The following is a 115,343-nucleotide window of genomic DNA, read 5'->3' as shown; positions in this document are numbered from 1 at the left end:
AATCGGCAGGTAATTGAGGCCGCCGGTTGCCGCTACGCCAATGCTTCCGTAATACGTCCAGGCCGTGCAGTAAACCGCAAGCGAAAGGGCATAGATGTAGGGATTATTGATCCACAGCTTGCTCTTCTTCCTTTCCGCCAGATAAGCGACCAAGAACAAAAGGGCCAGGTAAAACAAGACCACGGTGAACAGGGCGAAGCTACTCATCATATTTTTTTACGATTATAAAAGAAATAATGATGGAAACCATCCAGACCACGAAAATATAAACCAGAATCATCGGATACCCGAAAACCTCCCGCGAACTATTGAACAGCAGCGATACGGGGATGCTGAAGGTGATCATAAGACCAATGCTCAGGATAATCAGTTTCTGTTCGTGTCTCTTTTTCATGATTGATAATTGATAAATAATGATTGATTATCCAATAAAATGGAATCCATCATTTATTTTTATAATTTTTTTATGGCAAATAATGAATGATAATTGATTCTAAACAGAACTTTATCCGTCGCAGATCAATTATCATTCATCATTTATCTTTTAGCTTTTCTCATCAGCATATTCCCCTGTCAGTGCATAATATCCGAAAATAGCCATTCCGCCTGAGATAATCGGCATCAGCACAAACAAGATGATAATCCCGAAAACCAGATCTTCCTGTTTTCCAGAACTTATTTTGGGGATTCCCAATACCGTAATCCCGAAATATCCCACCACCAGCGCGATGGCGATCCAGAATATACCTAATATTTTTTTTAGTCCGTTCATTTTAGTAGATTTAAAATTAATAAAAATTTGAATGATTCAGGGCTTTAATCGTGAATATTGTTGTTCTTGTTTTTCAGATAAAACAATCCGATCAGCAGGCAGACGGAAGCCACTCCGATCGGGTACCAGAGCCCTTCGAGGTACCAGGTTGCATGTCCCGCTTCTTTTCCTGTCGTTACCAGATAAGTCGCTACTGCCGGAAGAAGTCCTCCGAAAACCCCGTTTCCGATGTGGTAAGGCAGCGACATCGATGTATAACGGATTCGTACCGGGAACATTTCTACCAAAAAGGCTGCAATTGGGCCATATACCATTGTTACGAAAATCACCTGAACGAATACTAGCAGAATTAGCAGTATATTGGTGTCGGTGTTGATCTTAACAGTTTGGGTAACTGTCGGTTTTTCCGGTTTTCCGTCTTTCATGACAGGTCCGGCTGGAGACCAGTGAATAATGCTGTCCTTTTTCATAAACGTACCGTCGGTGTAAGTCAGTTCTTTGTGGAAGGTAATCAGGCTGTCTGTTACAATCTTATCATGAACTTTTGCTGTTCTTTTTTCAACCAGGCCGCTTTCTGCCACGGTTTTGGATTTTAGATCGATGCTGTTGAACATTTTCTCATAAATCGGGCGGTAGGCCAGAATCGCAACCAGCATTCCCGTCATCATAACCGCTTTTCTTCCTACCTTATCGGAAAGCCATCCGAAGAAAACGAAAAATGGGGTTCCCATCAGAAGCGCAATGGCCATCAGTTTATCAACCTGCGCCGATTCGATGTTCATTACTTTCTGAAGGAAGCTCATGGCATAAAACTGACCTGTATACCAGATTACCCCTTGCCCCATAGCTGCTCCGAATAAGGCCAGTAATACGAATTTAAAATTGAATTTATTTCCGAAGCTTTCTTTTAATGGATTTTTGGAAGTTTTTCCTTCGCTCTTAGCCTTGGCAAAAAGCGGCGATTCTTTCATGTTTTTTCTGATGATATAAGAAACACCTACCATCAGGATCGATATCCAGAAAGGAACCCTCCATCCCCAGTTGTCAAACTCCTCGGAAGATAATGTACTTTTGGTAATTAAGATGATAATTAAAGAAATAAACAGCCCGGCTGTTGCCGTAGTCTGTATCCAGGAAGTCCAGTAACCTCTCCGGTTGGGTTGGGCATATTCTGCTACATAAGTGGCTGCGCCTCCGTATTCTCCGCCCAGTGCCAGCCCCTGTAATAATCTCAGGATCAGAACCAGTACAGGTGCCATAAAGCCGATGGTTTCATAACTCGGAATACATCCGATCAGGAAGGTGGAAAATCCCATAATCAGAAGAGTAACCAGGAAAGTGTATTTTCTTCCGATCAGGTCTCCCAGTCTTCCGAAGAATAATGCTCCGAAAGGCCTCACCACGAATCCTGCAGCAAAAGTGGCCAGCGTAGATAGAAATGCGGCGGTAGGGTTATCTGCCGGGAAAAATTTTGTTGCTAAAACAACGGCAAGGCTTCCGAAAATATAAAAGTCGTACCATTCGATCAGGGTGCCGAGTGAGGAGGCGGTGATAACGCTCCAGATCGTGCGGTTTTTCTGCTTCTCAGTCATGTTTTGATAAGCATCGTGATGATTTTCGCTCATATGGCTTGATTTAATGTTAGTTTAAATTGATAGTAAGTTTTTTGAATGTATTTTGATGGTCGGAGCCTGTTGTTCTACAGATAAATCTGGAACTGGACGATGAATTCCCCTTTTGAAGAAGGACTTTCCGTCGGACTCGTATATACCGGCCTTGTGGAATACTGAGTCGTAATTTTAGCGTGGTGGCCGTCCAGGAACCAGTTGGCCCCGACATCGAATTGAGATGACGATTTGTCTAACGCTTCAAAGCTTTTGTGCGTATAGGCGGCAAATGGCTGGATTCTGATTTTAGGTTTCTCCGCCTGGCTGGGTAATAACAGTCCGGCCTGGGCATAGATCATATTTCCGGTACCGATCACAGGCTGAAGATTTCCGGGGCCTGCAATGGCTTTCTGACCGATAAAATTCGGATCTGAAGCGGCTATGTTCATTGTTCCCAGGTTTCTCAGGTAATTCGGTCCGAACTGGTAATTGTAATAGCCGGCATACGCAGAAACGGCCATTTTATTTTTTGCATTTCCCAAAGGAATATCGGCAAAAGCATCCACGGCAAAAAGGCTGATGTCGTGCTTTTCGATATTTGAATTTACGGAAGTTCTTGTTCCGTCTTTTTGATGGTAAAATCCGGCTCCGACATTGAAAACCTTTTTAGTACCGAGATAAGATCCCACTTTGAAGGGAAGCATATTCGACTCTTCATCTAAAAACTGATATTCCACGTAGCCGGCTTTTGAAAAATTCGGGTTTCCATTGTTGTCTACGGCTACTGCTTTTGTCGGATCGGTAACGTTGGCAGGGGTGAGATCGGTAGCAAAAGGTTTGTTCAGGCTGAAGCGGTATTCCAGCTTTCCGTATTTTCCTTTGGCGAACATTCCCAGCTGGCGGGCAAACTGGTCCGAATTGTCGATCAGCGGCCAGGTAAAGACAGGAGAATCCAAAGTAAGGAAATTCAGGGTGGAAGCCATGGTCATCCTGGAAAGCCCCATATAATAATGCAATCCGGCTCCTAATGATAAGCTGAATTTTCCGGCTTCTCCGGGCATCACTACGGCATATTCATTCCAGGCATCATGAAAAAAAAGCTGCGTCTTTTTTCCATTGCCATTTCCGCCGGTACCGGTGGTTCCCGGTGCACCGCCATTGATGAACGTCTGATTGTTAATCCCGAAATGGAGCAGGATCATATATCTTTTGGAGATCTGGGCATACGCCAGAGTACGAAGTCTGCGGTTTCCCAGGCTCCAGGAATTGTCAGTGGGTTCTCCGCCCACCATGCTTCCCGGATTCATCTGGGTATTTCTCAACCAAAACTGGTCCCACAGGATGAATCTTACATATTTGTCGCCCTGCTGATTGAGATTAAGTTTCAATCCGCTTCCATAATCAGGTGACCCCTGAGAATATAACGAATTGCTGATTAAAGCTAATCCGATAAAAGTGAATATTTTCTTCATAAATTATCAATTTTTGGCGTTGTTTTTTGTGAAAGCCAAATTGTAATTAATAATTTAGTTACGAAAATTTAATATATATTAATGCTAAGGATATAGTCATAGTTTGTCAATTATGAATTATCAATGATGAGTTATAATATAAGTATCTAATTTTCAGAATTTATAATTCATCATTAATAACTTATAACTCATCTCTTAAATCGCTCCCATTTGATCAGCATGTATTTATCGGCGAATTGAGTAATAATGAGTCCTGAATTTTTAATGTTTTCTTCTTTAGACATATATTCGATCAGCTCATTCTGCTTCAGGATTTTATAGACCGGATGAAACTCCGAGTGAGGCGGACGGGTAATATTGTATTTCTTGATCCAGGAACTGATGGTGACATGGGAGACCCCGATAATTCGCTCGATTTCACGGAAACTTAATCCTTCAAGATAAAGCTGCAAGGCCTTGGTTACATAATAATCGTCAATCTGCTTCCCCAATTTTTTTACGGTAAAATAGTACCTGCAGTCTTTGCAGAGAAAACGTTGCTTGTCGTTAACGATCCCGCTTTTTACGATCTTACCGCTACTGCATTTCGGACATCTGTTTTCCATAACTATATCTTTTTAGCAAATATATAATAATTTAGCAAAGTATTAATTTTACGTAAAGATAAATTAACTTTTTAATAATATTTTAAGCTAAAAAATATCTTTAAAATTTGTTTTTTAAAGTGATTATGTTTTAAATTTGTCGAAAAATTCAGATAAATACATGAATATAGAAGTTTCCTCATCCATTCATTTAATGTATGTGAATGAAATTCAACAGGAAATGTACGATTCTGCACAGCGCAGAGGAACAGGGATTGCCAAACGTTCCATAGAATACCTCAGTAAAAAAATTACTGAAGGCAATGCGGTAGTGGCTACGGATAACGGGAAATGGGTAGGTTTCTGCTACATTGAAACATGGTCTCACGGACAGTTTGTGGCCAATTCCGGACTGATTGTTTCTCCGGATTTCAGGCACCTGGGAGTGGCAACGTTAATAAAGGATAAGGTGTTCGCTTTATCACGGAAAAAGTATCCCGAAGCGAAAATTTTCGGATTAACCACCGGATTGGCCGTGATGAAGATCAACAGTGATCTTGGTTATAAACCGGTCATTTATTCTGAGCTTACTCAGGATGAAGAATTCTGGAATGGCTGCAAAAGCTGTGTGAATTACGATATCCTGATGAAAAAAGAGCGGAAAAACTGCCTGTGTACAGCCATGCTTTTCGTTCCCGATCATGAAAAAAAAAGTAGTGCCGGATATATTCAGCCGGATAATCGATATAATAATGAGCAAGAAAGTAGTTTTAGCGTTTAGCGGAGGTCTCGATACCTCGTACTGTGCTAAATACCTCAGTGAAACACTGGGGTATGAGGTGTATGCCGTAACGGTGAACACCGGAGGTTTTACGGAAGAAGAAGAAAAAGAACTGGAGAAAAGGGCATTGAATCTTGGTGTAAAAAAATACAGGTGCATTAACGCTCAGGAAGATTATTATAACTCTTGTGTAAAATACCTGATTTTTGGCAATGTGCTGAAAAATAACACGTATCCTTTATCAGTAAGTGCGGAAAGAACGATTCAGGCACAGGAGATTGCAAAATATGCGATCGAAACAGGTGCGGATGCCATTGCCCACGGAAGTACGGGGGCCGGAAACGATCAGGTGCGTTTTGACCTGATTTTCCAGGTGATGTGTCCAGATGTGGAAATCATCACGCCGATCCGCGATATGGCTTTATCCCGTGAAGAGGAAATCGAATTTCTGAAAAGCCATGGATACGAAAGTGAATTTCAGAAAGCCCAGTACTCGGTGAACAAAGGACTTTGGGGAACGTCGGTCGGAGGGAAAGAAACCCTGACTTCAAGAAATTCCCTTCCGGAAGAAGCTTTTCCGTCGCAGGTTAAAGAAATCCAGTCTTCGGAACTGGAAATTGAATTTAATAAAGGTGAGGTCGTGGCTGTAAACGGAGAATACTTTGAACATCCGGTATATGCTATTCAGAAAATCGAACATTTGGCTTCGGTGTACGGCATTGGAAGGGATATCCACGTAGGAGATACGATTGTGGGAATCAAAGGAAGGGTAGGCTTTGAAGCGGCGGCGGCCTCTGTAATTATCAAAGCACACCATTTGCTGGAAAAGCATGTGCTTTCCAAATATCAGCAAATGATGAAATCCCAACTGTCCGACTGGTACGGAAACTGGCTTCACGAAGCGCTTTTCCTGGATCCGGTAATGAGAAACATCGAGTCTTTTCTAATGGATTCCCAGAAAACGGTAAGCGGGAAAGTCTTTATCACCCTTCATCCGTACCGGTTTGTTTTAAATGGAATTGAATCCGCACACGATCTGATGTCCGATCAATTCGGAAGCTACGGAGAAGCCAACAGAGCCTGGACCGGGGATGATGTGAAAGGTTATACCAAAATCCTGAGCAATTCATTAAACATATACCATCATATCAACAAGGCTGATCGTTAGTGGCTATTGGCTTCAGGCTTCATGATGTATAATTCATCAAATATACCGACAGAATTAATTCTGTTAAAAATAGTATTTAAATAAATGAAAACAGTAGGAATTATAGGAGCCAACGGCTATACAGGAAGTGAACTTGTCCGTCTGCTGGCTTTTCACCCGAACGTTTCACTGTGTTTTTTGTACAGCCGTTCAAATTCGGGAACGAAAATATCAGAAGTATATCCGGATCTGGAAGGAGTTTGTGAAATAGCGCTTACAGACCGGCCGGAAGAGGTGGATGTTTTGTTTTTATGCCTTCCTCATAAAGAGAGCCAAAATTGGCTGTCACAAAATACAGTGAATGATGAAACGCTGGTGATTGATTTGGGAAATGATTTCAGATTGGACGGGAAGTTCGGAAACAGGAATTTTATCTACGGTCTGCCGGAAATCAATAAAAAACAGCTTTCAGGTGCTAAAAGTATTGCCAATCCGGGATGTTTTGCCACGGCGATCCAGCTGGCGTTACTTCCTTTGGCTGAAAAAGGTTTGCTAAATGAAATATTTACAACAGGAATTACAGGTTCTACAGGTGCGGGACAATCTCCACAGCCTACCACGCATTTTACCTGGAGAAATGACAATATATCGGCTTATAAGACCCTGACGCATCAGCATGTAGATGAAATTTTGCAACAGCTGGATGCACGCAGTTCAGATAAAATTAATTTGAATTTTGTTCCGTGGAGAGGCGATTTTGCAAGAGGAATCTTTACAAGTTCCACGGTTAAAACGGATACAGAACTTCCGGAAATACAGCAGTTGTTTAAGGATTTTTATGCAGATGCGCCTTTTGTAAAAGTAAGTGAAAAAGCCATTGATTTAAAACAGGTTGTCAATACCAATCGCTGTGTGATTCAGATTGAAAAATGTGGGAATGTGACAGTTGTTCACTCAGCGATTGACAATCTTTTGAAAGGTGCTTCGGGACAGGCGGTGCAGAACATGAACATTGCGCTGGGATGGGACGAAAACCTCGGGCTGAACCTGAAACCGATAGCTTTTTAAAGGTGAATTGGCAATAAGTCAATGGTGATTTTTATAACCCATTAAAACCGACTTGGGAAATGCAGACGCTAAGAAATTTAAAAGAATTTCCGTTAAAAAATTTCCTCTGTTTGAGTGACGGATATAAAGACTCTTTAAAAAACGAATTTTACTTTCTGTCCGAGTTAAGAAATTTTAGCCGGAGTTTCCAAGTCTTGAATTTTTGTTTCTTTTGCTTCAGGGTAAAAGGAAATGTACAAGTGGCTGTCATTCAATGAACATCAATTATCAACTATAAATAAAACATGAATTTATTCAACGTATATCCATTATTTAACATCAATCCTGTGAAGGCTCAGGGATCATTCCTCTGGGACGACAAGGGAGAACAATACCTTGATTTTTACGGAGGCCACGCTGTTATTTCTATCGGCCATAATCATCCGCATTATCAGAATAAATTAAAAGAACAACTGGATAAAATTTCCTTTTATTCAAACTCGGTTCAGAATGAGTTACAGACCGAACTGGCTGAAAAGCTGGGTGAACTTTCGGGATTGGAAGATTACAGTCTGTTTCTGTGCAATTCGGGGGCGGAAGCCAATGAAAATGCACTGAAGCTTGCTTCCTTTCATAACGGGAAAAACAAAGTGCTGTATTTTTCGGGTTCCTTCCACGGACGGACTTCCGCAGCTGTTTCCGTGACGGATAATCCTAAGATCGTAGCTCCTGTCAACTATGACGAAAGGTTCATCAGATCCGGTTGGAACGACATTGGTCAACTGGAAGAAGTTTTTAAAAAGCACGGTCATGAAATTTCATCCGTAATCATCGAAGGCATCCAGGGGGTCGGCGGAATTATGATCCCGAAGGCGGAATTTTTAAAGAAAATTAAAGATCTGTGCGAACAGTATAATGCGGTTTTAATTCTGGATGAAGTACAGTCGGGCTATGGAAGAAGCGGGTATTTCTTTGCGCATCAGGAGTTTGGAGTAGAGGCAGATATTATTACAACAGCTAAAGGTATGGGGAATGGTTTCCCGATCGGCGGGGTGCTGATCCATCCGAAGTTTCAGGCGACCAGCGGTATGCTGGGAACCACTTTCGGCGGTAATCATCTGGCCTGTACGGCCGCCATTGCCGTTTTGGATGTAATGAAAGAAGAAGATCTTATAGAAAATGCCCGTATAATGGGGGATTATATTGAAGCGGAGATTAAAGGCTTACCGCATATCAGCGAGATCAGGCGCAAAGGATTGATGATCGGGATTGACCTTGACCGGGATTGTGCAGAGGTAAGGAACAGTCTGTTGTACGATCATCATATTTTCACAGGCAACTCCAATGATAAAACAGTCCTGAGGATTCTTCCGGCACTGAATATTAAAAAAGAGGAAACCGACTTGTTTATTACAGCCCTGAAAACGGTTTTGAAAAGCTTAAGTGCAAAAGAACAGGAAATTTTAACCCATAAGGTACATTAGATTTAGATTACAGAAGAAGAAAAAATCGAAAATTTTCAAGGGGTTAGCCTGTAACTTCGGCAGGATTTAAACCATAAAAGTCACAAAAGGTTTAATAAAATGAAAGAGATAAAATTCCCGCTATGAAACAATAAGATCACAAAAGTTTTAAGAAAATTTTTGATTTTCATCTCATTTGTTCTAATAATATTCTCAAAGCAATTTAAAATTCTCTCATGTGACTTATATATTAAAATAAAGCGCAGCCATCTGTGAAATCTATGGGAAAAAAACAATAACCGAAAGCTATTTAAAATCCATTACAATGAAAAAATTTACCGCTGTAAGTGACGTTGAGAACTTACAGGAAATGATAAAAAAAGCCTTACAGATAAAAAAGGACCCGCTCTCGGAAACAGAGAAAGGAAAAGGAAAAACCATCGGACTGGTATTTTTGAATTCCAGCTTACGGACCCGTCTCAGCAGCCAGATTGCCGCTCAGAATTTAGGATTGAATGTTTTAACGTTAAACGCCGCCCAGGAAGCCTGGAATCTTGAATTCGCAGATGGAGCTGTTATGAACGGCGATACAGTGGAGCATATTAAAGATGCCATCGAAGTCCTGAACCAATATTGCGATATCATTGCCGTGCGTTGTTTTGCCGGGATGAAAAACAAGGAAGATGATGTGAATGAAAGCATTTTAAGCCAGTTTGAGCAGCACGCCAAAGTTCCGGTTATTTCGCTGGAATCGGCAACGCGCCATCCGCTGCAGAGTTTTGCAGACTGCATCACGATTACCGAAAACTGGACGGAAGAACGAAAGCCGAAAGTGGTTCTGACCTGGGCACCGCACATTAAGCCGATCGCACAGGCCGTCGGGAACTCATTTGCCGAATGGATGCAGGAAATGGAGGTTGACTTCGTGATTACCAATCCTGAAGGTTATGACCTGGATAAAAATTTTACCAAGGATGCAAAGGTGATTCATGATCAGGACGAAGCCTTAAAGGATGCAGATTTTGTATATGTGAAGAACTGGTCTTCTTTTGATGAATATGCGGCAATGCCGGAAGTGAAAGAGAGCTGGATGCTAACCAACGAAAAGCTGGAAGCTACCAATAAAGCGAAGGTAATGCACTGCCTTCCGGTCCGCAGAAATGTAGAGCTGAGCGATGAGGTGATGGACGGAGAAAACTCCATCATTTACCAGCAGGCTAAAAACCGGATCTTCTCGGCGCAGGCCGTATTTTCTGCAATTCTGGATGAACTTAGTATTGAATAACTGACTAAACCTCACAGGTTTTTAAAACCTATAAGGTTTGAATGAGGATTGAAAAGGTTTGAATGAGATCTTTAAAAAGGATAAAGATGAAAGAAAAACTATACATCATAAAAATAGGCGGCGCACTGATCGATGACGAAGATTTGCTGGATGAATTCCTGGGACAGTTTGCCGCAATTGAGGAAAAGAAAATCATGGTTCACGGGGGCGGAAAGCTTGCCACGACACTGGCCGATAAACTGGGGATCGAGCAGAAGATGATCGACGGGCGCAGGATTACGGATAAGGATACCCTGGATCTGGTAGCCATGGTCTATGCTGGCGGAATCAATAAAAATATCGTAGCAAAGCTACAGCAGAAAAAATGCAAAGCCATCGGTTTTTCAGGAGCGGATGCCAATTTAATCAAGGCTAAAAAGCGGGAAGATGCGGAAATCGATTTTGGGTTTGTAGGTGATATTACGGAAAAGGGAGTGAATAAAAAGCTGATTGTTAAGTTGCTGAAGCTTGGTCTGGTTCCTGTTTTTTCTGCCATCACGCACGATAAAAAAGGGCATCTTTTCAATACCAATGCAGATACGATTGCTTCGGTAATGGCACAGGCACTGTCCGCAAAATATGATGTGGAACTGCTGTACTGTTTCGATAAGGCGGGTGTCCTGGAAGATGTAAATAATCCTGAATCGGTCCTTAAAAATATTTCCGAAGAAGAATTTTCCATACTGAAAAACGAAGGCAAGCTGCATAAAGGTATATTGCCGAAACTTGAAAATGCACTCGGAGCCATACGAAATAACGTAAATAAAGTTTTTTTAATAAAAGAAACCGAACTGAAAAACCATATAGAAAACCATCATGCAGGAACTGAAATCTGTTTATAGCAAAGAAGAATTGCTGAATAACGCGGTAGAATTGTTGAAAAAGCTGATTGAAATTCCTTCATTCAGCAAAGATGAATACAATACATCCTTAGAAATTGAAAATTTTTTCAAAAAGCATCATATTCCTACAAAGCGTTTTAAAAACAACATCTGGGCGGTAAACAGGCATTTTGATGTTTTCAAACCATCGATTCTGCTGAATACCCATCATGATACCGTAAAACCCAATAAAGCCTACACGCTCGATCCTTTTTTACCGTTAGAAAAAGACGGAAAGTTATTCGGATTGGGAAGCAATGATGCCGGAGCTTCTCTGGTTTCGATGGCTCAGGTTTTTTTACATTTTTATGAGCAGGAAGATTTAAAGTATAACCTTTTAATTGCACTGACGGCAGAAGAAGAGATTTCAGGATTTGACGGGATTGAAGCTTTATTCCCGCAGCTTCCCAACGTGGAACTTGCGATCGTTGGCGAGCCGACACAGATGAACCTGGCAATTGCGGAAAAAGGGCTTTTGGTGATCGATGGAGAAATGAAAGGAACGCCTTCCCATGCCGCCCATCCGAATGATGATAATTCCATTGTGAAATGCATGCAGGACCTGCAGCACATCCTGGACTTCAGATTTCCGAAAGTTTCGGATTATCTGGGTGAGGTTAAAGTGACGCTTTCAGGTATTCATGCGGGTGTTCAGCATAATGTTGTTCCGGAATCGTGTACTTTCACGCTGGACGTCAGGGTAACAGATGAATATTCAAACAAAGAAGTTTTTGAGATCATCCAGTCGCAGATGAAATCAGCTTTAACGGCAAGATCATTCAGGCTGAATTCTTCAAAAATTGACAGGGATCATCCGTTTGTAAAAGCGGGACTGGAAATCGGCAGGACCACTTATGGTTCCCCGACCTCATCGGATCAGGCGATCATTCCCTGCACCTCGGTAAAACTTGGACCCGGTGACAGTACCCGCTCCCATACCGCAGATGAATTTATTTTTATTGATGAAATCGCGGAGGGAATTGAGGTTTATATCAAGATTCTGGAGAGCGTTTTGTAGGCTGGAAGCGGGATGATGGATGCCGGAAGTAAATGTTACCTGCAAACAGGCCTTTTTCCTGGATATATGACAAATTTTTACAATTAAATGAAGATAGAGCAGTTAGTAGTAAACTTCCGGCCTCCTGCTTTCATCTTCCAACAAAAAAAGAAACTTATGAAAAAAATATGGCAGAAGGACGATCTCGCCACGAATATATTGGTTAACAATTTTACGGTAGGAAAAGATCTTGATTTTGATGAACGTCTGGCAAAATATGACGTTAAAGGCTCTATGGCCCACTGTAAAATGCTGTCTGAAGTCGGGATTATTTCCGTTGAAGAATCGGAGCAGATGCTTTCTTTGCTGACGGAAATTTTAGAAACCATTGAGCACGGAAATTTTGAGATCGATAAAAATGCGGAAGATATTCATTCTCAGATTGAATCTCTTTTGATCGGAAAACTCGGCGATACCGGAAAAAAAATCCATACGGCGAGATCAAGAAATGACCAGGTTTTACTGGATATCAAACTGTATTTGCTGGATGAAATCAGAGAAATTACAGCTTTGACGGATGGGTTCTTCCAATTGCTGATCCAGCTGGCAGAACAGCATAAAAATGTCTTGCTTCCGGGTTATACGCATTTGCAGATTGCCATGCCTTCCTCATTTGGATTGTGGTTCGGGGCGTATGCCGAAGCTTTGCTGGACGATATAGAACTGCTGTTTTCAGTGAAGAATATCATCAATAAAAATCCGTTGGGTTCGGCGGCCGGTTATGGCTCGTCTTTCCCGATCGACCGTGAAAGCACTACGTATAATCTTGGATTCCGGTCAATGAATTACAATTCGGTGTATGCGCAGATGACGCGCGGAAAGTCAGAAAAAATGTTGTCGATGGCTATGGCAGCTTTGGCGGGAACTTTAAGCAAATTTTCTTATGATGTCTGTCTGTATTTAAGTCAGAATTTCGATTTTATTAGTTTCCCTAAAGAATTTACCACGGGAAGCAGCATTATGCCGCATAAAAAGAATCCGGATATTTTCGAGCTGGTCCGCGCGCGATGCAACAGAATCCAGTCGCTCCCGAATGAATTTATACTGCTGACCAATAATCTTCCATCAGGCTATCACCGCGATATGCAGCTGACGAAAGAGATTCTTTTCCCTGCGATCGATTCATTGAAAGAATGCCTGGAGATTTTAAACTATACGTTGCCTAATATTCAGGTGAAAGACGGGATTTTAGAGGATGAAAAATACAAATACCTGTTCAGCGTGGAGAAAATCAATGAGGAAGTGAAAAACGGCAGCTCTTTCCGGGATGCTTATGTTAAAGTAGGGCAGGAGATCGAGAATAACGCGTTTGATTTTAAAATTGAAAACTTAGAGCATACCCATCAGGGAAGTATTGGGAATCTTTGCCTGGATAAAATTGAATATCAGTTTAATAAGGTGAAAAATAAATTGCTGGGCTAATTATTAGAAGACCTAAAATTAACGTGTGTTTTCGTTAACGCAAAGATTTATTTTGCGGATAAGCAGATGAAATGAGCAAAGAAAGACTGAATCAGCAAGCTGATTGATGAAGCGAATTTTTATTCATGAGCTTCGTCAGCAGCTACACTGCTTTGGTCTCTTCTGATTTCGCGCTGTCTTAATAATAACTTTGCCTTTAAATTAATCCAGATCAATTTTAAACTTCGTAGATTTCTTTACCTCATGAAGTACGATGGAGCTGTGATACTGCCCGATATTCGGAATATTTGAAATCACATTTACGGTAAAGTTATTGTAAGAATTGATGTCTTTGGCAATAATTTTCAGCATGTAGTCGTATTCCCCGGAAAGGCTGATGATTTCCTGTACTTCATCATACTGCATGATGTTTTTCTCAAACGTTTCCAGAACCTTTTTCGACTGTTCCTTGAGGCGGACGTTGCAGTACACAACAATATTCAACCCCAGTTTTTCACGGTTTAAAAGCCCGACATATTTCTCGATGATCCCGTTTTTTTCCAGCTGTTTGATCCGTTCGTAGGTTGGTGTAAAGGTAAGGCCGATCTTTTCTGAAATTTCTTTCACCGATAACGTAGAATCTTCCTGAATTATACTGAGAATCATCCTGTCTTTTAAATCCATATAGTCGCGTTTGAGCTGTAAATATACGATTTTATAAAAAATTACACGAAGAATTTGCGAAGGAAACTTCTAAATCCATGTTAACAAATGTTCAACAGATAAACGGCTGAGCCTTTGCCAATGGCAGCATAATTGCAGTAAAATGTCTACCAAAATCCCGTTCTTATGGATCAGAATATATCTATGGAAACCATTTCCTGTACAGACTGCGACAGTCATCAAAAATTTGAAAATGAAATTGTCGCTAGTCTGAAAGCCCATCCCAAGCACCTTCTTTCCAAATATTTTTATGATCAGAAAGGAGATGTACTTTTTCAGCAGATCATGAACATGCCGGAGTACTACCTAACAGACTGTGAAATGGAAATTTTTACGAAGAAGACAGAGGAAATTGCCCATGCGGTAAAAGCATTTGACGCTCCGTTTGATCTGGTGGAACTTGGTGCAGGCGATGCAACAAAATCTTCACATTTACTTAAATACCTCGTCACTAAAAATGTAGACTTTACTTATATGCCAATCGATATTTCGGGAAATATCATCTCTGTTCTTAAGGAAAGGTTTTCCCGTGAGATTCCCGATCTTGATCTGGTAGGACTGAATGGCGAATATTTCGAGATGCTTGATAAAGCGAACAGCATTTCATCCCGAAGAAAAGTTATCCTGTTTTTAGGAGGAAATATCGGGAATATGGAAGTGGAAGAAGCGCATCAGTTTTGTCACGAACTACGTAAGAAGCTTAATCCGGGTGATATCCTGCTGATTGGTTTCGATCTTAAAAAAGATCCGGACATTATCCTTTCCGCTTATAATGATAAGGCTGGAATCACGGCTTCGTTCAATCTTAACCTTCTGGAAAGGATAAATAATGAGCTTGATGCCAATTTCGACATCGGTAAATTCAAACACTATCAGACTTATGATCCGCTTGCAGGAGCTTGCAGAAGCTATCTGATCAGTCTGGAAAAGCAGAATGTAATGATCGGAAACCAAGTCATTCACTTCAGCGAAAACGAAGCAGTTTACATGGAAATTTCCCAGAAATATGCTCCTGAAGAAACTGAAGCAATGGCTGTGGAAAACGGTTTTAAACCGGTAAAGCACATTTCGGACACAAAAGGCTGGTTTATCGATGCCATTTGGAAAGTCATTTAATTTAAAAACTGAAATCATGCCTGAACAAAATACTTTATTCGCAGAAAAGGAACTGCTTCAACGATACGATTCTATCAGAAACCGTTCTGTTGAAATATGCCGGCCGCTTGAGATTGAGGATTATGTCGTACAGCCAATTGTGGACGTTAGTCCTCCGAAATGGCATCTGGGACACACTACCTGGTTTTTTGAGATCTTTATATTAATGCCTCATCATAAAGGATATGAAGTTTTCGATTCGCAGTATAACTTTGTGTTCAACAGTTATTATGAAACCATTGGTGCGCGGGTAATCCGTACGGACAGGGGAAATCTGAGCCGGCCATCCGTATCGGACATTTATAAGTACCGGGAATACGTTGATGAGAAAATGGCCGCTTTTCTGTCACAGAATACGATTACGGAAAATCTCAGGGAACTTTTTGAATTGGGCTTAAACCACGAACAGCAACACCAGGAATTGTTGTTAACCGATATAAAATTTATTTTGGGCCACAATCCTTTGTTTCCGCCTTATGATGTGAATTGTGATCTCGAAAAAACAGGAATCCAACAATCCGGAATGATTTCTTTTCCGGAAGGAGTCTATGAAATAGGATTTGAAGGCGAAGGATTTTGTTTTGATAATGAGCTGAACCGCCATAAAGTATACCTGAATGATTTTGAAATTTCTTCAGGCTTAGTTACCAATGAGGAATATCTTGAATTCATAAACGATGGAGGCTACGCAGATTTCCGGCACTGGCATGCGGAAGGCTGGGACTGGGTAAAAGAAAACCAGGCTCAAGCTCCTCTGTATTGGCATTTGGTTGATGGAGAATGGATGCAGTACACATTACGGGGATTACAGGAAATCAATCCCAATGAAGCCGTTACCCATATTAATTTCTACGAAGCCTCAGCATTTGCCTCATGGAAAGGCATGCGTTTACCCACAGAAGCCGAATGGGAAATCGCTTCAGATCATCTGGGTTGGGGAAAACGCTGGGAATGGACCGGCAGTGCCTATCTGCCGTATCCCGGTTTTAAAAAAGTTGCCGGTGCCGTAGGAGAATATAACGGTAAATTTATGGTTAACCAAATGGTATTGCGCGGTGCTTCCATAGCCACGCCTCCGGGGCACAGTAGAAATACTTACCGTAATTTTTTCCATCCGCGGCTGCAGTGGCAGTTCACCGGAATCAGGCTGGCCCGTTGAATAATTGAGAAGAATATTTTTATAAATTTAAATTCTGTTTTGTCATTTTGAAGAATTGTTGTATCTTTGCACCTAATGAATAACACAGTATTTATATCATTAGAATTACCGGGCGTAGACGCCCTTTACGATATTTATTTATTTTAAGCGAAGATGTTTTCTTCGCTTTTTTTTTGTAAAAAATTTTAAGACATATGTTTACGATTACAGAACTGAGCACCGAGAGAATCAACCGTATAGTACAGGAAGCGCTAGCTTTTGCAGAAGGGAAGACTGCTAAAATTGAAGGAGAGGTTTTCTGTTCCAATCTTTTCTTTGAAGACAGCACCAGAACCAAAACCAGTTTTGATATTGCCGAAAGAAAGCTGGGCCTGCAGGTCGTTCCTTTTGATGCCTCCAACAGTTCTGTAAACAAAGGCGAAAGCCTATACGATACCGTAAAAACCATTGAAAGCCTTGGGGTAAACCTGGTGGTGATCAGGGACAAAAAAGACCGGTACTTCGATGAACTGAAAAATGTTAAGATCCCCGTGATCAACGGTGGTGACGGTACCGGAAACCATCCTTCTCAATGCATGCTTGATTTAATGACGATCTATCAGGAATTCGGGAAATTTGAAGGCCTGAAAGTCGGCATCGTAGGTGATGTAAAACACAGCAGGGTCGCCAATTCCAATGCGGAAGCGTTGAGAAGATTAGGTGCAAAAGTGTATTTCTCCGGCCCGGAGCAATGGTTCGACGAAGGCGCCCTGATCAACGGAACGTATCTGAGTGTCGATGAGCTGATTCATGAAGTGGATGTTTTGATGTTGCTGAGGATCCAGCATGAAAGGCATGATTCCAAAATGAGCTTTTCCGCTTCCGAATACCATAAAAAATACGGTTTAACCAAAGAAAGGGAAAGAGCCATGAAGAAAGAAGCCATTATCATGCACCCGGCTCCGATCAACCGCGGCGTAGAAATAGACACCGACCTGGTGGAATGCGAACGCTCAAGGGTTTTCAGGCAAATGCAGAATGGTGTTTTCGCAAGAATGGCGATTATCAAAGAAGCTTTGGAGAAAGAAGGATACACTTTTAAGTAAGAGCCAGGCTAAAGAAAAAAGTAAAAAGTTTGATGTGTCCTGAATCAACAATTCAGCAAAATCAAATCTCTACCTCAAAATTCCCCTCCTCCGAAGGGGTGGCAAAATTCAAGGAATTTTGACGGGGTGGTTTAAAAAATTAAGTAAGAATAAAATAATAAGAGATAAAAGTTTAAAATGAAGAAAAAATTAATACTGGAGTCCGGTGAAGTGTTTCATGGAGAAGGTTTCGGAGCAGCATTGGAGACGGCAGGAGAAGTGGTTTTCAATACCGGAATGACGGGGTATCAGGAACTTATTTCCGACCCTTCCTACTGCGGACAAATCGTCTGCATGACGTATCCGCTTATCGGTAATTATGGTATTAACCGTGACGATTATGAAAGCATCGAGCCGGCCATCAAAGGGCTGATTGTAAAAGAACTTTGCGATTTCCCTTCCAATTTCCGTACTCAGATCACGCTGGACGAACTGTTTAAAAAGAAAAACCTTTCCGGGATTTCAGGAATAGACACCCGAAGGCTGACCAGAGTACTTCGTAACCATGGAGTAGTGAAAGGAAAGATCGTGAATGCCGATGCTGATGAAGACACAACCGTTGCCGAACTAAAATCAACCACCTTTCCAACCAACCAGGTGGAAATGGTCTCTACAAAAACACCTTATGCCAACCCGGGAAGAGGTTTAAAAGTAGTGTTGGTGGATTTCGGTTCTAAACTGGGAATCATCCGCGAACTCTCTCAGAGAAACTGTGACATCACTGTGGTTTCTCAGGATGTAACCGCAGAGGAAATCTTATTGATGAATCCGGATGGAGTGATGTTGTCCAACGGTCCCGGCGACCCTGAAGACAACCAGCAGGCCCTGGAAATGATCCGCGGAATCTTAGGGAAAGTGCCGATCTTCGGAATCTGCTTAGGACACCAGTTAATCGGGTTAGCCTGTGGTGCCAAAACATTCAAGTTAAAATTCGGACACCGCGGAGGAAACCATCCGGTTCTGGATCTGGAAAAAAACAAAGTGGCCATCACTTCCCAGAACCATGGCTATGCCGTAGATCAGGAAAGCTTAAAAGATACGGACCTTATCGAAACACATATCGCACTGAACGACAGAACCAATGAAGGCCTGAAACATAAGATCTATCCTTGTTTCTCCGTACAGTACCACCCGGAAGCAAGCCCGGGCCCGGAGGATGCGAATTATCTGTTTGATGATTTCATTGAAATGATGGAAAATTTTAAGAATAAATAATTCTTAAAGTATACAAGTAAAAATGTCAACCTTTCGTCAGATATATTATCAGATCGTATTCAGTACAAAATACAGAAAGCCTGTATTGAGTATTGAGCATGAAGATAAATTATATAAATATATCTGGGGAGTGGTGAAAAATAAAAACTGCAAGCTTTACCGGATCAATGGCATGCCTGATCATATTCATCTTTTAATTGATCTGCATCCTTCGGTTTCTCTCAGCAGTTTTGTAAAAGACATAAAAATCTCCAGCAATATCTGGATCAAGCAGAGCGGATTGTTTCCAGACTTTGAAAAATGGCAAAGCGGTTATGGAGCATTTACCTATTCAGAAAAAGAGAAAAATGTGATTTTTAATTATGTTAAAAATCAGAAAGAACATCACAAACATGAATCTTTTGAGGATGAATATAAAAATCTGCTGAGGTCCAATGGAATTGACTTTGATGAAAAATATTTGTGGTGATGGTTCAACCCATTTCATGGGTTGGGCGGACGGAATATCATTCTGTCCATAGGTTTCACCTATGGCTAGTAAGGTTCAGCCACTTTGTGGCTGTCTGAAAACAGCAACTGAAACTGTAAATTATAATCAAGATGGTGAATTGAAAACAAGATGAACCATGAAATGGTTCAACAACCATAGCCACGGATGAAATCCGTGGGCAACGATGAAACCAATCACAGACGAACCCTGAAAGGGTTCAACAACAATAACCACGGCTAAAACCGTGAAAAACAACAATGAATACGGATAACCTCCGTAACGGAAAAATTAAAAAAATTAAAATGGCAAAACGTACAGATATAAAAACAATTTTGGTAATCGGATCAGGACCTATCATCATCGGTCAGGCTGCTGAATTCGATTATGCAGGAACACAGGCTTGCTTATCTTTAAGAGAGGAAGGCTATAAGGTTATCCTGATCAACTCGAACCCTGCAACGATCATGACGGATGTGGAAATCGCAGACAAGGTGTATATCGAACCGATTTCCCTTCAGTTTGTAAGCCACATTATCCGAAAAGAACGTCCGGATGCATTATTACCGACATTGGGAGGCCAGACCGGACTGAATATGGCGGTAGAGCTGGAAAAATCGGGGATTCTTGAAGAGTGCAAGGTGGAAGTATTGGGAACCAAGCTTTCAGCCATCAACAGGGCGGAAGACCGAGATCTTTTCCGTGAGCTGATGCGGGAACTGAACGAGCCGGTACCTGAATCTGATATCGTGAACACGGTAGAAGGCGCATTGAATTTTGCCGATAGAATCGGTTATCCGGTAATCGTCCGTCCTGCCTTCACCATGGGAGGAACAGGAGGCGGAATTGCATCCAGTGAAGCGGAACTGAAAGAAATTGCAGAACTGGGATTAAAGCACAGCCCGGTTACCCAATGTCTGATCGAAAAATCCATCGCCGGATTCAAAGAAATCGAATATGAAGTGATGCGTGATGCCAACGATAACGCCATTGTGGTGTGTAACATGGAGAACATCGACCCGGTGGGCGTTCATACCGGAGACTCTATTGTAGTAGCACCTTCCCAGACGCTTTCGGACAGAGAATACCAATTGCTGAGAAATGCTTCCCTGAAGATCATCAGGGCATTGGGAATCGAAGGAGGATGTAACGTGCAGCTGGCTTTAGACCCGCATTCATTCAATTATTATATCATCGAGGTGAATCCAAGGGTTTCCCGTTCATCAGCCTTAGCCTCCAAAGCAACAGGATATCCGATTGCGAAAATCGCTGCGAAAATCGCGGTAGGATTGACCTTAGACGAAATCATGAACCCGGTAACGGGGAAAACATATGCCTGCTTCGAGCCGGCGCTGGATTATGTGGTAACAAAATTCCCAAGATTCCCGTTCGATAAATTTGAAACGGCAGACCGAAGATTATCTACTCAGATGAAAGCCACAGGTGAGGTAATGGCGATAGGGAGAAACTTCGAGGAATCCTTACAGAAAGCCATCCGTTCTTTAGAAACCGGGATCAGACATTTGGGTTTAAAAACCAAGCAGGCTGCGGCTCTTACCGCTGAAGAAATCGAAAGAAGAATCAGGGTATGTGATGACGAAAGACTATTCATCATCGGGGATGCTTTAAGAAGAGGATACGACTGGGAACAGATCGTGGAATGGAGCAAGATCGATAAATTCTTCATCTGGAAACTGAAAAAACTGGTTGATTTTGAAAAGACAATCGCCGAAAATAAATTCGACAAAGAGATATTAATTGAAGCTAAAAAGCTAGGTTTTGCCGACGTAAATATCTCGGTTCTCTGGAATGTGACCGAGCGTGAAGTGTTCAATTTCAGAAAAGAAAACGGAATTATGCCGGTATACAAAATGGTGGATACCTGCGCCGCGGAATTCGAATCTGAAACGCCTTATTTCTACGGAACTTACGAAGAGGAAAACGAAAGTGTGGTTTCCGATAAAGAAAAGATCATCGTATTAGGCTCAGGACCGATCAGGATCGGGCAGGGCGTTGAGTTTGATTACGCAACCGTCCACTCGGTTTGGGCAATTAAGGAAATGGGTTATGAAGCCATTATCATCAACAATAACCCGGAGACGGTTTCTACAGATTTCTCAATTTCAGATAAATTATACTTCGAGCCATTGACCGAAGAAGATGTGATGAATATCATCGAGCTTGAAAAACCAAAAGGGGTCGTGGTACAGTTTGGTGGACAGACTGCCATCAACTTAGCTGATAAACTGGCTTCCCATGGGGTTCAGATTCTGGGAACCACCCTGGAAGATCTTGACCGGGCAGAAAACAGGGATAAGTTTGAAAAAGCCCTTCAGGAAATGGGAATTCCACAGCCTTTAGGAAAAACATCTGTTTCTAAAGAAGAAGCGATAAAAATTGCCAACGAAATCGGATATCCGGTACTGGTTCGCCCGAGCTATGTGTTGGGAGGCCGTGCCATGGAGATTGTTTATTCCGAAAACGAACTGGCGCACTATATGGAATTCGCGGTGGATGCAAGCCCGGAACACCCGGTATTGGTTGACCGCTACATGGTCGGAAAAGAAATTGAAGTGGATGCTATCTGTGATGGCGAAACGGTTGTGATTCCGGGAATTATGGAGCATATCGAAAGGGCAGGGGTTCACTCCGGAGACTCCATTGCCGTGTATCCTCCGCAGAACATTTCGCAGAGTGAGATCGACACTTTGGTAGACTATACCCAGCGATTGGCGAAAGGCCTGAAAGTAGTCGGACTGATGAATATCCAGTATGTTCTTTTCGAAGGGAATGTGTATGTGATCGAGGTGAATCCGCGTTCGTCAAGAACAGTGCCTTTCCTTTCCAAGATCACGGAAGTGCCGATGGCGAATCTGGCGACCAAAGCGATTTTAGGTCAGAAGTTAACCGATCTGGGCTATAAAAACGGACTGGTTCCGAACAAAGAAGGGGTTTTCGTAAAAGTTCCGGTGTTCTCTTTCTCTAAACTAACGAAGGTAGACATCTCTTTAGGCCCTGAAATGAAGTCAACCGGAGAAGTAATGGGAAAAGATACGACCCTTGAAAAAGCCCTTTACAAAGGATTGGTTGCCGCAGGAAGAAAAGTTCCGATGCACGGTTCCATTCTCTTCACCGTAGCTGATAAGCACAAGCAGGAAGCTGCTGACCTGGCTGCAAGATTCCACGAAGTAGGTTTCAGGATCTGGGCAACCGAAGGCACGGCGAAATTCTTCGAGGAAAAGGGAATTCCTTGTAAAATAGGATACAAAATCGGAGAAGATGACGTTAACCTGATCGACCTGATCCAGAAAGGGAAAGTGCAGTATGTAGTCAACACCATGACGAAAGGAAAACAGTCCGAGAGAGACGGATTCCAGATCAGGAGGATGTCTGTAGAAAACGGCGTTCCTTGTCTAACCTCCATGGATACGGTGGAAGCCATCCTGAAAGTGATTGAAAGCATGAGCTTTAAGATGGAGACGATGTAGTTTTCAGATCCTTTTAAATAAATAAAAGCGGGAGATTTTTCTTCCGCTTTTTGTATGGATATTTTCGGGGTTTTGGGAAGTGTGGAATACTCTGTAAATCCTAAGGAGTCGATTTTCCTCTTCAATTTTGTAAATGAAAAATTAGAGGAAATATCTTCACCGGAAGTTAGGAACACACAGTTCTTAACTCAAACCTAACGGGTTTTAAAAACCTGTTAGGTTTTATCAGCATAACACGAATTTATCTTAGCAGACCATTGAAATTCAAAGAATACATGTAATTTTATAAAAATTCAATAATTAATAACCGGATATGTCAAAATTTATTTTAATTCCCAATTTTGTTACTTGTAGTTTCCTGTTCGGGGGAACTGGAAAAAATAAAATTGGTCAATGCTGTCAGTAAAAATAAAAAATATGGATTGGAAATTATTACAAGAGAATTCAATCAAAATGATTCTTTGAATTTTGAGAAAAAAAGACAACTGATTTTTGATTCAAAGAACAGACTGATTTGTAAAAACGGGTTATCCTTTTTCTTTTATAATCATAATGGGAAACTATCTCAGGTGAAATCTGTTTACCGCCGCGGAGGAAGAACAAATATTTTGACTGACCAATACATTTATGACCGAAAACAAAATTTAAGATTTATAACTTATCAGTTCGGTGATATAGATACTCTTAAAATATATGCTTATAGTAAATCGAATCAGTTGATACGGGAAGAATATCCGTTCAGAAAATTATTTATTTATTATAAATACCGGAATAACAGAATTTCTGAAGCGATAAATATTGAAAATGGTTCGGTATCAAAATATTCTGAATTTAAGTATGATCAGAATGGAAATAAATTAGTTGAGAACTGGGTTTCTGGTAATCAAAAGGTAAGAACTTATTTTATAATACAATTCAAAAAATAAACTGATCTATAAAAGGGATAGCTGTATAACAACAGGCAGAAATCCGAATGAATATGTCGAGTATCTTGATCGGTATTATTATAATAAACAGGATTCTTTAATTGAGAAAAGACAATACGGCCGTATACTGAGTGAAGATGATTTTAAATATCGTGGAAAAACCACTTATGAATATAAAAGAATACGATGAACTATGAAAAATACAGTCTTTTACCCTTTAAAGAATACCGTAATAATAATTCTTATTTCTTTAGGAATCGCTTGTAATGAAAGTCAAAAAAAATATTCTCAATACCAGAATGTTACAAGACTAAAAGTTATTTCCGATCCAACAAATACATTGATTGGCAAAACTCAAAAACTTGATATTGAGTATACCGCTTTTGGCTGTGCCTGTCCGGGCTGGATCCGTGTAAAAGATCTGAACTCTGTTAAAAATCAAGGAATTAAAAATTTATATTTCTACATAGAACCTGCGGATGAAAATTTGGAATTACCTGTTTATTTTGATGTATTAAGGCATTTTCTGAGAATAAAAGGGCAGTTTTATACAAAAAAAGATGTTCCGAGGGGAACAATTCAGAATGAAGAGCCTATGCCCAGAGGAAAAGTATTTCGATACACCGAACTTGAAGTCCTCGATAAACCTGATTTTAAATCCGATTCTAAAATAGAAACCCTTATTCTGGATTACAATGCTATTGCATGCACTTGTGCTCAGTGGAGTGAGTCCCATAAAAAACAAAACGAAGATCAAAAAATATATTACTGGCTGGAACCAGCCAATGGAAAACTGATGGATGCAGATAAGCTTTTTACAGGGAATACCCTGCCTGTTAAAATTAAAGTCACAGGACAGGTTGTAAGCGAAAAGGGATTCCCTAAAAATAAAAATCTGGTAAAGATGAGTGAAAAAGAAGCAGGGAAAGTGTTTCGGTATACCAACATCAAAGTGCTTCGAAAATAGAACAAAGTGTGCAATTCAGTTTAGAGAATAATTTTAGCGATCTCTTTTTTAACAAAATTTACAAAACCCGAAAATCAATTTTTCTATCCAATTTCGTAATTTTAAACAAAATTTAAAAAAGTGAAAAAGTTATTATTTGCAGTTTGCCTTTCGACTTCGGTTCTCAGTTTTGCCCAGGATTATTCGGTACCGGCAGCCAGTCCGCGCCAGACGGTGGAACAGCAGTTTTCCATGTCTAAAATTACCGTCGATTATGGAAGGCCAGGCGTAAAAGGGAGAAAAATCTTTGGAGAACTGGTACCGTACGGACAGGTTTGGAGAGCAGGAGCTAACTCCTCTACGAAAATTACTTTCGGACAGTCGGTGAATTTTGGCGGAAAGATCGTTCAGGCCGGAACCTACGGTTTATTCATTGTTCCTACAGAGAAAGAATGGAAAGTCATTTTAAATAAAGATTTCCAGCAGTGGGGTGCCTTTACGTACGATCCGCGACAGGATGTGGTAGACATTACGGTTCCCGTAAACAAGCTTGCCGACAAGCAGGAATGGTTTGAGATTACTTTGAACCCGACCGACGAAAATTCGGCCAACCTGGTACTGAAATGGGATTATGCACAGGCAGAAGTGCCTTTGAAGCCATCAAAGCCTGAAGCGGTAACGAAGATTGCAGAAAAGCTGAAAGAGATCAAAAAAATCGAATCCGACGCGGCAAAAACAAAAAGTTAATCATGAACTTTTCTATTCAGACCATTTTAGAAAACGAAACATATCAACTGATCCCCTTACAGCAAGGGGATTTTGAGTCTTTATACGAAGTGGCTTCCGATCTTAAAGTCTGGGAACAGCATCCCAACAAAGACCGGTACAGAAGAGAAGTCTTCGAAAACTTTTTTCAGGGAGCTATTGAAAGCGGAGGTGCCTTTAAAGTTGTCGAAAAGGCAACTGGAGATATTCTGGGCAGCACCCGTTTTTATGATTTTGACGATGAAAACAACAGTATTTTTATCGGCTATACTTTTTACGGAACAAAATCCTGGGGCAGGAAGATCAATCAGCAGATCAAGAAGCTGATGCTGGATTACATCTTTCAGTTTATAGATACCGTTTATTTCCATGTCGGAAAAGACAACATCCGATCACGGACGGCTATGGAAAGGCTGGGTGCAGAAAATCAGGGTGAACAAGAAGTGGCTTACTTCGGGGAACCTTCAAGAACCAATATTTTATATCAAATCCAAAAACAAAACTGGTTATGAAAAAATTTAAAATCCAACAGACCCCGTTTGTCGTTCCGACTACTGACGGTAAACTGATTGAGGAACATTGGGGAAATTCCACCGGGAATTCCAATATATCCATTGCACACATGGTGGCACCACCGGATTGGAGCGAGCCGCATCAGACCCCGGAATTTGATGAATTTACCTTCATTATTTCAGGGAAAAAGCAGTTTGAAATCGATGGTGAAACCGTTGTGCTGGAAAAAGGACAGAGTATCATGATCGAAAAAGGAGCAAGAATCCGCTACAGCAATCCGTTTCCGGAAGAATGCGAATATGTGTCCATCTGCCTGCCGGCTTTTTCGGTAGAATCGGTGAACCGGGAAGAAGAAGGTGTGGACTGATCGTATAATGTGACAATTTAATAAATGTAACAGTGTAACAATTTACCTCTCCTGTAATTGCTGCACTGTTTTTTTATTCCAGTAGGAACATGTAACCATTTAAACAATAGAACAGTTTAACAATGCAATCCCTCATCATGGGTACATTGCTACACTGTTTTCATTGTTACCTTATTGCATTGCTAGATTGTTATACTGATATATTGTTCCATTGCCCCATTGTTACATTGTTTCAAATTTCGTATGTTCGCAGAAATTTTTAAGATCAGAAAAACTTAAACTATGAAAAACAAATTATCAGGAGCCCTTTTATTGGGCATTACCCTGTCTATGACTTCATGTGCAACAATTATTACCGGAACAAAAGACAAAATCACTTTTAATTCAACTCCGGAAGGTGCAAAAGTAATGCATAAAGGAATTGAAAAATGCACCACGCCATGTACGGCAGAAATTCCACGATCTTTAAGCAAGCAGATGGTGACTTTTGAAAAAGAAGGCTTCAGCAATAAGGAAGTAAAGCTTACCAAAACCTTCAATCCGGTTACCCTGGTTAATATTTTATTAGGAGGAATAATCGGTATCGGGATAGATACGGCCACAGGCTCCCTTACCAAATATTCACCGAAAGCGTATAAGGTAGAATTGGAAGCAAAACCATAAAATGTAATCATCTGATAATGTAACAGTATAACAATGCAGTTCTTGCGGATCAATACATTGTTATACTGTTTTCATTGTTACATTGTTAAATTGTTACACTGCTACATTATTCCGTTATTTCAGGATTTCCTTCAGAAACATCAGCGTATGATTCCAGGCTCTTTTCGCCATCACAGGATTATAGTCGGGTGACTTCGGATCGGTGAACGTATGCTTGGAATGGGCGTAGGTGATAATCTGCCAGTCGGCGTTGCCGTCGTTCATTTCTTTGATCAGGTTGTTGTAATCTTCCGGCGTTACGCTTTGGTCGTCCGCAGGATTTTCCACCAGGATTTTTGTCGAAATAGGTCCGTTGGGTCTCGACTGGTCCTTTCCGATGCTCCCGTGAATGGAAACCACACCAACAACCGGCATTTTTCCCCGGGCCGCTTCAAGCGCACCCGCTCCTCCGAAGCAGTAGCCGATCACGGCAATCTTATCGGCATTGGCACCGTTTTTCTTAAGCTGTTCCAAGGCCAGGGAAATCCTTTTCTGGTAAGCCTCATAATTTTTCTTGTAGTAGCCGGCAGTTTTTGCAGCTGCATTATTGTCGGCAGGAATATTTCCCTCTCCGTAAATATCGGCCACAAAAGCAATGTATCCCTGTTTCTCAAGTTCGGTCGCAGCGTTTTTTGCTTCGTCGTCGATACCTTTCCAGGCAGGTAGGATCAACACGCCCGGAAGTTTTTTCCCGGCATTTGAGGTTACCAGCCCGTTCAGTTTCTGGCTGCCGTCTTGGTACGAAACCGTTTTAAGATTCTGGCTGAATACGGTCGCCGAGGTCAGCAAAGCCGCACCCAATAAGATAGATTTTGTCATAAATTTAATTTTTAGGAGCTATTTCCCACTTTCCGTTGCAATCTTTTTTTTCAAAAAAGGATTTCCACTGCAATCGGGGCTGGGACATTGGTCATCAATACAAAAACCGTGCTCCGGTACGAATTACCGAATAGTAATTTTATGATGATGATCTGTTATTTTAAACTCTTTGATCCGGACAAAAATCTCAAAACCCTGTAAAAAATTAAATATACCCATCAAGCCCCAACGAGGCGGCTTAAAAAAGAATAGGGCAAAGCCCTATTTCCATATCATAAAAACCAGGGTCTGATGCGGCGATTCAAAACAAAATTGGGTGAATCCGATAACAAAATCAAAAAAGAACAGATCACGGTTTGTAAAACACATATTCCCCATTTTCAAAATACGCATGAATATGTTGCAGCCCGTTCGTCAGAACGATCTCTTTCGCACCGATAATCGAGTTGTAACGGGCCGTCTGTTCAAAAGTCTTTTCCGTTAATTTGATCTGCGGGGCCTTGCATTCGATTAAAATTTTAGGCTGTGCCTTTTCGGTAACCAGCAGATCGATTCGTTTCGTGAGCCCGTTAAGGACAATCTTTTTTTCGGTAACCAGGGCGGAGACGGAGTAGGATTTTACCGTCAGGTAATAATGGACCCAATGCTGCCGGACCCATTCCTCGGGCGTGAGCAAAAGATAGCTTTTGCGGATGGGATCATAAATAAAAAACTTATCTTTGTCTTTCCTGAGTTTAAAATCAAAAGTTTCCTGAAAGTTCAGTTTTGGAAGTTCCATTTATAAGATGAAAGAATTAGATGTAATCCTCAAAAATATTAAAAATAAAGAAGTTTTACCGATTTATTTTTTCCACGGAGAAGAATCCTACTTTATCGATCTTGCAGTAAAAGCCCTTGAACACGACTTTTTAACGGAGGATGAAAAAGCCTTCAATCAGACCGTGGTCTACGGCAAAGACACCTCATATCATGAAATCCTTTCGCTGGCCCGGCAGTTTCCGATGATGGGGGACAAGCAGGTGATCATCGTGAAAGAAGCGCAGGATCTCAGGCTGGCGGAAAGTGAAACCAACGCGTTGGAAGCCTACGTTCAGAATCCGGTTCCTTCTACCGTTCTGGTTTTCGCGCACAAGCACAAAAAGCTCGACAGCAGAAAAAAGGTAACCAAATCCCTGGAAAAGACCGGAGCACTTTTCCTGAGCGAATCCATCAAAGAATCACAGCTTCCGAAATGGATTGCCGACGAATGCATTAAGCTCAACATCAAAACCGCCCCGAATATTTCACATCTTCTGGCAGAATATTTAGGGAACGACCTTTCCCGGATCGCCAACGAACTGAATAAACTCAAGATCATCCTTAAACCGGGAGAAATACTGGATGGGAAAATCGTAGAAGATCACATCGGCATTAGCAAAGAATACAATGTTTTTGAGCTACAGAAAGCTCTGGGAACAAAAAATGCCAATGCAGCCTTTAAAATTGCTCATTTTATGGGGAAAAACCCGAAGAATAATCCTTTTGTGATGATGCTGGCCAGCCTGTATAATTATTTTTCCAACGTCATCATCTACAATACGATGGCCGGGCAGTCGCCGCAGGCAATCGCTTCACAGATGGGCGTTAATCCGTATTTTATCAAAGACTACGCGGAATCGGCCAGGCTGTATCCTTTGAAGCATGCCACACGGGTGATTTCCATTTTAAGGGAATTCGATATGAAAGGAAAAGGCCTTGGTGCCGTCAACATGAGCGAAGCTGAACTGATCAAGGAACTGGTGTATAAAATCATCAATGTCGACAAGATCAAGATGAAAGTGTAAAGGGTGAACGGTCAATGGTCAATCCGCTTTGCTGGTTAATTGGGAGAGTGAAAATTCGCTGTTGTTGACAAATTACCAAAACCCTAACCGAAATTCCCCTCCTCCGGAGGGGTGGCGAAAATTCAGAAAGAATTTTTGACGGGGTGGTTTTTAAAACGTGAATGGTGAAGGGGCAATTCACTTCGTTTATCAATTTCAGCAGTAATGAAATTCTCAATTGACCATACAACTTTTCATCGACATTCAACATATCAGATATTGACAAGTATCATTAAAATAACTTTAATTACATATTAAAAATTACGAACTTAGCGGACGTAAATTTTAAATCCTTTTGAAAAGCAAATTATGGAGCAAAACATTTTAGATTGTGTGATCGTTGGATCCGGGCCTTCCGGCTTTACAGCAGCTATTTATGCAGCTAGAGCAGATTTGAAACCTGAACTGTATACAGGTTTGGAGCCCGGCGGACAATTAACGACCACGACGGAAGTAGACAACTTCCCGGGATATCCGGCGGGAATTACAGGTCCTGAAATGATGATGGATTTGCAAAAACAAGCGGAACGGTTCGATACCAAAGTACATTACGAAATGATCACCAAAGCCGAATTCTCCAGAGAAGAAGGCGGCGTACATAAATTATACGCGGGAAACAAGGAGATTTTTGCAAGAACGGTTATTATTTCTACCGGAGCTACTGCAAAATACCTGGGTCTTGATGACGAGAAGAAATATAACGGGGGAGGAGTGTCTGCCTGCGCTACCTGTGACGGATTCTTCTACAGGGGAAAAGATGTAGTCGTAGTGGGAGCCGGAGATACGGCAGCTGAAGAAGCAACCTACCTGGCCAAGCTGGTTAACAAAGTAACCATGCTGGTAAGAAAAGACGAATTCAGGGCTTCCAAAGCAATGATCCACCGCGTAAACAATACCCCGAATATCGAAGTGAAGTTCCACCATGAGCTGATCGGGATCGAAGGGGAAAATAACCTGGTAGAACGAGCGGTCGTTATCAACAACCAGACCCAGGAAACATCAACCATTGATGTGCACGGTATTTTCATTGCCATCGGGCATAAGCCTAACACCGATATCTTTGTTGGACAGATCGATCTGGATGAAAATGGATATATTGTTACTGAAAAGGGCTCTTCCAGAACAAATCTTCCGGGTGTTTTTGCAGCAGGAGATGTTCAGGATCATATCTACAGACAGGCGATCACTGCTGCAGGAAGTGGTTGTATGGCCGCCATGGATGCTGAAAAATACCTTGCTGAATTACGCTAATCGTACATCAGCAGTATAATAATTTTAAAATATAAACGTGTTTCTTATCATAAGGAGCACGTTTTTTCATTTTTAACTTTAAAAGCTGATTACGGCTTAAAAATAACATGAATCCCATAACATTTTAATTCAACAAATAAAAAAAGCAGAAAAATAATTAAGAATTTTAAGTGAATTTTGCTTTCACAGGGTTATTTAATGCCAAAGGTTTTAATCAGTATGTTGACAAAAGAAACTTCCTGCATCCGGCTTTACCTCTTCCAGCCTTTTAATCTGGAATATACGTTAAAAATAATCAGACTGATTTTTAGCCTATTATTAATTTTTGTTAAAATTTATATTGAATTTGTTTTGCCAAAATAGAAAAACGTTTTATATTTGCACCACTGAAAACGACGGTACAACCGGAGTTCAGGGAGAAATGGCAGAGTGGTCGATTGCGGCAGTCTTGAAAACTGTTGACTGTAACAGGTCCGGGGGTTCGAATCCCTCTTTCTCCGCCAAAGCTTAAAAAGCCTGCAATTTAAAATTGCAGGCTTTCTTTTTGATTTTGCTTACTAATTTTTTCTCCTCCAACTTTTGTAACTGATCCTGAGAAACGGAGGAATAAAACCTAATACGCAGTTTTACAAGACCTATAAAACAAAATCCTCAACTGAAAAGCTGAGGATTTTATTTTCATAAAAAGTAATGTGATTGGTAATAAAGAACGAGCAATTAATATGCCATACATAAATTATTTTCAAAAAAATCTGAAATTATTCTCTATTGGTCTATTGGAATGGTAGACTAATTGCTTATCTTTGCCCCCGATTCTCATGTTTAATTGAGTTTTCATGGTTATTAGTTTTTATCCTCGGCTCTGGCTGGGGATTTTTTGTTTTAGATGTGACTCTCCAATAAGAAACCTTGTAAAATGAAATGTGAGTATCAAAGTATTGTTGAGAATTTAAGAGCGATTGTGTGAAATCAATTTTTCGGAATTCACTTTCTGCATCGATTCCCGGCAACAGTCTTATAGACGACCAAAGTTCCTGTAATCGGTTGGAACCTGGGACGAAATGATCAGTTGTTATTGTAGAATTTTCGGTTGCACAAATCAATGATCCGGGGATTGCTGTCACTCAATATTCCCCAGGAAAAACATCCCGGTACTAAAATGTCCGAAATGCCAGCAGCAAAAACTCATCATCAAGGATAAAATCGTAAAATGTTCTGATGAACAATGCAATTGGATTCTGTTCAGCATTGTATGCGGTGTAAAACTCAGCATTAAAGATTTTACATTATTACTAACTCAAAATAAAACATTATTAACCAAAAGAGGAGGAGTAGAAACAGTAAAATGTTTAGTGCTTATTTAACTTTAGATGGTAAAGTAAATTGGATTAATTTTATCAGATAATTCAAGATCAGATTAATTTTAAGCTAATTCCCTGCACAGACTTTTATACTCCTGAAATGCATTTGCAAACTCCTGGGCAAATTCAAAATTACTTATTTGATATTCTTCATTAACACCATTACCGGAAGAAAACCTCAGCCTTGCGTACTGAACGACAGGTATCTGATAATTGCTCTTGAATCTTTTGTCAGGAGTTCCGTTTTTATTCACTTTTGCCCACGTTTTTCTAATAATTTTTGAATCACGGGGAACAACACTACTGGTTTCGGTAAAACTTACAGCAGAAAATGTAATATTAAGTTCATCAAACCCAATAATTGCAAAATTCTGATCACTTCTATACATCAGGATAAATGTTGGATAAAAATATAAATCCGCTCCGTTTATATTTTGAAAATATATAGCTTCATAGTTTGATGTGATGATGGGAAGTGATTTAAAACTAATTTTTGCATCCTTTCTGTTGACCAATGTGCTGGCACTGGACCGGGCAGCCACACGGTCCTGAAAATGCGCTCCGGTAATATCCCATACTTTATGTGCTGTGGTTAGATTTTTAAAAGAATGATATAATTGGTCGTATTTTGTCTTAGAGGGATCATCGAACTGTATATCAATAGTAACAGCCGAATTATTAATTACAATCTGGGTTTCTTTAAGCGCTTCTTTTTGCGCATTAATATCCTTGTTTATCTCTTGGACAATATTTTTATTTACCAATCCATATATGAAAATATAACTTGCAATTTTCTTGGTTTTTGTAAAGGTTAATGCCTTTTTTATCTTCTTTACATCCTCCCTTAATTCCGTTTTTTGCTGTTGAGCCATCAGGATAGATTCTTTGATGCCTGTCATATTGTGGGATGTGATCTCATGAACATCGGCACTAAAAATGTTATCTGATAACTCCGTGTAAAAAGGTTGTGGTTCGTGCTTAGGTTGTGGGGGAATCCCTGGTGATGAAGAACTTGGTAGTCTGTAAGAATTTGAAAAACCTAAGGCATTGGTATTCAATCTCGTTTCGGATGAACTGAAATTAAGACTTGCTCCTTTGACTCCTATACTTGTTGAAATTCCTCTCTTGCTGAAATTCAAATGGACACCGGGAATTATTTTTATTCTCCTTCTGTATGACCAAGCCATGATATTGTTTTTAATAGGATTATAAGAACAAATTTAAACAACCACTGGCAGAAAAATTTACGGAAAACCGTAATCATATCAAGAATTATTCTTCCCTATTTCATTAAGTTTGCTAATCAGCTTCTCCCTTTCCCCGCTTCCCGTCGTCGAAAATCGCAGCAGCGGAAGGCCGTAGGTTTCCAGGATCTTATTCTTCATGGCATCCCGTTCGTTTTGGCGGCTGCCTTCCCGGTGGTATCCGTAGCCGTCCACTTCAATGGCCAGGACGGGATTTTTGCCCAGCTTATTATAAATGACAAAGTCCAGGTGGGTGGCGTAATGTCCGGCATATTGTTCCTCTTCGGCACTGAGCTTCGAAAAATCCGGGAGCAGGTTTCTGAGCGGGAAATGAAGGACGGCATCATACTTTGAAAATTCATCCTGTGACAGGACTTTACGGATCAGCAGGTGCATCAGGTTCTCGCTGTCGAATACCGATTTCTGCTTTTGTCCGGATAACAGCTCCCGCTTTTTCGCTTCATATCCTTTGTACAGGTAATCGAAAACAGACTGCAGTTCACTGTGCACAATCGTGAAATTCTGATACTCAATATAGCGGATCAGGTCGGAGATGTTGTTGTCTTTTTTACTTTCATTCCCGTTCACCACTAATATCAGTTGGTCTCTGGCACGGGAGACAGCGACATTCAGGCGGTTGGGATGGTCGGTAAAGCCTGATATTTCATTATCCACGGTGGAAAGGATGATCACCTCGTTTTCCCTTCCCTGGAACTGATCTACCGTATCCGCTTTCACGGATGTTTTCCGGAAGGCCTGCTGTAAAGCGGAAGTCTGGTTCCGGTAGGGCGTGACGATGCCCAGGTCTGCGGTTTCCAGTTTCTGCTGCGGGATAATTTCCTCTGTGATCACGTCGATTTGCCGCCGGTTCATCCGGTCCCGCGCATGGTTTCCGGCGACGGTCCTGTAAACGAGCAGGGGCTCCCGGCCGGTTGGGCTTCGGACAGAATGATCAGTTGGTTATGGTAGAATTTCCGGTTGCAGAAATCAATGATTTGGGGATGGCACCGGTAATGTTCCCGTAGAAGCGTTTTGGGGATCCCGGGAAATAATCCGGCCACCGATGAAAATTGAAAAGGCTTAACAGAATAAAATAAATTTATTAATGAGATCCAAAGGTACACAGCAGAAATCAACAATGAATTGGTGTCACTTAAGATTCCACAAGAAAATAAACATGAATTAAATGCCAAGATGCCAGCAGCAAAACCTTATCATCAAAAACTAGATAGTAAAATGTCTAATGGAATTGGATTTTATTCAAAGTGGTATGCAATGTTCAGCTAAGCATTGATCACGTAATCTCACTCATGACAAAGCAAAAAACAACTTTGATAAAAAGCAAAAATGGGGAAAAGTTAATGCCTATCTTGTATTAAAAGAAGACTTAACAACGTCTTTTGTTTTTAATTAGAGTAGGAGAATAAGTCTATATTACTGAAAACTCCAAAGTATATTTACTTTGAAGTTTATTATTATTTGAAACTTATTAATTATTTTTTCCTATTTGATATCCATTGATGCATCGTCTTTATTTGTTCTATATCTTCAAGATATTTATCATCTTGTTCCCACGGATATAATTTTAAAGTAAGATTCTTTTCATCTGCAAACTGCTCATTCAATCTCTCTAAAACCGTTGCGATATCATTAACGGGACAAGGCAGAAATACCCCAAATTTTCTCAAAGAATTTCCAGTATCTAAATTGAATATAACTAATATTGACTCAAGTCCTTTGTCGCATACAAAATAAACACCCTCCATTTCTTTAGGATATGGGGGTGTAAACCAAAAGTTTTCAGGATAAATTCTTTCATCAGGATTGTTCAATTGTTCTCTGACTATGTCAAAACAACTGTCATATATTATAGAATTACCAAATCTTTCAAAAGCTAGTATATATGCTGTTTTTAGAAGAGCATATTCAAGTTTTTCAGGTATAACTCTTGTCTTTAAGAATTCTAAATTTACAACTTCACCTCCTTTTAGCCCGACCATTTGTTCTTCCAATTTAATAGGATGGTTATTTTTTTTACTGTGAAACATTGAAATTTTTCCATGGGCATCAACATTAATTGTAGCATTCGTAATTTGATCATCAAACTTTATTTTAACCTTAGTTTCTGTATTGGGGAGAAATGCAGTACTATCAAGTTCTCTTAACCTTTCCGTCAAATGAAAGTCAATTGTATGGCCAGCTTCATTGTTACAAGATTTACAGGTTAAGGTATTAGATTTTCCGCCTAGGGATTTTGGAGGAGCATCTTCTAAAGAAAGAGGGTCTTTTCCATCAATTGTTTTGTGAGCTTCTAGACATATTGGACAGATATATGTATCTTTTTCGCCCTCCAAAAAACCATTATCAATCAAAAGATTTCTATTGCTAACATATTTGTCAAATATCCGCTGTCTTTTTTCATCATTTTTACTCATAAATGTTTATTTAAATATTAAAAAAATAGATTTAATGATACCATCCACCATCAATTTTCAATACATATCGATCTTTAGAAATTTTCCAAGCACCATATTTTTGAAGGTTAAACTGAAAGGTATTGCTGTTAAAATCAATAATTTTTAAAATCGAATAATACTCACTATCTCTGTGCGTAAGGATTATATCATTTACATTAAGCTCATGCGGTAAAAATCTGTAGCAAGCGTTATCTTTATCTTCTGTTATTATCCTAATGTGAATCTTGTTTTTACAAATTGGGCAGTCCCAGGTTCTAAATACATCACTACGGCCCAAAGGTTTATGACAATGAATACAAAAGTATTCTTCTGTAATATGTGGTGTTTCCATTTTATCGTAATTTTTTAAATATTATAAGTATTAGTAGAATCATAGTTTACTTCAAAATCCTGGTCAGGATAGTCATCCAATATTTTTTCTCCAACAAATTTATTTTTCCATAAAATCTTTGTTCCAAGTTCATCTTCATCACGACCAGTCAAACAATGATAAACCTGACCGATTGCATGAATAATCTTGTCATTATTAATATATTGATTTAGTTCGTCGTAAATTGAGTCTTGTACAGAGAGAAAGTCTTGTCCATCCGAAGAATTAAAGCTTTCGGCAAGTATATATAAACTGTTATTTGTAATTAAATCAAAACCGTTATAATAATGATCACAATCAGTACAGACTTCCACAATATCTCCGGAAGTTTCGAAATACTTTGATGAATTTTTACTAAAAACTAGAATATTGACAAGTTCGCCATTTTCACAACTTTCGCATTTTTTCAAAGTTTGTAGTTTTTCAACTGTATTTTTTTCTATTAATTCAAGCTTTTTAAATTCGTCATAAAACTTTTTTGCTTCCTCTTTAGTATCCCTTAAAACTATTATGTTTTCAAAGCTTTTACTTGCATTGGTAGACCAGTTAAATGATCCATTAAGTACAGTTGATCTGTCAATAATTGCAAATTTGTGGTGCATATGATTCTTGGTATTGGGCATTTCCAAAAGCTTGACTTTTGCACCTGCTATTTGTAAGTTGTTAATTTCCGGAAGATAATTACGATTACTATCATTATCGGAGCAAATGATGTTTATTTGAACGTTATTTTTTATAAGACTCTGAAAAATATCTTCATAATCTTTAAAATTTATCCAGGCTACGGCTATATAAACACTTGATTTAGCGGATAATAATTCTTTCTCAATAACCTCTTTAAGATGTTCGAAGTGTACTTCAATTTCCATAATACTTTAGTTTTAGTTTTGTTCATCTTCCTGCAGAATAGAAAAATTAAGTGTGACAATCGTTTTTCTAATATTAATTGATGCTTCGTGCAGATATTTTATCAGTGTATTAAGCTCTTCAGGTCTTATTACATATTTGTTATTTGCTCTTTCAAATTCATCTGAATTTTTATCAAATCGAACAATATTAATATCATCTAAATATGAGAGTGATTTGAAAAGTTTTTCTTCCGGTACTCCTAGAATACTAGCGAGCTTTGTACAGTGTATTTCATATCTGTTACGATCGTTCAGATTACCCCGTTCAGCAATAACGGCAATATATTCTCTTTGTGCTCTCGGAATTTCAGCCAGCTCATTATAAAGTTTTAAAAAATACTCCTGATGGGAGGGAGCGCTATAAAATCTATCATAAACTGCCGTGTTCTTTGGAGGCGTATTTGGAACCGTTTCAATAAAATTGTAGATTGAACTTTCAAAATCGCCTTCACTATTTACCGGTTCCAGCTCTACAACAACATTCCTCATTTCTCTTCTAAAGATTCCTTGTAGTGCAGTTAGTTTTAATTCATCTGCTACAGCTATATTTTTAATTAAAAAATCAATATCAATAATATCCTTATCTTTATCAAAATTATTTGTTGTCGCTAAAGCAGGATCTATTGCGTAAAAATTTTGTTTTTGACCGATAATAAACACTATAAATCGATCATAAATCAGACGATTTTCATTTGATATTTTTCTAAGTGTATCATTAATTTTTTCTGTCTTTCTTTGAGAGGTGATCTGAACTGCAATCTTGTTATGTAAATCTCCAAGGTCAAGTCCTGGCTCATTACTTCTGTTTGCGTTCAGATTGCTGAGATTAAAGTCTAGGATTACATTTAAAATCTCTTTAAAAAAATCTTCGCAGACTTTAGTAAGATCAAGATATCCTATCTTATTTCTAAAGGTAATTTTTTGTTGTAGTAAAGCTAGGTCATCAATTAGCTGACCGATAATAAATCCTCTTGAAATCATGGATTATAATTTTATTGACTAGTTTTTAAATTCTTTATTGATAATTGTGTTAAAATCGACGATGTTTATCTAGCTCAGTCAAGTAATCCAAGTATTCTTGGGTCACTTCTTCAGGTGTTGTTAACATTATTGTTGGTGCCTGTAATTCAATAGAACTGATTAAGTGGTTAAACTGCTGTCTCAGGTCTAATAAAAAGTCATATTTTGTTCTAAACTCTCTGCTGTAATCAATCAGTGCATCCAAGGCATTGTCAATAACAAGCATTTTTATATAGATTTTAAGATCTTTATCTTCAAAACTGTCGTTGGATTTGAATTTAAATAGCTCTTCATTAAAGCTGTAACCAGGTCTGTTCAGGTACGAGATTGTAAATGGATTTCCATGTTTTATGTTACTTAAAAATGTATACTGCATGTAGAAGTTTTTCTCTTCAAATGGATGTTGATTGGGGATATCATTGATTTTATGTTCATGCTTGAGTATGTCGGAGACCATACTCTTAACCGTCCACGGTGTTCTTTTTAATTCTTGATGGTCAGTATGCGTTTGCGAATTAACTATTGGGTCAATTAGTATTTTACGTAAGGTTATAGTACGTTCCCAGCATGCTGTTGCTATGGAGCCTGCACTTTCAATGTAACCTTTATCCATAAGATCGGGTAAAGTATTTAATAATTCAACAATGGAATTTATATAAATGCCGCACGTTCACATTGCATTTTGTCTTTCTTCGGTCATACTTTCAATATTGGTAAACTGTAAGGCATTCTCAAATTGATCTAGAATAATATCATACATTGAGATGTAAGCGACTTTGTTACTGTCGTTCACTAAAAGTTCTAAATCTTTAACTGTTATATTCATAAGACAAAGTAATTAATAAAGTGGCAACCTATTTACGTAGGTTAAAAAAAGTATCTTAATCTTTGAGATGACTCTGTGTTTAAAGCTCTGATTAATCATTGTCATCATTTTTCGAGTTTATCCATCTTTTATAATGAAGTTGTAAGCCGGTTTTTTCACCACCTTTAAAAGACTTGCCGCTGTTTAGTGTATCAATCAATTTTCTTATATCGTCTGCGTGCCTTACTTGCCAACCCAATTTATTTATTAAGTATGAACATACGACATCTGAGTTTAGCTCTGGCTCATACTTATGCAAAGCTTTTATGTAGGTTTTCGCTCTCGAATTATCCGAAGGATGGTTTATACCTGTAGAAGTATTAATAACTGCAGTAAGCTCTTTAAATGCTTTCTTTAAAATTGCAGATGGTTCTGGATAAGCTGCTGCATCTCCACCTTCATCGACGCTTAGATCTTTATTTATCTTTTTTGCATTCGTGGTATTAATCCAGCTTTCTGTGCTCTCTTTTAACCATGGTATTGCGATTATTGCGTCAATCTGTCTGTAATCTTGTACTTTAAAAATTTCATCTGAATTCAAACCGCAGCAAATGATGATATCTGATGAATTGTTATAACTGTCTTTATAAGTTCTGATTGTTTCTATTTTAACATTGATTCCCAAAAAGGATGCACCACTAAACATTTTTTTTACTTTTTGTGAACCAAATAATCTTTCGAGCCAACCTGCAGTATTTTTAGAAGCCACCAAAAAAATGATTCTATCTAATTCCTTACTTTCCATTACGAGATCTGCTGCAAAATTTAATGCTTTTTCATAAGATTCATCGTCGTTTAGTTGTGTATCGAAATAATAATATTTACCAGCCATTGTTTTTTTAATTTATAAAGATTTACTATATTATTTATATTTGGTTTTAAATTAAGAAAACCCGGTAATATTTAATTACGGTTTTCCGTAGAAGCAAAAATAAAAACCACCAAAATCTTTTCATTCAGTATTTCTACTGATTTTCACAATGTTTACGGATTCCCATAATTCTTGCATTTCCCTTTTATTTACTTTTGAAAAACATTAAAACACTTTTTTTTAAGTCAGGAGACAACTTTATAAAAAATACCAACTAAAACTATTTTATCATGATCACCTTTACAACAATTCTTGTATTCTTATTTATTATTTTTCTTACAAATTCTGCAATAAAAAATTCTGCAAAGAATAAATTCCCCAAAAATACAGAAGCTCAAAACTTGAGATCGACGGAGAAAGCTCGGCAAACAGTTTTAGTTGTAGGAGTAATAATGATTTTTATTTCAACACTTTTTATTAATGCTTTTTATCAAACAGAATCGGAAATAGCAGATGAAAGAGAGAGAAAGGAAATATCAGATAAAATTTCAGCTGAAAAATTAGCACAAGAAAATGATATTAAAAGGTGGGGGTTAACACCAACTGAATATGAAATCTTGCTTCAACATGAGATTACGGTCAACACGCTAGCGGACGAAGTTAAAAATGCTTATAAGATCTTAAAATCCCGAAAATATTTTGTAGATACTGAAGTTATACGGTTTACAGGAATGGCTAAAAAGACCAAAGGATCTGAATTTGCAAAGAGAATTGAAAAAACCAGGGATTCTTTAATAAAAAATAAAGAGGCAATCGGCAAAAAACAGATTGCTGATTTATACAAAAAGGCATCTTTGGAAGAATCTGGGATGCGATTAAAATATGGAGAAGATCTTAGAAATTTACTGCTGGATAAAAGTTTAGATATTAAAGTAATGGTTTTTGGAAAAGACAATAAAAAGATAAGGTTAACCTATATTCTTTTTAATGATGTATGGTTTAGAAAATTTGAAACACTGGGTTATTTTGATATGATCCACGAGAAAGGCTTTAACCATATTGAATTATCAGATGGGTATCACTACGGTAGATGGATGCAATATGGCAAGTAGCAAGCTTAAAATAAAAATATTTGTACTGAATCAGTACTATTTATATTTTTGATCAAAACTAAAGCATGTATTACTCAGAAGTATTTTTTAAAAAAGACATTTACAACATTACTGAAAGTGATATCATTGATTTCTTTCAGAATTCCCCGGAGGAATCATCTATTTTAGAATTAAAATCCGGAGAAACTAAGATAGAAACTATTTATCAGGAAGTTTGTGCCTTACATAATACCCAAGGAGGCTTGATTATTATCGGTGCTCCAAGACCGAGAAAAGAAGAGAACAGGGAATTTTTCGACGGAGAATTAACCAGGAGCTCTTTGAGAAATAAAGACTGGTTGTATCAGAAGATATCAAGTAATGTATCGCCAGCGCCTTCAGGTTTGAGAATTCATGATGTAAAAATGTCAGACAGCAGATATATTCAAATTATTGACATTCCCAAAAGTTTGCATCCGCCACATCAATGTTTAAATAATGGTATATATTATCTCAGATTTGAAACAGAATCCAGATTTGCACCGCATGGCTTAGTCGAGGCAATGTTTAACCGTAGACAGGAACCAATTGTTGATTTTAGCCTATCTGAATTCAGATATGTGGCAGGCATCAAAACCGAATTTGAATTTCAGGTATTTAATACGTCTGATTTTCCGGTTATTGGAATTGCTGGTCTGATGAAGTTTTACGGTGTAGAGAATTGTTGGGTAACAGGAAAAATACGCACTTCTCGTTATCATACGATGTATAACAGCATTGATACAAGATATAATATAAGATGCTATCAAGATGAATTTAATCGAAATGATACGACAAATGTGAAAGGAATAGCTTCCTATCACCGATATGATATCTCTGTTGCTAATAAACCTTTTCTAGTATCTATGTCTGTTTGGGCGACGAATATGAATCTAAAAAAAATTGGATTTTTGATATTGCCAAACATTCGCAAGGGGCTTAAATTTCATACAGAGGATGATTTCTTCTCCGATGCAAAAATAATAATAGAAAAAGTGTCACAAAAAATGGATGATAAACTCACAAAAAATCAATTGTGTGAATTATTAGAAAACTTACAATAAATCCAAAGTACTGTTATACACATTTTCCTGTTAAATTTACGAAATATGACAGATTTTTATCTTATTGTATCAAAAATGATAGAACATATTAGGTTAAATAACCAAAAAATGGATTCTCAAAAAAGTTAGATATTTTTTTGGAAGTCCATTTTTTGATTAGGATTTAGTCTTTATCTCAATCTCTTTAATAAAATCATATTTCTTTTCCAGAATCGCCTCTTGTGGCCAGAATTCTTTCGGAGAGCATCCTAATACTTTTGCAATCAGGTTTAGATGGATGACATTATACTTCGCTTTTTTTGACGGAGCTTCTATCTGTGAAATAAAGCCAATATTCTTACCGATGGAGAGAGACAGTTCCTCCTGGGTAATACCTTTAGATTCCCTTAATTCTTTAACACGTTTGATAAGATATCTTTCTATTTCGTCTAATGATTCATGCATGAATCAAAGTGACTGAAAAACATTAAAAAATATTATGTACTATAGTACATATTTTGTTATATTTGCTAAATGAATTACAGACGTGTGATTTTGTGATACTCCAATAAAGAACAGTAGATATTGTAGAGTCCCATGCCGTTTTATTTCCATGCCGCACGCATTCTACAGACCTTCTAAGCTTGCTTTATCATAAAGAGTATCAGGAGAGGATACAATAGGAAGGTACCGCCTATTGCCGCGGGCTTCAACAGGCCTGGCTATTAAAGATGATTTATTATGATGTATTGAGCCACAGGGTCATTCCTGCAGGACCGGATAACACGCAAGCCTAAAAAACAAAACAAATGAAAAAGAAAAAAACAGACCTCGAATCCCGGTTTTGGTCCGGCCGGAGCAAACTTTCACCCGTACCGCTGCTGGAAGCGTTTTTCCAGTTCCATGACCTGGCCACGGCCAAAGAACGGCTCAGCCGCATCATAGCGTATGCGGTCCGGGGAAAAGCCCGGATCAGCAAAGACCCTTCGGTTGTCTTTCATTTCCACCAGTCGCTGCGGTCGTTCATCCTCGCCGGATATGGCCTGAGGAAGAAATCCGGGAAATGGTCGGTTAGTACACTTCCCGGACAGGGGAGTGCGCTGGGGCTGGGTTCGCTTTCGGAGGAAGAATACCGCGATCCGGTTTTGGTTTTCCGCAATGCCTTTCAGGAATACCGCCCGGCGCAGTTTCTGGATTTCCTGGCGGACGTGGTGTATTTCTCAATGGCTACCTTCAACCATGCGCCGGAAGGCAATATCGTCGGGCCGTACCTGCACCTCTGCAAAATGCTGGATGCCGCCCGGCTGATCGTGGAAAGAAGAGTTCAGGAAGGGAAGGATCAATGACAGGTGATGGTTTGTCCGGCTGTGAACCATCCTGCAGTTGGAACAAGTATTGCTGGTTTTGGGGAAGACTAAAATGAATCACTTAAGCCACTCCAATGAACGATTTTTACGATAAATTCAGGCATAGAAAAAGATTTGACAAACATGCGGAAGCCATTGTCGCGCATCTGGATGAACGGTTTACCTCCGATGAAATCACCGTTTACCATGAAATTTTTTCCCCTGATTTTCACCTGGATGTCTATTTTGTACAACCTGAAAAATACAATTTCAATATCTTACTCACGGCCGGCATGAGTACGCTCGAAATGACGGTTCCTTCCGCCGTGGAAAACCCGCAGGAGTATCAGTTTGCGGAACTCATGCTCTTGCTTCCGAAATCCGTTGCTTTCGGTGAGGTCACCGGTGATAATCCCAACGACTGGCTCATCGATATGCTGAAAGAAAATGCCCGGTTCCCGCACCATTACGATACCTGGCTGACGATCGGCCATACCCTGCAGGCGACAGCCGATATGGAACCGTATGCGGAACAGACGGAGTACACGGGCGTCGTGATCCTGCCGTCCGTGAACTTTGACGAAGATTTCACGACAATACAAGCCGGGGAAAACCGGATCAACATCTATTCGGTGTTCCCGCTCTACGCTGACGAAATGAATTATAAGATACAAAACGGATACAACGCGCTTCTGGACCGGCTGATTGAGAAAAATGCGAAAGAGGTTTTTGATGAGGGGAGGGAAGGCCTATTGAGTTAAAATCCTTTGTTGATCATGCGATCTATACGATTTGCACGGATCAGGTACCAGATCAATCCTTGATCAAACAAAAAAGCTGAAGCGAAAGCCTCAGCTTTATTTTGATATGGACCCGGCCGTATTCCGTTGTTTACTGAATGGCAAAATAAAACTTAAGCAGTTCACTCAAGATCTCAAATAGAATTTTCATAGTTATGATGCCAAAAGATCGTTTAATCATAACACCTTAGACGCTGTTTTCAACACCGGAAACATCAGGCATTCAGTTACCTGTCCACCTGATTTCTGATAATCATCATACCTCTGGCTCTATTGTCAACACCGGAAACATCCAGCTTCCGGCACCCAGCTTCCGGCCTGTCAACCTTATTTCTTCTTCGGTTTCAGGATATGTATCCGTCAGCCGCTTATTTTCAGCGACTCAATAAGTCCGTCAGCCAACTGAAAATGGTATTCCAATACAATGGGGCTGCCCGGGAAATTGCCTGAAGTTTTGGCGGAAAGGATGTTTTCCTTTTCGTCATAATCTAGGGGTTCCATCGTAGCCTGGTATTCTTTATTCGCTTTGTGTATCCAGTTTTCAATTTCGGCCTTGCCGTGGTGGGTTCTGCCTTCATCGAAGACCTGGGCGTTTTCAGCAAAACACTTAGCATAGGCGGCACTGTCAAATTCATTCTGGGCTTGGACTAATACTGAGATGATGTGAGGTAAATTCATAGGTTGGTATTTTAAATTAATTTAGTTGTATTGTGTTGATATGCATTATTTTATTGAAGCAGAAATAAGGCTAAGAGTTGTTGGTAGGATTTAGATAGAGTCCGCTTTTACAGAATTCTCAACGATCTCGTTTACCTGTCAACACTTTTGACCGTATTTTGACAAAAGGAACCTCTGGCACCCAGCTTCCCTCTTCCAGCCCGTTAACCTTCTTTTGATAATCAGCATCCTTCTGACTCTGTTTTCGACACCGGAAACACCCAGCCTCCAGCACCCATCTTCCAGCCCATTAATCTGATTTCTGCTTCGGTTTTATCTTATTTTAAATCATTAAACGGTAGGTACGGTACCGCCGTCAATGACAAATTCGGTACCAGTTAAATAACCGGCTCTCGGTGAAACGAGGAAACCTACCAGTTCAGCGACTTCTCCGGGTTCGGCAGGTCTTCCGAAAGGGATCCCGCCCAGGGCATCCATCACCCCTTGCTGCGCTTCCGCTATCGTCGTATTGGCGTTTCTTGCAATTTCGCCCAGCCAGGCTTCCGATGCGGTGGTATTGATCCAGCCCGGCGAAACCGTCAGCACACGGACGCCTTTTGGCGTGACTTCGTTCGATAAACTTTTGCTGTAGTTCCGCAGTGCTGCTTTGGCAGCGGCATAGGGCAGCGTGGAATCGTAGAGAGGCAGCTTACCCTGGATGGAGGCAATGTGAATGATAACCCCGCTTTTCCGTTCGATCATCTGAGGCAGAAATCCCCGGTCCAGACGTACCGGAGCAAGAAGGTTAGCCTGCAGGGTCGATTCCCAGTCTTCATCGCTAAGTGCAGCAAATCCGCCGGCGGGCGTGGAAGAACCACCAAGGTTGTTTACAAGAATATCCAGCCTTCCGTACGTCGACAGCACTTCGCCGATCAGTTTTCGGGTTCCTTCCGCTTTGCTTAGATCCGCTGAGATAAAATGCAGGGAGCCATTTTCTTCTTCAGGGGCGTTTCTGGCAGTGATAATCACCGTTGCGCCTGCCTGTACCAGCCGTTCTGCGATCGCTTTGCCGGCACCTTTCGTTCCTCCTGTAACCAGGGCGATTTTACCCTGAAGTTCGTTGTTGTCATTGAATACGTTTTCCATTGTCGAATTGTTTGATACAAATTTCCGGAGTATCCCCTTCCCGGGCAATAACGGAAAACCGAATCGCATAGGGATAATTTTTTCCCCTATTGTCCGGTTTGGAACATTGGGTTACATTTGTATATGCACGAAAGAAAAATACCTCTGAACCTTAACTGCGGCCTCGACCTGATCGGCGAGGTACTTTACGGCAAATGGAAAATCCGCCTGCTATGGTTTATCCATCAGGGGCATTTGCGCCCCAGTGAACTGCAGCGCAAAATTCCGGATGCTTCAAGGCGTGTTCTCAATCTCCAGCTGAAAGAACTGGAAGAACATGAGCTGTTATCAAAAAAGATTTACGCCCAGGTTCCGCCGAAAGTTGAATATTATCTGACCGATTTCGGCAAGACCCTGATCCCTGTAATTTCTGCTTTGGGAAACTGGGGCGACCAGCACGAAGAACGGCTCAGGAACGTAATTATGAAAAGGATGGGGGAGAATGCCTGAATGCTTTTACATTATTAAAAAAGGTTTTAAAAAAGAGATTTCGTAATTGCCGGAACAAAAAGAATCTTCGGAATCTGCTCAATCTGCGTAAGCCTGTAAAAAATCAGATAGAACTTACCTTAAAATTTAATACGAATCTTTAAAAGCTTCTGAAGCGAAAGAGGTAAAGAAAATGATCATAAAACAAAATGCCGTCACAACCGGCGGCATTCATTTTTCACGAAAAAAACTTCCGGCATCCGGCTTCCCTCTTCCAGCCCGTGAACCTTACTCTGATAATCATCACACCTCTAACTCTGTTTTCAACACCGGAAACACCCAGCCTCCGGCTTCCCTCTTCCAGCCTCTTAACCTGATTTCCATTGTGAGCTCAAACTGATCCTATTTACTTTTTATCCGAAGAAGGCTCCGCTCCGGCGACCACTTCCCGGTTATCTTCCTGTGGAATGGTCTGCGGGTTCCATTTGGCGTGTTTCGACGGTTTAAGCTTATATCCGTTTACTTTGGTGTATACTTTGGTGAATTCGGCACAGAAAAAGATGAGCTGACAGGTATAATTGATCCAGAGCAGGAGCAGGATCACGATTCCTGCCGTTCCGAAGGTAAACTTATCGAAATAAAACGTCAGGATGGATTTTCCTAAAGTAAAGAGAACGGCCGTTACTGCCGCACCGACCCAAACGGATTTCCATTGCAGCTGCACATCCGGCAGGATTTTGAACATCGCGGCAAAAAGGAAAAGGGCTACCAGAAAGCCGATGACGATATTCAGTATATTGACGAGAACAAGCGTTTCAATACCGAAATGACGGATGAACCATTCACTGGCCAGGCCGATGAATGAGCTTATAAGCAGCGTAGCCAGTAGAAGAAAAGCAATAACAATGATGAGCCCTAAAGAATTCGCCCGGTCCAGGAGGTACTTTTCCCAGGCTTTTTTCGGAGCGGCCACCACGTCCCAAAGCTTGTTCAGCGTTTTCTGGAACTGGAAAAACAGGGAAGTCGCCCCGAAGATCAGCGTCAGAATCCCGACGATTTTCATGACGACATTCTTTTTATCGATCATTCCGACGATGACCATTTCTTCCAGGCTTTTGCCGACATCCCTGCCCATCATGCTGCCGATGAATTTTGTGATTTCACCCTGTACCGCTTCTGAGCCGAAGAAAATTCCGGCGATCCAGATCACGATAATCAGCAGTCCGGGGATTGGAAAAAATGGCACTGTAAGCCAAACTGGCTGCCTAGGTCCCGAGATCGCGGGCGCTCCAGTCTTTATACGTTGCTTTAAGAATGTTCCAAAAGTTGTTCAGTATTTTCATAATTTAATTTTTTCGATTAAACAGTCTGCAACAACTCAATACTGAAACGCTCTGTAAGTGATGGTATGACCTTCAAATTCCGTACCCAGTTAAAATAAACGTGAAAAGCTTATGGATTCATGGGGATTTTAGTATGCAATAAAAGCATGGAACTTTATCTGTCCAGATATGGAGCGTTATATAAACTAATGTCGAAGAAATCTTTGATTATTGCTATTTATAATGGTTATCAATTACAGTCCCGTCCGGTAAAGGGGTATAATTGTTGTTCCATCATAGGCGACTACTAAATCACAACAAATTATTATATTATGAAAAAAAAAGATTTTTCGGACGAAAAATTAGATCAGCTTCAGGATCATACCACCGATAATTCCGGAGCGGCACTTACCACCAATCAGGGTTTAAAAATCAACAACAACCAGGATTCCCTGAAAGCGGGCGAAAGAGGGCCTAGCCTGCTGGAAGATTTTATTTTAAGGGAGAAAATCACCCATTTCGACCACGAAAGAATTCCTGAGAGAATTGTGCACGCAAGGGGATCCGGTGCACACGGAACTTTTAAGCTTAATAAAAGCTTGGCCAAATATACCAAAGCAAAATTCTTGGCAGAAGAAGGCAAAGAAACGCCTGTCTTCGTACGTTTTTCTACCGTTGCGGGAAGTTCGGGCAGTACGGATCTGGCACGTGACGTAAGAGGTTTTGCCGTTAAATTTTATACCGAAGAAGGCAATTACGATCTGGTAGGAAATAACATTCCGGTGTTCTTTATTCAGGATGCCATTAAGTTTCCGGATCTTGTTCATGCCGTAAAGCCGGAACCGGATAACCAGATTCCGCAGGCGGCCTCTGCACACGATACGTTCTGGGATTTTATCTCTCTTATGCCGGAAAGCATGCACATGATCATGTGGGCGATGAGCGACCGGGCCATCCCGAGAAGTTACCGGATGATGGAAGGCTTCGGGGTGCATACCTTCAAATTCGTTAACGGAGAAGGAAAAATGCATTTCGTAAAGTTCCACTTTAAGCCGAAATTGGGAGTGCATTCAGTAGCCTGGGACGAGGCGACGAAAATCTCAGGAAAAGATTCCGATTTCCACAGAAGGGATCTTTGGGAAGCGATCGAAAACGGAGCGTTTCCTGAATGGGATTTTGGAGTACAGATCATTCCAGAAGAAGACGAACACAAATTTGATTTCGATCTGCTGGACCCTACAAAACTGATTCCCGAAGAAGAAGTTCCCGTGGAACTGGTCGGAACGCTGACGCTTAACCGTAACCCGGATAACTTTTTTGCGGAAACAGAGCAGATCGCTTTCCACCCGGGGCATCTGGTACCGGGAATCGATTTCTCCAACGATCCGCTGTTGCAGGGAAGATTGTTTTCCTACACCGATACCCAATTATCAAGACTGGGGTCGCCTAATTTCCATGAGATTCCGATCAACCGGTCCATCAATACCGTTCACAACAATCAGCGGGACGGCCATATGAGACAGCAGATCGTCAAAGGAAAAGTAAGCTACGAACCGAATTCCATCGGCGGCGGCTGCCCGTTCCAGGCCATGATGAAAGACGGCGGTTTCGCCACGCAGGAAGAAAGGATCGATGCAAAGAAAATCCGTGCGAGAAGCAAAAGCTTCGTGGATCATTATTCACAGGCCAAGCTGTTCTATAACAGCCAGTCGGCACCGGAGCAGAAACATATTCAGAATGCGCTGATCTTTGAATTGTCCAAGGTAACGATCCCTGCCATTCGGGAAAGGGTTGTGGGACAGCTGGCATTTATTGATGAAGATTTGGCTGGTAAGGTAGCAAAGAAAGTCGGCGTTCAGGTGACTAAACTGGAACAGCCGAACGGAAGCATTCCCGCAGACGCAGATCCGAAAACCCTTCAAAGCGAAGAAAGGGAGCCAAATACAAAAAGCTCTGAAGCTTTAAGCATGAAAAATACGGTGAAAGATTCTATCCAGAGCCGAATTATCGGTTTCATTATGGAAGAAGGCGTACATGCGGCTGAGGTGAATGCCTTACAATCGAAACTTGAAGAAAAAGGAGCAGTGGTCCAGGTGATTGCCGGAAGCCTTTCGCCAGTTACTTCGGACGACGGAACCACCTTCACACCGAAACACTCGCTGACCAGCACGGCCAGTGTATGCTTTGATGCATTGTATATTGCCGGCGGCAAAAAATCGGCCGAGAACCTGCTGGATGAGGAAAACAGGCCGGGAACCCTTCTTTTTGTGAATGAAGCCTACAAGCACTGCAAGGCCATCTGTTTCGGAAGCGGAACCGATGATATCCTGAAGCAGAGCAACGTGGGCAGTAAAAAGCATGAAGATCCCGCCATCATTAGCCCGGACCAACAGAATGCCGACGATGCTTTCATCAAAGCGGTTGCCAATCACAGGGTATGGGAACTTGAGGCTGAAAGAAATAATCCTGCATAGGAATTCTCCTGTCATTTAAAACATTAAAGAAAGAGACCGTTGCGACGGTCTTTTTTTTTGATGATATATTGAGTACTGTTGAATATTTCTTATCTATCGATTTCTGATTTGTCTATAGGCAGTATTTAAAAATTCACCCGTCAAAATCTAAATGGACCTAGGGAATTCACCATTCACTTATTCGTTTTGATCAGTAAACGGTAAATGGCCAGACATCCCGGGATCATGGGAAACACTGCGGTCCACATTCCTGGAAAGTAGTAGTGCCCTGTAGTCCGGAAATAGAAGTTCGGCATCTGCGGAATCCGGGTTCCTTCGATGAAGGCTGTCAGCGGATGCGGATCATTGGGGCGCAGATCGGGAGCAATCAATGGGAAGATGAAGTGCGTAAACTCGGCGACGCCCGGACCGATGAAGATGAACCAGGCCACAAATCCGGCAATCGGGATTTTATAGTAAAGCCCAAGGGAAGTCAGGGTGTAAATTACCGGGCCGATAAGCGCAAACACCATCAGGAAGCTTCTTTCACTCCACGGAATGCCGAAGAGCCTGCTCATGGCCGGCGCAAATCCCATCAGGTATTCTTCAACGATATGGATCTGAAGACCGGCGACCGTCAGGATAAAAAGCGGAAGGATGATCCGGGGTTCCACAGGGTTTCTTAAATAGATGAAAGACCAGCAGATCAGGCCGGCCAATGCCGAGCCTCCTACGATAATAACAGGAGCAAGTCCTATGGTGAGATATCCTATTACCGGAGCTACGATGGTAAAAGCACAGGCTGCGAGAAAGCTCAGTTTCTGCAATAAAGATAACGGGTTTTTCATAACGGATGAATTTGATCCGAAGGTACAACACCGGTTGTACGGCCCGGCATTTATCAAATGATAAAAAACTACTTCACTGCCAGGATCCTGCTTAAAGAAACCTGGGTAATTCCCAGATAGGAAGCCAGATCAGCGAGGCTGATTCGCTGCAGTAAAGACCCGTGTTCTTTCAGGAATTTCCGGTAGGCGACAAGGGCTTTTTCCTCCAGTGTGCCGCCGATCCGGTCCATCATATGTACCGCCGCCAGTGAGAGGAGCTTCCGGTAAAAAGTTTCCATGGAGTGATACCGGCTGCAGAGCATTTCCAGGTCATCGTAATTAAGGCAGGTTACCGTGGTATCTTCAAGGGCTAAGACGGAATAGGAGGAAGGCTGCTGAAGGAGGAAGCTGTCGAGAACGGTAAACATATGGCCTTCAGGAAAAAAACGCATGATAAATTCACGGGTACCCGTATAAAAGAAGGTTTTCACCAGGCCGCTGTCTACAAAATAAATCTGTTTGCAGACCTGGCCGGTTTCCAGGATCAGTTCGCCTTTCCGGTATTTCTTTTCAAAGAGTTTGGAGGCTAAAAGACTTTCCGTTTCACTTTCAGGCTGGGAAAGCAAAGAAACCAAATTTAAAAAATCCGTCGCACCGGGAAACTGATGGCTGATCATGACAGCAAGTTACGAAAACAACAAGCAATTAAAATAAATAGATTTCAAGAATGGATAATCTGACGCAAAATCAGATGATGTTTTGCCTTATTTCATTTCTTTTTTAAATTTCACGATTCAACGGAATGATAGAACAGCATGGTCTTTCCGATAATCGGTATATCTTTTGGTTATATCAAAACAGCTATTGTATTCATCCTTTCATTCAGTTATTGAAGATTGAAAATAATCAGAAAAAAAGGAGAAGCAATTCATACACACCAAAACCATTCACAAAAAATAATACAATGAAAAAAGCATCCTTAGAAACCATTGCAGAAAAAATGAAAGACCTTGACTTCTGCATGATGGTTACAATAGACGAAAAACAGGTTATGCACTCCAGGCCGATGAGCAACAACGGGAAGGTAGAATACGACGGTGATTCCTGGTTTTTCACCTATGAAGACAGCAACAAAGTCAGGCAGATTAAAAATGACAGTACCGTAAGCCTGATCTATCAGACCGACGACATGCTGTTTATCGATTGCTGTGGAACGGCGTCTGTGGTAACCGATAAAGAAACCTTAAAAGACAAATGGGTAGACGGCCTTGACCAATGGTTTCCGGAAGGCATCGACACCCCGGGAATCTGTCTGCTGAAAGTAAGCGCAGAACGGGTAACCTTCTGGCATAAGGAACAAGAAGGGGAGTACACCGCTTAATTTTACCATAGATTGTAAGCGGAAAGCCGGAAGTTTTTTCTTCTCAAATTGCTGATCAATTGATCGTTAAATTAAAAACCAAAGAAAAGAATAAGAATAGTAAGGAAATCTGCCCGGAGGGGCTTTACAATTACAGCCCCGGGTGAAACCTTGGGATTTAAAAAAGCATATACGAAAACACCGGACTTTATCTTCGGTGTTTTATTTTAACGCAAAGTTTACTGTACTGTATGGATAATATAAGGAAACAAAGAAAGGATAAGCAAGCTGATCTAATGAATGAAGCATACGCATGATCCGTCCGCTTAATCAGCGGCTTTGCCGCTTTACTTTGCTCTCTTTTTTATTGCGCAAAGAATCATTAAACTTTGCGTTAAATTAACGTGAATTCGAAGTAGAATCCGTATAAAAAGGCTGGAAGAGGGATGCCGGAAGTTTCTTCTGTCAAAAAATAGGATCAATATCCCGATGATCAAATTACCATCTTTTATCATCATGGCAAAAATTATTCTATTTAATATCCCGACTGAATTATCCATAATTCCGTTTTGATTAATTAAATATATGAATTACAGCGTTTTATTTGTTTGGAATGTATAAGTTTATATGATTAACTGTTTTTAAAGATTAAAAGTTTCTCCGTCAAGCGACAGGACAAACGAGAATACCGAACCCTGATCCGGTGAACTCTGCACTTCAATGCGGCCGTGGTGAAGCTCGATGATTTCCTTGCAGAGGTAAAGCCCGATGCCGAAACCTGCAATGGAGGTACTCTGGATGTCCTTGGCGCGGTAATAGCGTTCGAAAATCCTTTCCCGGTCTTCCTCGGCAATGCCCTGGCCCTGATCTGTTACACTGATTTTCAAATGGTGATCATCGGTGACGGAATATTCTGCCGTGACGGCAGTTCCGATGGGGGAATACTTCACGGCATTCCCGATCAGGTTATGGATCACATGGGAAATCTTCTCCCGGTCCGCCGAAACCAAGAGCGGGCCGGAGGTATTGAAAATAAACTTGTGGGTATGAATCACCGAAAGCACTTCATCCTCGATTTCCGAGAAGAACAGCTGAAAATCGAAAGGCTTTTTCTCAATATGCATCTGCCCGGAATCCAGGCGGGAGACATTCAGGAAGCCGTTGATCATGGCGGCCATGTTATCCACCTGCTTCAGTGATTTTTCCAGGGTGTTCTGCTGCATGAGGTTTTCCTCTTTTACAGCCATGCGTTGCAGGACCTGGAGATAGGCTTTCAGGGAAGTGATCGGGGTTTTAAGCTCATGGCTCACCATCCCCATAAAATCGTCTTTCCGTTCTTCTTCTTTCTTCTGTTCCGTAATATCCCTCAGGGTTCCGTTAAGGCTTAAAGGATTGCCCTTCGTATCGTAAAACACCCTGCCGCGGGCCTGCAGCAGCCTTATTTTATGATCTGTTTTATTCCGGATCTTGTACTCGATGAAATAGTGGCCGTCGGAATTTGTACTCAAAGTATGGGCAATGGCGGAAGCCACGCGTTCCCGGTCTTCCGGAACAATAACTTCCAGAGCAATCGAAAGGTCCAGGTTTTCACTGGAAGAAAGGCCGAACCAGTTTTTAAGCAGAAGATTCCCGGAAAACAGGTTGGTTCCCGGCTGGTAATAGAAGGTTGCCAGTTCCCCCGCATCGATAGCCAGGGCCAGCATCTGCTGGTCGTTTTCATTTTTTCGCCTTTCCAGAACCTGTTGGGTAATCTCTTCAAGGATGATCAGTACTCCGGAAATTTCCCCGTTTCCTGAAAATATGGGTTGATAGATGGAATTTACGATGGCTTCCCGCAGGCCTCCGTGATGATGTAATTTAACGACAAATTCATTGTTGATTTTCGGGATCCCGGTTTCATAAACATCCCGGATCCATCCGTTTACCGGCTGGCCGCGCAATTCGGGACGTATCAGTTCATGCGGCTTATCGATCACTTCCGATTCCGTACGTCCCCAGGTTTTCAGGATCGCCGGATTGGCAATCTCGATCAGGAGATCGGGGCCTTTCAGCATCGCGATTCCTACGGGAGCCTGTTCGATGATGGCACGGACATATTCCTTACTCTGGGCGAGCTGCTGGATGGAATGGCTGAGCTCTTCATTGGTGAAGGTCAGCTCTTCAAGGGTGGCGGCCATTTCTTCATTCAGGGCCTGTTCCCGTTCCTCCTTCTCGCGGATCTGCTGGAAGAATTCACGGCGCGAAGTCACGTTCAGGGCGGTATTCAGGATGCACCAGGTTTTTTGGCTTTCATCTAAAAGGGCCCGGTATTCGTAATCGAAATAATCCAGCGTTTCTTTGCCGTTCCTGATCAGCTTTGCCGGAGCCCCCGATACCGAATAGGTTTTCCCGGAATGCCAGACCTGCTGCAGCAAACCCAGGAAGGGCTGTCCTTCCAGTTCCGGCAGGGCCTCCATCAGCGGTTTCCCGATTACGGAAGCATCCTTGCCCCAAAGTTCCAGCATGCCCTGGTTCGCAAAACGGATGATGATGTCTTCGCCCGAATAAAGGGCCGTCGGTGCGGGAGAACAGGCCAGTGCCTGAATCAGTAAATCGGAAGTAAAGTTTTTTTCGAAGGAACGTTCTGCAGTACTCATAAATCAACAAAACTTGGAAGAAGCAATTTTGTTGCCATGATGGTGTGGAAAATAAGTAATATTATTAGGTATTAAAAAAAAGAAGCAAAGTTTTCACTTTGCTCCTAATTTCTGTGCTGACCAGGCCTTGACCTGCAGTGTTGGATTACATTCTCAAGTCGCCCGAAGCGTACTCTTTGATAAGCTCTCACAAACACTGGTTTCCAACCAGCGCAACATAAACATCGTGTCATAATTAGCAATTTTAAATTAAGTTTTATAACTTAAATCACTATGACTTGTTTATAGATGCAAATATATCTCAATTTTTCAGAAATTCAATAAATCTAAATCTGTTTTAGTTATACACTTTATTTTATTATTCATAAATCTAAAGATAAATCAGAAATATATTATAGCTCATCTACAAATTAGAAATAAAATATTACTTTTTGTTCCAAACTATAAGACAATTCTTATTTTGTTCTTTAGTTCCCCATGCAGGAACAATATTTCTAATTTGTTTTGTTGTATTAATATGAAGAGTTGCTATTAAATTTTTATTTTGCCGCGCATAACTACACGATCTTTTTCTTAAACTACTTTTATATATATGTATTTGTAAATATTTATCAGGAAAAATATATTCCTTTAAATTACGTGAGTACTTTTTTCTTTTTTCCAATTTTACAAAAGATATAATATACTGTGCTTTCTTTCGAATAAAATCTTCAATTTGATTGTTTGGAATATTTAAGGATACTCCAGCGTTTTCAATTACATTGTAAAACTTTTTACTATGGTGCTTTATATATAGTAAATTAATTATGTTTTTATTATTTGTATTTTTCTGAAATAAGAATGTTTTATGAATTTTTAAAGAATCTCTTTTTTCTCCTAGATATTTTTCTTCAAAAAAATAAGTTCCATCGGTAATTATTACATTTTTACCAGAATTGTATTCTCTTAGTTTTTCTAAGTCAATAATTTGCCAACACGATAATTTATATTTCGTTTTTATTTGGACAAAAAAATTATCATATTTTAGAGGAAGTAATTTTTCTAAAGTCATCGCAGTATAAACAGCAGACAAATTCATGAATTTTCGACTATTTAGATTTGATTCTACTAATATATTATACTGCTTACCTTTGGGTATAATATTATCATAACTGTGAATTATTTTCCATCCATAATGATTTGCTTTATGTCTTAATTCAATTTCCATTATAGATGATGGTACTGTTATATTATGTTTTAGCAAAACATCTAAATATTGAAATAATACTTTTTTATATGTAAGAATAATAGCATTAGCATAATTAATTAAAAGATCAAAATTCCTTATAAAATCGGGAGCATAAAATTCAGTAGCTTCTTTTCTATCTTTAAATTTAATCTTTGAAGATTCAAAAGTAACTCCTCCATGTGCAATAGCATTGCGAAGAACACTGTTATAATTAATTGTAATATCTTCAAGAATTTTATTTTTTTTTAATGTATCTATACAATTATAAAGGTCAAGATTATCTGTTCCTTTTTTAGTTATAACTCTTAAATAACAGGCGATGGGTTTTAATAGACCTGATAATACAACATCATTTATTTTTAAATATTCATAAACAATTTTTTCACTAAAGAAATACATCAGTTCGGCATCATTGTCAGGTAATAAATTTTCATGAATTTCCTTTAAATTCAATTCGTTCATAGTTTTTATTGCATGATTAAATTCAAAATTAAAATCATTTAATATTTTTAAAAAGTTTAAGAAGTTGCTAGGATCATCAATTAAATTTTCAAAGAAAAAATTTAATTCATTATAAATTTCTACGTCGTAAAATTTGCTTGGAGATTCATAAATATATTCACCTAATGAATAAAAATTATCATGCTGGCAGGCCTTTAATTCAGGGAATTCTTCAAGTATTGTCTTCTTTTTGTTTTCTAAAATTTTATATGTGAAAAAATTTTTCTCGATCATTTTTGATTTTAAATCTTTGATTATTTGCTAATTATTTAAATCTAATGTTGCAACCTACAGTTGATAAAAATTAGTTTAATCTTTTATTTTTTTAATATTTCCACACATTCTTTAAAGAAGGAAATATTTATCAGATTTAATACTTTTATCAATATAAACATTTTATATAATGTTATTGCTAATTTTCAAATATACAAAACAATATACATGCTCTGCTTTACGGGTTTCCGTAAGGCAAAAAAAATCCCGACGTTCGTCAGGATTTACTTATTTTAAATTTTCAGTATCAAAATCAAAAAGATCTTTAGGATGGATTTCTAATCCTTTGGTGAGTTCAAGTATGGTTGAAATCTGAATATTTCTCTGGCCTTTTTCAATTTTGCTTATATCGCTGTAATCAATATCACACAATTGTGCCAGCTGCCTGAGACTTAAGCCTTTTTCTTTTCTTAATGTTTTTATTTGATTTCCAAACAGTTCGAGAAATTTCATCCGATCGATGTGCATCATTAGATAGTATATGAAATGCAATTTCAGGAGAAACAAAAAATATTTTGTGGGTAATTTTTCCCACTTTTAAATTTTTTATTATATTTGAAAAGTAAAAAAGACACAATAAAAAAGAAAGATTATGCTTTTAAATAAGCTAGTTAATCAATTGTAATACAAATTCCGGCTGTGTTCTGTAAAAATTTTCGGCTGCCGAAAAATAAGAAGTCTAAAAAAACAAAATGATGAAAAAGAAAAACTTAGATCTGGAAGCCCGATTTTGGTTAGGCAGTGAGGTGCATTCCGGGGTGAAAATTTTGGAAACCTTTTTCCGGTTCAACGATCCGGCGACCGCCCGGGAAATGCTTAATAAGGTCATGATATGTGCCGTAAAGAAGAAATCCGTAGGGTCTCAGGATGCGGCAGCGGTCTTCCATTTTTACCTGGCGCTGCGGTCTTTTGTCCGCGCGTGTTTTCTCATCAGTTGGAAAAGGAACAAATGGGCGAGTAATGCATCTTCCGGAAATGGCTCGCTCATCATAACAGGAAATCTTTCTGATGAAGAATACCGGGATCCAGTGCGGGTATTACGGAAGGCGTTCAAGGCTTACCGCAGGAAAGAATACGAAGCGTTTTTGTCTTCGGCCGTTTATTTCTCCCTTTCAGATTCCGGATGCGAAGAGGAGCGAAAGATGGTCGGGCCGTATATTCACCTGGTTAAAATGCTGGAGGCGGCTTATGTGATTGTAAAGAGAGCGGTAAAGGAGTGATATTTAATCAGACTCGTGTAAATACTTAATATCTGCTGTAAAATAAAAAGATAATTTTAAAAATTCGTTAAAAATATCTGTTCAGCTGAGCGGTATATTCTTCAGTTGACAAATGAAAATCTTCAGTTTCCAGGGTCAGTGTAACGGTGATTCGATCTACGGTAATAAGATAATGCAGATCTGAAGAAGGCCAGCGCCTGTAACGGGAAGGTTCAGCCCTCACACTGGTGAACGCACGGCTGATAATGCTTTTATAATAATCTCTTTCCAGGCAGTATTCTTTAAACCTTTTCAGCTCTGTTAAAAAACTGATCAGGCTCCGGGTGGAAACCTGGGTCTCCATTGCTTTGTCATAACGTCCGTATAAGGTTACATCACCTTCAGAAGTTACATTGAGCAGGTCGGTGCCCCAATTCAGGTAGTCCATCTGTCCGGATACCACATCCTGTAAGTCAGTAATGACCTGTATGATTTCGTTGATGCCCATAGATGAAAGCTCTGATGTCTCTTCCATCGCCGGGGTGCTTATCGCAGCATCAACACCTCTGTTATTTATATGAGCCGTTACCGATATATAATAATGATATGACATATTCTTTATTTTTACTTTAACCTCTAATGTTTATTCGTGAAATTCGGAGTCAGCCGGAACAACCGGTTCCGCATGGTGGTAATATTCCATTTCCGGCCAGTTGAAATCGGGCAGGCCGGGCAGATCTTCCAGCCGGAATTCCTGCTTGAATTCGTTTAGATAAGGATCATGATTGGGATTATAGCTCATCATACAACTGAACTGGCCATTCGTTCCGTACCAGAAAACATATAATTTTTTATTGTGGTCGTTATAGAAATATTTATTGGTCTCTTCATAATCATGCCGGTTGGTTACGGCATCGATCGGACTGCTGTAAATTTCATTGCCCTTATGGTCAAATACCGAAATCCCTTTGGCCCACAGAATTCCGTCCGCATACTCAAAGTCATCGACCCGTATGTAGTTTTCCGCCCTGTGCCTTTCGCGGATTTCGATGGTCGGAAACAACTTGTAGTCTGCCAGGATCGCTTCAACCGGGTCATCAGGATCCCTGTAATATATTAAATGGATCCGTTCCCCTTTCCGGTATTCTTCTTTTCTTTTGGCCATGCCGTTTACGGAAAATACCTTGATGTACCTTTCCAGGGTAGCCGCCTGAGCCGGAGAGAGGGCTCTTTCAAACTCGTTCTCGTAAGAAATTTCGGTTGCCGTCATACGCTTATTTTATTTTACCTGATGAATGGTTGCTGTCTTTAACTGATTTAAGGGAAAAAAGAATGGCAAAATACGGATTTACAGAGATAATCGGCTGTCTCGAACCCATATTTTTTAACAGCAACCACAATTTTAAAAATTCCGTTCCGTGCATCTCCTGATGAGTAAATAGATAAATCCCGAACACCGATAAGTACTTTTACGGAATAAACCGATTGGTAGCTAATACTGAATACTACCTGCCGTATTCTTCGTTATTTTGAGTCAGTGAAGCTGTGAATTTTAACTAATCGTATTTGTTTAAAATCACAAATTAGTGAATAAATTTATTGATTTTCCGATGCTTAATTCAAATTAAAAACCATTATATCATGTCTCAAATTAAAAAAGTCATCATCCATCCGGCAATTGGGGTGGCCAGAGTAGGAAACAGCCCGGACGAATATTTCCTGATTCCGGACCAGATCAACGAACCGATTACAGATCCCGGTAATTTCCGCGACGGTAAAGGCCGCATCAAACGACAGGCAGCACGGTTCCGTCTTTTCGGAGCCGATGAAAACGGTAAGATTATCCGGGAGCTGACTGCGGAAGACGGGGAAATTACCTGGACGGTCCACGTAGCGAACAAAAAAGCGGCCTGGTACGATTTCGATCTGGCCCTGGATATTCCACAGGCCAAAGGTGTTTTCAAAGGATATCCTGCTGTAAAAAGTACGTTACGGAATGCCTCCATTACCGATCACCACCGGAAAAGGCTGATTATCGACGGCGGAAAAATAGAAATTTCAGGAAAGAGTACAAATGCCGACGGTAAAGACAGTCGGTTTGCATTCGATAAAGGAACTTTTTATTCCTTAGACTGCAACGATAAACCGGTGTATCTGGGGGAAGTTCGTACCGATGCCGAAGGCCGTCTTCTGTTTTTGGGAGGTCGCGGTCTGTCTGCTTCCTACGCCAATCTTCCGGCGACTACTTTTGCTAACAACGAGACCTGGCATGACGATACCTCGGATGGGCCGGTAGATGCCAGGATCAAACTGAAAACGGGAGAAGTGCTTGAAGCTAGCGGATCATGGGTGCTCACGGCACCGCCGGATTATTCTCCGGGCGTGCAGGCCTTTGTAACGGGTTATGACCTGCTGGCACAGACCGCTGCCGATATGGGGAAATCCGTATTGCCGGAAACGCCGGAATTCTGGGAGCATATTTATCCGATGCTGGAGCGGATGCCGCTGAACGGTTGGGTAAATGCAGGAATCTTCAAGCAGAACGGATGGGGAAGTCCCGGCAACCTGTCGACACCTGAAATGATCGCCAGGCTGTCCGATGCTTCCGACCGCTTTTTTGAATTGCGCCAGGCCATCTTCCGCCAGTTCCGTAATCCGGATTATGTAACCATGCAGGCGGAACTTTTTCCTCCGGTCTACGGAGACGGTCTTCAGAAATTCCTGAGCACCGATACAGATCCGCGTAATTTCATGGCCGTGCTGCCGTTTCAGTACGAGTATATCCGGCAATGGGCCAACGGCAATTTTACCCTGGGGAATAAACCCGGAAGCGTAGAATGGAAAGACCTTTCCCCTGAAGAACAGGCCGCCCAGCTGGACCGTTCGGCTCTTGATGAAACCATCGGCGGACCTTTCCACCCGGGATGCGAATTTACCTGGCCGATGCGGCAGCCGATCCTGTATTCTGAACCTTTCCGGATCAAACGCAGGCTGGATGACCCGCTGACCTTTGGGCCGGTTCTTGACTCTGAAATAGCTTTGGCACCCGGCGGACCGCTGGACGGCTCGGCAGCAGGGGATATTACCAAGTGGATGGCCGTACCGTGGCAGACGGATACCTCAAGCTGCCTTAGCGGTTATGTCGGCATCATGGGCCAATATGTACCGACCTTCTGGCCGGTGCGGGTACCGAATGACGTAATGACCGAAGCCGATTATGAAGTGATGATGAATCAATCGGCGAGTCTTGAAGAAAAGAACGAAGCTTTCGGCAACCGGGTGAAGTGGCTGAGGGGCATCGTTTACGAATACGGGTATCCATCGAAAAAAGTGAGCCCTTATACCAAAGGCATCAACGAATTTATTACGAAATGGCCGGATGTAGGCATCCTGATTCAGAAAGAAGGAAACGGCGATGCCAATTTCCCGGATAAACTGTGGGTGGAAAACGGACGGACAATAATAGAGCATCCGAAAATGAAATCATCAATGAAAGGGGCTTTCGATCAGTCGCCTGCTGAAGAAGATCCGGGCTACCTCTGGATGGTCAGCCGTGCAGAGAAAAGAAGAGGCGAATGATTGATGTACTGATCATAGGCAACGGTCCGGCCGGGCTGGCTTCGGCCATCACTTTGCGTCAGCAGGACGCATCGGTGATGGTCGTACACCGGCCGGCCGAGACCAACAGACTCCGGGTGGGGGAAAGCCTTGCTGCTTCCGCCCGGAATTCTCTGACGGAACTGGAGGTATGGGAAGAATTTCTGAACGACCGCCATAAGCCCTGCTACGGGAACGCCTCCTGCTGGGGAGACGACCGGCTGTACTTCAATGATTTTATCCAGTCGCCATCCGGGCAGGGATGGTATGTCGACCGCGCGGCTTTCGAGTCGATGCTGACCCGGAAAGCCTCTTCTTTGGGAGTACCGTTTCATGAAACGGACCGTAGTTTCAGGATTTACAGGAAAGACAACATTTGGGAATATACCGGAGACCTATTAAAAATCAGTGCAGCGATGGTCATCGATGCCAGTGGCAGAAACAGCTGGCTGAGCAGGCAGCTTGGCATCAAACGTATCCGCAGGGATGAGCAGATAGCCGTCATCGGCATCCTCGCCGCTGCTGAGCCTCTGAATAACCAACAAAGCCTGATCGAAGCGGTTTCCGATGGCTGGTGGTATGTCTCGGACATCGGCGAAGGAAAAGTAGCCCGGATCTTTTTCACGGATCCCGATCTGCATGACCGGAACTCCTGGCTGGATCCGCAATATTGGCAAAATAAGAGCTTGCAGACAAAGTTCATCAGGCACCGTATACCCTTAAGCCGCTACAAAGAGATCATACCGTTACAGTATACTTCTGCGGGAAGCCACCATCTGGAACATTATGCAGGAGAAAGCTGGCTGGCAGCGGGAGATGCCGCCTGTTCGCTGGATCCTTTGTCGTCACACGGCATTGCCTTTGCCCTGCGTAGCGGTATCGACGCTGCCCTGGCTGCAAAAGATCAGCTCACCGGTATTTCATCTGCCGGCAAAGATTATCATGGAAAAATCGATCTGGCTTTCCGGTTGTATAATGAGCAGCGAACCGGATTCTATCAGCGGGAAAACCGTTGGAAGGATGATCCGTTTTGGATAAGAAGGCATGAGGAGCAGCTGGTGGTAAAAATCGAAGAATAGAATATCTTAACGTGAACCCGAAGTAGAATTCGGACGAAAAGGCTGGAAGAGGGATGTTGGATGCTGGAAGTTTCCCATGTCAAAAAATAGGATTGAAGCTTCAGATGATTAAACTTATCGTTTTATCATTCTATCAAAGAAAGTTCTTATCTAAAATCCTGACTGAATTAGCCTTAATTTTATTTTTAATTAAATGAGAGCTTGAATATAAATTGAATATGATCAAATTTATACGATCTTAAGTCCTGAAGGGACGGCTTACTAGAGGACAGAATAAAATCCTATCGGAAGCATGAACCATCGGTTTATCCTACCGAGAGCTATTCTATTTAATATCCTGACTGAATTATTGTTAATTTTGTTTTGGATTAATTAATTGCTTGAATATAAGTCGAATACATTTGGATTTGCGTTATCTTAAGATCTAACAAAGCCAAAAAGTGGCGGAATCATCAGTATAGGGTGCAGCCCTATATTAATGCAACAAATCGTTAAGCCCTGAAAGGACAGAACTAATATTCTTTGGTTTGTTTTCGGAAATTAACGATATCATATTAGAAGATTTAAAGCCATATAATTTCTTAACATCCATGAATAAACAATTGCGTATTTATACCGAATATTTTTTCTGAAAGATCCTTTATCTTTGGAAAGCATCAACGTAAAACCAGACGCTATAATTTTAAAAAATAACTTTTAACCACTGTATTACAATTAGACATGACAACATTTACAAGAAAGAATGCCTGGAATAATAACGGGACATTCGACAATCCGGATCTTTTATGGTACGCAAGAGCTGTACAGGTAATGCAGTCAAGGCCGATTAAGGACGCCACAAGCTGGTGGTTCTATGCCGCTGTGCATGGGCAGTATCTTATCAATAACAATACCGGGGAACCGCCTGTCGGTTATCCGAATTGGAAGGATATTCCGTACATCCCTGAAGTTGCGGATCTTTCTTCACTTCCTGCGGCTAATGTTTATGAGCTTTTCTGGGACCAATGCCAGCACGGAACCTGGTTTTTTCCGCCGTGGCACCGTGGCTATCTGGTGGCTCTAGAAAATCTGCTCCGTACCATTATCGTAGAGCATTTGGGTGGCCCTGCCGACTGGGCCCTGCCATACTGGAACTATTTAAACCAGTCCGGACCGGATAATCAATCCAAAATTCCACCTGCATTTACCGTTACAACATTACCTGACGGTTCTCCGAATCCATTGTATGTGCCGGAAAGATATGGCCCGAACGGTGACGGTGATGTATACGTGGTGGTAGGACCAGACAGCCCAAACGATCCGATGGCCAACGACAAATGCCAGCTGGATACCATTTACAGTGAATCGTCGCCCGGCCAGACGGGAACAGGTAATCTGTACGGCTATTATTATGGCGGGCAGGAAACCGGTTTCAGCCATAGCAACGGCGGCTTCGGAGATCTTGAATCCAATCCCCATAATTTCGTCCACGTTATGGTGGGCGGTTTCGACGGTGATTCTTGGACGGATCCCAATGCTTCGGAAAAAAACGAAGGTCTGATGTCTGATCCTCCTACAGCCGGGCTGGATCCCATCTTTTACCTACACCACGCCAATATCGACCGTATGTGGGATGCCTGGAATGTAACCGGTAAAAATAATAATCCGAGCCGGCCTGATTGGCTAAAAGGACCTTCCGCCCACGGTAATTCGCAGTTTGCGATGCCTATGGATGCTGTAGGTACACCCTGGTATTATACCCCGGCGGATGTAGACAGCACAACGGATCTGAAATTTAACGGATCTTCCTATTCTTATATTTACGATGACCTTTCTTTAACCTCATATGAAACTGCTGCTCCACAAACAGAGCCTGAGAATTTATCAGAAAGATTAAGTAAATTAGGTGCGTCTGTGGCTCAAAATAAAATTCCTATGAGTGAAAAGAAGAGACATGAAATCATTGGGGCAAATGCCGGTTCCCTTTCGCTGAACAGCGGAGAAACGGAAGCTGTGGTAAAGCTGGATACCCCATCGTGGAAAACGGTTTCAAAAAGCTTGAAGAATGCTTCCGTTTCCAAATTGCCGGATGAAGTATTTCTTCAGCTGGAAAACGTGAAAGGAACTAACAATTCCAATTTCCTTTCGGTATTTGTGAATGATAAATTCGTACGGTCGGTAGCGCTTTTCGGGATCAGGATGGCTTCCCAGAAAGACGGTGCCCACGGCGGATCGGGCCTTACCTTTACCTTGAATATCACCAATGTTATCGATGAATTGTACCTGGACAACGATATCGATCTCAGTGCGCTGAATGTGGTGATCAAAACCAAGAATCCTCTGCCTGAGAATAATGACCTGACGATAGACCGGATCAGTGTTTACCGTGTAGCCCAATAACCGGATCATGAAACTTTCAGGAACTGACCGTCTTAAGATCAACCTGGTGATCCTCGGGATCAGCATGATCACCTGGCTGTTGCTTTTGGTAAATCCCGGGCATATCATAACTATGGAGCATTGCCACCTTTCTGCCGCCGGACCATCGGCTGCTTCCCTGAAAATGCTGTTGCAGATGAATCCCTTTTCTTCTCAACTCATGGGCTGGGGATTGATGGTGGTGGCCATGATGCTGCCTAAGCTGATTGTGCCTGTTCAGGCCATTTATCTCCAGAGCCTGAGAAGGTACCGGTTGATATGCTCTCTATTATTTGTGTGGGGCTATCTTACCATCTGGATGGTAGCGGGTGTGGTTATGGTAGGAATCATCATCGGTCTGCATCTGCTGATGCCGGGATCTTACCTTCCTGCATTGGGCGTGTTGATCATCGCGGTGATATGGCAGTTTTCGCCGGTGAAGCAGAAGTTTCTTAACCTCAGCCATGACCATTATGCCCTGCGTGCATTCGGATGGGCGGCCTGTTATGATTCATTGGAGTTCGGCGTTAAGCATGGTCTCTGGTGCGTAGGTTCCGGATGGGCATTGATGCTGTTCCCGATGTTGCTGCCACAAGGTCATAACCTGGCGATGATTATAGTGACCTACATCATGATCGCCGAGCATATGGAGCATCCTGCTGCCAAAGTGTGGCGCATCCGCGTTCCATTCAGGCTGTTGAAATATGTGTTTGCCCGGACCCAAATGAAATTGGAGGGACTGAGATAACGAAATCAGCTATGCCCGAACTGCCTGTATGGATATTATTTAAATCATTAAAATCAATATTGAATAAAACCCACTTGCAAAAGTGGGTTTTATTATTTGGTATTGTTAATTTTAAATAGGCTTTGAAAAACTTTGTCAAAGTTCTGAACTTTGACAAAGTTGAGATTGAATACGTTGATAGTTCCAGTTGGATTGCTGTCTTTGACGGCAATTCCCACGACCTCATGTTTTGAAGTAATGATCCCCTCCATCTTTGCTTTAAGCCTGTTGATCTGTGCAAAAAACTGACAGTAAATAGTGAAAAAGAGAATAACGGTAAGCTTGAAATGAATTTTCATTGTTTATTTTGTTAATGATCGTTCTTATTTTAAGAATAGGAGCAAACAGCTAAAATCCCTTCAGTAAAGAAGTAGATATGAATCCCTTTTTTAATCCTGAATAGATGAAATTATATGACTTCTGTCTGTGATATCGGAAAATTATATTTGTTAATGAAATGGATTTGGGAAAAACTTTGCATTTTCGTAAGAATAAATAATACTCACGATTTTCCATTTTCCTTCCGCTTTGATAAGGTGCCAGGATTCGGTGCCCCAGTTCGTTACTTTATCTTCTTCCAGAAATAAATAATCAAACGTAACGCTCGCAACCACATCGTCATTGATGATCCTGATGTTCTTAAATTTCTCTTGTTTATGGCCTTTTTCCATAATGTAGCGGAAAAAGTTTTGGTAGGTGTCTTTAAAATAATTTTTACGGTTTGCGGGATTTTTTTCTAGTCGTTTCTGCTGGGACCGGTTTTTAACAACGCTGGTCCAGACCAGCGGGTTTTCATGGAACAGACTGTGGAAGGCAGCCGAATCTTTCCGGATAATGCTTTCTTTGAACTGCCGGATAACGTTATGGATTTCAGTTTTCTCCGTATTATACTTCTGGGCTACGGCAAGATGAGAGAATAGCATGAAAATGCTTAGTATAAATGTTTTCATAAATAAAATAGGTGTTGTTTTAGAACTTGTTAATGTCTGTTCGTTTTTTTTGAAGCGCAGCGGAGAACAATGTATCTGGAATTCGTAAAGTGGTATATTAGGTTGCTGGTTCCATAACTTCCGGGTACGATTTATCAATGGTGATGGTTTGATGAGCTAAGAATTTTATTTTTAAGCGCAGCAGATGGTTTCTCAATACAATAGCGGTAAAATAGTCCGGCCAGAACACAGAAGATGAAACAGGTAATAATTCCTGAGGTACCGGATACCGGAAGTTCAGTTTTTTCAGCAAGCATCTGTACCAGGTGAATCACGCCTTTATGCGATAAATAAACAGAGTAGGAGAGTACTGCTAAGTGCGTGGTGATGATATTGGGTTTCCTGCTCAGAAACGAAGTGTCCGAGACGGTTCCTGTTACCAATATTCCATAGCTGATGGCTATCATGGTAAATCCGAAGAGAGAAGCCTGTTGTGAATATTGATCTCTGCAAAACCATAGTGAAAACGCAACAGCCATTATTCCGGTAAAAACCAGAAGATTCCCGTTCCGGTTGATGATTGTCCTGAAATTGGAGGATTGGAACAGGAAACCGATCAGAGCACCGACTGCCAGGCCGTCCAGCCTTGTATATGTAGGATAATAGATATTCATATACCATTCTTTCCAGAAATCAGGGGTTTCCAGATGGGGGAGCACAAATCCACTCCAGCAAACAATACGCAGTAGGAGGGTGGTGATCATCACTGAAACAATGATGAGCTTCAGGTATTTTATTTTTTTTAACCTGATTAAAAGCAGCAGTAAAAGCGGAAGTATCAGGTAAAACTGTTCTTCAATGCACAAGGACCAGGCATGGGAAAAGGTTCCCTGACGAATGACATCCAAACCAAAATTCTGGGTGAAGGTAAGAAACTTCCACAGCGGCGGTAAAGCTTCCCGTTCCCGGAACACCGGAAAGAAGAAATACAGCCCAAGCGTAAACAGATACGGCGGAATGATCCTGAAAAAACGTTTGGTGAAAAAGACTTTCAGCCGGATAGTCCGGTATTTTCGGATTTCCTGGAATAGCTGGTTGGAAATTAAAAAACCACTCAGTACAAAAAACAGATCAACGCCCGTCCAGCCAATCCATCCGACAGCATCCACCCAATCGGGATGCTCAAACATCCGGTAATGATAAAGGAAGACAAGTAAGATTGCAGCCGCCCTCAGATGATCCAACCCAATGAATTTTTCTCTTTCCATTCTTTTTTTGTGACAAAAGTCTTCTTATTTACAAAAGAGTTGAAACAAAGCATGCAGAACTACCGATTTTTTCTGTATACAACAAATTCTGCTTTTCAAATGCCTGTTGCTGTTATTCATCACCAAAATATATCCTTTTAAAGCCGGTTAGCGCATGCAAAGCTTTTTAGTAATATCTTTACGCATTGTGAAAAAAACATCAGGCGAGAAACTAAAAAACGAAATCATCCGGCAGGCGGTATTCTGGATCGCCTTATTCGTGTTCGGGATATTCCGGAATTACGGCGAGCATGAACAGCCGGATTTCCGTGAATTATTTTACTATGACGTATGCCACTGGATTTTTCAGATCATCGGGGCCAACTGGATTTATTCCGTTCTGATCCGTCAGTTTTTTGAGGCTAAGCGGTATTTTCTTTTTACCGTTTATTTTATTGGCAGCATCTATATTTTGGGCGTCCTGAACCGTCTTTTTATTGTGTATGCTGCCGAACCTTTGTTCGCCGACTATCCTCAGGACCGTATTTACGATATTTTCACCGATATAAAATACCTTTTGTTTTCTTATATCCTGCCCGTTATTTCCGGATCTTTTATTTTCATTTCGATGAGGTTTATGCTCCGGTACAGGGATCAAAAACAGCATGCTCTCCAGCTTCAGAAAGAGAAATCCGAACTGGAACTGAAAGCCCTGAAAGCACAGCTTAATCCCCATTTTCTGTTCAATACTCTGAATAATATCTATTCTTTGTCCGTTACCGGTTCAGATGCGGTTTCACACTCGATCAGCCACCTCTCGGACATTTTGGATTATCTTTTATACCACGGACAAAAAGAGAGGGTTCCCATTGCCGAAGAATTAAAAATAATAAGAGATTACATTGCTCTTGAGCTACTGCGTTACGACGAACGCCTGACCATCGAAATGCAGGAAAAAACAGGATTTCCCGGCCTTATTCCGCCTTTGCTGTACCTGTCTTTCGTTGAAAATGCCTTTAAGCACGGCGCTGAAAAAACAAGTGGCGAGGTGATCATCAGGATTTCTGTTAAAACCGATGAAAAGTACGCTGTTTTTACCGTAGACAATCCGCTTTTAGAAAAACATCAGGATACAAATACAGGAATCGGGCTGGAAAACATCAGAAGGCAGCTCGATCTGTATTATCCGAACCAATATTCATTAGAGATAAAACAAACGGATAACCGGTTTAATATCGAATTAATGACTCCCTTAACATGATCAACTGTATTATAATAGATGATGAGCCTCTGGCGGTAAGGCTGCTGGAAAACCATGTTTCAAAAATAGCGGAACTGAATCTGGTAGCCACGGCCAAAAACGCGCTGGAAGCCTACCGGATCTTACAGACGCAGAAAATAGATCTTCTGTTTCTTGATATTCAGATGCCGGACCTGAACGGGATTGAATTTTTAAGATCGCTGAGTAAAAGACCGTCGGTCATTTTTACGACCGCTTACCGCGAATTTGCCATCGACGGCTTTGAGCTTGAAGCGGTAGACTATCTCCTGAAACCGGTCACCTTCGAACGGTTTTTCAAATCGTTGGACCGGATACTGAGAAGGGCAGAAAACGAAAACGACGAGGATTTTGTTATTTTTAAATCCGAGGGATTCAGCCGCAAGCTTCTGCTGAAGGACATTCTTTATTTTGAAAGCATCGGCAATGATATTAAGGCGGTACTTCAGGATGAGGCGGTTACCGTTACTAAAATGTCGGTTTCCGAAATGGCTGCCCGTCTTCAAAATAAGGGTTTTTTAAGAATCCACCGGTCGTTCGTCATCAATCAGAATCGGGTAACGGCCATCAGCCATCATGAAGTTTTGATCGGTAAAGTTTCCGTTCCTGTCGGCCGGAGTTTCCGTGAAGCATTTGATGGTTTCGCCCGGCTGTTTTCGGCGAAAAGGTTGCTTTAAAGTAACAGGCGGTTTATGGGCTGGAAGAGGGAAGCCGGATGCGGGAAGTTTTTGTGTCAATGGTCAATTCCCTCGGGGTCAATGGTTAATTTTTATTATTTAAATTCACTTGCGGAGCAGAATTCACCGTTCACATCAATTATACGAACCTCTGAACTCCAGCGGCGAAAGGCCTGTCCGGAGCCTGAACATCTTACTGAACGACTGCGGGTGTTCAAAGCCCAGCTCATAAGCGATCTCTGCTACCGTTAAACCGGTTCCGATCAGTTTTTCCTTAGCTTTTTCAATAAGTTTCATGTGGATGTGCTGCTGGGTATTGAATCCGGTAACCGAACGGAGCATATCCCCGAGATAACGCGGTGAAACTTTCAACTGATCCGACAGGTATTTTACGGTAGGGAGTCCTTCGATGACGGCTTTTTCCGAATTGAAATACGCATCGAGCACCGTTTCCATTTTGCTCAGCAAATCGTTGTTGATGATTTTACGGGTAATGAACTGCCTTTTGTAGAACCGTTGGCTGTAGGTCAGCAGAAGCTCTACCTGGGAGATCAGCACATCCTGGCTCAGGTCATCGATCGATGTTTTCAGTTCGTCGTTGATCGTACCGGCAATATTGGTGATGATATTTTTCTCTTTGTCCGAAAGGTAAAGCGCTTCATTAATCGAATAGGTGAAGAAGCCGTACGTTTTGATTTTACGCTCCAACGGATAGCCCCGGAAAAAGTCAGGATGAATCAGCAGGGTAAAACCGGCGGGGTCTCCTGAAGATGAGATGCCGGCCAGAGACTGTCCGGGTAAGGTAAAGCACATGCCGGCCTCATTAAAATCGTAGGTGGTCTGGCCGTATCTCATCCGGCATCCCGAAGAATCATTGTAGGTAATGTGATAAAAATCCATCACAAAATCAAACGACAGCATCTCATGGGTAATGGCGGCTTCCCGATAATCCAGCAAGCTGATTAAAGGATGTGCCGGCTTGGGCAGGTTCAGGGCGTGCTGCATTTCGGAAAGCGTCCGGAAATGCCTGGGATGATGAATTTCTCTGGATTTCATAATTTCAAATGTACATAAAAATCCAACGGCCGGAATCGTGGCCGCCGGATTTCTTTGGAGGGCTTAAATAATGTGAACTCCCGGTACCAACCGGACTGACAGAATGGGAGAGGGAAGCTGGTGCCTGGAGCATCTTAGGTTACGATTGCCGGGAATTTTGAATATCAACTGATTTTTCACTAATGTAAAGTCTTTCAGGTGTTCACTTTTCTTTTAATTCCATTAAATCGCTTAAAAATAAATAGTTACCGTCGAATTCACATTAAGCTAAAACCTTTAAAATTTCCACTTTTTCTCTTGTTTCCTTAGGTCGCTAAAATAATCCATAATTTCCTTATGCTGCTATATTTAAGATTTTAAATAAGAGATCTGCCGCCATTCAGCATTTCGAAAATTCCCTCGCGGAAGGACTCGTCGCCAACTTCGAGGCGGTGTGTGTACATCGCGATGGCATCTTCACCGCAGACGTACCTCAGTTTCTTTGAGCCATCGGTAGCCGCTCCGTAAACCACCTCGGCAATCTGTTCGGGGGTTGTCATGTTTTCCTGCTGCATGAACGCCGCTACAAATTTATTCAGCAGGGAATCGTAGGCAGGATGGGAAACCACCGGGGATTTGTTCATGATTTCCGTAGATACCATACCGGGTTCAATGGTTTTGATCCCGATATTGAATTCGGAGAGTTCGTAGGACAGGCTTTCACTCCATCCCTCGATGGCCCATTTGCTGGCATCATACATCGATCCCATTGGGAATCCTGCCAGGCCTGCAGACGAACCGGTCGTAATAAACAATCCGTGGCCTCTTTCCCTGAAATACGGGATAAAGGCTTTGGTTACCCGAACGACGCCAAAGAAATTGGTTTCCATCTGGGCACGGATCTCTTCGTCGGACACGGCTTCCAAAGCACCCATCAGCGCATAGCCCGCATTATTGAAAACCACGTCCACTTCATGTTCCTGCAGAATATTCTGTACCGTTTCCTGTATCTCCTGCGGTACGGTTACATCCAGTTTCAGCAGGGTAATCTTGCCGATCGTGTTGAGTTCCGTTTCTTTTTCCGGTGTACGCATCGTAGCGATGACGTTCCAGCCTTTTGATGCGAATAACCTGGCGGTTGCTTTTCCGATTCCGGAAGAAGCTCCGGTAATGAAAATGGTCTGATTCATAATTTTTAAGATTTAATACCGCAAAGGTATCTTACCGGCCAGGCATGGGAGAAGCCTAAATGGTAATTGTCGTAGCCAAAATGGCGATGTGGTGTTTTGTACAAAATGAGGACAGGAGGAAACGGATCAATTGATATTGTTTTTGCATAGCATGAAATATTGAATTCTTACCAGCTAACCGGCTGTAGAAGCATCAGTTTTTTTGAAACAGACTTCCGGCAAGATAATTTTTATTTCCTGGTTCGTATTTTCTTTCATCCAGTAAACGATAAAGTTTACTTTTACCGTTTTTAATTCGTATGACTGTTGTTTCAGGGTTTCTATTTTTTCGATAAAACGCTGAGAGAATTGCAGAACAGGCTGGTGGCGGGAATTCATACAAATATTTCCATAAAAAATTAGCAAATCACCGCAGATAAGCCCCGGAATCAGGTGTTGGCTGTTAAGAAAAAAGTCCAGATAGACATCCTGATACGTAAGGTGCATGGCTAACTCGTCCGGCTGGGAATATGTTTCTTTATTATGGATCCTGATCAGGTTTTCAATAAAAAAATGATCCAGAAATGGAGCATCCGTATGGATGGTTAAGTTGTTTTTTGCTCTGGTCATGGCTACATATAATTGCCTCTTGGCCTCATCTGTTGAGAGGCTGAAATTCTCAAGCAGCATGAAAACGTTGTCGAATTCCCTTCCCTTGCTTTTATGAATGGTGGAAACAAAAACCGTTTCACCGTTGGTATTAAAAAAATCTTCCAGCTTTGATTCCCTGATAAATGCATCCAGATCGGATTTATATTTTCTCTTTGTATTGATCGCTTCAAATTCTTTAATGATGTTGATACAGATCTCTAATTTATTACTGCTGTGAAATTTATTTTTTACCTCCTGTTTGGCGGAATCCCAGACTTCATCGCTGATGGTAAAAGCATCACTGTATAAATTCAACCGGTCCAGGAAAAATCTGACTTCCGCAAGGTTATATAAATTAAAATTGTCATTGGTCTGGATCAGTTTTGCCGGTATTTTATTTTTTAAAAGCAAGCCGGTAATCTGCAAAGCTTCATGGTTGGTCTTCGTCAGTACGCAGACCGTGCCGGACAGACCGGTATGAAGCAGGTCTTCAATCAGAGGGACAATGAGATTTGTATTTTTGTAATTAACGATTTTTATTTTTCCGTTATCATTTTGCACGGGTACGATCGGGATATTCTTCAGTCGATGAGGGATCTGCTTTACAAATTCATTTGCTAAGGCTACTAGGTTGTTTTTACTTCTGTAATTTTCAACCAGTTCGTGCTTTACGGCATTGTTGTTTGAAATAAATGCTTCCAGATATTTTGAGCTGGATCCTCTGAATTCATAAACATTCTGATCGTCATCGCCTACTGCAATCACACGCATCTCTTCATTCTGTTCCATCAGTGTATTGATAAGCAGGTATTCATCCTCATTCATATCCTGGGCTTCATCAATCACCAAAACGGTTTTGGTGATCCTGCTGGCTTCCACTTCACCACTTCTTATTTTCTCGATCGTCTTTTTAATAATCAGATCTGATTTTTCCAGGTTTCCCACTTTACCCAATAAATCAAAACAATACGAATGAAAAGTCTTTATCTCCACATATTGCGCTGCATTCCCGATCAGTCGGATCAGCCGCTTTTTAAATTCTGTTGCCGCCGCCCTGGAAAACGTAATCATCAGCAACTGTTCCTGTTTCACATCTTCCATTGAAAGCAGAGCGGCCAATTTATGAACAAGGACCCGGGTTTTTCCGCTTCCCGGTCCCGCCGCTACCACAATATGCTGTGCTTCCTTATCATGGATAATTTTGAGTTGAGTAGGGGAGAGTTCTCCGAAAAGCTGTCTGAACTTTGCCGGTGTAAGATTACGGCAGATCTCCTGCTGCCGGCTGCCTTTAAAATATTTACTGAGAAAAGATGAATAATTTAACTGAAAGTAATCTTCTACAAACTGTAATGCATGCTGATAATCGGTAATCATCTTCTTCGCATATTCTCCGACAATATGAATTTGCTGGACTTTATTTTCATAAAACTGATGCAGCCTCTGATAGTCATCCTTTGTATACCTTTTATTGTTGTTCTGTTCTGTACGTTCGATGGTCAGCCTGTTATAGATCACCATAAAGCCGCCCTCGATTTTTATCGCTTCAATTCTTGATAAATAAAACAGGGTATCTTCGACATCTTCCAGGACTATATCCCTTTTAAACAGATTCGGGCTGTTTTCGTAAGCAGATTTAAGTTCGTGAACGGAAAATTCCACCAGTACTTCCTGTTTGCCTGCGTCATCTTCTGAAGTTTCCGAAAGGCTTTTTTCATACAGGAAATCAACAATAAAACCGGCCAGTTCATGCCTTTTTTCAAGCTTGTCTTTTAAAAGTTCCGTGGGATACAAAGCAGCAAGGGCCAAATGGTTTTTAGAATATTCCATACTGCGTCTTTTGATCCAGTTTTTGATCGACCAAAAGTTAAAGACTGTTTTTATCCGTTGCGTGCTGCTGTTTGAACATCCTGCCTGTTCCGCTTTTTCATTAAGTTCCTTGATGTGGAAAATTTTTTCCTGTTGTTCGACAAAAGAGAGCAGGAACTTTTCAATTTTACAGAAAGTCTCCAGAATACTGAGGGAGCGGTTTTTATTTTCTCCTTTTTTTATAAAAGCGGAAAGGTCTTTGGTATCGGCTAAGATTCTTTCTTCGCGTAGAAGATTGATGATATTGATTACTTCCTCCTTCACGATACCCAAATGGTCGCTGATATAATCGACCCTCGATTCTGCCGTTTCTTCGTTTGTCTGCTTCCTGCTTTTGCTCGAAAAAAGCTTCTTGATGATCCTGATGCCTTTCTCTTTCTGCTTCTCCGTAAATCTTGCGGATCGATTGATTTTGTCGATGGCTTCCTGGGCGTTTTTGGTTAAAATACTGTTGGCAAAAACCCTCGGCATATTCTGTCCTCTTTTAAGGTATCCGGCATCTTCCAAGGCTGCAATAGCAGTTGTTACTCTCGTTTCGATCTGCATGATATTATCGTCCCAACCTGCTTTTCTGGCAATTTCCAATGCAGAATGGGAAACCGTGTACCGGAATTTGGTAATGGCTTTAATGGCCTGCCAAACCTGCTGTATTTCCTTAATGGAGAGTTTGGTCTGATTTTGCAGGATAAAGTGTTTGCCAAGATCTTCTTCGTTAAACAGCACATAGCATTCGGCAACGATATTTTCATCTCTCCCGGCTCTTCCCGCTTCCTGGACATAGTTTTCAAGCGAATCCGAAATTTCTTAATGAATCACCATACCCACATCTTTTTTATCTACGCCCATTCCGAAAGCAGACGTGGCCACCATAATCTGTGTTTTACCGCTGATAAAGGAATTCTGGTTTTCAGATTTTTCCTGCTTGTCCATTTTTCCATGATATGGCTTTGCATCAAAACCGTCCCTGGTTAATCTTTCTGCAAGCAGGTAAGCTTTCCTTGTCCGGGAAACGTAGATAATAACCGGGCAGTTTTTCTCCTCTATCAGATCGCGGACGGCCTGGTATTTTTCTTCTTCATCAGCTTTCTCAAAAACTTTGTACCGGAGATTCGTCCTTGATGCTTTTGATGTGAATAATTCAAGGTCAAGATCCAGTTTTTCCCTGAAGTAAGTCCGGATATCTTCTATTACTTTTTGTTTTGCCGTAGCGGTAAAACAGGAAACGGGTATGCGGTAATCGAGGTTTTTCTTTTCCTGGATGGATTTGATAAAATCACCTATATAAAGATAATCAACTCTGAAATCCTGTCCCCATGATGAAAAGCAATGCGCTTCATCGATGACGAAACGGATGATCTTTCTTCCCAGCATCAGTCGCTCGATGCTTTTCGAACGCAGTGATTCCGGAGAGATGTACAGAAGGGAAGCGGATCCGTCTTCCACCCTTTCAAATGATCTGGCCCTTTCGATAGGGTCGAGTAATCCATTGATTGTGACGGCATCCGTAATATTATTTTTTTCCAGGTTATCCACCTGGTCTTTCATCAAAGACTGTAAAGGTGAGATCACAACCGTAAGGCCCTTTGAATTCTCTCCGCCCATCAGAGCAGGTACCTGGAAAGTAATGGATTTTCCACCGCCCGTCGGGAAGACGGCAAGCAGGGATTTATTGTTTACGGCAGCCTGCACTGCTTTTTCCTGTAGGGCCTCACCACCATACTTACGGTATGCATCGAAGCCGAAAAACTTTTTTAAACCTTTGTATATATCCAATGCTTCACGGCAATAGGTACATCCTTTGATGCAGGGCCTGTTTCTCAGCATCAGCATTAATCTTTCCACCTCCGGATAGTTCTTCAGCACCCAGGGCGGAGTAATGGAGTGGATTTTTTTATGATGAACGAAAGAGTCAACCAGTGAGAGGCAGTAAGCTAATTCGATAGGATAGGTCTCTATTATTTTTGCCAAATCGACATGTTCACAGAACTGATTCCTGAATTTCTGCCGGATCAGCTCTTCGGTATCACGTTCCTTTCCGGTATAATTGATAAAACGGAAAAAACCCGAAAACTCTTTTTTGTCTTTCAATAACAGGCAGAAGATCTGCCTGAGATTCTCATCGGTCCGGTAAAATGCATCTATTTCATCGTGGAACAAATCCCTTGCTTTAATCGAATCGTAAAGAGGATTATTAACCTCTTCTGTCTGAATTTTATCGTCTTTTAAAAGCGCATGATAAGGTTTTGTAGGAAAGAGTAAAGGGGAAAGGGGCAGGGTGTCGATAATGTTTTTAGCATCAATTCCTGCATCACGGATAGCTGTCCGGAGATATTGAAGGTCGTGCTTGATGATATTATGCCCGCAGATAAATGGAGTTGTTTCAATAAACTGAATAAATTCTGCAACAGAAGTCTTATGAAACGAACTTCCGTCTTCTTTTATTCCTCCGATATCAAGGATTTTGCGACTGGTAGGTTCAATTTCCGTATCGATATAAGAAATAAGGCCAATATGCTTCTCTATTTCTGTCAAAGTAAATCAATAGTTATTTTGTTTTTTATGTCTGAATAAAAAAAATGCTTATTAATCTTTGTTTAATTTCAGATGAGTTAAATTAAATAAAATATAATAAACGGAAAAACAAAATACCATAATATTTGGGTATTTTGTAAAATAAAATTTTCCTTTTATACCATTCGGGTTTAAAATCTTAATTAAATGTTCTTTTTTGAAAAATCTGTAGATTTCCTGTCTCATTCAAAAGAGCCCCTAAACTCCAGCGGCGACAGGCCCGTCCGGAGCCTGAACATTTTGCTGAACGACTGAGGGTGTTCAAAACCCGGCTCATAAGCGATCTCCGCTACCATCAGATCGGTTCCGATGAGTTTTTCCCTGGCTTTTTCAATGAGCTTGCTGCGGATATACTGCCGGGCGTTCTGCCCGATCAGCGAGCTGCTGTTCTTCCTTTTTGCAGGTCGCGGGAGCCTGTATACACTGTGTATCCGTTTTCTATAAGGGCTTTGCTGGTCTGGAAGCTCACCCCGGTATTCGCACCCGATACCAGCGCAACTTTGTTTTTGTGGTTCTGCATAATTCTAAGTGATTTTAAAATTTAATGAAACAAAGTTGATTATTTACGGGCGTAGGGATGTAACCCGATCGAGACTATTTGAAGCCGACTTGAGATAAGTGAAATTTCTATACAATTTAATCTGATTTTTAAAAAAGCAGCCGGACTGGATTTAGCAAAGTTGCTTTTCCGTTTGATAAAAGAACATTAATGGGATCTGTTATAATAGTCAGACCATCATAAGTGATTGTAGACGCCCTGCCCATTACAGGTATACCCGTTAATTTTAATTACATCCGATTTTAAAAGCCTTCCCGCATCATGTAAACATTTACCAAAATTCCACTTTTTATAACTTTAGTGAGCCTTACATACAAAAACGGTAAAAAAATTAATGTTTTTTTAATGCTTTTTTGGCTATAAAAGTGTTTTTTTTACACTTGTTTATGTTTTTTTTTAAAATATTTTTTAACAATTCTTATCATATTATTTTGCCGGAAAAAATAAGATCATTTTTGTGTGAATTTTTTAGATAAATGCTTGTTAAATGATCTTTTACATTATTTGTAAGTGTGTTTTTTATGATAAGCTTATCATTATTAATATACAATTGTTATCATAAAAAATCGATATGTAAATTGCTGATATTTAAGTGTTAGCAATAAAAATATTTTTTTTATTCATCTGAATTTTTATATTTGTCATGTTACATAAATGTTAACACTTTAATGAGCCCTGAATTTATACATACCTATGTTTCTGTTGATTGTGTCGTTTTTGGATTTGACCATGAAAACAGATTGAATATTTTACTCGTGGAAAGGCATCTGGATACGGAAAAGCAGATTAAGCTTCCGGGAAGTCTTATCTTTAGTGATGAGGATGTAGACGATGCAGCAGAAAGAGTTCTTCACGAGCTTACAGGGATCAGAAAAATGGTATTGAAGCAGTTTAAATGTTTTGCAGACCCGATGAGGGCAAATAATGAAAAAGACATTAACTGGATGGGAGAGGAGTATAAACATCATATCGACCGGATCATTACCGTAGCGTATCTGTCGCTTTGCAAGATCGATCATAAGATCAACAGCACCAAGTACAGCACGGTAGATTGGTTCCCGATCGATCAGGTGCCTTCGCTGCCTTTCGACCATAATAAGATCATCAGTGAATCGCTGATCGAGATCAGAAAATGGATCGAGTCGGATTTCTCGATTATTTTCGAGCTGTTGCCGAAGAGATTTACCATAAGGCAGTTGTACCAGCTGTACACTGCATTGAGTGAAAAATATATAGATATTAAAAACTTTCATAAAAAAATATCATCCTTCAACTATATCGTGCCGTTGGATGAAATTGAAAAAAACGTATCGCACCGTGCCGCTAGATATTATAAGTTTGATGCCAAGGTCTTTAAGAAAAACAATACGAAACTAATTAAATAATACCCTCCTTTATACTATGTACTTATTAGGCTATGACATCGGCAGTTCTTCTGTAAAAGTGTGTCTCATCGAGGCATCCAGCGGAAAAGTGATTGCTTCAGAATTTTCTCCGAAAAAGGAAATGAAAATCACGGCGATCCATCCGGGCTGGGCAGAACAGAACCCGGGCGACTGGTGGACCAATCTGAAGCTGGCGCATGAAGCGGTGATGCACGAATCCGGTGTACAGGCCGAAGATATTAAAGGGATCGGGATTACCTGGCAGATGCATGGGCTGATTCTTGTAGATAAGGACCAGAATTTGCTGAGGCCTTCCATCATCTGGTGCGACAGCCGTGCCGTTCCTTATGGGGAGAAGGCTTTTAAAGCCATCGGAGAAGAAAAATGTTTATCGCATTTATTGAATTCTCCGGGAAATTTTACCGCTTCAAAACTGGCTTGGGTAAAAGAAAACGAACCTGAGATTTTTGAAAAAATAGATAAGATCATGCTTCCGGGAGACTATATCGCGATGAGACTCTCCGGGCAGATCGGAATTACGATAGAAGGATTATCCGAAGGGATTTTCTGGGATTTTAAAAACAACTGCATTTCGGAAGATGTCATCAATTATTATGGAATCCCGAAAAGCTTTTTCCCGGAAATCGTACCTACGTTCGGAATCCAGTCTACGGTTTCTGCAGCAGCTGCTCAGGAACTGGGATTAAAGGAAGGAACTCCGATTTCCTACAGGGCAGGGGACCAGCCGAATAATGCACTGTCACTGAACGTTTTCAATCCGGGGGAAATCGCTTCCACCGCGGGAACTTCAGGTGTTGTTTATGGAGTACTCGATCAGCTGGAGTACGATAAACTATCCAGAGTAAATACTTTTGCCCACGTAAATTATACCCCGGAACAGACCCGATTAGGTGTTCTGCTTTGCATCAACGGAACCGGGATTCTTAATTCATGGCTGAAGCACAATTTTGCCACTTCGCTTTCTTCTTACGGAGATATGAACGATATGGCTTCGCTTTCGCCGATCGGTTCAAAAGGATTAAGCATCATCCCTTTCGGAAACGGAGCGGAAAGGGTATTGGAAAATAAGGATACGAGCTGTTCGATCCACGGGATCAACTTCAACATCCACTCGAAAGGAGATATTCTGCGTGCGGCTCAGGAAGGAATCGTCTTCTCTTACGAATACGGAATGAATATCATGCGGAACATCGGGATGGATATCCAGGTGATCCGTGCAGGAAATGCCAATATGTTTTTAAGTTCGATCTTCCGGCAGTCGCTCGCCAGTGTCAGCAACGCGGTTATCGAATTATATGATACTGACGGAGCCGTGGGTGCTGCCAGGGCTGCGGGAATGGGAATCGGATTCTATGCAGATTCCAGAGAAGCCTTTTCATCACTCGAAAAGATCGCCGTTATCGAGCCGGAACATGAGAAGCGCGAGCAATATACAGAAGCCTATTCGAGATGGAAAAACCATCTTAACGAAATCATTTAATAAAAATCACAAAAGAAATTCCAATGTACTTGCTGACCTTCAACAATCAGTGAGCCGGGAGTTTCCGTGCGAAAAATTAAAGAAAATAAAAAATAAATAAGACAAAATATGAACACTTTAACAGGTACAAAAGAGTTTTTCACAGGGATCGATAAGATTAAGTTTGAAGGGAAGGAAAGCAGAAATCCGATGGCGTTCCGCTATTATGATGCAGAAAAAGTAATCATGGGGAAACCAATGAAAGACTGGACCCGTTTTGCAATGGCCTGGTGGCATACATTATGTGCCAACGGAAGCGATCCGTTCGGTGGAGCAACTATTCACCACCCTTGGGATATCGGAAACGATGCAGTAACCAGAGCAATGCACAAACTGGATGCAGGTTTTGAATTCATGTCCAAAATGGGCTTCAACTTCTACTGTTTCCACGACATCGACTTGGTAGATCCTGCAGACAACTGGAAAGATTATGAAAAAAACCTTCAGGCGGTTGTAGAATATGCCAAGCAAAAGCAGGCAGAAACGGGAATTAAGCTTCTTTGGGGAACGGCAAACGTTTTCACCCACGAAAGGTACATGAACGGAGCTTCTACCAACCCGAATTTTGATGTATTGGCATGTGCCGGAACTCAGGTAAAAAACTCTATTGATGCAACTATTGCACTTGGAGGAGAAAATTATGTGTTCTGGGGCGGAAGAGAAGGGTATATGAGCCTTCTGAATACGGATATGAAGCGTGAAAAAGACCATTTGGCACGTTTCTTAACGATGTCCAGAGATTATGCCCGTCAGCAAGGTTTCACCGGAAACTTCCTGATCGAGCCTAAGCCGATGGAGCCGACCAAGCACCAGTACGATTATGATTCTGAAACGGTGATCGGATTCTTAAGACATTACGGATTAGATAAAGATTTTAAATTAAATATCGAAGTAAACCATGCTACACTGGCAGGCCATACTTTCGAGCACGAACTTCAGGCAGCGGTAGATGCAGGAATGTTAGGAAGCATCGACGCGAACAGAGGAGATTACCAGAATGGTTGGGATACCGATCAGTTCCCGGTAGATTACCTGGAAATGGTTCAGGCATGGTTGGTGTTGCTTCCGGCAGGAGGTCTAGGAAAAGGAGGGGTAAACTTCGATGCTAAAATCAGAAGAAACTCTATCGATCCTGAAGATTTATTTATCTCTCACATTTCAGGAATGGATGTATTTGCAAAGGGTCTTTTGGCTGCTGCCGATATTCTTGAAAACTCGGACTACAACAAATTAAGAACAGACCGCTATGCTTCTTTTGACAACGGGCACGGAAAGGCATTTGAAGAAGGATCTCTTACCCTAGAGGATCTTCAGAGAATAGCACATGAAATCGGGGAACCTCAGCCAAAAAGCGGAAAACAGGAATTGTTTGAAGCTATTGTGAATATGTATATCTAAAAATAAGTAGAAAGGCTGCTAAGCACTAAGGATTTTTAAAATAATTATTACCAGCCTTTTTATTTCAACCCTAATATTTAAAAATAATAATTATGAACCGATTTTATTTTGCTAAAACCAATAAGGCCGCCCTCTTTTTTGCTATGGCCTTATTACCTGCCGGCATGGCGTATGCTCAGGTTAAAAAAGATACGGTGCCGAAGGAGAAAAAGATAGAAGAAGTTGTTGTCATCGGATATGGTACCCAGAGAAAAGAAGCTGTAACGGGGTCGGTAGCTTCCGTAAAAGGTGATGTTCTTCGTGAGGTGCCTACCGCTAATATTACGCAGGCATTACAAGGAAGGACAGCGGGTGTTGATATCAGCCAGACTTCTACCAAGCCAGGAGCTACGATGCAGATCCGTATCAGGGGAACCAGATCTTTAACACCTGGTGCTAATGATCCATTAGTCGTTCTTGATGGAATTCCGTTTGTGGGATCATTATCTGATATCAGTTCTAGTGATATTAAAAGTATCGATATTCTCAAGGATGCTTCTGCTACGGCGATCTACGGTTCCAGAGGAGCGAACGGGGTTATCTTGGTAACGACGAACAGAGGTTCCAAAGGTCAAAAACCCAGATTCACCTATAATTCCTTTACAGGTGTTCAGACACTGTTCTCAAGATTTCCAATGATGGATGGTCCTAAATTGGCTAAATTAAGAGTTGATGCCGGAAATGTTTATGGATTAGGAAAAGATGAAACATTAGATACAAACACCGACTGGCAAAAGCTATATTACAAACCGGCTATGATGACCAGTCATGATGTAGGTGTTTCAGGTGGTACTGAAGGTGGAAATTACAATGTAGGTTTGTCTTATTTTAAGCAGGACGCTTTAATCCCAATCCAGAGCTACGAAAGGTTCTCATTAAGAATAGCTTTGGATCAGCAGGTGGGTAAGAGCTTTAAATTCGGATTCACATCCAATACTAATTATACCGTATCAGAGGGTAATGGAGTAGCTGGAGCGCCGGTTCTGGGAAATTCTCCTTTAGCAAATCCTTATAATGCTGATGGTAGTATTAAAAGAACAATTAGTACAGCTTCAAATATTGACCAGTCTTGGGTATATATAAGAAAGACCTTAGAAAATCTTGGTGACAAATACGTTGATGAAAGTAAGGGTCTGTCTTCATACAACAATTTATATGGAGAAGTAAGTTTACCGATTACCGGTTTAAAGTATAGATTGAATGTAGGTTTGGATTATACCACTGCCAACAGCGGAAACTATGTAGGAGTAGGGGTATTTAATGTAAATGCAGCAGCACCTTCCAGCGCAGGAAGAGGAAATAATCAAAATTATCATTGGGCTTTAGAGAATTTATTGACTTATGATAGAACGTTTGGAAAGCATAAGATTAATGCAGTAGCTTTATATTCTGCAGAAGGAACCAGGACTATCAGCACCTACATGAGTGCTAAAAATGTACCTTCTGACTTTTTCCAGTATTATAATTTGGGACAGTCTCCACAGGCAGATATTTCTGTAAAGCCTGAAGATCAGATATATATCCAAAGAGGTCTTTTGTCTTACATGGGGCGTGCTATGTATACGTATGATAATAAATATATGATTACGGCAACGCTTCGTGCAGATGGTGCGTCTGTATTAGCACCAGGTAACAAATGGCACACTTATCCGGCAATATCTTTGGGTTGGAATCTGGCTAATGAATCTTTTATGCAAAACATCAAAGCCATCAACCAGTTTAAACTAAGATATGGATGGGGACAGACATCTAACCAGGCTGTTGGTCCATATACAACAAAAGGAACTTTAGGTGTAGTTCCGTATAATTTCGGAAATACAAATACTACAGGGGTGTATATTACTACAGCACCAAATCCTGAACTTGGTTGGGAATATTCCAAAACCAATAACTTTGGTTTGGATTTCGGCTTGTTCAATAATAGATTGACAGGTACTGTAGAATATTATAGAACTAAAACAGAACAGGTTCTATCTCCAACAAATCTTCCTATATCAGGAGGTATTGCTAGTGTAACTAACAATATAGGTCAAATCGAAAACAAAGGTTGGGAAGTTTCACTCAATGGGACTATTATAAACAATCCTGATGGCTTTAGCTGGGATGCAGGTGTAAACTGGTATGCTAACAGAAATCAGATTTTAGCTTTGAATTCAGGGACTACTCGTGATGTTGCTAATAATTGGTTTGTTGGACATAATATCAATGCTATCTATGACTATCAAAATATTGGGTTGTGGCAACAAGGTGATCCTTATCTGAATATACTGGAACCGGGTGGTAATGTAGGAATGATTAAAGTCCTTTACACCGGAGCTTACAATGCAGATGGTACTCCGGTAAGAGCAATAGGTCCAGACGACAGACAAATCATTGACACTGCACCGGATTGGCAGGGTGGTTTCAATATGCGATTTGCTTACAAAAATTTCGAGTTGAGTACAGTTGGTGCTTTTCAGCACGGTGGTGTTTTGATCAGTTCTATTTATGGCTCTTCAGGTTATCTTAACCGATTAACGGGAAGAGGGAACAATGTAGATGTAGATTATTGGACAGCAGAAAATCCGAATGTAAGATATCCTAAGCCGGGAGGAATCATGAGTGGAGATAACCCGAAGTATGGCTCTACTCTTGCTTATTTCGACGGATCATATCTTAAACTCAGAACAATAACACTCGGTTATAATGTAAAAAAAGAATTTTTGGATGATCTGAAACTAAATAGCTTAAGAATTTATGTTACGGTAACCAACCCTTTGGTTCTATTCTCTCCATATCATAAAGAATCCGGTATGGATCCTGAACCGAACTCTTACGGTAACCAGAATCAGGCGGTAAACAGCAGTCTTCCATATAATAGCCGACAGCTGATTATCGGAGCAAATAACCCGTCTACACGTAATTATCTAATGGGAATCAATTTATCTTTTTAAATTACAAAATCATGATCAAGTTTAATAAAAAAATAGTTTTAGGAGCGTTCTTCTTTACGCTTTGCCTATCTAGCTGTAACGAAATTCTGGACGAGCAGCCAAGATCTAACTATACGGTGGATTATTTTAATACGCCGGATGGGGTTACAGCAGGTGTAACGTCTTTGTACAGAAGTTTACGCTTATTATATGGTAACGGTTACTTTATGAGTAACTGCCAGAACGGAACAGATGAATCAACGTGGGCACAAAGTGCGGACGGAAACTTTAAAGAGTTGGATTTTTCCGGAAATGGTAATGTTACATCGTCTTCTTTTCCACCAAGCATGATTTGGGGATCTGTTTTCCCTTCTATTAATACGGCAAACGGAATTGTAGAGAGAGGTCCACAATTTGGTGTTGCAGAATCATTAATTTCTGAAGCGAGATTTTTCAGAGCATTTGATTATTTTATGCTGGTTCAGACTTATGGAGGGGTGCCATTGGATTTGGGAGCCGGAGAACTTGCGCTAAACACAAATGCAGTAACAACTTCCAAGAGAAATACGGTTCCGGAAGTATACACTAGAGGTATTTTCCCTGATTTATTGAAAGCAGTAAATAACCTTCCTGCCAGTCCAAGAGTTACCGGTGGTGTGACGAAGAATGTGGCACGGCTGTTTTTAGCTAAAGCATACCTTACTTATGGTTGGTGGTTACAAAATCCTAATAACATCCCGACTTACCCAGATGCTGCAAGAACAGATCCGGATGGTCACAATGCACAATGGTATTTCCAACAGGCTTATGATACGGCTATGATGGGTATCAGCACTCCTGGGCCATATGCTTTACAGCCGACATTTTATGATGTAAATGTAGGTTCAAACGACAGAAACAACGAATGTATGCTATACGCCGATCACACTCAGGCTAGCGCATTCTATAATGAATCTGATCCTGTTGGCTTTGGTTCCGGATGGGCACCTGATAATTTTGCCGCATGGATGCAGACGTGGAACTATACCAACCTGAAGAGCAGCAGTTCTGCAACAACCTTTACTGCAGTAAGTTCTGTACAACGTGCCGCCACACAGTCGCTGGGACGTCCATGGGTTCGTATGTGTCCTCCGATTGGAGTATTTCAGAATACTTTTGCTGATAAAACTACCGATTCAAGATATGACGGAACTTTCGTAACGACTTACAGAGGCAACTGGGATAAAGCAGGTGTAACAAATCCTGTTTTGTACAATGCTAATAGCTTACCTGTACAACCGGGAGGAGCTATTCTAAGTTTCCTTAATGATGATTCCCAAACACCGACTTATCCTTCGGGGGCTGGTCAAAATGGTGTAGGAGCAGGTACATTGCCAGGAAGAGCAGATTATGTAGTTGCACCAAACGGCATCAGCAGAATCGTTTATCCTGGACTATGGAAAATAGGAACTTACAGAACTGATGATCCAAATGGACTAGGATATCCTAACGCTGGTTTAACGAGACCTTTTAATGTGGCTAAATTTTCAGAATTCTACTTTATCGCAGCGGAAGCAGCAGTAAAAGGAGCTTCAGGATCAATGTCTGCAAGAGATTTGATAAATGTGATCCGTGCAAGAGCAGGTAAATGGAAATTTAGTAATGCGCAAAACACAACTTATATTGCAGATAATAGTGCAGCAATGACGGCAGCAACTCCTTCTGCAATTACCATAGACTACATCTTGGCAGAAAGATCGCGTGAATATTACGGGGAATTCTACAGATGGTATGACTTGGTGCGTACACAGAAATGGGGAGAATATGCAGCTACTTATAAAATTGGAGGTACTGCATACGGAAATCATACTCCGCAAACAGTAACACGTAACATTCAGCCTTTCCATTATCTGAGACCGATTCCACAGGGGCAGATCGATGCCATGAGTGGAGCAACTGCTGACGAAAAAGCAAAATACCAGAATCCTGGATACTAATTAAATTTTATTCTACATTCATATTAGCAGCAAAATAGGTGTTGAAAAGCACCTATTTTGTTTAGTATGAAGAAAAATTCAAAACTTATGGAAAAAACCTGGCGTTGGTTTGGCAAAAAAGATAAGATCACATTGGAGACACTCCGTCAGATCGGAGTTGAAGGAATTGTTTCGGCACTACACGATATCCCGAACGGGCAGGTCTGGAGTTTGGAGGCGGTGAATGATTATAAAAACTATATAGAAAGTTACGGTCTTCGCTGGTCTGTGGTGGAAAGCCTCCCGGTAAGCGAAGCGATCAAGTATGGAGGTGGAGACCGCGACTTTTTGATAGAAAACTACATCACCAGTCTTGAAAATCTGGGCAAAGCAGGTGTAACAACCGTTTGTTACAACTTTATGCCGGTGCTCGACTGGGCAAGAACAGATCTTTTCCATGCATGGGAAGACGGTTCGTCATCCTTATATTTTGACAAAGCCAAATTCGCTTATTTTGAGATCCATATCTTAAAAAGGAAGGGTGCGGAAAATGATTACACCCCAGAAATTCTTCAGAAAGTAGAAGAGCTGAAAAATAGCCTTACCGAAGAGGATAACAATGATCTGATTGATTCGGTGATTGTAAAAACCCAGGGATTCGTTAATGGAAACATTAAGGAAGGCGATCTGAACCCGGTGGAAAAATTCAATAATTTACTGGCGCTGTATGACGGAATTGATAAAGACCAGCTTCGCCGAAACCTTAAATATTTTCTCGAAAAAATAATGCCGGTTTGCGAAAAATGGGGCATCCAGATGTGTGTACATCCTGACGATCCGCCTTTCGCTTTACTTGGCCTTCCAAGGATTGTTACCAACGAGGACGATATCGACTGGTTCTTAAACGCCGTAGACAATCCTCACAACGGACTGACGTTTTGCGCAGGATCACTAAGCGCAAACCTTAACAATGATGTTCCGAAACTTGCGCAGAAGTTTGCGCATCGCACGAAATTCGTTCACCTCAGAAGCACCAACGTTTTCGAGAATGGAGATTTTATTGAAGCGCATCATTTAGGCGGAAGAGGAAAATTAATTGATGTCATCCGCGTATTCGAAAAAGAAAACCCGGATCTACCAATGCGGATTGATCACGGAAGACTGTTAACCGAAGATATTGATAAGGGTTACAATCCCGGCTACTCATTCCTGGGCAGAATGTTGGCTTTAGGACAGATCGAAGGCGCAATGGCTGCCATTCAAAACGAAATGTCAAGATAAAATCGGCATTCGTTTTCGATCAATTATCAATCATCAATTATCAATCATCAATTATCAATCATAACAATGAACGAAATATTCAGCATAAAAAATAAAGTAGCCGTAATTACAGGTGCTTCCGGCGTTTTAGGCGGAAGCCTGGCTAAAAGTTTCATCGAAGCCGGGGCAAAAGTAGTGGCACTGGGCAGAAGCCAGGAAAAACTGGATGCTTTTGTTAAGGAATTAAAGGCATCAGGCGGTGATGCCTTTTCCGTAGAAGCCAATGTGATGGACATTTCAAGTCTTGAAGAAGCTTCAAAAAAAATTATTGAAAAGTACGGTAAAATCGATATCCTCTTAAATATTGCAGGCGGAAATATTCCCGCAGCGACCTTATCTCCCGACCAGTCATTCTTTGATATGGATATGAAAGGATGGGATGAGGTGATCGATCTCAATATCAACGGAACCGTTTATCCGAGCTTTGTCTTCGGAAAAGCAATGGCGGAACAGGGAAGCGGTAGTATCGTCAATATCTCTTCCATGGCAGCCTATTCAGCGATCACCAGAGTGGCGGGATATTCGGCTGCAAAAGCAGCCATCACCAACTTTACCCAATGGCTGGCTTCGGATGTAGCCCTGAAATTCGGGGATAAAATCCGGGTGAATGCCGTAGCGCCGGGATTCTTCATCGGCGATCAGAACCGGGCGATTCTCCTGAATCCGGACGGTTCTTTAACCGACAGAAGCAAAAAAGTAATCGCCAAAACTCCGATGCAGCGTTTCGGTGAAGTGCAGGAACTCAATGGAGCTGTACAGTTCCTTTGTTCTGGAGCCGCAAGTTTTATTACCGGTGCCTTATTGCCGGTAGACGGAGGTTTCAGCGCCTTTAGCGGCGTTTAACAAAGTTTGTTATTTTTCTTCATATATAGTTAGAGAGACCTTGACTATAACACGTTGAGGTCTCGTTTTTTAAATTTTGTTTGTCAATACGCAGATGATGATGTCTAAAAAGAAACTGTTAAGTTTAACAGACAAAATAAAAATTAATGAAACCCAAACATTGCATATTTATCCTTTGTCTACTTATAAGCGGATTTTCCTTTGCTCAGAAAGGAGGAAAATACAAGCTGTGGTATGACAAGCCTGCCAAACAGTGGGTGGAAGCATTGCCGATTGGAAACGGTAGGCTGGCAGCAATGGTTTTCGGAGATCCTCTTAAAGAAAAGCTTCAGCTTAACGAAAGCACTTTCTGGTCCGGCGGTCCTTCCCGGAACGATAATCCTGACGGTCCGAAAGTGTTGGATTCGATCCGGTATTATTTATTTAACGGAAATTACAGACGGGCACAGGTTCTTGCGGATAAAGGTTTAACGGCAAAAACCCTTCACGGTTCAGCCTTCCAGAATATTGGTGATTTAATTCTTGACTTTAAAAATAATGGTGATTTTAAAAATTACTACAGAGAATTAGATATTGAAAAAGCAATTACAACAACCACTTTCTCAACCAATGGGAACAATTTTAAAAGAGAAGTTTTCGCTTCGATTCCTGATAATGTAATTGTTATCAAATTAAGTTCAGACAAAAAAAATGCACTGAGTTTTTCAGCTCAATTCAACAGCGAACTCAAAAAAAACAGCAAAGCAATTGATACTAATACATTGCAAATGGACGGTTTGTCTTCAACTTTAGACGGCGTTCAGGGAGAAGTCAGATTCAGTGCAATCGCAAAAATCCTTAATAAAGATGGCAAAACGGAAGTTTCAGAAAACAGTATTGGCGTAAGCAACGCCAGTGAGGTAACCATTCTGATTTCCATTGCAACCAATTTTACCGATTACAAAACTTTAAACACCGACGAAGTTTTAAAAAGCAAAAAATACATTTCGGAAGCAGAACCTAAAAGCTTCAGCACTTTACTTAAAAATCATCTGGCTGCGTATCAAAAATATTTCAAAAGAGTATATTTCGATTTAGGCACTTCCAATGCAGCTGCAAATCCGACTGATATCAGGATTAAGAATTTTGCAACCGGCTATGATCCGGAACTCATCTCTTTGTATTATCAGTTCGGACGCTATCTCCTGATTTCCTCGTCACAGCCCGGTGGTCAGCCTGCCAATCTCCAGGGTATCTGGAATAATTCCAACAAACCGGCCTGGGACAGCAAATACACCATCAACATCAACACGGAAATGAACTACTGGCCGGCCGAAAAAGCAGGACTTCCGGAAATGCACGAACCGCTGATCCAAATGGTAAAAGACCTGAGCGAATCCGGAAAGGAAACGGCAAAAACCATGTACAACAGCCGCGGCTGGGTGGCTCACCACAATACTGATATCTGGAGGATCACAGGAGTGGTGGATTTCGCCAACGCCGGAATGTGGCCGATGGGTGGCGCCTGGCTTTCCCAGCACCTGTGGGACAAATACCTGTACAGCGGGGATCTGAATTACCTCAGATCGGTTTATCCGGTTTTAAAATCGGCTGCACAGTTCTACGAAGATTTTCTTATCGAAGAACCGACGCACTACTGGCTGGTCGTAAGTCCGTCGATGTCTCCCGAAAACATTCCGCAGGGTCATCAGGGCAGTGCTTTGGCGGCAGGCAATACCATGGATAACCAGTTGATCTTCGATCTGTTCACCAAAACCAAGAAAGCAGCACAGCTTCTTCATATGGATGATGACAAAATTCCGGTCTGGAACACCATCATTTCAAATTTACCACCGATGCAGATTGGAAGATACGGACAACTGCAGGAATGGATGGGCGATTGGGACGACCCGAAAGACAATCACCGTCACGTTTCTCATCTGTACGGATTATTTCCGTCCAATCAAATCAACCCGTTCACCACGCCGGAACTCACAGATGCTGCAAGAACCGTCCTCATCCATCGCGGCGACGTTTCCACAGGATGGAGTATGGGGTGGAAAGTGAATCTCTGGGCAAAACTGCTCGACGGAAATCATGCGAATAAATTAATTAAAGACCAATTAACTTTGGTGGAAAAAGACGGCTGGGGAAGCAAAGGCGGAACCTACCCGAATCTGTTCGATGCCCATCCGCCGTTCCAGATCGACGGAAACTTCGGCTGTACCTCGGGAATCACCGAAATGCTTTTGCAGACCCAAAACGGTTTCATCGATATTCTTCCCGCCCTTCCGGATGAGTGGAAAAACGGCAATATTTCCGGGCTGAAAACCTACGGCGGATTTGAAGTCAGCATCAATTGGACCGGCAATAAAGCCAAAGAAGTCATGATTAAATCAACACTGGGAGGAAATTGCAGATTGAGAGTGCCTAATGAAATGCAGTTCACCGGGAACATAAAACTTGAAAAAGCACAAGGTACAAACCGAAATCCTTTTTTTGAAATCCCTGAAATTAAAAAACCGTTGATCTCAAAAGAGGCAAAACTCAATCCGACCGAAATTAAAAACGAATTCATCTACGATTTCCCAACGGAACCCGGAAAAATATATAAATTAAAAATGAAATAATAACACAAAAGGGTGATGCCATCCTGAGCTCGAGTTTATCCTGAGCTTGACGAAGGGAAGGAAGCCCGTTCACAAAAAATGGACGTATCAATTGGCTTTAGCAAAATTTAAATAATAGTCATCGAAATCCAGGAGGTACGGCTTAATATAGGATAGGATGAAAATCTTATTAACGGGATCATCAAAAAACTTGAAAAGGTTGAACAAAGGTAGCCACAGGTGAAACCCGTATGAATGAATAGGAAAAAATTGCGAATCCTGAAAAGGTTCAACGATCATAACCCCATTTTAAACCTGTGGGAATTTATAACAAAACAAGAAGTCCCGAAGGAACGGCTTAATGTAGAATAGGATGAAATCCTATTAACGGGATCGTCAGAAACCCTGAAAGGGTTGAATAAAAATAGCCACAGGTGCGACCTGTGGCAAAAAGAAAAATAAACTACGAACCCTGAAGGGGTTCAACAATTATAACAACAGGTTCGACCTTGGTAAAACAACGAACCCAATTCAATATTTAAAGCAAAAATTAAGAAATCTACATATGAAAAAGAGACCTATGAATCCGAATTTTTTAAAGAACAAATTCACCCTGCTGACGGCAGCAGCGTTCTTAAGTGTGAGCAACATTTCTGCCCAGACCTTTTCCGATTTCAACTACCGTGGAAACGATAAAATATACAATGACAATCCACTGAAGCCGGACGAGTTCTATTCGCCGATCCTTCAGGGCTGTTATCCGGACCCGAGCATCACCAAAAAAGGAGACGACTATTACCTGGTGAATTCTTCATTTTCGATGTTTCCGGGAGTTCCGATTTTTACGTCGAAAGATATGGTCAACTGGAAGCAGATCGGCCACGTATTGGATCGACCTTCTCAATTGAAAGTAGAAAAAGGAGGCGTTTCCCAGGGAATTTATGCACCGGACATCAAGTACAACAAATACAATAACACGTTCTACATGATCACCACGCAGATTGCGGGCGGAGTAGGAAACATGGTCGTGAAAACCAAAGACCCAGCCAAAGGGTGGAGCGAAGTACAGAAGCTGAATTTCGACGGGATCGATCCTGCGATCTTCTTTGACGACGATGGAAAAGCGTACATCGTTCACAACGACGCTCCACCAAAGGGAACCGAGCAGTATCAGGGCCACCGTGTCATCAAAATGTGGGATTATGATCTTGAAAAAGACCAGGTGGTAGCAGGCTCCGATAGAATTATTGTTAACGCCGGTGTCGATATTACCCAAAAACCGATCTGGATAGAAGGGCCGCATTTATATAAATACAAAGGAAAATATTACCTGATGTGCGCGGAAGGCGGAACCGGCGGATGGCACAGCGAAGTGATCTTCATGGCCGATTCTCCTAAAGGACCGTTTGTTCCGGCTAAAAACAACCCGATCCTGACACAGCGTTACTTCCCGAAAGACCGCAAGGAAAAAGTAGACTGGGCGGGCCACGCCGACTTGGTGGAAGGACCGAACGGGCAATGGTACGGCGTATTTCTGGCCATCCGCCCGAACGTCAATAACCGCGTGAACAAAGGCCGGGAAACCTTCCTGCTTCCGGTGGACTGGAGCGGAACCTATCCGGTATTCCAGAACGGATTGGTACCAATGAAGCCCAAATTGAAATTGCCGGCAGGAACCGAGAATAAGACCGGACAAAACGGATTTTTCCCGAACGGAAACTTTACCTACAACGACAAACTGACCGATAAAAACCTGGATTTCCGCTGGATCGCCATGCGCGGGCCGCGTGAAAACTTTATTACTTCCACGAAAAACGGGGTAAAAGTGAATCCGATGGATACGAATATCAAAGCTTTGGCTCCGGTTTCCGCTTTGTTCCACAGGCTGCAGCATGAAGATTTTGAAACTTCCGTAACCCTGGATTTCAAACCGAAATCTGAAAAGGAACTGGCCGGAATTACCTGCTACCAAAGCGAAAGGTTCAATTATGTCTTCGGAATTACCAAAAAAGGCAAAGATTATTATATTGTTCTCGAAAGAACCGAAAAAGGAGCCTCCAAACTGGTTGCCAGTGAGAAAATTTCATTGTCCAAAACCATTAAACTGCAAGTAGTAGGTGAGAATGATAACCTCAGCTTCAACTATACCGTGGACGGAAAGAGCTTTAAAAACCTGGGAGGACCGGTTTCCGGAGACATCTTATCCACCGATGTGGCCGGCGGTTTCACCGGAAGCTTAATCGGTTTGTACAGCACGTCGTCTAACGATATTGTACCGAATTAATAATGAGTAATTAAGCATAATCAATAGGAACGGGCAACGTCATCCTGAGCTTGTCGAAGGAAGCCCGTTCTCAAAAAAACAGCATCCATTTGGCTTTAGCCAAAATCTAAAGCAGGATTTGAAATAAAGCCAATGATAAACAGAAATTGGTTATCAGTACAAAGTGGATACAATAAATTGATACATTGCTTTGCTGAGTTGAAGTCTATATTGAGCCTGCCGAATTGCTTTTAAATCTAAAAAGCAGTGGGTAGTCAAAAAATCTTTGCGGGCATTGCGTTTAAATAAAAATTTCAAATCTTGAATATTAAAAAATCATTTTATATAGTTTCTTTTTTGGGATTTATCGGGCTGAATTCACTTTCGGCCCAGATAAACCCTTTTCAGAAAAAAGCGACAACAGAATTTAACAATCCCATCATCTGGGCTGACGCTCCGGACTTGTCCATCACCCGCAACGGCGACGATTTCTATCTGATCAGCACCACGATGCACCTCATGCCGGGCGCCCCGGTAATGCATTCCAGAGACTTGGTGCACTGGGAAATGTCGAGCTACGTTTTTCAAACTTTGAATGACAATTCCAAATACGATCTGCTGAACGGAACCGTTTACGGACGCGGGCAGTGGGCCTCTTCCATCCGTTATCACAAAGGAAAATATTATGTCTTGTTTTCCCCGAACGACGAACCGTTTAAATCCTATTTCTATGTCACCGACAATCCTGAAAAAGGGAACTGGAAGCTGTTGACCAGAACAAGACATTTTCACGATGCGTCTTTGTTGTTTGACGATGACGACCGGGTGTATGTCTTCACTTCCAACAAAGTTTTTGAGCTGAGCCCGGATTTTAAAACCATTATTGGGAATCAGGACGGTACAGAGATTTTCCAGAGAGATGCCTCTGAAACCGGGTTACTTGAAGGCAACCAGATCATTAAAAAAGACGGAAAATATTACATGATGATGATTTCCTGGCCAAGAGGCGGAAAACGTCGTCAGGAAGTGTACCGGGCGGATCAGGTAACCGGGCCTTTTGAGAAGAAAGTTGTTCTTGAAGATAACTTCCTAGGGTTTTCCTACGCCGGGCAAGGGGCGCTGATTGATGATAAAAACGGCAACTGGTATTCCCTGATCTTTCAGGACAGAAACGGCGTAGGGCGGGTTCCGATTTTACTTCCCGTGAAATGGGAAGACGGCTGGCCGGTGTTGGGTGACAACGGGAAAGTCCCTTTAAAAGGAGAGATTCCGCTTCCGCCGTTCAAGCCGAAAAACCATCTGGTAGAAAGCGATGAATTTTCAGATAATAAAATGAAAATTCAGTGGCAGTGGAACCATAATCCGGTGAATGAAGCCTGGTCCTTATCCGAAAGAAAAGGATTTTTAAGACTGAAAGCCAGCAGGATCGTGGACAACCTTTACCTTGCACCGAATACATTGACGCAGAGAATGGAAGGCCCGAAATCCAGCGGAGTAGTAGCCTTGGATGTAAAAGGAATGAAAGACGGTGATGTGGCCGGGTTCAGTGCATTCAACGGTGATTCCGGGATTCTGTCTGTCGTTATGGAAGGCGGTAAAAAATACATTGTATTTTCGACTGATGAAGTCAGCCTGGATAACAAAACCAAAGCAGTGACGGACGTTAAAAAAGAAGAGAAAAAACGGATTCCTCTGAATACTGACAAAGTGTATTTCAGAATTGATGCCGATTTTAACTTAGGTAAAGATCTGGCGGATTTTTACTACAGCACCGACCAGAAAAACTGGACCGAAATGGCGAAAGACTACAAAATGATCTTCGATTACCGGAGGTTTTTTATGGGATCTAAATTTGCGATCTTCAATTATGCCACCAAAGATCCGGGCGGTTTTGTGGATGTCGATTTCTTCAGGGTCAATACAGATGTAAAATAAAATTGAATAATCTGGAAAATTTTAGATATTAAAGTTACAGTGGCAAAAAATACCATAAGCCATGAAATGGCGAAATCAGCAGCATAGGGTGTAGCCCTGTGAAATCTATGGAAAAACAGATAAGATGAGTAACCAGGCAGAATTTCAAAGCCCTGAAAGGGCGAAATCAACAGCATAGGGTGCAGCCCTAATTATGCTCAAGATCCGAGCGGTTTTGTGGATGTTGATTTTTTTAGGGTTAAAACAGATGTAAATAAAAACTGAATAATCTGGAAAATTTAGATATTAAAGTTACATTGGCAAAAAACACCATAAGCCATAAAATGGCGAAATCAACACCGTAGCGTGCAACCTTATGAAATCTATAAAAAACAGGTAGGATAAGTAACCAGGCAGAATTTCAAAGCCCTGAAAGAGCGAAATCATCAGCATAGGGTGGTAGTCCTATGACAAAAAAGCACAACATAAAAACTCCTGAAAGGGCGGCATCATCAGGATAGGGTGTCAGCGTTGTGACAAAAAGCGAGAAATAACCAATCACTAAGACTCTCTAAAAACAGTGTGATAATATATTATGATAAGAATGCTCCGTTGGAGCATCCTGTTAGTAGCAGAATGTTGGCAATATCTGCCAAATCATAGCTCCGTAGGAGCGTCCTGTTAATAACGCATCCGTTAATAAACCAACGGTAAATCAATAATAAAAACAATAAAAAATAAACCCTTCGCGGTATTATTTTTTTGTCTAAATTAATAAGTGTAAAAATTACAAATAAAAAATTTATGAAAATTACCTCTCTACTCATCATAGGCGCATCACTGATCGTGGTACCGATCACCGCCCAGAATACACAGCGTCAGGCTCCTGCAGGATTTGATGTGGCCAATACCGGAATTCCTCATGGTAAAATCGACTCCATTCAATATCCCTCAAAGACTGTAGGCGTAACCCGAAAAGCACTGATTTATACGCCGCCGGGCTTCAAAAAAGGGAATAAATATCCGGTACTGTACCTGCTTCACGGGATAGGCGGGGACGAAAAAGAATGGTACAAGAACGGGACGCCGCAGATTATTCTTGACAACCTGTATGCACAGGGAAAACTTACCCCGATGATTGTGGTACTGCCAAACGGAAGAGCGATGAAAGACGACCGCGCAACCGGCAACATCATGGCCAAAGACAAAGTGGAAGCCTTTGCGACTTTTGAAAAGGATTTACTGAATGATCTCATTCCGTATGTAGAAAAGAAATTCCCGGTTAAAAAAGACCGCGAGAACCGCGCCATTGCCGGACTGTCCATGGGAGGCGGACAAACCCTGAATTTCGGGCTTGGAAATATCGACAAATTTGCCTGGGTGGGCGGTTTTTCATCCGCTCCTAATACTAAAGAGCCTCAGCTTTTATTGCCGAATCCTCAAAAGGCAAAAGAATTAAAACTGCTCTGGATTTCCTGCGGTGATGCAGACGGGCTCATGCCGTTCAGCAAAAGGACCCACGATTACCTGGTCCAGAATAAAGTCCCGCACATCTTTTATATCGAACCGGGTGGCCACGATTTCAAAGTCTGGAAAAACGATTTGTACATCTTTTCACAATTGATCTTCAAGCCGGTTGACAAAACCTCGTTCTCCGATTTTACGGTCCTTGGGCTGCCTGCTGAAACCAATATCAGAAACGCACAGTACCCGCAGATCATGCCCAATGGAAAAGCGATTTTCAGGGTGAAAGCTCCGGAAGCACAGAAAGTTCAGATCGATCTTGGGAAAAAATACGATCTGACTAAAGATTCGGACGGCGTTTGGAAAACCACCACCGATTCTTTAAGCGAAGGATTCCATTATTATTCGATGGTCATTGACAATGTACCGGTGGCAGACCCTTCCAGCAAAACCTTTTATGGGATGGGAAGATATGCCAGCGGAATCGAAATGCCGTTTGCGGGCGATGGCTATTACGCCATGAAAGACGTTCCGCACGGCGATATCAGAATTCAGAATTTCTTCTCGAAAGTAACCAATTCGTGGAGAAGGGTATTTATTTACACGCCGCCGGGCTACGACAAAAATACTGCTGATTCTTATCCGGTGCTTTACATCCTGCACGGAGGTGGTGAGGACGAAAGCGGATGGGCCATGCAGGGAAAAACCAACCTGATTATGGACAATCTGATTGCCGAAGGCAAAGCCAAACCCATGATCGTTGTAATGCCGGATGCCAATATCGGACCTGCCGGATTCGGAAGCTTTGGAGCGAGAAACCTGCAGATGTTTGACAGAGAACTCAAAGAATCCGTGATCCCATTTGCCGAAGCGAATTTCAGAATTAAGAAAGATGCAGCGAACAGGGCGTTGGCCGGACTGTCCATGGGCGGGATTTATACCCTGCATACGGGCGTTCAGAACTCAGAGATGTTTTCTTCCTTGGGCGTATTCAGTTCGGGCTGGATCCTGCCGTCGCTTCAGGAAGTAGCCGATAGCGAATATAAATTTATGACGGATAACAAAGCAAAAATCAATTCCAACCTGAAGAATTTCTGGATTTCCATGGGCGGAAAAGAGGACATCGCCTACAAAAACTGTCAGATCATGATGAAAAAACTCGATGATGCAGGCATTAAATATACTTACTCCGAATATCCGGGCGGTCACACCTGGCCGGTTTGGAGAAATAACCTGTACAACTTTGCCCAGCTACTTTTTAAATAAACATTAAAAAAAAGAATGAGAATTTGTCTTATTTAACTTAATAAAAACAAATTTTTTTGTTCTTAAAAAAGCATCAAAGCATTAAGTGTTTTTTTATAGTTATTTAAAATGAAGAAAATTGATAAATCAATTTGATTTGAGAAGCTTAATTTCTTAATGTTTTAAACAAAATCACCACCATGAATTTCAACCATATTAAAAATACAGCAGTAATCGGTACAATGGTCGTACTGTCGGTAAATTTCAGTGCGCAATCATATCAGAAAACAGATTCAGGATTGAAATTTTCTGCCGATAATTTGAATGTTGAATTGAAATTGTATGGCGAAAATACGGTTAGAATTATTAAATATCCTGAAGGAAAATCATTTGAGAAAAACAGTTTGTCGGTTATTAAAAAAGAACAAAAAACTAAGTTTTCAGTTTCAGAAAGCAAGAATATTATTTCATTAAAAACGAATGATTTAAATATTCTGATTAATGCTGAAAATGGAATGATTACCTATACCTCAGCCTCGGGAAAAGAATTGTTGAAGGAAACCGGAAGCGATTTTAAACCGTTTAATGATGCCGGAAATCAAACCTATTCTCTTTCCCAATCTTTTCAATTGGAAAAAGATGAACCGATCTACGGTTTGGGAATTCTTCAAAACGGGAAAATGTCCCAGCGGAATACGGATATTAAGATGATCCAGAACAACACCTGGGATTTTGTACCATTTTTCCAGTCGGTAAAAGGTTACGGTATCTTCTGGGATAACTATTCTCCTACGCAGTTTACCGATACACCACAAAAAACCTCTTTCTCTTCGGAAGTTGGCGAAGGCGTGGATTATTATTTTATTTATGGAAAAAATGCCGACGGCGTCGTGGCAGGAATGCGGAATCTGACCGGTAAAGTACCGATGATTCCGCTTTGGACCTACGGCTACTGGCAAAGCAAAGAACGCTACAAAAGTCAGGAGGAACTGGTGGATGTCGTGAAAAAATACAGGGAATTGAAAGTTCCCCTAGACGGGATTATCCAGGATTGGCAGTATTGGGGAAACAATTACCAGTGGAACGCGATGGATTTCATCAGCCCCGATTTTTCCGATGCCCAAAAAATGATGAAGGATATTCATGACAGGAATGCACATCTTTCTGTTTCCATCTGGTCGTCATTCGGGCCGATGACCAATCCGTACCGGGAAATGGATCAGAAAGGAATGCTCTTCAATTTCAAAACATGGCCGGAATCGGGAAGGGAAGTCTGGCCGCCGGATATGAATTATCCTTCCGGAGTACGTGTCTATGATGCCTACGATCCCGAAGCCCGGAACGTGTACTGGAAATATTTAAACAAAGGCCTATTCAGTTTCGGCGTAGATTCCTGGTGGATGGATTCTACCGAGCCCGACCATCTCAGCCAGAAACCGGAAGATTTAGATACCAAAACTTACCTTGGTTCATTCCGGAAAGTGAGAAATGCCTATCCGCTGATGACGGTAGGCGGAGTCTATGATCACCAACGCGAAACAACGAGTGACAAAAGGGTTTTTATTTTAACAAGATCAGCTTTTGCCGGTCAGCAGCGATACGGGGCCAATACCTGGTCGGGCGATGTCAACTCTTCCTGGGATATGTTGCGCAATCATGTTCCTGCGGGTTTGAATTTCAGCCTTACCGGAAATCCGAATTTCAATTCCGATATCGGCGGCTTCTTTGCCGGAGTCTATAAAAGAAACGGAGGTGCCAAAAACCTGCTGTTTCAGGAATTGTACGTGCGTTGGCTTCAGTACGGCACTTTCACCACGATGATGCGTTCCCACGGAACCGATGTGCCGAGAGAAATCTATCAGTTCGGGCAGAAAGGGGATGTGGCGTATGATGCCATAGAAAAATTTATCAGGTTGAGGTACAGCATGCTCCCGTACATTTATTCGACCTCGTGGGAGGTTTCTGAAAATAATTCAAGTTTCCTGCGGGCTTTATCAATGGATTTTTCTTCAGATAAAAAAACATGGGACATCAATAATGAATACCTTTTCGGGAAATCATTTTTAGTGGCTCCGGTTCTCAATGCTCAGTATACTCCCGAAAAGCTCATAACAACCGATGAAAACGAAGGATGGAACAAAAAACAGGAAAGCGGAGAAAATGCTCTTTCCAAAGTAGATTTCACACAAAATAAAACCGTAAAGGTCTATCTTCCAGCCAGAGCAGACTGGTTTGATTTCTGGACGAATGAAAAACACAAGGGAGGTCAGGAAATTCAGAAAAACGTTAATATTCAAAGTATTCCGTTATATGTGAAAGCGGGAAGCATTATTCCGTTCGGTCCTGATGTGCAATATGCAACGGAGAAAAAATGGGATTACCTTACCGTAAAAATCTATCCCGGAGCCGATGCCGATTTTGTTTTGTACGAAGACGAGTTCGATAATTACAACTATGAAAAAGGAGCCTTTACTGAAATTCCTTTTCACTGGAACGAAAAATCAAAAACACTTACCATTGAAGCCAGGAAGGGTAAATTTAGTGGGATGATGGAAAAAAGAAATTTCAGTTTACTTTTTCCGGACGGTCAGCAGAAAACCGTGAGTTATTCCGGGAAAAATATAAGTATAAGTTTTAAATAATTTTAAAGGTATGACGATGAAATTTTTAAGTTTAACCATGATATTCGGATGCTTCCAGGCTGCATTTGCCCAGAATCCCATCATCCAGACCAAGTTCACTGCCGACCCTGCACCGATGGTGTACAAAGACACGGTTTTTCTTTACACCAGCCATGATGAGGATGATGCTTTCGGGTTTAAAATGAAAAACTGGCTGCTCTACACCTCCACCGATATGGTGAACTGGACCGACCACGGCATCGTAGCTTCCCTGAAAGATTTCAAATGGACCGATCCGGAAAACGGAGCCTGGGCACCACAGGTTATCGAGAGAAATGGCAAATTCTATATGTACTGTCCGATGCCTGGGCAGCGCGGAATCGGCGTTCTGGTAGCAGACAGTCCGTACGGCCCTTTCAAAGATCCGATCGGGAAACCTTTGGTTAAAAATTCATCCGATGACATCGACCCGACCGTTCTGATTGACGACGACGGACAGGCGTACCTCTATTGGGGAAATCCGAATCTTTGGTATGTAAAGCTGAACGAAGATATGATTTCGTTGAAAGGCGAAGTCGTAAAAGACCCTTCCATCGCCAAAGTGAAAGGGGCTCCGGATTCGTTCCATTATCAGGAAGGACCGTGGATTTGGAAGAAAAATGGACATTATTATCTGGCTTATGCGTCCACTTGCTGCCCGGAAGGAATCGGTTATGCGATAGGAAAATCGGCGACCGGACCCTGGGAATTCAAAGGAATGATCATGGACAGCGATAAACGTTCCAACGGAAACCATCCGGGAATCATCGATTACAAAGGCAAAACCTATGTTTTCGGATTCAATTATAACATCGGAAAGCAGACCATGAGCAAACATTATGAACGCCGTTCGGTTTGCGTAAGTGAAATGAAATACAATGCCGACGGCACCATCCAAAAGCTGCCGTTCTGGAATCCTGAAGGCGTAAAAAGAACAGGAACCCTGAATCCGTACAACCGGGTAGAGGCTGAAACCATTGCCTTCAGCGAAGGCCTGAAAACAGAGCAGATGACCGAGTGGGAAAGGAATAATCCTTACGACACCGGGAAAAAAATCACCGACCGGATCGTCGTTTCTTCTATCAACAACAGCGATTATCTCAAATTTCAGGGCGTGGATTTTTCTAAGGGAACCCAATCGATTGAAGTTTCCGTAGCGCCTCTGTACGGCGGAATGATCGAAATCCATACTGATGCGGTGGACGGACCGATTTTAGGAACCGTAAAAGTAACCGGTAAAGCGGAAGGCGATGTTTTCAGAACGATTAAAACACCGGTAAAAAATACCAGAGGCATCCACGACCTCTATTTTGTTTTTAAAGGAGACAAAGACCTTTTCTATTTCGATTGGTGGAAGTTTAATGAAAATTAATGTTGAATTCAGGAATATCTATAGAAATGGGCAATGTCATCCTGAGATTGTCGAAGGAAGCCCATTTAACACAGAGAATAACGTGTAGGGCTTTAGCCAAAACATATTGTTATGAGTTGTATTAATCATTGGTTAAAATTGTAAAAATGTTCAGATTTAAAACTTTTGTTGTTAGCTTTCTTGTTGCCGGATACTTTTTAAATGCCCAATCAACCGTTTGGCTGGATAAACTGGACCTCAGTGTTGCCACGCAAGGAAACGGAAAACCGGGCGTCAGTACTTCGGTGGACGGAAAAAAACTGATGATTGCCAGCAAAACGTTTGACCGGGGTTTCGGGACCCACGCCGAAAGCTCTTTACTGATTAAACTCAATGGAAAAGCTACAAGATTCTCAGCGTTGGTCGGACTCGATGATGAAATGAAAGGCCACGAGCCCGCGGTGGAATTTGAAATTTACGGCGACAATAAAAAACTCTGGTCAAGCGGCGTTATGCATCTCGGAGACCAAGCCAAACCCGTTTCGGTATCCTTAAAAGGAATCAAACAACTGGAACTGGTCGTTTCAGACGGCGGAAACGGTCCGTATTACGATCATGCCGATTGGGTGAATGCCAGATTTGAAACCACAGGTGTTTCCACTTTGCAGACCTTCAACCCGATTGCTTCGGAACCTTATATTTTAACTCCAAAACCGGCAGCCACCCCAAAAATCAACTCGGCAACAGTTTACGGCGTGCGCCCGGGTTCACCTTTTCTGTTCAGGATCGCAGCCACAGGCGACCGGCCGATGACTTTTGCCGCAAAAAATCTTCCGGAAGGATTAAAAATAGATCCGCAAACCGGAATCATTACCGGAATCATTCCCTTAAAAGGAATGTATGAAGTTGAACTGACAGCAAAAAATGCCAAAGGTTCAGCCTCAAAAAAATTAAAAATAGAATCCGGCGATCGTATTGCCCTGACGCCGACGATGGGATGGAACAGCTGGAACTGTTTCGGGCATGAAGTTTCTGCCGACAAAGTAAAACGAGCTGCCGATGCTTTGGTTAAAACAGGATTGGTAAATCACGGCTGGAATTACATCAATGTTGATGATTCCTGGCAATACAACCGTGACGGGAAAGACCCGTCTTTCAAAGGGCAGTTCCGGGATAAGGACGGATATATTTTAACCAACTCCAAATTTCCGGATATGAAAAACCTCGGCGACTACATTCACGGGAACGGCCTTAAAATGGGCATTTATTCCTCTCCCGGACCGTGGACCTGCGGCGGATGTGCCGGAAGTTACGGTTACGAAAAGCAGGATGCCGAAAGCTACGCCCAATGGGGAGTCGATTACCTGAAATACGACTGGTGCAGCTACGGCGGCGTGATCGACGGTCTGCCCAATAACGACCTTGGCAAAGTTCCTTCACTGGCATTCAACGGCGGCGGCGATCTGGATAAAGGGGTAAGGCCATTTAAACTGATGGGCGACCTGCTCTACGGACAGCCGAGGGATATTGTCTACAACCTCTGCCAGTACGGGATGGGCGATGTCTGGAAATGGGGCGATGAAACCCATGCCCAGTCCTGGCGTACCACCAACGATATTACCGATACCTGGGCCAGCGTGAAAAGTATTGCGCTTGCGCAGGACAAAGCCGCTCCGTACGCAAAACCCGGCAACCGGAATGATCCGGATATGCTGGTCGTAGGCGTGGTCGGCTGGGGAAATCCGCACCAGAGCAAGCTGAAACCCGATGAGCAGTATCTCCACATCAGCCTTTGGAGCATTTTCTCCGCACCGTTGCTCATCGGCTGCGACCTTGAAAAGCTGGACGATTTTACCTTAAACCTTTTAACCAACGATGAGGTAATTGCCGTCAATCAGGACGCTTTGGGAAAACAGGGTGTATGCCTGAATACGATCGGTGAATTGAGAATTTATGTCAAAGACCTTGAAGACGGCGGAAAAGCGGTGGCCTTTGCCAATTTCGGAAGGGAAAAAGCGAAACTTTCCTATAAAGACTTCAAAAAACTGGGGATCTCCGGCCGACAGACCGTAAGGGATCTCTGGAGACAGAAAGACCTTGCCGGAATTGATGTTTCCGCCCAAAGCCTGCCGCTGGATATTCCGGCGCATGGCGTTGCTTACTATAAACTGAGTCCATTAAAATAATGACAGATTATGATTCAACTACGATTAAAATATATCACCTTATCTTTTCTTTTGGCAGGCTTTGCGCTCTCAGCACAGAATCCTGTCATCCAGACGCATTTCACACCCGATCCCGCACCAATGATTTACAAAGGCAAGATGTACCTGTACACGGGAGACGACCAGCCCGGATTCGATTTTTATACGATGACCAAATGGCATGTTTATTCATCGGATGATATGGTGAACTGGACCGACCATGGGTCTCCGATTTCGCTCGAATCGTTCACTTGGGCAAGAGACCGGGCGTGGGCGGCACAATGTGTAGAGCGCAACGGCAAATTCTACTGGTACATCTGCGCGCAGACGGTAGACAACAATATGGCGATTGGGGTAGCCGTTTCAGACAGCCCGACCGGTCCTTTCAAAGATGCGCTGGGGAAGCCGTTGGTAACCACCGGAACCTGGGACAATATCGATCCGACGGCTTTTGTGGATGACGATGAACAGGCCTATCTCTATTGGGGAAACAGCAAATTGTTTTACGTTAAACTGAACAAAGACATGACGACCTATAACGGACCCATTACGGAAGTTCCGCAGTCGGCGAAAGCTTTCGGCGGACTCAGGCGGCCCGGAAAAAGCGATGAAGTTTTGCAGAAACAGGAAAAATTCGACGATGTTTATGTGGAAGGTCCGTGGTTTTACAAACGGAACAAACAGTATTATATGATGTACGCGGGAATGACCAACAGAACGGAATGCCTGTCGTACGCAACCAGTGCTTCACCCACCGGACCATGGAAATACCGTGGAAAGATCATGACCGATCAGCCGACCAACAGCTTTACCAACCATGGCGGAATCATCGATTACAAAGGGAAATCCTACCTGTTCTATCACAACGCTTTATTGCCGAACGGAGGCAGCTACGGTCGTTCAACGGCCATTGAAGAATTTAAATATAATCCTGACGGCAGCATTCCAAAAATCACCATCACCAAAGAAGGCGTACATCCTGTCGGAACGTTGAACCCATACCAGAGAAACGAAGCCGAAACCATGGCGTGGGCAGAGAAATGCACCACTTCAGAAAATAAGAAAACCGGCGTTTATGTTTCTGATGCCAGAACGGGAGGCTACATCAAAGTCCGTGCAGTGGATTTTGGAAAAGGCGCATCTGAATTTTCCGCATCCGTAGCCGCAGGCATCGACGGCGGCATCCTGGAAGTCCGTCTGGATGATGTAAAGGGAACCAAAATCGCCCATATCGACATCCCGAGAACCGGCGGCTGGGAAGACTTCAAAACCTTAACTACAACGATAGCAGAACCTGTTTCCGGTATCCATGATGTCTATTTTGTCTTCCAGGGAAAAAACATCACCGCCGGAAGAAAGCTGTTCAATTTCGATTCCTGGAGTTTCAAGAAAAAAATAAGATAAAAATTCCCCTCCTCTGGAGGGGTGTCGAAAATTCAAAGAATTTTTGACGGGGTGGTTTATACAAAACCAAAACAAGAACATTTAACCACAAAAGCCACAAAAGATATTGATGCTGCATAGTAAAGTTGAATGTGATATGTTAAGTAAGTACACAAAACCTTTTAAAAATTTTTGATTTTTTAATCTCATGTGATCTAAAATATGCGCAATAATTAAAACTAAAAAATCTAATGTGCCTCATGTGTTAAAAGCTTTAAGCATTTTCAAACATCAGATTATGGTAATGCTCTTACAAGCTTCAGCGGCTTTGTGAAACTAAATACATGCAATTTTTAAAATAAAACTTAGTGCGCATAGTGTTCAAATATCCCAAACAAAAAAAATGAAATAGAAAATATGAAAAAGACCCTACAATCCATACTCGGTCTTCTCCTGATCGGATGTTCAGCGAACCTGTTCGCCCAGAATCCCATCATTCAGACCAACTATACCGCCGATCCGGCACCGATGGTCTACAACGGCAGGCTGTACGTCTATACAACCCACGATGAAGACGATTCCACGTGGTTTACGATGAATGACTGGAAAGTATATTCCACCGATGATATGGTGAACTGGACCGATCATGGAACCATTCTTTCCTATAACGATTTCGATTGGGCCAAGCGGGATGCCTGGGCGGCACAATGTGTGGAAAGAAACGGCAAATTTTTTATGTACGTGCCGATGTGGTCCAAAACCAATAACAAAGGCGCGATCGGCGTAGCAGTGGGCGACAGTCCGTTCGGGCCGTTTCATGATCCGCTGGGAAAACCGTTGGTACAGAGCGAGTGGGGCGACATCGATCCGACCATTTTTGTGGACGATAACGGTCAGGCCCACATGTACTGGGGGAACCCGAAGCTGAAATATGTAAAACTCAACCAGGATATGATTTCCTATTCCGGCGATATTGTGGAGGTTCCGATGACCGCTGAATCCTTTGGGAAGAGGGACGGAAAAGAAAACCCGGAAAGACCGACCAAATACGAGGAAGGACCGTGGCTTTACAAAAGGAAAGACCTGTACTATCTCTTCTGGCCGGGCGGTCCGCTCCCTGAATTCATTGGTTATTCCACCAGCAAAAGCGCGCAGGGACCGTGGAAATACGGCGGAATCGTGATGCCCACCGAAGGGAAATCCTTTACCAACCATCCGGGAGTGATTGATTTCAAAGGCAAAACCTACTTTTTCTACCACAACGGCGCGTTGCCAGGCGGAAGCGGATTTACCCGTTCCGTCAGCGTTCAGGAGCTGGAATTTAACAAAGACGGTTCCATTCGGCCCACCAAAATGACCAATGGAATCACCAAAGCCATTGCAACCGTCAATCCGTACAGTTTCAACCAGGCCGAAACCATCGCCTGGTCGGAAAACGTGAAATCCTATCAGAACAAAGAAGCCGGTGTTTTTATCAAGGCTAAAAAAAGCGGTGCTTACACTAGTGTGAGAAATGTAGATTTCGGCAAAAAAGGAGCAGCCGGTTTTACCGCAAGGGTAGGAACCACGCATAACAGCGATGTGACGATGGATGTCCGCCTGGACAGCCTTACCGGGCCGGTGATTGCTACGGTAAAAGTACCGCTCACCGGAGGTGACGACCGTTGGGAAACCGTGAAAACCCAATTGAAAGAAAAAATCACCGGGGTTCACGACCTGTATTTTATATGTAATGGGAAAGCAGCAAAGGATGTGATGTTTTTCGATTACTGGACCTTTCTTGAAAATAAATGATTATGAATAAACTATTTTTAAAACTATCAATCATCCTGGGTATTCTCTTCATGAATACCGTTTTTGCCCAGGTCGCCGAAGTCTCGAGCCCTGACGGAAAGCTGAAGCTGAATGTCTTTTCAGAAGACGGAAAAGCGCTGTACAATGTGACTTTTCAGGGGAAAACCATGCTGGGGAAATCACCGTTGGGCCTTGTTACCAATGAATCTGATTTTTCCCAAAACCTGAAATTTGCCGACAGCAAAACAGACCGGGTTTCAAAAACCTACACCAACGAAAAAATCAAAAAATCTCAGGTGGCTTACAACGCCAATACCCTGGCCGTTCATTTTATCAATGCCGACCAGTACCAGCTTGGTATAGATTTTCAGGTGAGCGACAACAACATCGCTTTCCGGTATGATCTTCAGCCGATGAAAAACCGTTTAAGCGCTGTGGTACAGTCGGAAATAACGGGATACCGTTTTCCTTCGCAAACCACAACGTTCCTTTCTCCGATGATGAAGCCGATGACCGGTTTCGCGAGAACCGCCCCAAGCTATGAAAGCGGCTATAAAGCGGATGCGGAATTGGGAACAAAAGCGGATTACGGTTACGTTTTCCCGGGCCTGTTCCATATCGGGAACGATGGCTGGATTTTACTGTCTGAAACCGGTGTGAACAGCCTGTACTGCGCTTCCCACCTGGATACCACACCGGAAAAGAATCTTTATAAAGTCGCGTACCCGGATATGGCGGAAAACAATGGGTTCGGAAGCACCGGAGCGGCCATTTCACTGCCGGGAACAACACCGTGGAGAACCATTACCGTTGGGGAATCGTTGAAACCGATTGTAGAAACCACCGTTCCTTTCGATGTTGTGGAGCCGATGTATGCGCCTACGCAAAAATATGGCTTCGGAAAATCGACCTGGAGCTGGATCCTGTGGCAGGACAACAGCATGAATTACGACGACCAGAAGAAATTCATCGACCTGGCCGCGGCCATGAACTACCAGTTCATCCTGATGGATGCGCTTTGGGATAAAAATATCGGTAAAGAACGGATGAGGGAATTGGTTCAGTATGCCCGATCTAAAAACGTAGGCGTTATGCTTTGGTACAACTCCAACGGAGCGGCGAATGATGCACCGATGGGTCCGAGGAATAAAATGAGCTCTGCCATCGAACGTAAAAAAGAAATGAAGTGGCTGAAAGAAATCGGCATCAAAGGGCTGAAAGTGGATTTCTTCGGTGGTGATAAACAGGAAACGATGCGCCTGTATGAAGATATTCTTTCCGATGCCAACGATTTCGGTATTACCATCATTTTCCACGGGGCCACTTTACCGAGAGGCTGGGAAGTCATGTACCCGAATTACGCCGGAAGTGAAGCCGTTCTGGCTTCCGAAATGCTGTATTTTTCAGAAGATGTCCGTAAGCAGGAAGCCTTTTTTGCGGCGTTGCATACGTTTATCCGAAATACGGTCGGAAGTATGGAATTCGGCGGAACTTTCCTGAACAAGTATTTAACCAAATCCAATAAAGAAAAAAACAAACGTTACACGACAGACGGCTTCCAATTGGCAACGGCGGTATTATTCCAGAACCCGGTTCAGATGTTTGCCGTAATGCCGAACAACCTGGAGGACGCTCCGAAATTCGAGCTTGATTTTATGAAGGAAATCCCGACCTTGTGGGACGAAACGGTTTTCATCGACGGCTACCCCGGAAAATATTCCGTTATTGCCAGAAGACATCAGGACCAATGGTATGTTGCCGGCGTAAATGCTGAAAACAACGCTCAGAAATTAACGCTGAAACTTTCGATGTTGGCCGGAAAGACGGTAAAACTCATCAATGATGACTCAAAAGGAATGACTTCAGAGAAATCCGTGACCATTAATAAAAACGGGGAATTAAAAATAGAAATCCAGTCCAAAGGCGGATTTGTTATTCATTAATCCTGATTTACAACTTAAAATAAATCTAAAATGAAAACCGGATATTTCAGGCCGTCGCTGATTTTTAAGATACTCTTTCTGATGGCTTTTTTCAGTCATCAGCTCTCGTTCGGAAAAATAAAACTCCCGGATCTGGTCAGTGATAAAATGGTTCTGCAGCGTGATGTAGAGCTAAAAATCTGGGGCTGGGCGGATCAGGGCGAAAACATTACCATTAGGTTCCGCAATGAAACCTACAATACTTCGCCGGATAAGAACGGGAAATGGTCTGTACAGTTGAAACCGCAAAAAGCAGGTGGTCCGTTCGTAATGGAAATCAATGAAATTACGATCCGGGATATCCTGGTGGGCGATGTCTGGCTGGCATCAGGACAATCCAATATGGAAACGCCTATTGCCCGGCTAACCGACCGTTTCCCGGAAATCAATGTTTCGGATTTCAATAAAATCAGATACTTCAAAGTACCTACCCAGAACAATGTTGAATCCGTTCAGGAGAATATTGCAACTGGCGGAAAATGGTTCACCGGAACGGCTTCGGAAGTGATGAACTGGACCGCTTTTGCTTATTTTTACGCGCTGGAAGCGTATGAACATACCAAAATTCCGCAGGGAATGCTGGTTTCCAGTCTGGGCGGTTCGGCCATTCAGAGTTGGATCAGCCAGGAGCATCTGAAGGATTTTCCCAATGACCTGATTGACAAGCAGGCATTGGCTGCACTCAATTCCTCAAAACTCGACAAAGGAAGGAATCTTTGGAATCAGAAGGATTTTAACGACGCAGACTGGAAAAAAGCAAAAGTTCCCGGAAGGTGGAAAGACAACGGCATCCAGGCCAAAGGTACCGTTTGGTTCAGGAAAAATTTTGAACTTCCGGCTTCTATGGACGGGAAGTTTGCCCGGCTCTATCTGGGCGTCATGGTCGACAGCGACTCGGTTTTCGTCAACGGAAAATTCGTAGGCGCCACCTCATACACGTATCCGCCAAGGAAATATGATATTCCCGGCGGAATATTGAAACAGGGGAAAAATACCATTGCCATCCAGCTGACGTCCAACTTCGGGAACGGTGAATTCGTCGCCGATAAGCCTTATAAGATCGTAGGAGACGGTGTTGTCATTGATCTGACGGGCGAGTGGAAATACAACATCGGCCGGGATATGAGTAAGGATGAAGACTATAAATCAAAGCTGAAAAACCTGCGGAATACGCCTTCCGGATTGTATAACGGGATGATTTACCCGATCCGTGACTACAAAGTTAGGGGAGCCATCTGGTACCAGGGGGAAAGCAACGCCGGTCAGCCTGAAAACTATGCCGGTTTACTGAAAAATCTGATTGAAAACTGGCGGGAAGTATTTCAATGGGAGCAGATGCCGTTTTTACTCGTTCAGCTTCCCAACTTTATGGAAAAAACTAACGATCCCAACGCATCTAGCGGATGGGCTGGAATCCGGGAAGCTCAGTTTAAAACCTCACAAACCGTTCCGTACACAGCAATGAGCGTCAATTATGATCTCGGGGAATGGAATGACATTCATCCGCTCAATAAAAAAGATATGGCAAAACGCCTGTTCCTGGCTGCCCGGAAACTGATATACGGTGAAAAGCTGGTCAGCAGCGGCCCCGTTTTCAGGTCGATGAAAGTAGAAAATTCAGCGATTATCCTTTCATTTGACAACATAGGAAAAGGATTGAAAAGCATAAACGGAGCATTGAAACATTTTGCTATTGCCGGAAGCGATAAAAAATTTGTCTGGGCAGAAGCAAAAATCAAAGGCAATACCGTTCTGGTCAGCAGTAAGGACATCAAAAATCCGGTGGCGGTACGGTATGCATGGAGCAACAATCCCGAAGAGGCGAATCTGGAAAATGCAGAAGGCCTGCTGGCATCGCCCTTCAGAACCGATGACTGGTAAGTTTTGATTTATCCTAAATATTAAATAAATACGTAGAAAATAAAGATTATGAAGACGATATTTAACTATTTTTCTCTTTTAATACCGCTGGTTTTTACAGCCCTTGTAAAAGCGGCCGATCCTTTTATTGCTTTTGTGAAGGCAGAGAATTCGGTGGTATTGAAAGAAGGCAATTCTGGGCTGACGCTGTTTTCAGACAGTGATTCAGATAAGGGAATTCTTCGCGCAGTGGCGAACCTACAGGCCGATTTTCAGAAAGTGACCGGTATTCAGCCTAACCTTATTTCCCAAAATTCAGGCGTAAACGGAATGCTCATTATTATTGGTGAAGCTGGAAAAAGCAAAACCATTGATGCATTAATTAAAGCTAAAAAAATCGATGGAAATTTGCTCAAGAACAAGAATGAGAAATTTATCATCCAAAATGTAAGCAATCCGTTTCCCGGTGTTTCCGAAGCGGTTGTCATTGCCGGAAGCGACAAACGGGGAACGATTTACGGAATCTACGAAATGTCGCAGCAGATCGGCGTTTCACCCTGGTATTACTGGGCAGATGTTCCGGTTGAGAAAAAGGAAAATATTTACTTTAAAAAAGGAATCTATACCGACGGAGAACCTGCCGTGGAATACCGCGGAATTTTCCTGAATGATGAAGAACCTTCCCTGGGAAGCTGGGCAAGAGCAACTTTCGGCGGTATCAATTCCAAATTTTACGAGAAAGTTTTTGAACTGATCCTGCGGATGAAAGGAAACTACATCTGGCCGGCGATGTGGGGGAAAGCGTTTTATGACGACGATGCACTGAGCGGTCCTTTGGCTGATGAAATGGGAATCGTCATGGGAACTTCGCATCACGAACCGATGGCACTGGCACAGACCGACTGGCACCGGTACATCAAGAGAAACAACCTCCCGAATGTCTGGGATTATGCTAAAAATGCCGATGTCCTGAAGAAATTCTGGAGATCCGGGATGGAAAGAAGCAAAAACTGGGAAAAGCTGGTCACCGTCGGAATGCGCGGCGACGGTGATGAGGCGATGGGAGAGGGTACCAATATTGCCCTGCTGGAAAAAATCGTGAAAGACCAGCGGAAGATCATTGCCGATGTCACCGGGAAAAAACCGGAGAGAACACCGCAGGTCTGGGCTCTGTATAAAGAAGTTCAGGATTATTACGACAAAGGAATGCGTGTTCCTGATGATGTGATTCTGCTGTTCTGCGACGACAACTGGGGCAACGTGAGAAAACTTCCGGACCTGTCAAAACCACTACACAAAGGCGGTTACGGAATGTATTACCACTTCGATTATGTGGGCGGACCGAGAAATTCCAAATGGATCAACATCAGTCCGATCCAGCGTGTCTGGGAGCAGATGAACCTTTCTTACGAGCATAAAGTGGATAAGGTCTGGGTTGTGAATGTCGGTGACTTGAAACCGATGGAATTCCCAATCAGCTTTTTCCTGGACATGGCCTGGAACCCAAAACAGTTCAATGCCAATAACCTGTTCCAGTATACCGAAAAATGGTCGGCTCAGCAGTTCGGTGAAAAACACGCGAAAGAAATTGCGGAAATGATCAATACTTACGCAAAATACAACCGCCGCGTAACACCTGAAACCCTGAACTGGAAAACCTATAGCCTCGAGAATTACAACGAGTTTGAAACGGTTCTCAATGATTACCGGGCTTTGGCATTGAAAGCCTTGCGTTTGAAAGAAGACATTCCGGCGGAATATCAGGATGCCTATTACCAGCTGGTATTGTATCCGATTGACGCTTGCAGTAACCTCTATGAAATGTATTACGCCGTTGCCAAAAACAGGGAACTGGCTGCTAAAAAAGATCCCGAAGCCAATCAATATGCCGATCAGGTGAAACAATGTTTTGAAAGAAATGCTGAGCTGGACAACTATTATAACAATGTGGTGGCCGGCGGAAAATGGCAGCATATGATGGACCAGATGCGGATCGGTTACAAAACCTGGGCCGACGGAAAGGAAAACATCATGCCTGAAGTAACTTATGTTTCCGAGGCGGATATTCCAAAAGAGAAGATTTTCCAGGAGAAGAACGGCTATGTTTCGATAGAAGCGGAACACTTTGCCCGGATGCATAATTCGGATCGTATCCATTGGGAAGTCATTCCCGATTTCGGAAAAACCAAATCCGGCGTAACGACTTTTCCGCAAAATGCTTATCCGAAAGCTGACGAAAATGTGTATCTGGAATACGATATGAATTTCGAGTCCAAAGGTGAATTTGAAGTACAACTCTTGCTGGCTCCAACCTTGAATTTCAATCACAATAAAGGATTACGCTACGAAATCTCATTCGATGGGCAAGCTCCGCAGGTGGTGAATTTCAACGGCCATTATAAAGGAGAATTGGGAAGATGGCAGTCGGAACACATCATCCGATCGATAACCAAACACCAGATTGCACAGCCCGGAAAGCATACGCTGCGGTTCAGGGTGCTGGAACCGGGAATCGTACTGGAGAAAATCCTGATCGATACCGGCGGACTGAAACCGAGTTATCTCGGTGCGCCGGAAAGTGATTACACTGGAAAATAATTTTTTTACCTTTTAAACCATCGGATTTTTCCGGTGGTTTTTCTTTTGGTAATTTCTAAATTGTCTAAACTTCCTCTTCAATTACAAGCAGAAGTTTAATGAAGTCAAAGACACAAAAGTTTGTTGATAATTAAAATTTTAATAGTCAGCGGTATAATAATTTCCCTCCGGCACGAAGGGGTGGCGAAAATTCAAAGAATTTTTGACAGGGTGGTTTCATGTTGTTGCCTTGATTTAACCTATATTCTTGCTCAATAACCACCCCGTCTCCGGCCTTTGGCCGTATCCACCCCTCCGACGAGGGGAATTGTGGTTAAGA

Annotated in this window: 94 protein-coding genes and 1 tRNA gene (1 of these 95 running past the window's edge); 57 read left to right on the top strand and 38 right to left on the bottom strand. The window is 41.8% G+C overall.

Annotated elements, in window-relative coordinates:
* The 6 genes from ACED20_RS07140 to ACED20_RS07115 all read right to left on the bottom strand — a co-directional run.
* Positions 1-207, bottom strand: partial view of an ATP-binding protein gene (locus tag ACED20_RS07140; RefSeq protein ID WP_378104095.1) — the 5' portion only. 2,457 nt of this gene lie to the left of the window's left edge; 207 of the gene's 2,664 nt are visible here — the first part of the coding sequence; the start codon lies at positions 205-207; its stop codon lies beyond the left edge, outside the window.
* A complete protein-coding gene (locus ACED20_RS07135) occupies positions 200-394 on the bottom strand; it encodes a hypothetical protein (RefSeq protein ID WP_294239330.1) in 195 nt (64 codons plus the stop codon). The genes ACED20_RS07140 and ACED20_RS07135 overlap by 8 nt, the downstream gene beginning before the upstream one ends.
* Before the next feature lie 150 nt (positions 395-544).
* On the bottom strand, positions 545-772 hold the full coding sequence (locus ACED20_RS07130) for a DUF6814 family protein (RefSeq protein ID WP_294231387.1): 228 nt from the start codon (positions 770-772) through the stop codon (positions 545-547).
* Positions 773-816: 44 nt separating this feature from the next.
* Positions 817-2,397 carry an MFS transporter gene (locus tag ACED20_RS07125; RefSeq protein ID WP_378104030.1) on the bottom strand — a complete coding sequence of 527 codons (1,581 nt, stop codon included), beginning with the start codon at positions 2,395-2,397 and terminating at the stop codon, positions 817-819.
* 74 nt (positions 2,398-2,471) lie between these two features.
* Positions 2,472-3,851: a porin gene (locus ACED20_RS07120; RefSeq protein ID WP_294231390.1), complete on the bottom strand. Its 1,380-nt coding sequence runs from the start codon at positions 3,849-3,851 to the stop codon at positions 2,472-2,474.
* Positions 3,852-4,039: 188 nt separating this feature from the next.
* Positions 4,040-4,456, bottom strand: a complete 417-nt coding sequence (locus ACED20_RS07115) for a helix-turn-helix domain-containing protein (RefSeq protein ID WP_294200967.1) — start codon at positions 4,454-4,456, stop codon at positions 4,040-4,042.
* Between the two features lie 160 nt (positions 4,457-4,616).
* Between ACED20_RS07115 and ACED20_RS07110 the strand changes: the two genes are divergently transcribed.
* The 8 genes from ACED20_RS07110 (at position 4,617) to argH (ending at position 13,557) form a co-directional block, all read left to right on the top strand.
* Positions 4,617-5,216, top strand: a complete 600-nt coding sequence (locus ACED20_RS07110; RefSeq protein WP_294231392.1) for a GNAT family N-acetyltransferase — start codon at positions 4,617-4,619, stop codon at positions 5,214-5,216.
* Positions 5,188-6,384 (top strand): argininosuccinate synthase, encoded by a 1,197-nt coding sequence (locus ACED20_RS07105; RefSeq protein ID WP_294323510.1) that lies wholly within the window; start codon positions 5,188-5,190, stop codon positions 6,382-6,384. Before ACED20_RS07110 ends, ACED20_RS07105 begins: the two co-directional genes overlap by 29 nt.
* 84 nt (positions 6,385-6,468) lie before the next feature.
* Positions 6,469-7,431, top strand: coding sequence for an N-acetyl-gamma-glutamyl-phosphate reductase (gene argC / locus ACED20_RS07100; RefSeq protein WP_378104028.1), 963 nt, complete (start codon positions 6,469-6,471; stop codon positions 7,429-7,431).
* Positions 7,432-7,715: 284 nt separating this feature from the next.
* Positions 7,716-8,894 carry an aspartate aminotransferase family protein gene (locus ACED20_RS07095; protein ID WP_378104026.1) on the top strand — a complete coding sequence of 393 codons (1,179 nt, stop codon included), beginning with the start codon at positions 7,716-7,718 and terminating at the stop codon, positions 8,892-8,894.
* A gap of 304 nt (positions 8,895-9,198) precedes the next feature.
* Positions 9,199-10,158 carry an N-acetylornithine carbamoyltransferase gene (locus ACED20_RS07090; protein WP_294223832.1) on the top strand — a complete coding sequence of 320 codons (960 nt, stop codon included), beginning with the start codon at positions 9,199-9,201 and terminating at the stop codon, positions 10,156-10,158.
* 86 nt (positions 10,159-10,244) lie between these two features.
* Complete coding sequence (argB, locus tag ACED20_RS07085) at positions 10,245-11,039, top strand: acetylglutamate kinase (protein WP_378104024.1); 795 nt, start codon at positions 10,245-10,247, stop codon at positions 11,037-11,039.
* Positions 11,014-12,096: a M20 family metallo-hydrolase gene (locus ACED20_RS07080; protein ID WP_378104022.1), complete on the top strand. Its 1,083-nt coding sequence runs from the start codon at positions 11,014-11,016 to the stop codon at positions 12,094-12,096. The genes argB and ACED20_RS07080 overlap by 26 nt, the downstream gene beginning before the upstream one ends.
* Positions 12,097-12,252: 156 nt before the next feature.
* Complete coding sequence (gene argH, locus ACED20_RS07075) at positions 12,253-13,557, top strand: argininosuccinate lyase (RefSeq protein WP_294201309.1); 1,305 nt, start codon at positions 12,253-12,255, stop codon at positions 13,555-13,557.
* Between the two features lie 201 nt (positions 13,558-13,758).
* Here the strand turns inward: argH and ACED20_RS07070 are convergent, their stop codons facing one another.
* Entirely contained in the window at positions 13,759-14,220 is a 462-nt protein-coding gene (locus ACED20_RS07070) for an Lrp/AsnC family transcriptional regulator (RefSeq protein ID WP_294201308.1), read from the bottom strand.
* Positions 14,221-14,385: 165 nt separating this feature from the next.
* Between ACED20_RS07070 and ACED20_RS07065 the strand changes: the two genes are divergently transcribed.
* The 12 genes from ACED20_RS07065 to ACED20_RS07010 all read left to right on the top strand — a co-directional run bounded on the left by ACED20_RS07065 (position 14,386) and on the right by ACED20_RS07010 (position 27,067).
* A complete protein-coding gene (locus ACED20_RS07065; RefSeq protein ID WP_378104018.1) occupies positions 14,386-15,375 on the top strand; it encodes an L-histidine N(alpha)-methyltransferase in 990 nt (329 codons plus the stop codon).
* Positions 15,376-15,391: 16 nt separating this feature from the next.
* A complete protein-coding gene (gene egtB / locus ACED20_RS07060) occupies positions 15,392-16,573 on the top strand; it encodes an ergothioneine biosynthesis protein EgtB (protein ID WP_378104016.1) in 1,182 nt (393 codons plus the stop codon).
* 194 nt (positions 16,574-16,767) lie between these two features.
* Positions 16,768-17,658, top strand: coding sequence for an aspartate carbamoyltransferase catalytic subunit (locus ACED20_RS07055; RefSeq protein WP_378104014.1), 891 nt, complete (start codon positions 16,768-16,770; stop codon positions 17,656-17,658).
* Positions 17,659-17,835: 177 nt separating this feature from the next.
* Entirely contained in the window at positions 17,836-18,912 is a 1,077-nt protein-coding gene (locus tag ACED20_RS07050; protein ID WP_294231414.1) for a carbamoyl phosphate synthase small subunit, read from the top strand.
* A 22-nt stretch (positions 18,913-18,934) separates the two neighbouring features.
* Positions 18,935-19,381 (top strand): IS200/IS605 family transposase, encoded by a 447-nt coding sequence (tnpA, locus tag ACED20_RS07045; protein ID WP_378104011.1) that lies wholly within the window; start codon positions 18,935-18,937, stop codon positions 19,379-19,381.
* Between the two features lie 323 nt (positions 19,382-19,704).
* On the top strand, positions 19,705-22,887 hold the full coding sequence (gene carB, locus ACED20_RS07040; RefSeq protein ID WP_295211365.1) for a carbamoyl-phosphate synthase large subunit: 3,183 nt from the start codon (positions 19,705-19,707) through the stop codon (positions 22,885-22,887).
* 341 nt (positions 22,888-23,228) lie between these two features.
* Entirely contained in the window at positions 23,229-23,813 is a 585-nt protein-coding gene (locus ACED20_RS07035) for a hypothetical protein (RefSeq protein ID WP_378104009.1), read from the top strand.
* A gap of 193 nt (positions 23,814-24,006) precedes the next feature.
* Positions 24,007-24,780 carry a hypothetical protein gene (locus ACED20_RS07030; RefSeq protein WP_378104007.1) on the top strand — a complete coding sequence of 258 codons (774 nt, stop codon included), beginning with the start codon at positions 24,007-24,009 and terminating at the stop codon, positions 24,778-24,780.
* A gap of 120 nt (positions 24,781-24,900) precedes the next feature.
* On the top strand, positions 24,901-25,506 hold the full coding sequence (locus ACED20_RS07025; protein ID WP_294201297.1) for a DUF2911 domain-containing protein: 606 nt from the start codon (positions 24,901-24,903) through the stop codon (positions 25,504-25,506).
* A gap of 2 nt (positions 25,507-25,508) precedes the next feature.
* On the top strand, positions 25,509-26,036 hold the full coding sequence (locus ACED20_RS07020) for a GNAT family N-acetyltransferase (protein WP_378104005.1): 528 nt from the start codon (positions 25,509-25,511) through the stop codon (positions 26,034-26,036).
* Positions 26,033-26,404, top strand: a complete 372-nt coding sequence (locus ACED20_RS07015) for a cupin domain-containing protein (protein ID WP_294231427.1) — start codon at positions 26,033-26,035, stop codon at positions 26,402-26,404. The genes ACED20_RS07020 and ACED20_RS07015 overlap by 4 nt, the downstream gene beginning before the upstream one ends.
* Positions 26,405-26,686: 282 nt before the next feature.
* Positions 26,687-27,067 carry a PEGA domain-containing protein gene (locus tag ACED20_RS07010; RefSeq protein WP_378104002.1) on the top strand — a complete coding sequence of 127 codons (381 nt, stop codon included), beginning with the start codon at positions 26,687-26,689 and terminating at the stop codon, positions 27,065-27,067.
* Between the two features lie 114 nt (positions 27,068-27,181).
* On the opposite strand, the gene ACED20_RS07005 is transcribed toward ACED20_RS07010, so the two are convergent.
* Together ACED20_RS07005 and ACED20_RS07000 are read right to left on the bottom strand one after the other, a co-directional pair.
* Positions 27,182-27,925, bottom strand: coding sequence for a dienelactone hydrolase family protein (locus tag ACED20_RS07005; RefSeq protein WP_378104000.1), 744 nt, complete (start codon positions 27,923-27,925; stop codon positions 27,182-27,184).
* Between the two features lie 349 nt (positions 27,926-28,274).
* The gene (locus ACED20_RS07000) at positions 28,275-28,703 is read right to left on the bottom strand and encodes a type I restriction enzyme HsdR N-terminal domain-containing protein (protein WP_294240774.1); all 429 of its coding nucleotides are present in this window, start codon (positions 28,701-28,703) and stop codon (positions 28,275-28,277) included.
* Between the two features lie 7 nt (positions 28,704-28,710).
* On the opposite strand from ACED20_RS07000, the gene holA reads away from it, so the two are divergent.
* The 3 genes from holA to ACED20_RS06985 all read left to right on the top strand — a co-directional run bounded on the left by holA (position 28,711) and on the right by ACED20_RS06985 (position 31,541).
* On the top strand, positions 28,711-29,748 hold the full coding sequence (gene holA / locus ACED20_RS06995; RefSeq protein ID WP_294240776.1) for a DNA polymerase III subunit delta: 1,038 nt from the start codon (positions 28,711-28,713) through the stop codon (positions 29,746-29,748).
* A gap of 348 nt (positions 29,749-30,096) precedes the next feature.
* Positions 30,097-31,038, top strand: coding sequence for a thioredoxin-disulfide reductase (gene trxB / locus ACED20_RS06990; protein WP_294201286.1), 942 nt, complete (start codon positions 30,097-30,099; stop codon positions 31,036-31,038).
* Between the two features lie 415 nt (positions 31,039-31,453).
* A tRNA-Ser gene (locus ACED20_RS06985) sits at positions 31,454-31,541 on the top strand.
* A 920-nt stretch (positions 31,542-32,461) separates the two neighbouring features.
* Here ACED20_RS06985 and ACED20_RS06980 read toward each other — a convergent pair.
* The 9 genes from ACED20_RS06980 to ACED20_RS06940 all read right to left on the bottom strand — a co-directional run bounded on the left by ACED20_RS06980 (position 32,462) and on the right by ACED20_RS06940 (position 40,115).
* Positions 32,462-33,586, bottom strand: coding sequence for a DUF4236 domain-containing protein (locus tag ACED20_RS06980; RefSeq protein ID WP_378103997.1), 1,125 nt, complete (start codon positions 33,584-33,586; stop codon positions 32,462-32,464).
* A 78-nt stretch (positions 33,587-33,664) separates the two neighbouring features.
* Positions 33,665-34,516, bottom strand: coding sequence for an AAA domain-containing protein (locus tag ACED20_RS06975; RefSeq protein WP_378103995.1), 852 nt, complete (start codon positions 34,514-34,516; stop codon positions 33,665-33,667).
* The gene (locus ACED20_RS06970) at positions 34,513-34,704 is read right to left on the bottom strand and encodes a hypothetical protein (protein ID WP_378103993.1); all 192 of its coding nucleotides are present in this window, start codon (positions 34,702-34,704) and stop codon (positions 34,513-34,515) included. The genes ACED20_RS06975 and ACED20_RS06970 overlap by 4 nt, the downstream gene beginning before the upstream one ends.
* Before the next feature lie 432 nt (positions 34,705-35,136).
* The gene (locus ACED20_RS06965) at positions 35,137-36,078 is read right to left on the bottom strand and encodes a hypothetical protein (protein WP_294240784.1); all 942 of its coding nucleotides are present in this window, start codon (positions 36,076-36,078) and stop codon (positions 35,137-35,139) included.
* A gap of 31 nt (positions 36,079-36,109) precedes the next feature.
* Positions 36,110-36,451 (bottom strand): hypothetical protein, encoded by a 342-nt coding sequence (locus ACED20_RS06960; RefSeq protein ID WP_294240786.1) that lies wholly within the window; start codon positions 36,449-36,451, stop codon positions 36,110-36,112.
* 14 nt (positions 36,452-36,465) lie between these two features.
* On the bottom strand, positions 36,466-37,359 hold the full coding sequence (locus ACED20_RS06955; RefSeq protein WP_294240787.1) for a phospholipase D-like domain-containing protein: 894 nt from the start codon (positions 37,357-37,359) through the stop codon (positions 36,466-36,468).
* Positions 37,360-37,371: 12 nt separating this feature from the next.
* The gene (locus tag ACED20_RS06950; protein ID WP_294240788.1) at positions 37,372-38,379 is read right to left on the bottom strand and encodes an SMEK domain-containing protein; all 1,008 of its coding nucleotides are present in this window, start codon (positions 38,377-38,379) and stop codon (positions 37,372-37,374) included.
* A gap of 49 nt (positions 38,380-38,428) precedes the next feature.
* Complete coding sequence (locus ACED20_RS06945; protein ID WP_294240789.1) at positions 38,429-39,031, bottom strand: hypothetical protein; 603 nt, start codon at positions 39,029-39,031, stop codon at positions 38,429-38,431.
* Positions 39,032-39,335: 304 nt separating this feature from the next.
* Complete coding sequence (locus ACED20_RS06940; RefSeq protein ID WP_294240791.1) at positions 39,336-40,115, bottom strand: hypothetical protein; 780 nt, start codon at positions 40,113-40,115, stop codon at positions 39,336-39,338.
* A 269-nt stretch (positions 40,116-40,384) separates the two neighbouring features.
* Here ACED20_RS06940 and ACED20_RS06935 point away from each other — a divergent pair, with 269 nt between their 5' ends.
* Positions 40,385-41,206: a hypothetical protein gene (locus ACED20_RS06935; RefSeq protein ID WP_378103990.1), complete on the top strand. Its 822-nt coding sequence runs from the start codon at positions 40,385-40,387 to the stop codon at positions 41,204-41,206.
* A gap of 65 nt (positions 41,207-41,271) precedes the next feature.
* The gene (locus ACED20_RS06930) at positions 41,272-42,288 is read left to right on the top strand and encodes an RNA-binding domain-containing protein (protein ID WP_294240794.1); all 1,017 of its coding nucleotides are present in this window, start codon (positions 41,272-41,274) and stop codon (positions 42,286-42,288) included.
* Between the two features lie 156 nt (positions 42,289-42,444).
* Here the strand turns inward: ACED20_RS06930 and ACED20_RS06925 are convergent, their stop codons facing one another.
* Entirely contained in the window at positions 42,445-42,732 is a 288-nt protein-coding gene (locus tag ACED20_RS06925) for a helix-turn-helix domain-containing protein (RefSeq protein ID WP_294240796.1), read from the bottom strand.
* A gap of 344 nt (positions 42,733-43,076) precedes the next feature.
* Here ACED20_RS06925 and ACED20_RS06920 point away from each other — a divergent pair, with 344 nt between their 5' ends.
* On the top strand, positions 43,077-43,613 hold the full coding sequence (locus ACED20_RS06920; RefSeq protein WP_378103989.1) for a hypothetical protein: 537 nt from the start codon (positions 43,077-43,079) through the stop codon (positions 43,611-43,613).
* A gap of 95 nt (positions 43,614-43,708) precedes the next feature.
* Entirely contained in the window at positions 43,709-44,374 is a 666-nt protein-coding gene (locus ACED20_RS06915) for a suppressor of fused domain protein (RefSeq protein ID WP_378103988.1), read from the top strand.
* A gap of 399 nt (positions 44,375-44,773) precedes the next feature.
* Here the strand turns inward: ACED20_RS06915 and ACED20_RS06910 are convergent, their stop codons facing one another.
* A complete protein-coding gene (locus ACED20_RS06910) occupies positions 44,774-45,091 on the bottom strand; it encodes a nuclear transport factor 2 family protein (protein WP_378103986.1) in 318 nt (105 codons plus the stop codon).
* 330 nt (positions 45,092-45,421) lie between these two features.
* A complete protein-coding gene (locus ACED20_RS06905; protein WP_378103984.1) occupies positions 45,422-46,216 on the bottom strand; it encodes an SDR family oxidoreductase in 795 nt (264 codons plus the stop codon).
* A 123-nt stretch (positions 46,217-46,339) separates the two neighbouring features.
* Between ACED20_RS06905 and ACED20_RS06900 the strand changes: the two genes are divergently transcribed.
* Positions 46,340-46,705 carry a helix-turn-helix domain-containing protein gene (locus ACED20_RS06900; protein ID WP_295221277.1) on the top strand — a complete coding sequence of 122 codons (366 nt, stop codon included), beginning with the start codon at positions 46,340-46,342 and terminating at the stop codon, positions 46,703-46,705.
* A gap of 172 nt (positions 46,706-46,877) precedes the next feature.
* A complete protein-coding gene (locus ACED20_RS06895; RefSeq protein ID WP_378103982.1) occupies positions 46,878-47,084 on the top strand; it encodes a hypothetical protein in 207 nt (68 codons plus the stop codon).
* A 6-nt stretch (positions 47,085-47,090) separates the two neighbouring features.
* Here the strand turns inward: ACED20_RS06895 and ACED20_RS06890 are convergent, their stop codons facing one another.
* The gene (locus ACED20_RS06890; protein ID WP_378103981.1) at positions 47,091-47,930 is read right to left on the bottom strand and encodes a YihY/virulence factor BrkB family protein; all 840 of its coding nucleotides are present in this window, start codon (positions 47,928-47,930) and stop codon (positions 47,091-47,093) included.
* Between the two features lie 408 nt (positions 47,931-48,338).
* Here ACED20_RS06890 and ACED20_RS06885 point away from each other — a divergent pair, with 408 nt between their 5' ends.
* The gene (locus tag ACED20_RS06885; RefSeq protein WP_378103980.1) at positions 48,339-50,480 is read left to right on the top strand and encodes a catalase; all 2,142 of its coding nucleotides are present in this window, start codon (positions 48,339-48,341) and stop codon (positions 50,478-50,480) included.
* A 173-nt stretch (positions 50,481-50,653) separates the two neighbouring features.
* Here the strand turns inward: ACED20_RS06885 and ACED20_RS06880 are convergent, their stop codons facing one another.
* Positions 50,654-51,307, bottom strand: coding sequence for a hypothetical protein (locus ACED20_RS06880; RefSeq protein WP_294240807.1), 654 nt, complete (start codon positions 51,305-51,307; stop codon positions 50,654-50,656).
* A gap of 68 nt (positions 51,308-51,375) precedes the next feature.
* Complete coding sequence (locus ACED20_RS06875; protein WP_378103978.1) at positions 51,376-51,963, bottom strand: Crp/Fnr family transcriptional regulator; 588 nt, start codon at positions 51,961-51,963, stop codon at positions 51,376-51,378.
* A 287-nt stretch (positions 51,964-52,250) separates the two neighbouring features.
* Between ACED20_RS06875 and ACED20_RS06870 the strand changes: the two genes are divergently transcribed.
* A complete protein-coding gene (locus ACED20_RS06870) occupies positions 52,251-52,667 on the top strand; it encodes a pyridoxamine 5'-phosphate oxidase family protein (protein ID WP_294240810.1) in 417 nt (138 codons plus the stop codon).
* A 620-nt stretch (positions 52,668-53,287) separates the two neighbouring features.
* On the opposite strand, the gene ACED20_RS06865 is transcribed toward ACED20_RS06870, so the two are convergent.
* The 3 genes from ACED20_RS06865 to ACED20_RS06855 all read right to left on the bottom strand — a co-directional run bounded on the left by ACED20_RS06865 (position 53,288) and on the right by ACED20_RS06855 (position 57,755).
* Positions 53,288-55,282, bottom strand: coding sequence for an ATP-binding protein (locus tag ACED20_RS06865; RefSeq protein WP_378103977.1), 1,995 nt, complete (start codon positions 55,280-55,282; stop codon positions 53,288-53,290).
* A gap of 424 nt (positions 55,283-55,706) precedes the next feature.
* Positions 55,707-57,245 carry a hypothetical protein gene (locus ACED20_RS06860; protein WP_378103975.1) on the bottom strand — a complete coding sequence of 513 codons (1,539 nt, stop codon included), beginning with the start codon at positions 57,243-57,245 and terminating at the stop codon, positions 55,707-55,709.
* Positions 57,246-57,512: 267 nt separating this feature from the next.
* Entirely contained in the window at positions 57,513-57,755 is a 243-nt protein-coding gene (locus ACED20_RS06855) for a helix-turn-helix domain-containing protein (RefSeq protein WP_378103974.1), read from the bottom strand.
* Positions 57,756-57,976: 221 nt separating this feature from the next.
* On the opposite strand from ACED20_RS06855, the gene ACED20_RS06850 reads away from it, so the two are divergent.
* Positions 57,977-58,504 carry a hypothetical protein gene (locus ACED20_RS06850; RefSeq protein ID WP_378103972.1) on the top strand — a complete coding sequence of 176 codons (528 nt, stop codon included), beginning with the start codon at positions 57,977-57,979 and terminating at the stop codon, positions 58,502-58,504.
* 67 nt (positions 58,505-58,571) lie between these two features.
* Here ACED20_RS06850 and ACED20_RS06845 read toward each other — a convergent pair whose 3' ends face one another.
* Together ACED20_RS06845 and ACED20_RS06840 are read right to left on the bottom strand one after the other, a co-directional pair.
* Entirely contained in the window at positions 58,572-59,096 is a 525-nt protein-coding gene (locus ACED20_RS06845) for a hypothetical protein (RefSeq protein WP_294240819.1), read from the bottom strand.
* A gap of 30 nt (positions 59,097-59,126) precedes the next feature.
* Entirely contained in the window at positions 59,127-59,753 is a 627-nt protein-coding gene (locus ACED20_RS06840) for a hypothetical protein (protein WP_378103971.1), read from the bottom strand.
* Positions 59,754-60,124: 371 nt separating this feature from the next.
* Here ACED20_RS06840 and ACED20_RS06835 point away from each other — a divergent pair, with 371 nt between their 5' ends.
* From ACED20_RS06835 to ACED20_RS06820, 4 genes are all read left to right on the top strand, one after another.
* On the top strand, positions 60,125-62,062 hold the full coding sequence (locus tag ACED20_RS06835) for a LodA/GoxA family CTQ-dependent oxidase (RefSeq protein ID WP_378103970.1): 1,938 nt from the start codon (positions 60,125-60,127) through the stop codon (positions 62,060-62,062).
* A complete protein-coding gene (locus tag ACED20_RS06830) occupies positions 62,059-63,159 on the top strand; it encodes an NAD(P)/FAD-dependent oxidoreductase (RefSeq protein ID WP_294230289.1) in 1,101 nt (366 codons plus the stop codon). The genes ACED20_RS06835 and ACED20_RS06830 overlap by 4 nt, the downstream gene beginning before the upstream one ends.
* A gap of 720 nt (positions 63,160-63,879) precedes the next feature.
* Complete coding sequence (locus ACED20_RS06825) at positions 63,880-65,538, top strand: tyrosinase family protein (protein ID WP_294230291.1); 1,659 nt, start codon at positions 63,880-63,882, stop codon at positions 65,536-65,538.
* A gap of 7 nt (positions 65,539-65,545) precedes the next feature.
* Positions 65,546-66,304 carry a DUF2182 domain-containing protein gene (locus ACED20_RS06820; protein WP_378103968.1) on the top strand — a complete coding sequence of 253 codons (759 nt, stop codon included), beginning with the start codon at positions 65,546-65,548 and terminating at the stop codon, positions 66,302-66,304.
* A gap of 92 nt (positions 66,305-66,396) precedes the next feature.
* On the opposite strand, the gene ACED20_RS06815 is transcribed toward ACED20_RS06820, so the two are convergent.
* The 3 genes from ACED20_RS06815 to ACED20_RS06805 form a co-directional block, all read right to left on the bottom strand.
* Entirely contained in the window at positions 66,397-66,642 is a 246-nt protein-coding gene (locus ACED20_RS06815; protein ID WP_294230296.1) for a hypothetical protein, read from the bottom strand.
* Between the two features lie 150 nt (positions 66,643-66,792).
* On the bottom strand, positions 66,793-67,293 hold the full coding sequence (locus ACED20_RS06810) for a hypothetical protein (RefSeq protein WP_294230299.1): 501 nt from the start codon (positions 67,291-67,293) through the stop codon (positions 66,793-66,795).
* Between the two features lie 134 nt (positions 67,294-67,427).
* On the bottom strand, positions 67,428-68,540 hold the full coding sequence (locus ACED20_RS06805; RefSeq protein ID WP_294230302.1) for an acyltransferase: 1,113 nt from the start codon (positions 68,538-68,540) through the stop codon (positions 67,428-67,430).
* Between the two features lie 187 nt (positions 68,541-68,727).
* Between ACED20_RS06805 and ACED20_RS06800 the strand changes: the two genes are divergently transcribed.
* Positions 68,728-69,780: a sensor histidine kinase gene (locus tag ACED20_RS06800; protein ID WP_294230306.1), complete on the top strand. Its 1,053-nt coding sequence runs from the start codon at positions 68,728-68,730 to the stop codon at positions 69,778-69,780.
* The gene (locus ACED20_RS06795; protein ID WP_294240828.1) at positions 69,777-70,475 is read left to right on the top strand and encodes a LytTR family DNA-binding domain-containing protein; all 699 of its coding nucleotides are present in this window, start codon (positions 69,777-69,779) and stop codon (positions 70,473-70,475) included. The genes ACED20_RS06800 and ACED20_RS06795 overlap by 4 nt, the downstream gene beginning before the upstream one ends.
* A 135-nt stretch (positions 70,476-70,610) precedes the next feature.
* Here the strand turns inward: ACED20_RS06795 and ACED20_RS06790 are convergent, their stop codons facing one another.
* The 6 genes from ACED20_RS06790 to ACED20_RS06765 all read right to left on the bottom strand — a co-directional run bounded on the left by ACED20_RS06790 (position 70,611) and on the right by ACED20_RS06765 (position 78,287).
* Positions 70,611-71,531, bottom strand: a complete 921-nt coding sequence (locus ACED20_RS06790) for a helix-turn-helix domain-containing protein (protein ID WP_345765452.1) — start codon at positions 71,529-71,531, stop codon at positions 70,611-70,613.
* Positions 71,532-71,887: 356 nt separating this feature from the next.
* Complete coding sequence (locus tag ACED20_RS06785) at positions 71,888-72,700, bottom strand: SDR family oxidoreductase (protein WP_294240830.1); 813 nt, start codon at positions 72,698-72,700, stop codon at positions 71,888-71,890.
* A gap of 174 nt (positions 72,701-72,874) precedes the next feature.
* Complete coding sequence (locus ACED20_RS06780; protein ID WP_378103963.1) at positions 72,875-75,919, bottom strand: UvrD-helicase domain-containing protein; 3,045 nt, start codon at positions 75,917-75,919, stop codon at positions 72,875-72,877.
* An 81-nt stretch (positions 75,920-76,000) separates the two neighbouring features.
* The gene (locus ACED20_RS06775; protein WP_378103961.1) at positions 76,001-77,728 is read right to left on the bottom strand and encodes a RecQ family ATP-dependent DNA helicase; all 1,728 of its coding nucleotides are present in this window, start codon (positions 77,726-77,728) and stop codon (positions 76,001-76,003) included.
* Positions 77,729-77,949: 221 nt separating this feature from the next.
* Positions 77,950-78,102, bottom strand: coding sequence for a helix-turn-helix domain-containing protein (locus tag ACED20_RS06770; protein ID WP_378104093.1), 153 nt, complete (start codon positions 78,100-78,102; stop codon positions 77,950-77,952).
* A gap of 38 nt (positions 78,103-78,140) precedes the next feature.
* On the bottom strand, positions 78,141-78,287 hold the full coding sequence (locus tag ACED20_RS06765; protein WP_294221291.1) for a hypothetical protein: 147 nt from the start codon (positions 78,285-78,287) through the stop codon (positions 78,141-78,143).
* A 707-nt stretch (positions 78,288-78,994) separates the two neighbouring features.
* On the opposite strand from ACED20_RS06765, the gene ACED20_RS06760 reads away from it, so the two are divergent.
* The 19 genes from ACED20_RS06760 (at position 78,995) to ACED20_RS06670 (ending at position 115,024) form a co-directional block, all read left to right on the top strand.
* A complete protein-coding gene (locus ACED20_RS06760) occupies positions 78,995-79,711 on the top strand; it encodes an NUDIX domain-containing protein (protein WP_378103959.1) in 717 nt (238 codons plus the stop codon).
* Positions 79,712-79,727: 16 nt separating this feature from the next.
* Positions 79,728-81,212, top strand: a complete 1,485-nt coding sequence (locus ACED20_RS06755) for a xylulokinase (RefSeq protein WP_294267294.1) — start codon at positions 79,728-79,730, stop codon at positions 81,210-81,212.
* Between the two features lie 108 nt (positions 81,213-81,320).
* Complete coding sequence (gene xylA, locus ACED20_RS06750) at positions 81,321-82,649, top strand: xylose isomerase (RefSeq protein ID WP_294267297.1); 1,329 nt, start codon at positions 81,321-81,323, stop codon at positions 82,647-82,649.
* A gap of 92 nt (positions 82,650-82,741) precedes the next feature.
* A complete protein-coding gene (locus tag ACED20_RS06745) occupies positions 82,742-85,621 on the top strand; it encodes a SusC/RagA family TonB-linked outer membrane protein (RefSeq protein WP_294267299.1) in 2,880 nt (959 codons plus the stop codon).
* An 11-nt stretch (positions 85,622-85,632) separates the two neighbouring features.
* Positions 85,633-87,576, top strand: a complete 1,944-nt coding sequence (locus ACED20_RS06740) for a RagB/SusD family nutrient uptake outer membrane protein (RefSeq protein WP_294267301.1) — start codon at positions 85,633-85,635, stop codon at positions 87,574-87,576.
* 87 nt (positions 87,577-87,663) lie between these two features.
* Positions 87,664-88,836, top strand: a complete 1,173-nt coding sequence (uxuA, locus tag ACED20_RS06735) for a mannonate dehydratase (protein WP_378103955.1) — start codon at positions 87,664-87,666, stop codon at positions 88,834-88,836.
* Positions 88,837-88,902: 66 nt separating this feature from the next.
* A complete protein-coding gene (locus ACED20_RS06730; RefSeq protein ID WP_378103953.1) occupies positions 88,903-89,718 on the top strand; it encodes an SDR family oxidoreductase in 816 nt (271 codons plus the stop codon).
* 146 nt (positions 89,719-89,864) lie between these two features.
* Complete coding sequence (locus ACED20_RS06725; RefSeq protein WP_378103952.1) at positions 89,865-92,327, top strand: glycoside hydrolase N-terminal domain-containing protein; 2,463 nt, start codon at positions 89,865-89,867, stop codon at positions 92,325-92,327.
* A 544-nt stretch (positions 92,328-92,871) separates the two neighbouring features.
* The gene (locus ACED20_RS06720) at positions 92,872-94,590 is read left to right on the top strand and encodes a glycoside hydrolase family 43 protein (protein WP_378103950.1); all 1,719 of its coding nucleotides are present in this window, start codon (positions 92,872-92,874) and stop codon (positions 94,588-94,590) included.
* 300 nt (positions 94,591-94,890) lie between these two features.
* Positions 94,891-96,504, top strand: a complete 1,614-nt coding sequence (locus tag ACED20_RS06715; RefSeq protein ID WP_378103948.1) for a glycoside hydrolase 43 family protein — start codon at positions 94,891-94,893, stop codon at positions 96,502-96,504.
* Positions 96,505-97,287: 783 nt separating this feature from the next.
* The gene (locus ACED20_RS06710; protein ID WP_378103946.1) at positions 97,288-99,213 is read left to right on the top strand and encodes an alpha/beta hydrolase-fold protein; all 1,926 of its coding nucleotides are present in this window, start codon (positions 97,288-97,290) and stop codon (positions 99,211-99,213) included.
* A gap of 179 nt (positions 99,214-99,392) precedes the next feature.
* Positions 99,393-101,834, top strand: coding sequence for a TIM-barrel domain-containing protein (locus ACED20_RS06705; RefSeq protein ID WP_378103945.1), 2,442 nt, complete (start codon positions 99,393-99,395; stop codon positions 101,832-101,834).
* A gap of 10 nt (positions 101,835-101,844) precedes the next feature.
* On the top strand, positions 101,845-103,224 hold the full coding sequence (locus ACED20_RS06700) for a glycoside hydrolase family 43 protein (RefSeq protein ID WP_378103944.1): 1,380 nt from the start codon (positions 101,845-101,847) through the stop codon (positions 103,222-103,224).
* A gap of 146 nt (positions 103,225-103,370) precedes the next feature.
* Positions 103,371-105,389 carry an NPCBM/NEW2 domain-containing protein gene (locus tag ACED20_RS06695; protein ID WP_378103943.1) on the top strand — a complete coding sequence of 673 codons (2,019 nt, stop codon included), beginning with the start codon at positions 103,371-103,373 and terminating at the stop codon, positions 105,387-105,389.
* A gap of 9 nt (positions 105,390-105,398) precedes the next feature.
* Positions 105,399-106,811, top strand: a complete 1,413-nt coding sequence (locus tag ACED20_RS06690; protein WP_378103940.1) for a glycoside hydrolase family 43 protein — start codon at positions 105,399-105,401, stop codon at positions 106,809-106,811.
* Between the two features lie 396 nt (positions 106,812-107,207).
* The gene (locus ACED20_RS06685; RefSeq protein ID WP_378103938.1) at positions 107,208-108,584 is read left to right on the top strand and encodes a glycoside hydrolase family 43 protein; all 1,377 of its coding nucleotides are present in this window, start codon (positions 107,208-107,210) and stop codon (positions 108,582-108,584) included.
* A gap of 2 nt (positions 108,585-108,586) precedes the next feature.
* Complete coding sequence (locus ACED20_RS06680) at positions 108,587-110,527, top strand: glycoside hydrolase family 97 catalytic domain-containing protein (protein ID WP_378103935.1); 1,941 nt, start codon at positions 108,587-108,589, stop codon at positions 110,525-110,527.
* A gap of 30 nt (positions 110,528-110,557) precedes the next feature.
* On the top strand, positions 110,558-112,447 hold the full coding sequence (locus ACED20_RS06675) for a sialate O-acetylesterase (protein ID WP_378103934.1): 1,890 nt from the start codon (positions 110,558-110,560) through the stop codon (positions 112,445-112,447).
* A gap of 48 nt (positions 112,448-112,495) precedes the next feature.
* Positions 112,496-115,024, top strand: a complete 2,529-nt coding sequence (locus tag ACED20_RS06670) for a glycosyl hydrolase 115 family protein (protein ID WP_378103931.1) — start codon at positions 112,496-112,498, stop codon at positions 115,022-115,024.
* The last annotated feature ends 319 nt before the right edge of the window (positions 115,025-115,343 follow it).

The sequence above is a fragment of the Chryseobacterium sp. sg2396 genome (assembly GCF_042610505.1).
GTDB lineage: Bacteria > Bacteroidota > Bacteroidia > Flavobacteriales > Weeksellaceae > Chryseobacterium.
This window is presented reverse-complemented; position numbering and strand designations above follow the sequence as displayed.

Coding starts and splice junctions, on each gene's coding strand:
- ACED20_RS07135 (WP_294239330.1), bottom strand. CDS start 394: ATGAAAAAGAGACACGAACAGAAACTGATTATCCTGAGCATTGGTCTT.
- ACED20_RS07130 (WP_294231387.1), bottom strand. CDS start 772: ATGAACGGACTAAAAAAAATATTAGGTATATTCTGGATCGCCATCGCG.
- ACED20_RS07125 (WP_378104030.1), bottom strand. CDS start 2,397: ATGAGCGAAAATCATCACGATGCTTATCAAAACATGACTGAGAAGCAG.
- ACED20_RS07120 (WP_294231390.1), bottom strand. CDS start 3,851: ATGAAGAAAATATTCACTTTTATCGGATTAGCTTTAATCAGCAATTCG.
- ACED20_RS07115 (WP_294200967.1), bottom strand. CDS start 4,456: ATGGAAAACAGATGTCCGAAATGCAGTAGCGGTAAGATCGTAAAAAGC.
- ACED20_RS07110 (WP_294231392.1), top strand. CDS start 4,617: ATGAATATAGAAGTTTCCTCATCCATTCATTTAATGTATGTGAATGAA.
- ACED20_RS07105 (WP_294323510.1), top strand. CDS start 5,188: ATGAGCAAGAAAGTAGTTTTAGCGTTTAGCGGAGGTCTCGATACCTCG.
- argC (WP_378104028.1), top strand. CDS start 6,469: ATGAAAACAGTAGGAATTATAGGAGCCAACGGCTATACAGGAAGTGAA.
- ACED20_RS07095 (WP_378104026.1), top strand. CDS start 7,716: ATGAATTTATTCAACGTATATCCATTATTTAACATCAATCCTGTGAAG.
- ACED20_RS07090 (WP_294223832.1), top strand. CDS start 9,199: ATGAAAAAATTTACCGCTGTAAGTGACGTTGAGAACTTACAGGAAATG.
- argB (WP_378104024.1), top strand. CDS start 10,245: ATGAAAGAAAAACTATACATCATAAAAATAGGCGGCGCACTGATCGAT.
- ACED20_RS07080 (WP_378104022.1), top strand. CDS start 11,014: ATGCAGGAACTGAAATCTGTTTATAGCAAAGAAGAATTGCTGAATAAC.
- argH (WP_294201309.1), top strand. CDS start 12,253: ATGAAAAAAATATGGCAGAAGGACGATCTCGCCACGAATATATTGGTT.
- ACED20_RS07070 (WP_294201308.1), bottom strand. CDS start 14,220: ATGGATTTAAAAGACAGGATGATTCTCAGTATAATTCAGGAAGATTCT.
- ACED20_RS07065 (WP_378104018.1), top strand. CDS start 14,386: ATGGATCAGAATATATCTATGGAAACCATTTCCTGTACAGACTGCGAC.
- egtB (WP_378104016.1), top strand. CDS start 15,392: ATGCCTGAACAAAATACTTTATTCGCAGAAAAGGAACTGCTTCAACGA.
- ACED20_RS07055 (WP_378104014.1), top strand. CDS start 16,768: ATGTTTACGATTACAGAACTGAGCACCGAGAGAATCAACCGTATAGTA.
- ACED20_RS07050 (WP_294231414.1), top strand. CDS start 17,836: ATGAAGAAAAAATTAATACTGGAGTCCGGTGAAGTGTTTCATGGAGAA.
- tnpA (WP_378104011.1), top strand. CDS start 18,935: ATGTCAACCTTTCGTCAGATATATTATCAGATCGTATTCAGTACAAAA.
- carB (WP_295211365.1), top strand. CDS start 19,705: ATGGCAAAACGTACAGATATAAAAACAATTTTGGTAATCGGATCAGGA.
- ACED20_RS07030 (WP_378104007.1), top strand. CDS start 24,007: ATGAAAAATACAGTCTTTTACCCTTTAAAGAATACCGTAATAATAATT.
- ACED20_RS07020 (WP_378104005.1), top strand. CDS start 25,509: ATGAACTTTTCTATTCAGACCATTTTAGAAAACGAAACATATCAACTG.
- ACED20_RS07015 (WP_294231427.1), top strand. CDS start 26,033: ATGAAAAAATTTAAAATCCAACAGACCCCGTTTGTCGTTCCGACTACT.
- ACED20_RS07010 (WP_378104002.1), top strand. CDS start 26,687: ATGAAAAACAAATTATCAGGAGCCCTTTTATTGGGCATTACCCTGTCT.
- ACED20_RS07005 (WP_378104000.1), bottom strand. CDS start 27,925: ATGACAAAATCTATCTTATTGGGTGCGGCTTTGCTGACCTCGGCGACC.
- ACED20_RS07000 (WP_294240774.1), bottom strand. CDS start 28,703: ATGGAACTTCCAAAACTGAACTTTCAGGAAACTTTTGATTTTAAACTC.
- holA (WP_294240776.1), top strand. CDS start 28,711: ATGAAAGAATTAGATGTAATCCTCAAAAATATTAAAAATAAAGAAGTT.
- trxB (WP_294201286.1), top strand. CDS start 30,097: ATGGAGCAAAACATTTTAGATTGTGTGATCGTTGGATCCGGGCCTTCC.
- ACED20_RS06980 (WP_378103997.1), bottom strand. CDS start 33,586: ATGGCTTGGTCATACAGAAGGAGAATAAAAATAATTCCCGGTGTCCAT.
- ACED20_RS06975 (WP_378103995.1), bottom strand. CDS start 34,516: ATGAACCGGCGGCAAATCGACGTGATCACAGAGGAAATTATCCCGCAG.
- ACED20_RS06965 (WP_294240784.1), bottom strand. CDS start 36,078: ATGAGTAAAAATGATGAAAAAAGACAGCGGATATTTGACAAATATGTT.
- ACED20_RS06960 (WP_294240786.1), bottom strand. CDS start 36,451: ATGGAAACACCACATATTACAGAAGAATACTTTTGTATTCATTGTCAT.
- ACED20_RS06955 (WP_294240787.1), bottom strand. CDS start 37,359: ATGGAAATTGAAGTACACTTCGAACATCTTAAAGAGGTTATTGAGAAA.
- ACED20_RS06950 (WP_294240788.1), bottom strand. CDS start 38,379: ATGATTTCAAGAGGATTTATTATCGGTCAGCTAATTGATGACCTAGCT.
- ACED20_RS06945 (WP_294240789.1), bottom strand. CDS start 39,031: ATGGATAAAGGTTACATTGAAAGTGCAGGCTCCATAGCAACAGCATGC.
- ACED20_RS06940 (WP_294240791.1), bottom strand. CDS start 40,115: ATGGCTGGTAAATATTATTATTTCGATACACAACTAAACGACGATGAA.
- ACED20_RS06935 (WP_378103990.1), top strand. CDS start 40,385: ATGATCACCTTTACAACAATTCTTGTATTCTTATTTATTATTTTTCTT.
- ACED20_RS06930 (WP_294240794.1), top strand. CDS start 41,272: ATGTATTACTCAGAAGTATTTTTTAAAAAAGACATTTACAACATTACT.
- ACED20_RS06925 (WP_294240796.1), bottom strand. CDS start 42,732: ATGCATGAATCATTAGACGAAATAGAAAGATATCTTATCAAACGTGTT.
- ACED20_RS06920 (WP_378103989.1), top strand. CDS start 43,077: ATGAAAAAGAAAAAAACAGACCTCGAATCCCGGTTTTGGTCCGGCCGG.
- ACED20_RS06915 (WP_378103988.1), top strand. CDS start 43,709: ATGAACGATTTTTACGATAAATTCAGGCATAGAAAAAGATTTGACAAA.
- ACED20_RS06910 (WP_378103986.1), bottom strand. CDS start 45,091: ATGAATTTACCTCACATCATCTCAGTATTAGTCCAAGCCCAGAATGAA.
- ACED20_RS06905 (WP_378103984.1), bottom strand. CDS start 46,216: ATGGAAAACGTATTCAATGACAACAACGAACTTCAGGGTAAAATCGCC.
- ACED20_RS06900 (WP_295221277.1), top strand. CDS start 46,340: ATGCACGAAAGAAAAATACCTCTGAACCTTAACTGCGGCCTCGACCTG.
- ACED20_RS06895 (WP_378103982.1), top strand. CDS start 46,878: ATGATCATAAAACAAAATGCCGTCACAACCGGCGGCATTCATTTTTCA.
- ACED20_RS06885 (WP_378103980.1), top strand. CDS start 48,339: ATGAAAAAAAAAGATTTTTCGGACGAAAAATTAGATCAGCTTCAGGAT.
- ACED20_RS06880 (WP_294240807.1), bottom strand. CDS start 51,307: ATGAAAAACCCGTTATCTTTATTGCAGAAACTGAGCTTTCTCGCAGCC.
- ACED20_RS06875 (WP_378103978.1), bottom strand. CDS start 51,963: ATGATCAGCCATCAGTTTCCCGGTGCGACGGATTTTTTAAATTTGGTT.
- ACED20_RS06870 (WP_294240810.1), top strand. CDS start 52,251: ATGAAAAAAGCATCCTTAGAAACCATTGCAGAAAAAATGAAAGACCTT.
- ACED20_RS06865 (WP_378103977.1), bottom strand. CDS start 55,282: ATGAGTACTGCAGAACGTTCCTTCGAAAAAAACTTTACTTCCGATTTA.
- ACED20_RS06860 (WP_378103975.1), bottom strand. CDS start 57,245: ATGATCGAGAAAAATTTTTTCACATATAAAATTTTAGAAAACAAAAAG.
- ACED20_RS06855 (WP_378103974.1), bottom strand. CDS start 57,755: ATGATGCACATCGATCGGATGAAATTTCTCGAACTGTTTGGAAATCAA.
- ACED20_RS06850 (WP_378103972.1), top strand. CDS start 57,977: ATGATGAAAAAGAAAAACTTAGATCTGGAAGCCCGATTTTGGTTAGGC.
- ACED20_RS06845 (WP_294240819.1), bottom strand. CDS start 59,096: ATGTCATATCATTATTATATATCGGTAACGGCTCATATAAATAACAGA.
- ACED20_RS06840 (WP_378103971.1), bottom strand. CDS start 59,753: ATGACGGCAACCGAAATTTCTTACGAGAACGAGTTTGAAAGAGCCCTC.
- ACED20_RS06835 (WP_378103970.1), top strand. CDS start 60,125: ATGTCTCAAATTAAAAAAGTCATCATCCATCCGGCAATTGGGGTGGCC.
- ACED20_RS06830 (WP_294230289.1), top strand. CDS start 62,059: ATGATTGATGTACTGATCATAGGCAACGGTCCGGCCGGGCTGGCTTCG.
- ACED20_RS06825 (WP_294230291.1), top strand. CDS start 63,880: ATGACAACATTTACAAGAAAGAATGCCTGGAATAATAACGGGACATTC.
- ACED20_RS06820 (WP_378103968.1), top strand. CDS start 65,546: ATGAAACTTTCAGGAACTGACCGTCTTAAGATCAACCTGGTGATCCTC.
- ACED20_RS06815 (WP_294230296.1), bottom strand. CDS start 66,642: ATGAAAATTCATTTCAAGCTTACCGTTATTCTCTTTTTCACTATTTAC.
- ACED20_RS06810 (WP_294230299.1), bottom strand. CDS start 67,293: ATGAAAACATTTATACTAAGCATTTTCATGCTATTCTCTCATCTTGCC.
- ACED20_RS06805 (WP_294230302.1), bottom strand. CDS start 68,540: ATGGAAAGAGAAAAATTCATTGGGTTGGATCATCTGAGGGCGGCTGCA.
- ACED20_RS06795 (WP_294240828.1), top strand. CDS start 69,777: ATGATCAACTGTATTATAATAGATGATGAGCCTCTGGCGGTAAGGCTG.
- ACED20_RS06790 (WP_345765452.1), bottom strand. CDS start 71,531: ATGAAATCCAGAGAAATTCATCATCCCAGGCATTTCCGGACGCTTTCC.
- ACED20_RS06785 (WP_294240830.1), bottom strand. CDS start 72,700: ATGAATCAGACCATTTTCATTACCGGAGCTTCTTCCGGAATCGGAAAA.
- ACED20_RS06765 (WP_294221291.1), bottom strand. CDS start 78,287: ATGCAGAACCACAAAAACAAAGTTGCGCTGGTATCGGGTGCGAATACC.
- ACED20_RS06760 (WP_378103959.1), top strand. CDS start 78,995: ATGAGCCCTGAATTTATACATACCTATGTTTCTGTTGATTGTGTCGTT.
- ACED20_RS06755 (WP_294267294.1), top strand. CDS start 79,728: ATGTACTTATTAGGCTATGACATCGGCAGTTCTTCTGTAAAAGTGTGT.
- xylA (WP_294267297.1), top strand. CDS start 81,321: ATGAACACTTTAACAGGTACAAAAGAGTTTTTCACAGGGATCGATAAG.
- ACED20_RS06745 (WP_294267299.1), top strand. CDS start 82,742: ATGAACCGATTTTATTTTGCTAAAACCAATAAGGCCGCCCTCTTTTTT.
- ACED20_RS06740 (WP_294267301.1), top strand. CDS start 85,633: ATGATCAAGTTTAATAAAAAAATAGTTTTAGGAGCGTTCTTCTTTACG.
- uxuA (WP_378103955.1), top strand. CDS start 87,664: ATGGAAAAAACCTGGCGTTGGTTTGGCAAAAAAGATAAGATCACATTG.
- ACED20_RS06730 (WP_378103953.1), top strand. CDS start 88,903: ATGAACGAAATATTCAGCATAAAAAATAAAGTAGCCGTAATTACAGGT.
- ACED20_RS06725 (WP_378103952.1), top strand. CDS start 89,865: ATGAAACCCAAACATTGCATATTTATCCTTTGTCTACTTATAAGCGGA.
- ACED20_RS06720 (WP_378103950.1), top strand. CDS start 92,872: ATGAAAAAGAGACCTATGAATCCGAATTTTTTAAAGAACAAATTCACC.
- ACED20_RS06710 (WP_378103946.1), top strand. CDS start 97,288: ATGAAAATTACCTCTCTACTCATCATAGGCGCATCACTGATCGTGGTA.
- ACED20_RS06705 (WP_378103945.1), top strand. CDS start 99,393: ATGAATTTCAACCATATTAAAAATACAGCAGTAATCGGTACAATGGTC.
- ACED20_RS06700 (WP_378103944.1), top strand. CDS start 101,845: ATGACGATGAAATTTTTAAGTTTAACCATGATATTCGGATGCTTCCAG.
- ACED20_RS06695 (WP_378103943.1), top strand. CDS start 103,371: ATGTTCAGATTTAAAACTTTTGTTGTTAGCTTTCTTGTTGCCGGATAC.
- ACED20_RS06690 (WP_378103940.1), top strand. CDS start 105,399: ATGATTCAACTACGATTAAAATATATCACCTTATCTTTTCTTTTGGCA.
- ACED20_RS06685 (WP_378103938.1), top strand. CDS start 107,208: ATGAAAAAGACCCTACAATCCATACTCGGTCTTCTCCTGATCGGATGT.
- ACED20_RS06680 (WP_378103935.1), top strand. CDS start 108,587: ATGAATAAACTATTTTTAAAACTATCAATCATCCTGGGTATTCTCTTC.
- ACED20_RS06675 (WP_378103934.1), top strand. CDS start 110,558: ATGAAAACCGGATATTTCAGGCCGTCGCTGATTTTTAAGATACTCTTT.
- ACED20_RS06670 (WP_378103931.1), top strand. CDS start 112,496: ATGAAGACGATATTTAACTATTTTTCTCTTTTAATACCGCTGGTTTTT.